This window comes from Prevotella sp. S7-1-8 (assembly GCF_000758925.1).
Lineage (GTDB): Bacteria > Bacteroidota > Bacteroidia > Bacteroidales > Bacteroidaceae > Prevotella.
Map to the genome: position 1 here is coordinate 1 of NZ_JRNC01000009.1, position 115,343 is coordinate 115,343.

The following is a 115,343-nucleotide window of genomic DNA, read 5'->3' on the forward strand; positions in this document are numbered from 1 at the left end:
GGGCATATACTTGAGTTGTTTTGACATTTGTATGCCCAAGCATCTTGCTTACAGTATAGATGTCTGTTCCGTTTGCAAGTTGAAGGGTAGCAAATGTGTGCCTAAAGCAATGAAAGCTGAGGTGTTTCTGAATACCTGCTTTTTCAATCCATGCCCTTAATGGACGAGAAATCCAAGAAGGATTTGGTAACCCTTCAAAAACGAGTTGTTCTGGTTGTCTTGGCTCTCCGCAAAGCTTAAACGCCTGTTCCGAGATAGGCATATACTCTACCCCTTTTGTTTTTTTCTGAGTAAAGAGAAGTTTGGTTTGGTTTCCTTCGATGGCTATTTCATTCCATTTTAGTTTTTGAATATCGCAATGTCTCAGTCCTGTCAGAGCTGAGAATAGTGCTGCACGTTTAAGTACATCACGTTCACAGGGGGTATTAGCTAACTTATTCAGTTCATCAAGGGTTAAGTATTCCCTTCGGGATTCTTGTTCCTGTATGCCTTTGATTTTTGCAGATAAATCTATGGTCAAATATCCGTCTATGAATGCTTGTTTGAGCGCAGCCTTAAAAATAGAAAAATATGTAGAAGCTGTGTTTCGTGATATTGTCCCTTTCTTACTTCCACCACAAGGAGCGGATAACAAGAAGAACTTGAAATCTTCAGCTAATCGGTTGTCTATTTGTGAAAAAAGAAGCGTGTCTCCAGCAAACATTTTTAGCAAAACATGTACTCGCTCCCAGTTTGTTTGAATTGAAAGGGAACTATTACGGTGTCGCTTATCTGCTACCTTATCAAAGTACTTAATGAAATTTTGTTGTAATCGTTCTTTCTGTTCTGCTTGTGCGGTTTCTGTGTCACTATACAAGCTTGCATTATCATATTCACGCTGCCGTAGTTTTCTAACACTATCTGCATAAATACAGGCCTCTTGGTCTATCTCACTTTTACACAAGATAATTCCATTCAAATCTCGTTTTGGTTTGAATGTTTGGGTTGCTTCGGTTGTACGAGCTGTTCTGCTTTTGTCCCAAATAGGAGTAGTGATTGTTCGGTTTAGATACTCACGCACTCTTTGCGGAGAATCTTTTCCAGCTACTCTCACAGGATAGCTTTCTATATACAGGTACCATTCTTTTCGATAGGCACTCTTTCGCAATCGTACTGTTGCCTTTGTATTATCAAGTTCCTTTCTCATTGTATGTCGTGGGTTAGTGTTTATACAAATTGTCTATCTCTGATTTTGGTGCATAGACGTAATTGCCAATCTGCCTTGTTGGAATAGAATATTTGCGAATTTGCAGATATACAGTACTATCATGGATACCAAACTTCTTAGCTATTTCTCCAATCGTATAACAATCTTCAGGCTCAAGCCGATAAGTCTTTACTTCTGATTGTTTTTCTTTTCTTCTTTCATCGTAAGGACGTAGATTAAAGCGTTCTTGTAAATCAGCTTTGCAAATACGTATCATCCTTAGTCCGAGGTTATAATAACGGACTTGTTTATTCCTGATTAAGCGATAAAGGGAATCTCGTCCAATATCAAATAATGCAGTTGCATCAGCTATTGAGAGATAAGGTTGATTCTTCGGAACTCTCGCAGCCTTTTTCTCTTTTCAATGCATCTAACAGTTCTTCCTTTTTTCTTTGTTTGTATGCAGCTTGAGAACAGTTCTTAGAGCAGTATCTGGAGGTAAGCGTCTTTGCAATAAAAGATTTACCGCAAATTTCGCATTTCCGCTCTATTTGAAATCTTGCACTCGCCATACTATTTGTATCTATTTGATTATCAATTTATCTTTTAAATTAAGTCGCACTTTATCTCCCATTAAGTCGCGGCACAAATATGGTACAAATATAAGCACAAAAACGATTAAAAACGATAGAATTTAATCATTATCAAGAAACAAAAATCCCAGCAACTTATTATGTTACTGGGATTTACCTATTTTTAATTAGCGTTTGTCAGCACTTTTACTTCACTTCCTCAAAGTCCGCGTCTTGGATGTTATCATCCTGCTTTGGCTGCTCCTGCTGTGCCTGCTGACCAGCGTCCGCGCCCGGCTGCGGACCGGCTTGCGCACCCTGATACATCTGGGCGCTGGCTGCCTGCATGACAGTGTTGAGGTTATTGATAGCAGTGTCGATAGCCGCTACGTCGGCAGCCTTGTGAGCGTCTTTGAGCTGCTGCAAGGCTTGTTCAATACCACTCTTCCGGTCGGCCGGAACCTTATCGCCGTTATCTTTCAAGAAGTTTTCGGTCGTGAAAATCAAAGAGTCTGCCTGATTAAGTTTATCCACTTTCTCGCGCTCTTTCTTATCAGCCTCCTCGTTGGCCTTGGCCTCATTGCGCATGCGCTCTATTTCCGCGTCGCTCAACCCGGAAGAAGCCTCGATGCGAATCTTCTGCTCCTTGCCGGTGGCCTTGTCCTTGGCGCTGACATTCAGTATGCCATTGGCATCGATGTCGAAGGTAACTTCAATCTGTGGCACGCCGCGGCGAGCGGGGGCTATGCCCTCGAGATTGAACTGTCCAATGCTCTTGTTCTGTGCCGCCATTGGGCGCTCGCCCTGCAGCACATGGATCGTCACGGCTGTCTGATTATCCACTGCCGTGGAGAATGTCTCGCTCTTCTTGCACGGAATGGTACTGTTGGCATCGATGAGCTTTGTCATCACGCCACCCATTGTCTCGATACCGAGCGTCAATGGAGTCACGTCCAGAAGCACTATGTTTCCCGCTCCACTCTCCTTGTTCAAGATAGCACCTTGGATAGACGCGCCCACGGCCACGACCTCATCGGGATTCACGCCCTTGGACGGCTCTTTGCCGAAATAGTTTTTCACAAGAGTTTGCACGGCTGGTATACGAGTCGAACCACCCACAAGTATCACCTCGTCTATTTCCGACGTCTGAAGCCCAGCGTCTTTCATAGCTTGCTGGCATGGCACGAGGCACTTCTGGATCAAGTCGTGAGCCAATTGCTCAAACTGCGCGCGAGTCAATGTCTTAACCAAATGTTTAGGCACGCCTCCCTCGGCGGATATATAGGGCAAGTTTATTTCGGTCGATGTCGTTGACGACAATTCTATCTTGGCTTTCTCGGCAGCCTCTTTCAAGCGTTGCATGGCCATCGGGTCTTTGCGCAGGTCAATGCCCTCGTCGTTCTTAAAGTTGTCAGCCAACCAGTCAATAATCACGTGGTCAAAGTCGTCGCCGCCGAGATGGGTGTCGCCATTGGTGGACAACACTTCGAAAACGCCGCCGCCAAACTCAAGGATTGAGATATCAAACGTGCCGCCACCGAGGTCGAACACGGCTATTTTCATGTCTTTGTTAGCCTTGTCAACGCCATAGGCAAGAGCCGCGGCCGTTGGCTCATTCACGATACGCTGTACGTTAAGGCCCGCTATCTGGCCTGCCTCCTTGGTGGCTTGGCGCTGCGAATCAGAGAAATAAGCGGGCACCGTGATCACGGCGTCGGTTACCTCCTGCCCCAAATAGTCCTCGGCCGTTTTCTTCATTTTTTGCAATATCATTGCCGATATTTCCTGCGGCGTATACGGATGGGCGGCGCCCTCTATCTGAACTTTTGGGAAACCATTGTCATTTATAACGGTGTAAGGCATCCGCTCGGCCTCATTCCTGCTCTGCTCGTATGTCTCACCCATGAAACGTTTGATGGAGTAAACGGTGTTCTTGGGGTTGGTCACGGCCTGGCGCTTGGCGGGGTCGCCAACCTTGCGCTCGCCATCTTTCACAAAACCAATCACCGAAGGAGTGGTTCGCTTGCCCTCAGAGTTGGTTATCACTACTGGCTCGTTGCCCTCAAAAACGGCAACGCAACTGTTTGTGGTTCCTAAATCGATTCCGATAATCTTTCCCATAATTGTATTATAATTTTTATTCGTTATTAATCTTTTTATGACATTCGTTGTTTGACCATTACTGAACAAACGTCATGCCACAGGAAGGCGACTGACAAAGTGGCACATCTTTTCTTCCAAATCATGAGGAGCGATGGCCTCGCAAGCTCACGAGAAGCCATGATGGCAAACGCGCGCGCCAATTGTTTCATAAACGCCGCGCCACCATCGCGGCCAAATAGCGATCGCGCCACGAACTTGTCGTTTCTAAAAAAAAAGGTTGGGGAACACGCGCCCATAAGAGGACATGTAAAAAAAACGGAGCAATTTTCCTGTCTTTTCAAACAGACGTTCTGGAAAACGAACGCGCGAGAAAAACGTAAAACACAGGCAAGGGACAGCCGATATTTTTTGGCCGCCAGCCGAATGGCGTCCATTGGCAAGGCGATTCAGGCCTAATGCGGCGACGCCAAAGCTCCAATCGCGTTGGCGTCAAGGCCTAATCAGCCCGCGATTAGATAGCGATGGCAAGGTTCCGAGACGCTTTTCGCGGCGCGAAAAAGCAGCGGCGAACATAACGATTTGGTATACAGCCAATTAAGAAGAGGTCTCAAATTTCGCGTTTTTGCGGCCAACCACCATGCCACTTGCGAGAACCCAAAGCTCGAGCGAGTGTTTGTCGGATATTTTCATGGCTCCAGCCACGCCGCCATGTTCTGCCCAGCCGCCTGTCGCGAGCGCGGCGACACCCACGCGCCAGCCTAATGGCGCAGGCGGTCGCGAAAACAATTGCCATTGTTGAGATAGGTGGTCAGCGCCAAAACGCTAACAAAGGCTATGCCCAACGACACCACATACATCACCGACGCGAAAGTGTCGTAAAGTCCGTGAAGCGCGGCAGGTATGGCCAAAGCCAAGACGTAGAGGCTCTTTTTATAGCGAGGGTACAGATTGGCGAAGCCCACGAAATAGCCGCATATGCCACCCCAAAGCGCGTGCAAGAACGGAAACGAGGTGAGACGGGCTATGTTCAAGAAGAAGGCCGAGGCGTAATCGGCCCGCGCGTTGACCGTGACCTGATACTGCACGCCCTCGAAAACGCCAAAGGCTATGCCCGACATCAACCCATAGTACACCAACGTCTGCGGAAGTATCGGTTCCTTGGCTCTACGCGCGAGCGCCAAGAGGGGAAGCATTTTGACAAACTCCTCGGTGACGCCCACGCCCAACACATACCCAATGACGCTCGCCGGGAAAGGCATCTTGGTGAAAAAATAGAAAAAATTGAGGTTGTTAAGCTCGGAGAAAATGAGGAAGACGATGAGCTGGGTGAGAAAAAACAGCCGCGCGGTGGTAACTATCCTGACCTGTCTCGTGCGAAAAAAATAGTAGAAAAACATGCCCCATATCACCGCGAAATAGAGCGACACGGCATAAAACACCAAGTAGCCGCCTATGGGAAACATGAGCAACACCGACGGGGACAAGCCCGCCACGGCAAGGATGAGCAACCGCGTGTCGTCGCGCCAACGCCGATTGGCCATGGCTTGCCGAGGGAAAATGAACCCCGTGCCTATGGCTCGCAACTGCTCGCGCAACGTGCCATGGGCGCGTACCTCGGGGCGAAAGCCCCGCGACGCAAGAAAACGAGCCACCGTGCCGCGCTCGCCAGTGACGGCGTCGCGCGCCTTGTCGTGCATGAGCAACTTGCCATCCTCCACGTATTTGGCCACCACATCCTCCGCGTAAGGGCCGTACTCACGGTCGTTCCTGATAATGTATATCATCTTGTCTGTGTTTGTCATGGCAAAAATAAGCATTATTGTCGAGGGAAAGTGGCCGCGAAGCGTTTTTTTTTAAAATAAAAAACACGCAATCGGAAAAAAGTGACTAAATTTGCAATGGCAATAATTTAAAATCAACATCAACTATGAAAGCTATCAACACAGACAAGGCTCCGGCCGCCATAGGCCCGTACAGCCAGGCCATCCACGCCGGCAAATTGGTATTTGTAAGCGGCCAGCTGCCCGTAAACCCGGCCACGGGCAATTTCGCCGAGGGCGGCATCAAGGAGCTGACACGCCAGAGCCTCACCAACATGAAGCACATTCTCGAGGCCGAGGGCCTGAAGATGAGCCAAGTGGTAAAGACCACCGTATTCCTGGCAGACATGGCAGACTTCGCCGAGATGAACGAGGTGTACGCCGAGTTTTTCGGCAAGCCCTTTCCCGCCAGGTCGGCCATCGCCATCAAAACGCTGCCCAAGAACGCACGCGTGGAGGTGGAGTGCATCGCCTCTGAAGAATAAAACATCGCACCTTGCCTTTATCGTACACCACGGTTTGACTGCGACGCATGTCGAACCGTGGCTTTTGTTTGGGGGCGCGCGCACCAAATGGCCGGGCGCGGCCACCTTAAACAACTTTTTCAAAACGTTAGCGCGCTATTCGGATAATGTTTTATATCTTTGCATATAAATAACAAGATGTATGTTTAAAAAGATAGTTCTCGCGGCCTTGCTGCTGATAACGGCGGCGCTCCCGTCGCGCGCCGTGCTGAAAGAGAAAGACCTCGTCAGCACATTGGCCATTCTCAGAGAGGAGCTTACAAACTATCACATGGAGTTGGAACGGCAAGTGTCTGACATGAAAGAGCAGCAAGAGGCCGTGACCGGGCGCGTGCTGGCGGCGCTGAGGCAGAGCCAACAAAACGCCATCATGCTCTACTCGCAACAGAGCGACAACATCTTCGACCTGACATACGCCTGCCACGAGGCCACGGAGCAATACCACAAGTTCAAGGTGAACGCGGCCCCGTTTCGGGAATACATCAAAAACGCCAACATCGAGGTGAACCGGTACGACAGCCTGATAAACGACCTTAACACCATGTATGTGCAGGGATTGCCACAAAAGGCCAAGCTCGACCGCGACGTATGCCTCACCCTTGCCATCAACATCAAGCGCACGCTGAAAGACAACCGCACCCGGATGCGGCAATACGTGGCCATGTACGAGGAAACCGAAGAACGGCTTAAACACTTGGACAACTACGCCAACAAACGATACCAAGACATCCAAGCCGCCATCTTCAGCGACGCCGGCGACAACTACCTGAAAATATTGCGCGACCTGCGCGCCCACATGCGAGAGACGGGCGCGTCGGTAACGCAAAAATACAAGCCCCTCTCGAGCGCCGACTCCGATTGGGACATCAAGGTCGTCTTAGGCTTGCTGGCGGTATTGGCGCTGGGAAGCCTCATGGCGGCAGCCCTCAATTACCTCACCATTGGCTTTGCCCTGACCCGGATAATGAAGGCCAACAAATTGAACTTCGCGCTGCGATGGCTCGTGGACGAGAAAGAAGAAATAGATATCAAGAGGGCATTCCAAGCCAAACGGCTGTACATCATCTTGGCCGCGACGGTCATCACGTTCGCCATCATATTAGGCTTGGTGGGATTGGCATGGAACCAAAACTTCGTCATCATCGCATGCAGGCTGTTGGTGGAATACGCATGGCTCTCGGGCGTAATACTCCTGTCGCTGCTCATCAGGCTCGACGCCAGCAAGCTGAAAGACGGTTTTCGCATCTATACGCCCATCATGGGCATCTGCCTGATAGTAATATCGTTTCGAATTGTATTGATACCGGACGACCTCCTAAACCTCATTTTCCCACCCATACTGTTGATTTGCATGGCATGGCAATGGTACGTGACCAAGAAACACCACCACAAGCTGCCCAAAAGCGACATTATATACTCGTACATCTCGCTCGCGGTGTTTATCGTGAGCCTTGCGGCCGCCCTCATAGGCTACACGCTCCTGTCTGTGGAGATGCTCATATGGTGGACTATGCAGATGACATGCATATTGACACTGACATGCGTCTCGTCGGTGCTCAAGAACTATGGCAACGCTCCCCAACGGCAATATTTTAAGGAAGAAACGCCCATCACTCGCAAATGGCTATTCATGTTGGTCTATAAGGTGATGTTGCCGGCGGCTGCGGCCATATCGGTGCTGGTGTCGATATATTGGGCTGCCGACGTGTTCAACCTGAGCGGCGTGACCCGGGAAATATTCAACACGAGGCTTATCGAGTCTAAAAACTTCACGTTGAGCCTGTACGCGGTCACGGTGGTGGTAATATTGTTCTTCGTTTTCGCATACATCAACCGTACCGTCATGTCGCTGCTGCAATACAACTTCTGGCTCAACGAACAAGAACAAGCCAAGCGAGAAGGCCGATTGGCCAATCGAGACTCCGTGACAAGCCGCATGGCCATGTTGCGCAACGTGATACAGGTGCTCGTATGGGGCGCGTGGGCGCTCGTGACAATGAACATCTTCAATATCAACAACACGTGGGTCGTGGCCATTTCGGCCGGTTTGTCCACCGGTGTCGGCTTCGCGCTGAAAGACATCCTCGAGAATATCTACTATGGCATATCGCTCATGGCCGGACGTATCAAGGTGGGCGACTATATCTCCATCGACGGAACGCGGGGCACCGTGAAAAGCATCACCTACGTTTCGACCATGCTCGAGGCTTTGGACGGCTCGGTCATCGCGTTCCAAAACTCTCAACTCTTTGCCAAGAACTATAAGAACCTGACCAAAAACCATGGCAACGAGCTTGACACGGTGGTCGTGGGCGTGGCATATGGAAGCAGCGTCAAGGAAGTGAAAAAAACCATTGCCGAAGCGGTGAGACGCGTCAACAAACCCGGATACATCAAGTACATAGACACGGTGGTGGCCAATTTTGGCGACAGCTCGGTGGACTACAAGGTATTCTCATGGGTCGACTCGCGCAACCAAGCGTTCGCCCACGGCGACATCATGGAGGCCATTTACGACGCGCTGAACGACAAGGGCATAGAGATACCATTCCCGCAACGAGACATACACATGGCAAGCTACGCCACCAAGCAACCGGCGCCCATCGCCACCGAGAAAGAAGCAATGGAGATTATCAACAAAGAAAAACAGAACCAAGCATGAAAAATAAACATACCGCGCCCATATTCATCGCCGGGCCATGCGTGATCGAGACGGCGAGCCTCTTGGACACGGTGGCCCAAACGCTCACGAACATAAACCGCCGACTGGGCACGGACATTATCTTCAAGGCCTCGTTCGACAAGGCCAACCGCACCTCCATACACTCGTTCAGGGGGCCCGGCATAGACAAGGGACTGCAAATGCTGGCCGACGTGAAAGGCAAATATGGGCTGAGCCTCATCACAGACATACACGAGGCATGGCAAGCGAAACCCGTCGGCGAGGTGTGCGACGTGATACAGATACCCGCTTTCTTGTGCCGCCAAACCGACTTGCTGGTGGCCGCGGCTCGCACGGGACGAGTGGTGAACATCAAAAAAGCGCAATTCCTGTCGGGCAAGGACATGGTCTACCCCACGCAGAAGGCGAAAGAGAGCGGCGCCAAGGAGGTGTGGCTCACCGAGAGAGGCAACTGTTTCGGCTATAACAACCTCGTGGTGGACTTCAGAAACATAGCCGACATGAAAGAAATTGTGCCCACCGTCATCATGGACTGCACTCACAGCGTACAGCGACCGGCGGCAGGAGAGGGCAAAACCACCGGAGACCGCAAGTTCGTGCCGGCCATGGCAAAGGCCGCGCGGGCCTTCGGAGCCACCGGATGGTTTTTTGAGGTGCACCCCACGCCCGACGCCGGACTGTCTGACGCGGCCAACATGCTGGAACTTGACAAACTTGAAACCTTAATAGAGACGCTGTTATGAAAACCGACACACCCGAGGAGCGCATCTCCCAATCGGCAGGATACGCCCGGCAATGCCTGATAGACGAGGCGAAAGCCATCAACGACCTCACCAAGCAGATAGACGAAAACTTCACGCGAGCCGTGGACATGATATACCATTGCCACGGCAAGGTCATCGTGACGGGCGTGGGAAAAAGCGGCAACATCGGCGCCAAGATAGCCGCCACGCTGGCCTCCACGGGCACGCCGGCCTTTTTTATCAATCCGCTCGACGCTTACCATGGAGACCTTGGCGTGATGACACCAGACGACGTGGTGCTGGCCTTGAGCTACTCCGGGCAAACTGACGAGCTGTTGAGATTTGTGCCTATCTTGCTGCACATGAAAATTCCCATTATCGGCATAAGCCGAAATCCCAACTCGCTGCTGGCCAAATACTCCACCGTGCACCTAAGAGTTTGGGTGGACCACGAGGCATGCCCGCTCAACTTGGCGCCCACCACGAGCACCACCGCCACACTGGCCATGGGCGACGCGCTGGCCGTGGCGCTGATGAGGGTGCGCGACTTCAAGCCACGCGACTTCGCGCAGTTCCACCCCGGCGGCGAGCTGGGCAAAAGATTGCTCACCACCGCGGAAGACGTGATGCTGACAGAAGACATGCCCATCGTGCCCGAGGACACGCACTTGGGCGACGCCATCATCCAAGTGTCTAAAGGCAAACTGGGACTTGGCGTTACCATTGACAACCAAAAACGGGTCACCGGCATCATCACCGATGGAGACATACGCCGGGCCATGGAGCGGTGGCAAGCCGAATTTTTCAACCACACCGTGGCAGACAGCATGACAAGACACCCCAAAACAGTGAAGCCAAACACCAAGATAGCGGAGATACAGCACATCATGCACCAATACAAGATACACTCCGTATTGGTATGCAACGACGACATGCAACTGCTGGGCATCGTGGACAGCTATGCCACAACATTGTTAAACCAAACAGAATGAGACCATTCTATTACATATTGGCAGCGTTTTTAACCCTTTCCAACCCTCGGACAGCGGCCCAGTCCAGCGACTCGCTCATGGTGGGATACCTTCGGGAGCGAGGCGTGACATTCTCGCGAGACAACAGCGTGACGTTACTCAAAAACGGGCAAGAGAAGTTTGACGACCTGTTCAAGGCCATCAAGCAGGCCAAATCGAGCGTGCACCTTGAATATTTCAACTTCAGGAACGACTCCATCGCGTCCCAACTGTTCAACCTGCTGGCCGCCAAGGCTATCCAAGGCGTGGAGGTTCGCGCGCTGTTCGACTCTTTTGGCAACGCCAGCAACAACAGTCCACTGAAACGGCGACACCTCAAAGCCATACGCGACAGGGGAATAGAGATATACGAGTTCGACCCTATAAGATTTCCGTGGATTAACCACGTGTTCGCGAGAGACCATCGCAAGATCGTAATCATAGACGGAAAGGTGGCCTACACGGGCGGCATGAACGTGGCCGACTACTACATCAAGGGCACTCCCCGAGTAGGCGAGTGGCACGACATGCACTGCAGAATACAGGGCACGGAAGTGAACACGCTGCAAGGTATCTTTCTCAACACATGGAACAAAATAGCCAAACAAAACGTGCACGGAGCCAAATACTTCAGGGGATTGGGAGACGACGGCTATTTCAAGGGGCTGAAAGAAGACACCTGCGACACCTCAAGACACAAAATGGTGGGCATCATCAACAGAGAGCCACACACGTCAAACAAGATCATACGAGAGTTTTACACCAACGCCATCAGGTTCGCGCGCGACAGCATACGCATCATAAACCCATACTTCACGCTAAACCGAGCGCTCAAGCGCGAGCTGAGGCGCGCCGCCAAACGTGGCGTCAAGGTGGAGATCATGCTCTCCGCGCGCAGCGACGTGCCGCTCACGCCAGATTGCGGATATTACAACGCTCACAAACTAATGAAGAAAGGTTGCGACATTTGGATGTTCAAACCCGGTTTCCACCACACCAAGATCATCATGGTAGACGGCAAATTTTGCACCGTCGGGTCGGCAAACCTCAACGCTCGCAGCCTATCGTGGGACTACGAGGAGAACGCCGTGATCGTGGACCAATGCACCACGGGCGAACTCGACAAGCTCTTCGACCGCGAGAAACTAAGAGCCTTCAAGCTCACGGAGGAAAATTGGGACAAATGGCGCACGCCCTTGCAAAAGCTCACGGGATGGTTCGCGCATCTCCTCGCGCCATTCTTGTAAAACGAAAAAAAATGATCAGCCGCGAGGTTAATATCCAGACAACTTGAAACGAAGCATGGCCATTCGATCCATCAAAAAGCGAACAATGTAAAAAAAACACGAAAACGCCCGCCATCCAAACACCATTCCAATGGATTGCGGGCCACTGTCACATTGACGTCAAAGGATCATATCTTGTTAATATCCACATAGCCGTGCATCACGGCGTAAATGGTCAGGGCCGACACGCTCTTGGCGCCGAGCTTCTCCATGATATTTTTACGATGGCTGATCACCGTGGTCAGGCCGATATTAAGACGATCGGCTATCTCCTTGTTGATATTTCCCTCCACTATCAACACTAACACTTCCTTCTCACGAGCGGTAAGCGAGCGGCCGCGAGCGGCCTTGACACTGGACGGGAAATTCTTGCCGTGGGCATGGGCACGCTGTTCCAGCTGGAGCAACGAGCGTACCAATTGCTCCTCGGAGACGTTGACATTGAGACTGTTGAAACCCACGGGGTGCGTGGAGGCGTCGTGCCCCATGGTCAGCACGATGGTCTTGTGCCTGCGTTCAAGAAAAAATTGCCGGTTCAAGATGACCACGCTTTGCGCCACAAAATAATGAAAGTAACTGTCAGGGGCGTTGGATCGCATCTCGTCAAGTGTGGCAAAAGCGCGCACCTCCACGACAGGGATGACTTGTTGGAGTATTTGTTTGAGTCCCAACACCGAGAGCACATTGGGATCAATTATTGCCATTCGTGGACGTCCTGTCATAGTTTAACGCTGCTTATATCCACCAAGTTGTTCACGATGGCGTAGATGGTTAGGCCCGCCGGCGAGTGTATCTGCAATTTGCGGGCAATATTGCGACGGTGAGTGATGACGGTATTGATGGATATGCAGAGATGATCGGCTATCTCCTTGTTGGTCATTCCCTGCACAAGAGCCACGATAACATCTTTCTCCCGGTCAGAAAGTGTCTCCTGCGCGTTCGCGTTGCTCTTGATCATATTGCTTATCTTGACGCTCACATCATTCTGCTTCGATTTTTTTTCCATCCGCTTGATGACGGGTATAAAAATTTCATCCTCCACGTTGGCGTGCTCTTTGAGCCACTGCTCGCAATTGTATATCTCATAAAGGGCCGCGGTGAGCTGGTTGTTGCGCAGGCCGTCAGATGGCAAGTACTTGATGATGATGTTTTTAAGCTCGCTCAACTTTTGGTCTATCTGTGTGTGATGCTTGGAAAAAGTCTCCATGTCATAGGTGGACGAGGCGCTCCCGCGCTCCAAATCCTCCACATACGGGAAAAGCGTTTTTTCCTCATACTGCATGTGGTTGCGTATGCTGTGCGAATACTCGTCAAAGAGTTTCAAGATGAGCCGGGCCAAATTGTCGTTCTCGTCAAGCGCTTCGCACAGTGCCCTGCGAATGTAAGGCAACTCAAAATCGAGATAATAAGCGTGGCTGGCCTTGAGGTAATGTATAAGCGTGGGGATGGACAGGCGGTCTACATCATCATAATCACGATACCCATTGATAGTGAAATTGATGACGGCAAGAAAGGTGTAAGTGTCAACATGCTGGTCCTCGCACACCTCTTTGACCGTTTTGTCGCCAAATCCCAGGTTGATACCAAACGACCCAAGACTTTGCAACGTGTTATAATTGTCCCTGATGATGGATATCAACCTGTCATCAGGCTCATACATTTTCTGGTTCTTCATCCCCCGCTTACTTTCACTTCATTAAATATATGTTGCAAAATAAACAAAAAAAAACGAGACTGACAAACAATTAGGTACTCATTTTGTCACAAATAACAAAGAATACTCACAAATAAGGATGTCACACGTTTACCAACTTGTAGGTATTGTCGGTTGTCTGGATAGGCAGTGCCTTTAAAGGCGTAAAATTGCCACATGGCGTCATTCGGGCTGACGCATCGGCGCGCACAATGGTTACGAGCCTATGGGACAAGGCCCTTCTCGCGATTTTTCAATGTGCCCAAAAAGCGTATCATGGCAGAAAACAAACAATGAGCCGCCCCTCCTCGTCCGTATTTTATATAGTTTTGGTAAGGCCGCGCGCTACGAGAAATACCTGCCAGCGGTTTTGCCGCCTCACCATTATCAGGTATCACGCAGACCCTAAAACTCATACCTTTTAGGTATTGCGTGAAAAAAGTTTAAAACTTAGCTTTGCACCCCGGATAACATTCAATAATATCAATGGCAGCAATATGCAAAGCTAATAACAGCAATTTATAAAATCCATAACAGCAATTTGCAAAATTAATAACAGCGATCAGCACGAACATCAGCGACAGCAGTATGAAGATAAAAATGAAAAAAACAGCGGCCCTTACGATCACGCTATGCGGAATGGTCACCATGGGCACGGCAGCCACTCCGCCCACGGCTCAAGACACGGCTTATCACAAATACCGTATAGGCGGATATGGAGAGATTTTGACACGCTTTAAGGATTACGGACTGAACCGTTTCACGGGCGCGAGCAATGGCAACGCACGGTTGAGGCACAACGAAATATCCATACCGCGCTTTGTTCTGTCGGGCGATTACAAACTGTCTGACAAGTGGATTCTTGGCACGGAGATAGAGTTCGAGTCGGGTGGCGTGGGCATGGCCTATGAGATAGAGTCGGGCTCGGGCGCTGAAAACGGCGAATATGAAAACGAAATAGAGAAAGGAGGCGAGGTGGCTTTAGAGCAATTTCACCTTACCCGACTGATCCATCCGGCCTTTAACGTGCGCGCGGGTCACCTCATCATACCGTTGGGGCTTACCAACGCCCATCATGAGCCACTGTATTTCTTCACGCCCGCACGCCCCGAAGGAGAGTGTACGATATTGCCTTCGACATGGCACGAGACGGGATTGGAGATCTTTGGTGGCTTCGGCAGGGGGGCTGCCTCTTTTAACTACCAATTATTGATGACGGCCGGCCTCAATCCTGACGGTTACGGCAAGTACAATTGGGTGAGGAAAGGCAAGCAGGGGGCTTTCGAGTTTGACAACTTCACCGCTCCTGCCTACACGGCTCGGCTTGACTGGAACGGCGTGCCAGGACTGCGCGTGGGGTTCAGCGCCTTTTTCAATCCCAACAGTGGCAAGAACACAGAGAAGTTCTTGAACTATAATAACATGAACGCTATCAACGTGTTCATCTACTCGTTTGACGCCCAATACATCAACAAGTATGTCACGGCACGTGCCAACGTGATACACGGCCATGTGTCCCAGACGGGCGAAATAAATGGCACCACGGTATCGGCAGGCTCTCCCTATGGCACGCGCAAGCGTGGCATGGGCTCGCACGCGCTCACGTACAGCGCCGAGGTGGGCGTGAACATAGCGTCATTCTTTCCCTGCAGCAAATTGCCCAACATCTATCCATACGCGCATTACGACTATTACAACCCACAGGAGGGCACCGTTATGGGCACCGTGGCCGACCCGCGCACGCAAGTTAGCATGTGGGCATGTGGACTTAACTGGAAGCCGCTACCTTGCTTAGCGGTGAAAGCCGACTACGCCACACGTCAAATAGGCACGCACGCCGTGTTTGGCAAGGGTAAATACAACTCGGAAAACGAGTTTCGCATAGGCGTGGCATACGCCCTTTATTTCGCCAAGAAATAAAAATTTAAAACTCACCTCATAAAATAACGCAGCGAAAGAAGCATCGAAAAAATTATATTATTAACGTAAACGAAATGAGAAATGAAAAAAAATGCATTAATTCTTGGCACTCTCGCTATAGGCTTGGCATTCAGTAGTTGTAACACTGACACGCCAGAAAATGGCGCTTTTACCAAAGAGCAAGAAAAGAAAATCATTGAGGAAATCAATGCCGAGGACGTCATCGAGTACAACGGGCAAAACCAAAAGGCTTGGGGCAACTACATGGCGACAGTCGGCAAGCTGCTGGTGGACGACGCCAACGCACTCTACGACGACTGGACCAAAAGCTACAATGGCGGCAAACCATACGCCGAGATATTCAAGGAGCACAAGAGCGAGGCCCTGAAGCTAAACTCCGCGTATGACTGTTTGGCATTGTTGGTAACCTATATGGACCACATCGCCGACGAGGTGGGCTCCGAGAAGATAGGCTCTCCATACCGCAAATACACCGAGAAATGGCCCACCAAAGCAAACATGAAAGCGGGTCTTTATGCCGTTGAGTCATGGTATAGCTGGCACTCGCGGTTAGACTACACGAACAACATCCTATCCATTCGCAACGGTTACTATGGGGTTTACGACAAGAGTTTCAACAAGTTGAGCAAAGCTCACGCAAATTCACTCTATGCCTATGTGGAAAAGAAAGATCCCGCGCTCAACAAAAAAGTGGCCCAAGCCATCGACAAAGCCATAAAAGCTATCGACAACATTCCGCAACCATTCCGCAACCACATCAACAGCAGCGAGACAAAAGCCGCCGCTGACGCCGCCGCTGACCTGAACGAAGTGCTTGCCAAAGACATGCAATCGTTCCTTGACAAAAACAAGAACGACCACAAAGCGCTCGATCCCATCGTCTCCCACGTGGTGGACGAGGTGATAGTGCCCACCTATGCGGACCTGAAAAAATACAACAAGGAGCTGTATCGCAAAATTTTGGCGTTCCAAGCCAAGCCCTCGAACGAAGGCTTCGAGGCTTGTTGCGAGGCTTGGATAAAAGCGCGCCAGCCATGGGAGTCGTCCGAGGCTTACCTCTTTGGCCCGGTATCCGACAAAGGCCTTGACCCCAACATGGACACTTGGCCACTGGATATCGATGGCATCGAAAACATTTTGAAATCCGAAGACTGGAACAAGCTGAACTGGAACGGCGATTTTGTCGAGGAAGAGGAAGGCGACAACGGCAACAGCCAACTGTCTCCGGAAGAAAAGAAGAGGGCGGAAAGTATCAGCAGCGCACAGTCGCTACGTGGTTATCACACGATTGAATTTTTAATTTTCAAGAACGGAAAGCCTCGCAAAATAAAATAATCTTTTTAGAAATACTTTTTTATCATGGACGGAGTTGTCAAGCAACACGCTTGGCACTCCGTATTTACGTAAAAAAAAACGTGAAAAAAAAGATGGCAATATGATGTGTTTTTACAAATATTCATTAATTCTTCTCGCCGCATTATCACTGGCAGCCTGCGAAGACGAAGGCGAGCAACTACACGTGCAAGACGTAGAGGTGCCCGACGGCTACGCCCTGTCAGCTGGCATATCAACCGAATTTTCTCGCTCCGCCTACTCCTACGACGAGGCATCAGACTGGGTAAAGGGGCGCTACGAGACGCTTTTCAACGAGGGCGACCGCCTTTATGACAATGTAGCGAGCAGCAATTACAATGGCGAGGGTGGCGGCCGGGGACCCGTTTTCGTGGGTTATTGCTGCGGAAGCTGCCACCGTAACGCTGGCCGCACACAGCCCTCCTATTGGATGGCCTTTAAAAACGGCAGTGACAAAGCCACCGGCGAATATGGCTTCACATCCATGTTGTGCTACATCACGAAGAAAAACGGAGCGTTCTTCCCCAATTATGGCCGTGTCATCCACGACAACACCATCTACGGCGTGACGCCGGAGGGAGAGCTTCACTTTGACATTGACTCCGCCACCTACCAGTTTCCGGATGGCGAGAAATACACACTCTGCTATCCCAAATACCGCATTACAAAATGGTACGCGGACAGCATAAAGCCCGAAGACCTCTTCATCTCGGTGCGCGTGCCCCTACGTCATGTTGGCCAAGGAGTCATCATGGCGCTCGACCGCGAAGAGATCAGGCAGCTGGCAGCCAAGAGCAACTACCCGGAATGGGGCATTAGCGGCAGATACAACGTCATTTCCGAGCGAGGAGTAAGCCAAATTGGCGTTGGCGGCAACAAGTCGCACCACGCCGACCTCACGGTAGAGTTGGGCTATTCGTCAGACATGGGCATGACCAACAGCCGCTTCCCGGAGGAAATATGCCGTGGGCAGAAACAAATCAGAGAGGGCGCAATGATGGGCATGGCCTATCACAAGCTCGATGTAAGCACCAAGGACATGGAGGCCGTAGACCTTTATCTGCATTCGTTGGCGGTGCCAGCGCGACGCGACGTGAACGACCCGGATGTAAAAGCAGGTGAAAAACTGTTCTACAAGGCAGGTTGCCACTTGTGCCACGTCACCACGTTGCACACCAACAAACGTGGCGTAACCCTGCTTGGGGGCATGTCATTGCCATGGTTAGGGGGGCATCAGGCGGTGCATCCCTACTCCGACTTCCTGCTCCACGACATGGGGTCGGAAATTATGGGCGTAGGGCTCAACGACCATATGGTGAGCGGATTGGCAAGAGGCAACGAGTGGCGGACCACCCCTTTGTGGGGTATCGGACTGCAATTGCTCGTCAACGGCCACACCTATTTTCTACATGACGGCCGCGCTCGCAACTTCACCGAGGCCATCATGTGGCACGGAGGCGAGGCACAGGCCAGCAAACAGAAATTCGCGCATTTCTCAAAGCAAGACCGCGCCAAACTCATTAGATTCCTCTGGAGTCTGTAATCAACTTTACTATAGAAACAAAATAAAAAACAAATTATAACATGAAGCTATATCGCGCTTACGCCGCCATCATCGCCGCGGGACTTGGTTCTGTGGCTTTTGCGGAGCAAACAGACAAGAACGCCGTTCTGGACGACAACAAAAAAACGGCCATTGAGACGAGTGTCACGACCGAAAACACCGACGAAAACGTCCAAAAGCAACGCGAGGTGACCTATGACCGAGAAAACGGCGTGCTCCCCATCGCCGACAACAGAGGGTTCTCCTTGGCCTCCAAGGATGGGAAATTTATTCTCAAACCTTACTTAATGCTCCAGACAACACTTAGGTTCAACTACTATCCGGACGAGGGACTTGACAAGGCTTACAACCAAGACAACGTAGCCAACTCCGGTTTTGCCATACCATTCGGCATTATCGGCTTCACCGGCAAGGCCTTTGGCAAAATTGATTACAACGTCTGCGTCAACGCGGCAGCCAAGGGAGGCGCGCTGTTGCAACAAGCATGGATAGATTACGCAGCCTCCAAAGCTCTGCGTTTCCGCGTGGGAAAACAGAAAACACCATTCGCCGGGGCATTCCTTACCACCCTTGGCGAGACTTTGTTCCCTGCCATGCCATCGTCGCTCATCTGCACCACGATAGTGCCTTACAGCCTCAACGCCGTCAACCCCACCATCAACACAGGCTGGGACTTGGGTGTCAAGATGCACGGCTTGATAGCAGACAAGTGGGGCTATGAGGTCGGCTTATTCAATGGAACGGGTGGCAACGTCAATACGGCTACCAAGGGCTTTAGCGACGACAACCATTTCCCGTCACTGCTCTACGCCGCGCGCGTCACTTTCCAAGGCAACGGAGCCATGCCGATGAGCCAAGGCAATCCTAACCTTTTAGGCTTAGGCACAAAATATTTAGTGGGGCTTTCCGTTAATTATAATAATGAAGCGGAGAACGAATCGACCAATGATTTGCGTGCCGGAGTGGAGTTCGCGCTGCTGAGCGGACCGTGGTCTGTGGCAGCCGAGGGCTACTACATGCACGTGGGCTTTACCAAACGAATGAAAATAACCGACCGTTTCAATTACATGGGAGGCTACGCGCAATTGGCCTATTTTCTCAACAGATCGTGGCAATTGGGCGTTCGCTACGATTGGATGGACCGCAATGGCACCCGCAAGGATGGCAGCCTGAACTCTCCGGGGGTGGTTTGCAACTATTTTGTACCTAAAACCAATGTCAAACTCTCCGCAATGTATCAATACACAGGCCGTTGGGGGCACGACACCCAAGCCGACAGAGACCTTGACAATCTCGGATTGGCCACTCATTCCGCCATGATTTTGATGCAATATGCTTTTTAAGTGTTGACAGAGATGAACAATATAATCCATAAATTTTTACCACTATTGGTCATGGCGCTCCTTGCAAGTTGCGACTCTGGTAACATTGAGGAGACAGACCCCGACAGCGAACAAGGTCGCGTGGTCAAGATAGAGGGCAACATAGCCGGCCTGAAAAGCTGGCCATTGGATTATGATGTCGCGGTGGCTGGTTTCTCAAGCAAGTCCAACTCAAGCGCGGCTCCCTATGCCGAAATATCCAAAGTGGTCACCACCGATGCCAATGGCAACATGTCATTGGTGCTGTCGGGAATAAGCTCGGACATTGACGTGATACAGATTTGCGTGCTCAATCGCCTGCGACAACGTGTCATGAAGTTCGTGTCAAAGGACATTTCCAACGCCACGGGGCGCGACACCATACGTCTAAACGTAGACAAGGTGGACGCCAGCATGTTCAATGCCATTCAGGTGGGCATTTTCAATGGCGTGTGTTCGTCGTGCCACAATGCCTCGAGACCCGCCGGCGGCCTCGACCTTACCGATGGACACAGCTATGCCTCGTTAGTAAACCATGAGTCAGTAAAGATGCCACGGATGAAAAGAGTGATCCCCGGCGACAAGCAAAACAGCTTGTTGTACCAAGTGTTAAACTCTGACATCTCACGCTCGTGGAAGCAAGACCACACCGACATGGGCAACAAGGAACGCACCGAAAAGTATATCCTACAGCTCATCAACGACTGGATCGCCACCGGCGACACCCGGTAAGGGCAAAGATCCGGATTGGCTTAAACCACCAATCCGGCTTGCCGTTTTTTTATTTCTATCCAACAGCCATGTTGGCATAGTACCCAACACAACACAAATGAAGATCATCAAGTATGCCATAGCGATTTTGTTTGTTGCGCTCATTGTCCTTATGGCCTTTGCCACCTATATGGAACAGCGACACGGCACTGCGTTCGTGGCACAGCATATATATCACACGCTATGGTTTTGCGCCTTGTGGGGCATACTAACCACACTGGCCATAATATATATCATCAACCGAAAACTAAACAGCCGCCTCCCCATTTTCATGCTTCACGGAGCATTTGTCGTCATCCTAATTGGCTCAGCCATCACATATTTCACTGGCAAAGAGGGCAAGATACATCTGCGCGAGGGTGTCGCCGAGAACACGTTTTTAGAGCAAGCGAGCGGCCAAATGCTGCCCTTGCCATTCTCGTTGACGCTCAAATCTTTTCAAATAACATGCTATCCAGGCACCGACACGCCCTCCGATTTTGTCAGCACAGTAACATGCCAAAGTCCCAACGACAGTAAAGTAGTCAATGCCGAAATCTCGATGAACAACATTTTGAGACACCACGGCTATCGTTTTTATCAAGATGGGTTCGACCCAGACCACAAAGGTACCACCCTAAGCGTCAATCACGACCCTTGGGGCACGGCCATAACCTATATAGGCTACCTATTGTTGGCATTGAGCATGACGCTTACCCTCATCTCTCGCAAGGAGTCGTTTCGCCGTCTTCTTTCCTCGCCCGCACTGCGCCGCGGCTCCGTGCTTTTTGTCTTGGCCGCGCCCATGCTCACCGCCCATGCCGAGGAAGTGCCCACCATCAACGCTGAAAAAGCCAAGATAGTGGCACGTTATCAGGTGGTTTACAACAGCAGGGTGGTACCCCTCAACACCGTGGCCACCGATTTTCTACAAAAAATATATGGCCGTCACAGCTACAAAGGTTTGTCGGCCGAGCAGGTGCTCTATGGGTGGATAGCGCGACCGGACGCATGGAAAAGCCAGCGCTTTATCCAAATCAAGCACGAGGCCCTTCGCCAGCGGCTTGGCATAACGGGCGAATACGCCGCGATGGAAGAACTTTTTGATGCCAACGGCAAATACAAGCTCATGCCAATGGTGCATGAAGAACAAAAAAAAGACGCCATGGGCAAAGCTATCAAAGAGCTTGACGAGAAAGCCGGATTGATACTCATGCTCACAAGCAATACTCTTTTCACACCCCTTGCGCCCACGTCGCCACGCCTTAGCGACACCCGCGTGGAAGCAGAGATTATTTATAACAAGATTCCGGCAACCAAAATACTCTTCATCGTCAATCTTGTCATGGGCTTTCTCACTTTCGTTCTCTTGATGGCAAACACCTCCATCGGGCGTTGGCGGCGCGCGAGGCACATGGCACACGTTGCCAGCGTGGCGGTCTTCGGCGCGTCGTTCGCGTTTGCCCTGCTCACCTACGCCCTGCGTTGGTACGTGGGTGGGCGCGTGCCGTTAAGCAACGGGTACGAGACAATGCTGCTCATGGCCCTCCTGCTCATGGCTATCACCCTGGCCATACACCGTCGGTTCCCTTACCTTTTGCCTTTCGGGTTCCTACTCTCGGGCTTCACCCTTCTCGTGAGCCACTTGGGGTCCATGAATCCCCAAATCACACCTCTCATGCCAGTGCTCCACTCTCCCCTACTCAGCATACACGTCAGCGTCATCATGACGGCCTACGCGCTGTTGGCACTCATGGCCATGCAAGGCGCTTTCGCATTGTGGCTCATGCGCGACAAGACACCAAGGCGTCGACGCGCGCTCATCGATCAGGTCACCACCCTCAACCGTGTCATGCTGTTCCCCTCTGTTTTTTTATTGGCCGTCGGCATTTTTCTCGGGGCCGTCTGGGCCAATGTCAGTTGGGGAAAATACTGGAGTTGGGACCCCAAAGAGACATGGGCGCTCATCACCCTCATGACCTACGCCGTTCCATTACACCGCCAGTCGCTGCCATTAGCGCGTCGCGACAAGCAATTCAATATCTATATCACCTGTGCGTTCCTCTGTGTGCTCATGACATTTTTTGGCGTGAATTATTTTCTCGGAGGCATGCACGCATACGCATACGCATAAAACAACTGTCATCATGGAAACCAAGAAACTGAAGATAATCATCAACGACGTATCCGTCAGCCTTTTCGCCTTTGACGGAGGCCACGGCGTGCGCGAATACCTTGCCACGCTCACCTGTACCAATCCCGAACAATCGTTCGAGCAACAAGCCCGGGCAATGGCCGACGGCTGCGAAGAGATGCGCGCGAGCAATTTCCACGGGCATTTGGGCAAACTGAGCGAAGCTCATCCTGTGTTCAAACGCTATTATCTCAGCGACGCGGCCAATCAGCTGGAGACGCTACAAAAGATAATCGGTGAGCAAGATTGCGCCGTGTCTTACGTGCAGCAACCGCCACTCCAAGGCGCGAAACTGGGGCTTTGGGTCTACTTGATGGCTGGGACAGAGAACCACAAAATAGACGACAACATGTTTGCCGTGACGCACAACGGCTACACCGAGCTGTGGTCAGCGCAACTCATGGCCGCGGGCAATAACGCTTTCGACCAAACATTTGACATCATGACCACCTACGCCCAGCGTCTACGAAACTTAGGTTGCGCGTTAGCCGACAACTGTCTGCGCACATGGTTGTACGTCAACGACATCGACAACCACTACGACGGCGTGGTAAAGGGACGCAACGCCGTGTTCGACACCGAACATCTTACGGACGACACACACTTCATCGCATCGACAGGCATTGGCGGCCGATGCGCCGACCATCGGGCGCTGTGCATGATGAACGCCTACGCCATCAAGGGCATCAAGCCCAACGACACGCGCCATCTATACGCGCTCGACCACCTGAACCGTACCTCCGACTATGGCGTGCGCTTTGAGCGAGGTTCCTACATAGACTTCGCGGGACGGCGCAAGGTGTTCATCTCTGGAACGGCCAGCATTGACAACAAGGGCGACATTATGCACGTGGGCGACATTCGCCAACAGGTGCGTCGCATGTGGGAAAACATCCGAGCCCTGTTGGCAGAAGGAGAATGCACCTTTGACGACGTGGCGGAAATGACCGTTTACCTGCGCGACACGGCCGACTACAAGGTAGTGTCTGACATGTTCGCGCAGAAGTTTCCAGACACGCCCTATATCATTGTTCTCGCGCCTGTGTGCAGACCAGGCTGGCTCGTGGAAACGGAGTGCTTGGCATTGAAGAAACTGTAAACCAAACACTACATGCCACACACCATATCCCATCAAACTCTCGGTAGCGTGAACGTCCGGCTGGCCAAATTCAGCACCGGGACCGACGTTGACGAGTACCAACTCGCACTATGCATAGACGACGAAGCGGCCCACCTAAGCTACGCCGAGCAGCTCAGACAACTATGCGTCGCCTTCGAGACCGTTCGCCAACAAACCAAGGCCAACCCTGTGTTCAAACGCTATTTCATCAGCGACGCGGCCAACCAGACAACCTTGCTGATGAATTACGAGTTGGCATACACCGACTATGAACTATCTGTCATAGAGCAACCACCCGCCAATGGTACCAAGGTGGCACTATGGTGCTACCTCATGACCAATGTCAACACCAAGGCCAACGTCTCCGGCCTATACGAGGTGCGGCACGGCAGCTACCGCCATCTGTGGAGCGCCAACAACACGGCGCAAGCCGAAACTTGCTCCGCGCAAACAAAATTGCTGCTCAACGACTATGTGATGCAACTCATGAATGAGGGTTGCACGCTGCGCGACAACTGCGTGCGCACTTGGTTTTACGTTAACGACATAGACCAAGACTACAATGATGTGGTGAAAGCGCGCAACGAGGTGTTCTACACACAGGGCATGAACGCCAACACACACTTCATCTCCAGCACAGGCATTGGTGGCAGGCAGGCAGACAGCCAGCGCCTCTGCCAGATGGACAGCTACGCGATTTACGGATTGCGCGAAGGCCAAATGCGCCACCTCTATGCCCCCGACCATCTCTGTCGAACCGTCAAGTACGGCGTGAGCTTTGAGCGTGGCGTTTACATTGACTATGGCGACCGCCGACACGTGTTCATCTCGGGAACAGCCAGCATAGACCGTGACGGCAACATCGTGAGCCAAGGCGACATTCTCGGACAGTGCGAGCGGGTATGGCAAAATATCGAAGCCCTGCTCAACGAGGCCAACTGCGAGATGAAAGACCTGCAAATGGTGATCTGCACCATACGTCACGCGTCAGATTTTAACACCGCGCGACAATGGATTTCACATAAGATTGGGAACAATGTTCCACATATTTTAGTTTGCGCGCATATCTGCAGGCCAAACTGGCTGGTTGAGATGGAATGTATCGCGGCACGTAAAATCAAATCAGACTATCCCGTCTTCTAAATGTCTACAATACAAACAAGTTGGAAAACCACCCATCTCACGACCAGCGTTTCATCCAAACGCGCACGATGAAACATGCCTCTGAATGTAAAATAAAATGGCCTATCATTTATTTTCAAGCCATACACGACAAGACGAGAAAATACCACGCCCAAGATGTCTCGCAAGCAAAATATCCAACTTTTATTTTGCAAGCTCACACGATAAAGGCCCAATGGCATCGTGAAAAAGACTTACAGGGCATGCGTTGGCTACCGAATGACAATGCCTTTAGCGTCTAATGGCAACATGATTAGGCATTAAACGCAAAATGAAAAATATGTTTTTGTGGGAGCGATCATTTTATTTCCACATAACATGCGGTGTATTAACCAATTACAAAACACACGCCATTTTTGCCGTTTCTCGGGCAAAAACACTTGAAAAATAAAAAAACGTAGAAACAAGGGGGTGTTGTTTGTTTTTTTTCAATGCAATTTTTAATGTGAAAAAGCATGGCCGCAGATGTGACATTTCGCCTCGACAAGCCATGCCATCAAACCGGAACAGCCATGCGCACGTCACTCTTTTTGCCGCCTGTGTATGACGCGCACGGTGCCACACAGCGCGTCGTAACGCACCTGTAGCGAGTCGACCCTCACGCCCAGACGATTGCGCCGACCAATATCATGCTCGCTCTCGAATGCCCTCTTGGTAGCTTGCAAAGCCGAGTCGGTGCGAGCGATGTCGGCTTGCGCTATCTTGAGCGACGCGTCTTGCCATATTTTCAACGCTCGCCGACGCGATTTCACCGCCTTGGGGTGGCTGGCGCGCAAGTTGGCTATGGCACGCAGCGTGGCCTCATAGTCATGGTTTTGATACAACGAGTCTATCAATCGCATCTGAGACACGGCCTTGTCATCGGCCGATGGTTGGCAAGAAACGACGCAAACAAACGTGAAAACAAGTGCTATATATCTGTTCATGCGCACAAAGTTAATGAAAAGCAACGAGCCAAGGCACCATAAATGCAATCTTTTTTGTAACTTTGCATGTCATCGGCTTGCGTAAACTCAGACACGCACCCATTCCAAATTACAGAGCAAACGGGCGCCAAGACAACAGATACATTACAACATAGACAAACATGCGACATCTCAGCGACAGCGATTTAGCGACATTATTAGATAAAAACATATTTCACAAGATATCCGAAGCGGCTGACAGCATAGGCCAAGAATGTTATGTGGTAGGCGGCTATGTGCGCGACTTGTTTCTTGAGCGACCCTCCAACGACATAGATGTGGTGGTGGTGGGCAGCGGCATCGAGGTGGCCAAGCGGCTCAAAGAGATTTTGGGCGGAAAGGCGCGACTCAGCGTCTTTCGCAACTTTGGCACCGCACAAGTGAAATGGCACGGCCTGGAAGTGGAGTTCGTGGGGGCACGCAAAGAAAGCTACAGCCACGACAGCCGCAAGCCCCACGTGGAGGACGGCACACTTGAGGACGACCAGAACCGCCGCGATTTCACTATCAACGCCTTGGCCGTGTGCCTCAACCGAGACCGCTTCGGGCAATTGGTAGACCCCTTTGACGGTCTGCAAGACATGGAAGAAGGCGTGATACGCACGCCAATGGACCCCGACATCACATTCTCGGACGACCCACTGCGCATGCTGAGGTGCGTGAGATTTGCCACTCAACTGCGCTTCTTTATCGAAGACGAGACCTTCGACGCGCTGACGCGAAACGCTGACCGTATCAAGATTATCAGCGGAGAGCGCATACAAGAGGAACTCAACAAAATAATGATGACCGACTGTCCCAGCAGAGGCTTCGTGGATTTGCACCGCTGTGGCCTTCTCGACATCGTCATGCCAGAACTGACTGCGCTCGACAAGGTGGAGACACGCGAGGGGCGCACGCATAAAAACAACTTCTATCACACGCTTGAGGTGCTTGATAATTTGTGCGCCGCGCAAAATAAACGCATGGAAAAACTCCGCCAAGAGCTAAAAGCTCTCGACCGCAAAAGCGAAGAGGCAGAGCTATGCCAAAAAGAGATCGACCTGCTCAACGAGCACAAATTGTGGCTGCGCTGGGCATCACTGCTGCACGATATTGGAAAAGCCAAGACCAAACGGTGGGACAACCAGAACGGATGGACGTTTCACAATCACAACTACGTGGGCGCAAAAATGGTGCCGACCATTTTTAAACGACTGAAATTGCCCTTGGACGGCAAAATGAAATACGTCAAAAAAATGGTGGACCTGCACATGAGACCCATCGCCATCGCCGACGAGGAGGTGACCGACAGCGCCGTGCGACGATTGGTGAACGACGCCGACAACGACGTGGACGACCTGATGATGCTATGCGAGGCAGACATCACCAGCAAGAACAGGGTGAAAAAACAACGATTCTTGGAAAACTTCAGGTTGGTGAGAGAGAAAATAACCGACTTGCAAGAGAAGGACTACAAGCGCGCGTTGCAGCCTTGCATAGATGGCAACGAGATCATGGAGATGTTCCACCTGAAACCCTCAAGAGAGGTCGGCACCCTCAAACAAACCCTCAAGGACGCCGTGCTGGACAACAAAGTGCCCAACGAGCGAGAGCCATTGATGCGCCTATTAATGAAGAAAGCCCAAGAAATGGGACTTTGTTAAAAATCAAAAACTCTTGTTAAAAGAATGGGGAATATCAATGAGCTTTCATTGATATTCCTTAAATTCGCATGTGATAAAAACTGAAAAATCAATTTTAAGTTTTTTGCCATTGCCATCAAATGGCATTGTCTCGCCAACGAAAACCAACATAAAAAAATAACAGGTATGAAGATTAAGCAATGTTTATTCGTGGCAGCCACGGCCGCGACACTTCTTTCATGTGGAGGCAAGGGACGGCAAGGCATGCCCAAAATGGGAGACAACGAGTTCGCGGTGCGAACGGTCGGCACCCAAAGCGCCGGCCTGCAAAACACCTATCCAGCCACCATTCGAGGTATACAAGATGTGGACGTGAGGCCCAAGATAGCCGGCTTTATCACCAAGGTGCTCGTGCACGAGGGGCAGTTGGTGAGAGCTGGGCAAACGATGTTTGTAATAGACAGCGAGACTTATAGTGCCGCCGTGCGCCAAGCGCAAGCCGCCGTAAACACAGCCAAGACGAGAGCCAACACGGCTCGCGTGACCTATGACAACAACAAGAAACTGTTCGACCAGCAAATCATTGGGCAATACGAGCTGACAACCTCGCAAAACAATTACTTCACGGCGCGAGCGGCGGTCGAGCAGGCACAAGCCGCGTTGGCCTCGGCAAGAGAAACGTTAAGCTGGTGCACGGTAAAAGCGCCCGCGAACGGCATTGTGGGAAGCCTGCCTTTCAAGGCGGGAACACTCGTGAGCGCCTCTAACGCGCTAACGACCGTGTCTAACAACGCCACCATGGAAGCGTTCTTCTCCATGAGCGAGAGCGAGATCCTGGCACTCGCGAGGAACGCCGGGAGCGCAGCCACCGCCATCGCCGAGATGCCAACGGTGAAACTGCGATTGGCCGACGGAACGATATACAGCCATCCGGGCAAGGTGGTGAAGATGAGCGGCGTGATAGACCCGGCCACAGGCTCCTACTCGATCATCGCACATTTCCCCAATCCGGAGCGGTTGCTCAAGAGCGGCGGAGCCGGACAAATCATCGTGCCGAGAACCAACAGCGCCGCCATCGTCATTCCGCAAGAAGTGACATCGCACATACAAGACAAAGTGTTCGTGTATCTTGTGGGCAAGGATAACAAGGTGAGATACACAGAGATAAAAGTGAACCCACAGAATGACGGCAAGAACTATATCGTGACCGAGGGATTGCGCCCCGGCGATCGATACGTGAGCAAGGGTATAACCAAGCTGACAGATGGCATGGAGATAAAACCTATCTCAGAGGCCCAATACATGAAAAAAATAGAAAAAGCCGAGAAAATGGGCGCCTCGCAAGCCGACGCGAACTCGTTTATCAAGGCCATGAAAGATAAATAGGATGGGCGCGACCCCCACCGTGGGGATGCCTTTAATCTATAAAACAATGTATACATGACTTTTTCAAAATTCATAAAACGCCCGGTGCTGTCCACGGTGATATCCATTTTCTTCGTGTTGTTAGGTGTCATTGGGCTTATATCGCTTCCCGTGGAGCAGTATCCAGACATAGCCCCACCCACCATCTCCGTATGGACGGTATACCAAGGAGCCGACGCCAAGACCGTGATGAACGCCGTGGTGACGCCACTCGAAGAGAGTATCAACGGCGTGGAGAACATGACCTACATGACATCGTCGGCCACCAACTCGGGCATGGCACAGATCACCATATTCTTTAAGCAAGGCACAAACGCCGACATGGCCGCCGTGAACGTGCAAAACCGCGTGGCGCAAGCACAGTCGCTGCTGCCGGCCGAGGTGAACCGCGTAGGCGTGACGGTATCTAAACGGCAGACCTCAAACGTGATAATTTTCTCCATAACGACCGAAGACGGTCGCTACGACAGCAAGTTTCTCACCAACTACGCCGAGATCAACGTCACGCCACTCCTCAAACGCATAAAAGGCGTGGGCGACGTGCGGAGCTTCTCGACCGAAACCTACTCCATGCGTGTATGGTTGCAACCGGAGAAGATGAAACAATACGGCTTGGTGCCCGCTGACATCACCCGCGCCTTGGCCGAGCAGAACATCGAGGCGGCCCCGGGTGCGTTCGGCGAGAAAAGCGACATGGCCTTTGAGTACACGCTGCGCTACAAAGGACGACTGTCTGATGCGCGCGAGTTTGAGAACATCATCCTCAGCAGCAACACCGCCGGGCAGACGCTTTACCTTAAGGACGTGGCGAAAGTGGAGCTTGGCAGCCTGATGTACAACGTGAACATGAAGAGCAATGGCCGCCCAGCCGCCATGGGCATGGTACAGCAAGTGGCCGGCTCTAATGCCACACAGATAGCCACCGACGTAAAAAAGGCTTTGGCGCAAGCGCAAGAAACCATGCCGCCGGGCATGATCTACACCATTGAGCAAGACGTGACGGAATTTCTGTTCGCCTCCATAGAAGAGGTGGTGTTCACGTTGGCGCTCACGCTGGTATTGGTATTCTTGGTGGTATATGTGTTTCTCCAAGATTTCCGCTCAACGCTTATCCCGATGATCGCCGTGCCCGTGGCATTGGTAGGAACGTTCCTGTTCTTGTGGATATTCGGTTTTTCCATCAACCTGCTCACGCTGTCCGCGCTACTTTTGGCCATCGCCATCGTGGTGGACGATGCCATCGTGGTGGTCGAGGCGGTGCACGCAAAGCTCGACCAAGGCTACGACAACGCATTGACGGCTGCCATCGATGCCATGAACGAGATTTCGGGAGCCATCATCTCCATCACCTTGGTCATGTCGGCCGTGTTCGTGCCCGTATCGTTCATGGGCGGCACATCGGGCACCTTCTACCGCGAGTTTGGCGTAACCATGGCCGTGGCCATCATCATATCCGCGGTGAACGCCCTGACTTTGTCGCCGGCCCTATGCGCCATATTCCTTAAACCGCACGAAGAGGAAACGAATGAAAAGAACGCTACGTTCATAGACCGATTTCATCATGGTTTCAACCGCGTGTTCGACAAGGCCACACACAAATACAAGAAGGGCGTGACCTATATGCTCAAACACCGCGTTATAACAGGCATTGCGGTGGCGGTAGGCATCGTGGCGCTCGTCGTGGGCATGGCGACCACCAGCACCGGACTGGTGCCAAACGAGGATGTGGGCACCCTGTTCGTGACCGTCTCGGCCGCGCCGGGCACCAGTCAGGCTCGCACGCAGCAGATTGTGGACCAAGTGGACAGCATGCTCGCCTCAAACCCAGCCATCAAACGCAGGGAGGCTATTACCGGTTTCAACTTCATAGCTGGGCAAGGTTCTGACCAAGCCACATTTGTCATCAAGCTCAAGAGCTTTGAGGAGAGGTCGCCGAAAAATGTCCTCGCCCGACTATGGGGCGTGATAACGGGCAAAGGCGTGGCACAACTGTTCATGAACCCGATGGACGCCAACATGGTGTTGGGCATGATATACAAGCAGACGGCGGCTATCAAGGACGCGAGAATCATAGCCTTTGGACCACCGATGATACCCGGTTTCGCGGCCAGCAACGCTGTCTCGATGTCTCTGCAAGACAAGACGGGAGGCGACTTGAACAAGTTTTTCGAGGTGGCGCAAACATATCTTGAAGAGCTGAACAAACGCAACGAGATACAAAGTGCCATGACATCCTACAATCCCAACTATCCACAATACATGGTCGACGTCGACGTGGCCAAGTGCAAGCAGGCTGGAACGTCGCCAGCCGCAGTGCTCTCCACGTTGCAAGGCTATTACGGCGGCATGTATGCGTCCAACTTCAATGCTTACGGCAAGCTGTATCGAGTGATGATACAAGGAACCGTGGAAAGCAGGATGAGGCCGGAGGGGCTGAGCAACATCTATGTAAGATTGGCCTCGGGCAGCATGGCCCCGGTATCAGAGTTTGTCACATTGAAACGCGTTTACGGTCCGTCAAACATCAGTCGGTTCAACCTTTTCACGGCTATCAACCTCAATATCACACCGTCGGGCACCTCTGGCGACGCCCTGAAAGCGTGCGAGGAAGTGGCAAAAGAGGTGTTGCCCACTGGCTACGGATACGAATTTTCGGGACTGACACGCTCCGAGGCGGAGTCATCAAACTCCACAGCCATCATCTTCGCGCTGTGTTTCGTGTTTGTGTATCTCATATTGAGCGCGCAATACGAGAGTTATTTGCTACCGCTGTCGGTGCTGTTGTCGGTGCCATTCGGCCTTGCCGGAGCGTTCGCCTTTACCAATCTGTTTGGACACTCCAACGATATATACATGCAAATATCGCTGATCATGCTCATCGGACTGCTTGCCAAGAATGCCATCCTCATCGTGCAGTTCGCTCTTGAGCGCCGCAAGACAGGCATGGGCCTGCGCTACGCGGCCATTCTTGGCGCAGCCGCGCGCCTCCGCCCCATCCTGATGACCTCGCTGGCCATGATTATCGGCTTGATGCCGTTGATGTTTGCCTCGGGCGTTGGCAAAAACGGCAACCAGACACTTGGCGCCGCAGCCGTGGGCGGCATGCTCATCGGCACGTTCTTGCAGATATTCGTGGTGCCAACATTGTTTGTCACTTTCCAATGGCTACAAGAGAAATTCACGCCGATGGTCTTCGCCGACGAGGCAAGTCAAGAGGCTCAAGCCGAATTGAGACAATACGCGAGACCGAACAAAAAGGCCGCTCGCAACGACTCGCATGACGAATAAAAACATCGCCAAGCTCTCCCATCAACCCTATTCGGGCACATGGCGAGAGCCGCGATTAATAAAATAAACAGCATGAAAATAATTAGAAGCATTATCTTAGTAGGCACTTTGGCACTGGCATTGTCGGGCTGCAAGAGTCTCTATGGCAGATATGAGCGACCGCAAGTCGCAGCCAACGGCCTGTTTCGAGACACGCTCTCGGCAGCAGACACCTTGGCCACGCCCGACACCTTGAGTTTGGGCCATTGGGCTTGGCGAGATGTTTTTACCGATTCGCAGCTGCAAACGCTCATCCAAAAGGCATTGGACAATAACCCAAACTTGCTTAACGCCGCATTGAACATCGAGATGGCCAAGGCCCAAATCAAAGCCGCCAAATTGGCTTTTTTGCCGCAATTCGCCTTCACGCCACAGGGAACAGTCAGTCATTTTAACGAAAAGACTGTCCAATCATACGACCTCACGGTGGCGGCAAGTTGGAACGTGTCGCTCTTTGGCGGCTTGACAGCGGCCAAACGAGCCGCCCAGACATCACTCATACAGATGGAAGACTACCAGTTGAGCGTCAAGACCTCCTTGGTCTCGGGCGTTGCCAACTTGTATTACACGCTGCTCATGCTTGACAGGCAGATGGAATTGGTGCAAGAAATGGAAATGTTGACGCAAAAAACATGGAAGCAAATGGAGGCCATGAAGAACGGGCGCATGGGCTATCGCTCCACGGCCGTGCAGGCTGCCGAAGCAAATTATTACTCCGTGCTGACCAGAAAGGCTGACTTGAAACGCCAACTGCGAGAGATGGAAAACTCACTTAGCCTGCTGTTGGGAGAGCCGGCACAATTCGTGCCACGCGGCAAACTGGCCGACCAAAGCCTGCCAGGGCACTTCTCCACTGGCGTAGGTATCCAACTTTTGCGCAACAGGCCAGACATTCACGCCAATGAAATGGCGCTCGCCACATGCTTCTATAACGTGGAAAAAGCTCGCTCCATGTTCTATCCAAACATAACTATCAATGCCATGGGTGGTTTCAGCAATGGCAAAGGCATGGTCAACCCAGGGCAATGGCTACTCTCCGCCGTGGCCTCGCTCACCCAACCCATCTTCATGAACGGCAGGCTCACGGCGGGCCTGCGAGTGGCCGAGGCCAAATACCAGCAGGCATACAACACTTGGCAGAACAGCATCTTCAAAGCGGGAGCCGAGGTTAGCAATGCCTTGGTGCTCTACAATACCTCGCAAGAAAAAAGCGACATTGAGCAAAAACAAATAGAAGTGCTCAAGAAAAACGTGGAACACACTCACATGTTGCTCGATATGGCAGGCAGCACATACCTTGAAGTTATCACCGCGGAGAGCAAATTGCTCAACGCCCAACTCTCCAAGGTGACCGACGACTTCCATAAAATGCAAGCCGTTGTCAATCTCTACCAAGCGCTCGGAGGTGGCACGCGATAGCCTCAAGGCATCGGCGGCGCATCTGCAACGCCTTCATTAAGGCGCGAGCCTACCGAGAAGCTCACCAAGACGATTATGGTACAACTCTTCACGAAATATATCATGAGCCATCGCCAGACACCCAACTTGCAAGAGAACACATCCGCCTCTCTATCATGAAGCATCTGTCGAGACTCTTAAAACATCATCAACATGTCAAAAGAAATTAGTCCACAAGCCGTGGTTTCGCCCAATGCCAAGATTGGGAAACGTTGCGAAATATACCCATTCGCTTACATCGAGGACGACGTCGAGATTGGAGACGACTGCGTGGTGTTTCCATTTGTCAGCGTTCTCAACGGCACGAGGATGGGCAATAACAACAAGGTACACCAATGCACGGTGCTTGGAGCTGAGCCACAAGATTTTCGCTACACTGGCGAGAAAACCCATCTTATCATCGGCGACAACAATATTTTCCGTGAAAACGTGGTTATAAACCGCTCCATCCACGCCAGCGGAGAGACCGTTATCGGCGATGACAACTTCTTGATGGAGGGCGCGCACATAAGCCATGACACACAAGTGGGCGACCATAACGTCTTTGGCTACGGCACAAAAATAGCCGGCGACTGCGTGATTGGCAACGGCGTGGTTTTCGCCTCGTCAGTCATAGAGAGCGCAGGCACTCATGTTGGCGATCTCGTCATGATACAGGCGGGCACCACTTTTTACAAGGACATTCCTCCTTATATCATCGCAGGCGGCAAGCCTGTAAACTATGGTGGAACCAACACCATGATGATGGAGAGGTGGGGCATCAGTCCCAAGGTGCAAAAGCATGTGGCAAACGCCTACCGATTGGTGTTTCACAGCCAAAACAGCCTATACGATTCGATCACGCAAATCAACGAGCAGGTGCCCGATGGCAAGGAAATCCAAAACATAATCAACTTTCTTAGCGGCAGCGACAAAGGCATTATCACCAAGATTTAAGCGGAAAAGCGCATGCCACCACATTAACGACAACGGTCGACCATGAGGTCGACCGTTGTCGTTAATGGCCCATACGAGCCGCAATTTCATATGTCACGCCACACCCTTACACTCAAATATCTTAGTGTAAGTTAGTTTCGCGGGGCTCCACTCATGGCGCGGCCTATAAGCATGCTACATGATACCATCCTCACGTAGTTTCTTTTGCCATGTCCAAGCGGTGCGCAGCACCTCATCCAAAGGAGCTTCGGCCTTCCACCCGAGCACCTTGTTCGCCTTGGTACAGTCTCCCCAAATCTTCTCTATGTCGCCCTCGCGGCGTGGCCCGTACTTCCAATTTACCTTCACGCCGGTGGCTTTCTCGAAAGTTTCCACTATCTCGAGCGTGGAGTTTCCGTTGCCTGTGCCAATATTGAAGTACTCCAACGCGTCGCTGTCGGTATCAAGCACCCGGGTCATGGCAGCCACATGCGCCTTGGCCAAATCCACCACATAGATATAATCGCGTATACACGTGCCATCAGGCGTATCGTAATCATTGCCGAAAATGGTCAGTTGCTTGCGTATTCCCATGGCGGTTTGCGTAACAAAAGGTATCAAGTTGGCCGGCACTCCATTGGGAAGCTCGCCGATAAGGCCCGACGGGTGGGCGCCTATCGGATTGAAATATCTCAGTACCACGCTCTTTATGCTGGCCCCACTGTGTATATAGTCGTGTATAATCTGCTCGTTTATCTCCTTGGTGTTGCCATAGGGCGAGGTCGCCTTTTGGTGGGGGGCGTCCTCGGTGACAGGCAAGTTCTCGGGTTTGGGTTGCCCATACACGGTACAACTCGATGAGAATATGATGCCTTTCACGTCATATTTGGGCATGAGTTCCAAGAGATTGATGAGCGACACGATGTTATTGCGATAGTAGAGCAGTGGTTTTTGAACGCTCTCGCCTACCGCCTTACTCGCCGCGAAATGGATAATTCCCTCAATGTTGGGATATTTTCGAAACACTTCCTCGGTGGCTTCCATGTCCCGAAGGTCCACCTTCTCAAAGGCTGGGCGCACGCCCGTTATTTGCTCTATGCCATCAAGCACCTCTATTTTGGAATTTGACAAATTATCAATGATTACTACTTGGTAACCAGCCTGTTGCAGTTCTACTGTGGTGTGCGACCCTATAAAGCCAGTACCACCGGTTACGAGAATTGTTTGTTTCATCTTAACTTAACTTGTTGTACATTAGTTATTAATATGTTCACAAAGTTAACAAAAAAACATCAATGCGCACCACTATTATCAATAATTATAACTTAAAATATCAGTTCAGCCCCAACAGGGCGCGCAGCCCACCGTCCACACCCGAGAAACGCATGAACGCCAACGCCAACAGGCACGCCGTGAGCAGCTCCAAAGGCATGCCACGCATGCCCCTCGGGATGTTCACCATCCCCAACCGCTCACGGACCACCCACTGCTAAAGCAATATAGCGTTCATGATTGAACGCCTATTGTAATTTTACAAAGGAATGACTCTCAAAAAATAGACATTCCCTAATTTATCGCATCTTCCTTACAAAAGTTCCACCAAGTGCGGTTCTAACCTTGACAACGACCATTTGCGTGGTGGGTATACGCAATTTGACCATGCGCTGCCCCATGGCATTGACGGACGCCAACAATGTACCATTGAGCGCGAACACCTGTACGCAAGCCAAGTCTTCGCCTTGCGCGCAAATCCAACCATTGTCTCGCACCACGCTAAGTTTGCTTTTTGCTTGGTCCATGCCTGTTGGGCCGCCTGGATAAACGTCGTGCCGTCCATTAACAAACGACAAAAAGAAAGGTGCGTTGTTATCGTTCCAAAGGTCTCGCTCCTCCCCGTCTACCTCGCCCATCAACGCTAATCTGTACGTGCGGTTGTTGATAACAGGCAAATCATCCCGGGTTTTCAGCCACCCTGTAAGGAATGTTTCCTCGGCCCCTCCAATTAGTTTGTATTGCCGTTGGGCGCCGCTGCCCAAGGATATGCGTCGTTGATTTTGCGTATCTATCAAGCAAAGCGTCAGTTTTCCATTGTAAGAAGCTTGGGGTGCGAGCGTCATCGCCACTCCTATCCTAAGCAACGGATTGTCAGTTAAGTCCACGTTCATGGACGGCATGGACGATTCACTGTTGTCTTTCACCATTCCCAGCAGCCGAGTAAAGAGTCTGTCCCCGGGCTTGGGCGTCACCACTCGCAGCATGGAAGGCTCGTCACCATGCACCATGCCCACCGTGGCAACGATGTTATTGGCATTTTGTTTGACGACCTCCACTTTCAATTTGTAATCCTTAGGCTGCAAATTGTCCGGCAAGCGCATGTCCACCCTCGTCTCCGTCTCGGCGAACATATCAAAGTCAACGGCTCCGGGCGTCTGCCCCGAGGCCACGACACGCCCGTCATCGTCCACGAGTGACACCCTCACCACGCCATCGAATGGCGTGCCGGTGAGCTTTCGTATCGTCAAGCACAGCGTGGCATTTCCGCTGGGCACGCACGGTTTGAGCGTATATGGGTGGGCTGCCAACGCAAAAGGAGCGTTGTCGTCGGGCTTCTCGTACACACGCACATTGCCACCTTTGAAGTCGAAGGCGATGCGTGGCGATGTCTTCATCCTGCACCAGGCCCCATAGCCGCCATTTTCTTTGATATTGGCACACACGGGCAGCAGATAGTAACGCCCATTATCGGCAAGGTTGGCAAGGTCAACCTTAAACGTGCAAATGTCCTCTATCAATTGGTCTGGCCCCAACACTCCGCCATTGTACTTGCAGCGTTCCGCCGTGTAGCCGCCTTTGTCGTGCCACGCCGATGGCACCACGTCTACCTGTTCATTCCGCTCATTGTAAACAGCCAAGCCAATATCGCCAGCGAACGGCCTGCCAGCTTGGTTCTTGAAATGGTGGTAACTGACCGTGATGGACCGCTGTTTGCCAGCAGGCAAGTTGCCATCGACCGAAATGCCTCCCTCCGAGTAAAAGCACAGATTGGGCGCGTCGTCAGCAAGCTCGGTGTCAATGGGCGCGCTGTTTGGCTTGTTGGGATGCACCAAGACTATCTGTAACTGCTTGTTGAACGTGAGTGGTTTGCCCCCGAACTCCCGTCCTGTGGTGGAGAGGTTCAGCGCCGAGATGGAGAAGTAGCCATCACCGCCGCCCCCCCAGCCAAAGTTCATGTGGAACAGGTTGTCCTTGTCCACGCCATCCACTACCCATGCGTGACCGTTTCCACCCAGCATCGCGTTTCCGCTTATGTACACGGGAAAACCATTCTCCATCTCCTTGCGCAAGATTTGGACGAAAGCTGCCGTTCCCTCGTCAGACTTGCTGAGCATGGAGGTGGAATAATCAAAGTACTTCTTTAGCGCCTTGGCGGCCATGAAAGTATGCGCGCCGCTTGCCGACGGGGTGTACTGCATGTTCACCGCCACGCCGACGTCTCGCATAAGAAGAGCCACGGCATTGCAGCACACGGTGTTGCGCCTGGCGGAATACGTATCGTACTTGGGCAGCATCTTGTCCCATTGGTACACCGACTGGCTGAAATCCACCCTCATCTCGCGGTTGTCATAGAGCACTTTGTACGAGTTGCTGCCCCGACCTTGCTCCGGCCATCGGTGATATCGCATGATTTGAGCCACGGCCGTGGCCACGCATCCAGTGTAATCGTAGCCCGTAAGACGATTGTAGGGGTCGTCTTGGCTCCATGCCGTCGCAAGCATAGGGGCAACGGCCTTACGGTTTGGGGGCGTAGTGCCAACAATTGCCCTTGTGGCGGGCTGTCTTTGCAATTGCAGAAAAGCGTCGCGATACGCACCAAGCAGAAACTTAAGCTCTTGACTCGCGCGCAGCGTGTCAAGTGTTCCGGCATGAGAGTAGCCCAGCACCTGCCCCATGCCATCGTCTCCAGCCACAACCACGAAGCCCCGTCCCCGACTGTCGTTATATATATAATAAGGTGGCGCGACACGCGAAGCCCTCGTGGCGCGCATTGCCTCGCGGCGCGACGCTTCGCTTACATCGACATATTGGCGCGCGATGCTTGTCGCCCTGTCCGCTGTCACTATCTTGCCTAAGGTGGGAACGCTCACCGTCGTGGCAAGCGCAATACCCCATATAGTGGGGCTAAACCATCTGTTTATTTTCATTTTATTTACATTTGTTTGTTATAAGAGTTTGTTATCCAATGACATATCCCCACCATCAACAATTGGTCAAGTAGAGATGACTTGTTTTTTATTTCTCGCGACATTATCCCATTGCCAGCGCCGGAATGGGCCACGCATTGAAATTTAGGTTACAAAGGTAGTTCTATTAATCAATATTTTCGTGTTTAATTTTAAAAAAAAATACAAAAAAAACACATCAACGCAAAGGCAAACCTTGCCTTGGCGTTCTCTATCCACATACTTTCTTTAGGGTATAGGAAATATTTAGGCCAATACCAACTCACCCGGCCGGACGCCACCGGCTGACGCGCGCGACAGTCTTCCCGTCGCCCCATGAGGAACGATTCCGCCCGGGCATCTTCCATGCCCTCCCTCAAATGTTACGCGGCCTGCCAGAATGAGGAAAGCTCTTATGCGTTCTAACCGCCACGGTCATTACGCGCCACGATCTCATCCGGCACTCTGTCGTTCTTAAAAAAAACTTACGCGGACACGCTCTCATGGCACTTTCGAGCGCCATCCTGCCATGTAGCGTCGCGGGGAAGAAAATATACAGACGGGCTTGCCGCTTATTACAACCTAAGTGTTCAGCCCCAACAGCGCGCGCAGGCCACCGTCCACGCCCGAGAAGCCCATGAACGCCAATGACAACAGGCCCGCCGTGAGCAGCACCAAAGGCATGCCACGCATGCCCTTCGGGATGTTCACCATCTCCAACTGCTCACGAATGCCCGCAAAGACAACCAATGCCAAGGCGAAACCGACGGCCGTGGAGAAGGCGTAAACCACGCTCTCCACCAAGTCGAAATCCTTTTGTATCACGAGGATTGCCACGCCAAGAACGGCGCAATTGGTCGTGATGAGGGGCAGGAAAATGCCGAGAGCCTGATACAGGGCGGGGCTTACCTTCTTCAAGATAATTTCCACCATCTGCACCAGAGCGGCGATAATGAGAATAAAAGCCAACGTTTGCAGGTACTGCAAGCCATAAGGGTTGAGCACATAGATCTGCACAAGCCACGTCACCATGGTGGCCAACGTCATCACGAAAGCCACGGCCACCCCCATACCAATGGCCGTGTCAATCTTCTTGGACACACCAAGAAATGGGCAGATGCCCAAAAACTGACTCAGGATGATATTGTTTACAAATATCGCGCTGATAAATATCAAGAGATACTCCATAATGTTTAGATGCTAAAATGAGTAAAAACGTGATGCGCCCACTTACTCTGGCCTCACCTTGTTAAATATGGCCACCAAGTAGCCAAGGGTGATAAACGCGCCCGGTGGCAGCACGAAGAGCAGGATATTGGTTGTCTCGGGCAATAGCGCGAAGCCAAAGACGCTGCCGGCCCCAAGAAGCTCGCGCGCCGTGCCCAGCACCGTGAGTCCCAACGTGAAGCCCAATCCTACCCCCACGCCATCCATGAGGCTCGCTATGGGCGTATGCTTGCAAGCGTAACTCTCCGCCCGTCCCAAAACGATACAATTCACCACGATGAGCGGAATGAAGATGCCCAACGACTGGTTGACGCTCTCCAGCGCGTAGGCCGACATGAACATTTGCAAGATAGTGACAAAAGCCGCTATCACAACTATAAACACCGGTATGCGCACTTTGTCTGGCGTGATGCCTTTGATGCACGAGATTACGGTGTTGGTGCACACTAAAACGGCCATCGTGGCCAATCCCATGGACATGCCGTTGATAGCACTCGTGGTGGTGGCTAACGTGGGGCACATGCCGAGCATCAAGACAAACGTAGGGTTTTCCTTGAACAAGCCATTGGTGATGATATTCAGATATTTCATGATGATAAAGCTTCTATATGGTTATTCGTTCGCGGCGCGTTGACCATTCGTCTTTGCGGCGTATGCCTTGTAAGCCTCGTTCACCGCCTTAAGGAACGCGCGACTGGTGATAGTGGAGGCCGTAATGGCATCCACCTGCCCTCCGTCTTTCGTCACCGCGAGCGCGCCCTTGGCGGGGTTCATGCCGATGATGTCGCCCTTGGCTCCCTTTTGGAACCACGCCTGGGCCTTGGCGCCCAATCCCGGTGTCTCCGAATGCTCAAGGATGGAGTAGCCCAAGATGTTGCCACCATTGTCAAATCCCACCAACACGCGCATGTTGCCGCCGAAGCCCAAGGTGGCGCATTCCACTGCCGCGCCGCGCGAGCCTCCTGCCTTGTCGGCCACGCTGTAAACGACATACACGCGCTCTTTGCCTCCCACCATTTGTCTCACGGTGTCGGTTTTTGTAACCTTGATATCGCCGGCGGCCATCACTTTCTTGATGCCGTCGGCCAGTGTTTTCTCGGCCTTGGCCGCGATGGGGCCCTCGGTGACGTGGTTCACCCACGCCAACAGGGCCGCGATGGCCAACGCGAAGCCCACCAGCACTACCACCATGTTGGTGAGCGATGATTTTGTTTTTGCCATGACGCTGTCTCCTTATTTTTTCGCCGGCACTTCGCCGAAATGTTTTGGTTTGACATAGTGATTGATGAGCGGCGTAAATGCGTTCATAATAAGAATGGCAAACGACATGCCCTCCGGATAGCTTCCCCAATTGCGGATTATCACGGTAAGCGCGCCGATGCCCACGCCATAGACAATTTGCCCGCGGTGTATCATCGGCGACGACACATAGTCGGTAGCCATGAAGATGGCTCCCAGCATCAGTCCACCACTAAATATCACTTGAGACGGCATGGCGTACACGGGATTGGCCCAATGCAACGCGCCGCTCAGCGCCAACACCGTGGCCAAGATGGTCACTGGTATGTGCCAAGTGATGATGCCCCTCCATAGCATGTAGCCCAGCCCAATGAGCAAAGCCAACGCGCTGACCTCGCCTATCGAGCCGGCGCCCAACCCATTGCCTACGTTTCCGAGAAACATGTCGAGCGCACTCGGCAGCTTGTCCAGCAAGCCAGCGTCGCCTGTCTTGATGGCCTGTTTCATCAGGCTGAGAGGCGTGGCCCCTGTCACGGCGTCAGCATACTGGGTGAGCTGCCCCACCTTGGGCCACAAAGTCATCTCAGCCGGGAAGCTAACCAACAAAAAGCAGCGGCCCACCAACGCGGGGTTAAAGATGTTGCACCCCAATCCGCCAAAACTCATCTTGCCCACACCGATGGCCACGAGGGCGCCGACGAGTGTCATCCATATTGGGAAATTGCTTGGAAGATTCATGCCCAAGAGCAGTCCGGTGATAATGGCCGAGCCGTCAGAGAGCGTGGCGGGGCGTCTCATCACATATTTGGAGATGGCCCATTCGACAAACATACAGGCGGCGACACTGGTCAGGCAGACCACCACCGAGCCCAATCCAAAATAATAAAACGAGACGAGCAGCGCCGGCATGAGGGCCACTATCACTCCCCACATGTTGCGCTCCACGGTGTCCGCTCCATGATCGTGGGGCGATAACGAGACTATTAGCTTATTCATGGTCATATAATTCTTAGGTCATTGTTTTTGGTTGCGAGCCTTTATCATGCGCATCACCACAGCCTTGCCTTGCGCTATGTTGTCAAGCATTGGCCTATGCGCGGGGCAGGTGTACTGGCATGAGCCACACGAGATGCAACTTGTGATGGCCTCTCGCTCAAGCCTGTCATACTTCTTGAACGCCGACAGGGTGGCTATGAGATAAGGCTCGAGCCCCATGGGGCACACCGTGACACACTTGCCACACCTGATGCAAGGCTGTACCGCCTTGCGATGGGCGTCGACATCGGTCAGCACGGTGATCGCGTTGGTGCCCTTGCACACGGTCACGTCGGTAGTCAGCACGGCCTTGCCCATCATGGGGCCACCTGCCAACACCTTGTTATCGCCCTCCGGCAAGCCTCCGCAAGCCTCGATGAGCTGACTGAAAGGCGTGCCCATGCGCACCAAAAAATTGGCGGGATGAGCCATGTGCTTACCCGTCACGGTGGTGTAACGCTCAAAGAGGGGCTTGTTTTTCATCACGGCCTCGTACGTCGCGAACGTGGTGCCCACGTTGACCACCACCGCCCCCACGCTCACCGGTATGGCGGGTGGGGCGGGCACCTGCCTGCCCGTGACGGCGGCCACCAATTGTTTCTCGCCGCCCTGAGGATACTTTTGTGCCAACGGCACCACCGTGATACGACTGTCCGCGCTCGCTTTCTCGGTCATCAGGCTGATGGCCTTGGGCTTGTTCTCCTCGATGCCTATGTAGGCCTTGTCCACCGATACCGACTTCATGAGCAGTTGCACGCCAACAATAATCTCATCGGCATGCTCCATCATCAGCCTATAGTCAGACGTGATATAAGGCTCGCACTCCACCGCGTTGATGACCACACACTCGGCCACGCTTCCGGGGGGCGGCATAAGTTTGACAAAGGTGGGAAAACCGGCCCCACCCATGCCAGTTATGCCAGCCGCTTTGACACGGCCCACTATCTCCTCAGCGGTCAGCTCAGGGTGCTCGGCCAGGGTTTCCAATTTGGCGGAGCGGTCTATACCGTCTTCCCACTCGTCGCCCTCCACATTGATGAACACACATGGCTGACGGTATCCCGTCGCGTCAAACGCCGTGTCTATCTTGGCCACCGTGCCCGACACCGACGAGAAGATGGGCGCTGATATGAAGCCACCAGCTTCGCCAATGAGCGTGCCCACCTTTACCTTGTCGCCACGCTTCACCACGGGCTTGGTGGGAGCGCCGATATGCTGGCACAAAGGAATAACGGCCACTTTGGGCAACGCGGCCGCCACGGTCGCCACGTCGTTTGTCAATTTGTTCTCATCAGGGTGCACGCCACCCATCGGAAATGTGTGTAGTCTCATGCGTTTACCTCCTTTTTCTTTACATCTACGTTGTCAACGCTCGCGCCGCCTGTCACCTTGGTGGCCACGTTGGCCTCGGTGGCCTCCGCCACCTTGGGCGCTTGGGGTTTTCTCACGGGGAAATTCACCTTGACGATGGCCGACGTGGGGCATGCGTCCACGCACTTGGTGCACAGACGGCACTTGTCATAGTCTATATAAGAGAGGTTAGCCGCTATGCTGATAGCGTCAAACTGGCATGCCTTTTCGCATTTGCCACAACCTATACAAGCCACTTGGCATGCCTTGCGAGCCACGGCGCCCTTGTCTTTGTTGACACACGACACGTACACTCTGCGATTGCGAGGCCCTTTCACGCGCAACTCGATTATGTTTCGGGGGCACGCCTTGACACAGGCGCCGCATGACGTGCAGCGGTCGTCCATCACCTCGGGCAACAGCGTATCGGCATTGATATGAATGGCGTCAAAAGCGCACGCGCCCACGCAGTCGCCACAACCCAAACAGCCATAGCCACAGGCCGTCTCGCCAGCGCATGCCATGTGCATGGCGGCGCATGTCTTGAGACCGTCGTATTGGGCCACGCGCGGCCTGTTGTCACAACTTCCATTGCATCTCACGACAGCCACCATCGGCTTCGAGGCGGCCACGCTCATGCCTAAAAATTCAGCCACGCGTCCCATCGTCGCCGAGCCGCCCACCGGGCAGCTCAGACCATCGATAGACCCACTGTCCGCGCCTCGCACCAACGCCGAGGCCAACCCCGAGCAGCCGGGGAAACCACAGCCGCCGCAGTTGGCGCCCGGAAGCATCTCCTGCACCTGCTCTAAACGCGGGTCCTCGGCCACGGCGAATTTCCTCGAAACCACAAACAGCACCACCGCGGCGATGAGCGCAATGCTTCCAAGGACAATGACCGCATCAAGAATGAAATTCATAATATTATTGTTTTTGATTGATTGTCAAGTGTTATAGTTTGTTGTTTGGCGGATGATGGCGTCTCAACCTACCCACACTCTATCGCGAACGTGAACCGTTTGCCCAATTTGTCACGCACGAGATAGAGCGCGACATAATAGACCACCAACGCGCCCACGCCGCAAAGCGCGCCCAACGTCTCGTCGCCCGTGGCCGTCAGCGCGCCGAACAGCGCGCACGCCATGACCAAAAGGGGGGCGCCAAAGCCCAACAGCACAGCCCGATAGCCGCTCTTGGAGTCGGCCGTGACCCTGACACGCTGCCCGATCTCATACTCGGCCGCATGGTCGTCGATCACGTCTATACGCTTTTCCTTACTCTCGGAGGCATCGCAATGGGCAGACATGCCACAAGCAGCGCACCCCGACGCCTGCGTTATGCGCACCGTGATGTGATTTCCGTCTATTTTCTCAATGGTTCCCTTGTGGCTAATAACTGTTTTCATATAGCAAATTGCAAACCGCACCTTGCAATTGCAAAAGTAATAACATTATTCGGAAAAGCAAATAAAAAAAGAATAGTTTTTTATTTATGCTGTTTGGCGCGCCCATGCCCGACGTGGCGCAATGGTATGGCACGCGTGGCCTCAACCATGCGACATTGTCAATATAATTGGCAATTAATGGGCCATGGGAAAACTATCCATGCGGGCTTGGAAACGTGTTTTTATCGTTCTTTTTAAGGAGTGAGCGCATGGCAGGGACACCCGCTTTTCGCCATTGGTATCTATTGGCTCCGTGTTTGGGCATCATTCGGTCTCCCTTTTGAGCCCAATCGCCACGCCATCAGGCATCATTCGCCACGCCATCAATGCCCAATCGGGGCAGCGCGCGCAACGCGCCAACCTCAAGAGGCACATGGACGAAAACGCAAGCCGCTACGAGACAGAAGGTTGCGGCATCGTGTCATTTTCTCCATTTTTGAGCCTCCATTCCATGTTTTGGGGCGAGACATAGGGCACAAGATGCGTTGTCAAATTATTTCAATAAAATTTTCGCATACTCGTACCTTGCCTCACCAACAGCGACCGCATTTCAAAACGCACGCGAGAGTAAACATTTGGAATGCGCGACAAAGACCACTTGGACAAGAAATATATGGATTTTTTAAAAAAAAGGAGACGGAATGGAATTTTATTGCGACCTTTGCGCCACAAAATGAACACATAACAGATATTCAAAGATGAAAATAACAAGGACATTGACCTATCTAACGTTCGTGGCCGTCGCATGGTTCGCGCCCGTCCACGCCTCGGCGCAAAACGACGCCAAGTTTCACATGGAGCTGGACTACGCTTATCATTTAGGGCTCACGGAGAAACTCAGTGGCTACAACTACAAGAGCGAGGGCAAGCTGGGTGGGCACGCGCTCACGCTCAACGCGCTCTACAACCTAAAACCCAACATGACCGTGGGCGCTGGCTTCGGGTTGAGCCGTTTCAAGCGCGAATACAATGGCGACAGCTTCACCATGCCGCTATACGCCACGTTTCGCTATCGTCCGCTGGCAAGCCACCTGCCGTTCTATGCCTTTACGGACGTAGGTTGCACATTGTTCAACAGAGACGAGAACCATAATTTCACCGGCGGACTGATGGGAACCATCGGCGCGGGCTACCAACTGATGCTGAAACGACACTTCGGCCTGAACTTCAAGGTGGGTTATAACATACAACAGTTTGCCAACACACCTATATATAATAACAACATAGAGAAGAGAAACGAAGACGGGATCATCGTCTACACCAGCACGCTATACGACAAACGCAGCCTGTGGAGACACTCCATACAACTGGGTGTCGGACTGGTATTCTAAAAAAGGAATATGAAAATAAATCGCATCCACACAGCGCACATGAGGCGCACGAGCCTGACGCCATGGCGTGTCATGCTCATCGCCATCATGCTGCCAATGATATCATGGGGGCAACGAGCCGCCATCAAGCAAGAGCCAGGCAAGCCGCGACAAGAGAAAAAAAACAACGAGCAGGCCCAACGAGCGAGCGAGCAGGCCGACCCACAACGCAAATCGCAGCCAAAACGCACGCACACGCTGAGTGGATACGTGAGGGGCGCGGATGGCGAGACGCTCATCAACGCCACCGTCTACGACCTCACCACCCACCAAGGCACCATGACCAACGCCTATGGCCATTTCTCTATCACGCTGCAAGAGGGCGACCACGAATTGCGATGCGGATACATAGGATACGCCGACAAGCTCACACGGGTGCGACTGAAGGCCGACACGCATCTTGACATTTGCCTGAAAGAGAACGCGAGCGTGCGCGAGGTCACGGTGATAGGCGACCTCAACTCGCCCCTCATCAACACACAGACTGGCAAAAGGTCTATCAACGCTCGCAACATACAGACCGAGTTCTCGACGCTCAGCAGCCCCGACGTGGTGAAAACACTGCAACGCATGAGTGGCGTTGCCGAAGGCATGGAACTGGCCAGCGGCTTGTACGTGCATGGTGGAAACAACGACGAGAACTTATTTATGATAGACGGCACACCGCTCTACTCCATCAACCACATGTTCGGACTGTTCTCGGCCTTCAACACGGACATGGTGAAAAACGTGGACTTCTATAAGAGCGGATTTCCAGCGCGTTACGGCGGCAGGCTGTCGTCGGTGGTAGATGTGCGCACCAACGATGGCAACATGAACCGCGCGCACGGCAGTCTTCGCGTGGGCCTGCTTGATGGCAGCGTGCACGTCGAAGGACCCATAAGACGGGGACGCACGTCGTACAACATCGGATTGCGTCGAAGCTGGATGGACTTGCTCACAAGGCCTATCTTTGCCATCGTGAACAGTGGCAACCACGAGGACAAGTTTACGATGAACTACTTTTTCCACGACTTCAACGCGAAGGTTACCAATATCTTCAACGACCGCTCGCGCATGGCCCTAAGCCTCTATTCCGGGAAAGACCAGCTTCGAGCCAAAGCGGAATGGGACAACGAATACATGAACTGGAAAAGCTCGGACATCTCAAGATCAGACTTCGACTGGGGCAACCTGAACGTGGCGTTGGACTGGAACTACCAGCTGGCGCCCAAGCTGTTCGCGAATTTCACCGCGGTTTACACGTATAACGAGGCCAAGCTAAACTCTTTGGAAGACTGCAAATACAGAAACTCAGACAGCACGTCGACCATCGATTACAACGAGAGCAAATACAAATCGACAGTGAACGACCTTGGCTATCGAACGGCTTTTGACTTCCGGCCATCGCCCCATCATCACATCAGGTTCGGGCACGACTACACATGGCACACTTTTAAGCCACAGACACGCTGGCAAAAAGCGTTTTACGGCTCGTTCCAAAACGCGGACACCGTGATGGAACAGAGCCACAACAAGCATACGGCGCACGAATGGAACTTTTACGCCGAGGACGAGATGACCATTGATAACAACTGGAGCATGAACACTGGCATGAACGTGACGCTATTTCATATCGGAACCAAGACACTCTGTACGGCAGACCCGCGCTTGGCCGTGAAATACCAGCCCATGCCACAACTGTCGCTCAAGGCATCGTACACGATGATGAGCCAGTACGTGCACAAGATATCAAACAGCATACTGGAGCTTCCCACCGACTACTGGGTGCCCACCACCGAACGGCTAAAACCCATGCGGTCATGGCAGGTGGCGGCGGGAGCCTACTACCAGCCAAGCCGCCACTGGATGCTGAGCGCGGAAGGATACTACAAGCACACGAACCATTTGCTGCAATATTCGAGTTGGGCAAGCCTTGAACCGCCCGCGGACAAGTGGGACCAAATGGTGATGGAGGGACAAGGACGATTTTACGGAGCGGAGGTTGACGCAGCGTACACAACCAAGAACTTGGAGCTGAGAGGAGCCTATACCCTGTCGTGGAACGAGCGAAAATTTGACGATTTTTACAAAGGATGGTTTTTCGACAAGTTTGACAACCGCCACAAAATAAACATCACGGCACGCTGGAAGGTCAACGACAAAATTTCGGTGTTTGGCGCATGGACCTACCATTCGGGCAACCATATCACCATGCCAACGCAATATATAGCAACGCCCATCGTGCCGGGAGGCGAGCCGAAAGACATGTTCAGCTACGGCACGAAGCGCGGCCAAGTACCAACCGTAAACGAGTGGCTATTGGACAACAACTACGTAGACCAAACGACGTTTGTATACGACAAGCCCAACAACCTGCGGCTACCAGCTTATCACCGCTTGGACATAGGCGCGGACTTCCGCCACATTACCAAACACGGACACGAACGGATATGGAACGTGAGCTTGTACAACGCCTACAACCATCTCAACTCGCTGTGGATAGAAGTGAAAGAGAGAAACGATGGCAGGTTCTATCTCAAGAACCACGCCTACATTCCCATAGTGCCATCAGTCAGTTACACTATTAAATTCTGAACCGGCAAGCGCGATGCAAGTAGCGCGCATGGCGTCATGAACATCCCCTAAAAACAAGTACGAAGACATGAAAAGATTATTATACATAGCCATGGCACTGTCACTCCTCGCAAGTTGCAAGGAAGAGATAAGCATGGATACACTCGACGGCAGCCCCAAGTTGGTGGTATACTGCATGCCCACAGTGGGCGACACCACTTACATAGGCGTGAGCAGGAGCGTGCCAGTGACCAAATACAACAACACCTCGAAGCTCACCCGGGTAGACAACGCTCATATAGATTACACCGTGAACGGGCAATCGATCGCCGTGGAGCATGTGGGCAAAGGATATTACCGAGTGGTTGGGCGTCAAAACGCGGGCGACAAAATAGCCCTCAAGGTGCAAGCGGACGGCTTTGGGAGCGTGCGAGCCGCCACCACGATACCCCAACCAGTGCATATAGGTGATTTGGACTACAACTATGTGAGACGCTACAATGACCAAACGGGGCGGCAAGAGACATTCGACCAAATCACAGGCACGTTCAAAGACGACCCCAACTCTCACGACCATTACGCCGTGAGAGTGAAGGTAAAATGCTACAAAGGAAAGGGCACGCTATATAAAGGCAACTCCAAAGAGTGGCATATATACTACAACGAATACCTGCGAAGACTCAAAGAGACGAAATGTGACTCCACGCGCGTGGAGATGACAGACTCCATTTACTATTACCCACGAGTGTCGCCACGCAGTGAGCCGCTACTGTCGCCCGTATCAGGGATGGACGAGGATTTCGGATTTTCGAACAACTTCTTTGGAAACCTTTATATTTTTGACGACAAAGCCATCAACGGCAAGACTTACACGCTGCACCTTGATATCGATCCTAGCAACCAACCTATCATGTATGACAAGGATGGGCAAATGGTATACCCAAACTATAACTTTGCCAAGGCATACCAATTGGAATTGCTGCGTATAACACCAGAATACTACAATTTCTTGCGTTCGCTCAACGATTTGGAAAATAACGATTTAGGACAGGCCGGTTTGTCGCTCATCAGACCCATGCAATCTAATATAGACGGGGGATTGGGGCTGCTCGGCGGATGGAGCGCGGCAAGCTCAGACTGGAAAATGAGGATAGATAAAGACTTGATTAAAAAGCCTAATGGGAAGATGGCGCATTAAGGTTGGGACGTTGAAAGCAGAGATTACATAATCTGATACGGCGGCGGCGTGACCGCCTGTCAATCGGCGCAAGAGCGAGAAAGAAAACTTTTTAGCGCGGTACCATCGTCGAACGATGCCGTGCAAGACTCGAGGACACGAACGGACAACGCTCCAACGGCTTGCGCAAGGTCACTGGCTGACGCAATCACGCAAGTGTCGCCAGGCAATCCGCAAATGTCGATTTGTTCTATCTCGAGCGCAACGATTAGCCGTAAAACAATGTCGGCCGACGTTGGGTTTTGCATGACGGAACACTCGTCAAGGTTCACTTGCTGGCCGCTGTAGAGCATAGTAAACCCGCCCTTGGTCTCGTTGAGCGAATCTAAAAGGGCTTGCCACACTGCCGCCCCCACGGAATGTTGCACGCAATGGGCAGGCAACTTGCCGCCTTTGTGAATGAACGCACTGTGATTATAGGGATGCCACTTGCATGCGACAAGCCTGACCACATAGTCGGAGCCATGCGTCCTGACATAATCGGCAAGACTATCCATCGCCTGCGACGCGCCGGGAATGGGCAACGCACCCGTGATGAAATCAACTTGAGGATTTAACACCAAGAGCATTTTCTTTTTTTCCATTGGGTTTGTGAATATAATGATGATGTGTTGGCAAAACTAAGGTTTTTTGATGAGACGTCCAAAGGTGACACACTTTTTATTGCCTATGCACGAATTATTTCGTGAATATAGCGCGCAAAATGTCCGAACGACCCCAAAAAGGGCGTGGAGGGATATAAAAATCTAACACGATATTGACAGCATAAAGAAAACATCACGTTTTGGAGAACACTGAATTGTATCTATGGCACAAAAGTTTATTGTCACCAAAAGAGGTGTAATGCGCATCGGGCATGTATCGATGCATAAAGATTTGTTGCGAAATGGCGACACGTGCATGGGTGGTGGCTTTTGGCGTTTTGATCCTATCAACGCAAGGCTTGAGTTGAGTGGGCGTTCGTACGATTTTGGCTCGCCTATGTGGGATTACCTGTTGGAACATGACATAACATTGAAAATACCCGACAAATACCATGGGTTGAGCGTCGTCTACAAAGGCAACGACGAAGCTGGAGCGCCTTTGAGGATCAGCGAAGTGTTCAAAATAGAATATGTCTGAAAGTGATTTTAAGCGCGAAAAAAGTGGCAAGGAATGAGATTGGGCATCCGTTGCCAACATGATACATGACACCTCGAAACAGCATGAGCCATAAAACCGACCCTAAATCAGGCTGATAAACGTCTAAAATACAAGCCAAGATACCCCAAAGCCCCCTTCCAAGACCATGCGTCTCGGTATCTCCGAGCGGCACTCTCTTATTTAATGAGACGCCGCCACGCACTTGCCGGCGAGTGTGTGTCTATCAAGACGGTATCAGAAAATTGATGGATTCGGGCACCACGCTGATCGTAAACGGTCCCATGGGCGTACGCATCAACCGACCGTCAAGACCTATTAGGGCGCCCTCGGTTTTCTCAACCCTGACCAAACGAGTGCGATAAGGGTGCACGTTATGGATGTTAAGCAGTTCGCCCCGCAAGAAAAAGTAAATGCCGGCGGCAATCTGCCTCAACCCTGAATGGTATACCACCGAGACGTCCAACTGCCCATTGTAAGGCACGGCGTTTGGCGTTTGACCATAGCCAAGGGCGTTTCCGACACAGATGGTCATTACCCGACGGTCTATTTGGTCTGTGTTGATTTTGAGTTTCATCTTGTAATCCAACCGCTGGAACAGCAAAAGGATGAACGAAAAGAAGAAGGACAGCCCCCGGCTGCCAAAGAAATGACGTGTGCGGCGGCGCAAATTCATGATCGTGGCGACAAACCCCACGTTCACACAATTGAGGAAATAGCGTTTGCATCGCTCGTCATCCTGATTGACATAACGCATCAAACCAAGGTCTATCTTCTTTACCCGGTGTCTCTTGAGGGCTTTGATGGTCGTGGCATAATCATCCTCGTCCAAATACCAGAAGTGCGCAAAATCATTCATCATGCCGTTAGGAATTACGCCAAGGGCCACTTTCTCACGCGCGTTTTGGTCCACTTGCATGAGACTGTTGACCGCGTCGTTGAGTGCCGAGTCGCCACCGATGACAACGATGGTGTGGTATCCGCTGTCGACATACATCCTGACCAGCCGGTCTACGCTGCCACGGCTTTCACTTTGCACATGGTCATACAGGATGTTCTCTTTCCGGAGGCACTCCTCTATCTTCTCCCATCTGCGTTTGGACGAGCTTAAAAATCCTGATTTCGGACAGTAAATGATACCCCAACGATTTTCCTCTATCATAACATTCGTTTTATTTCATTGATTTTTTCCTCCATGCACAGCGTCGCGTCAAGCCAGTGTATGACGGCGCCGCGGCGTTCCATGCCCCTGAACCAAGTCATTTGTCGTTTGGCAAACTGATGTATCGCTATTTCCAACCGCTTATACATCTCGTCAAAAGACAATTTGCCGACAACGTACTCGGTGACATATTTATATTCCAATCCGTAATAAATCAAGTCGGCCGGGGCGACGCCGCTGTCCAGAAGGCGTTTTATCTCGTCCACCATTCCATTGTCAAGACGCTGCCTGAGCCGTTCGGATATTTTACGTCTACGCTCCTCACGGTCAATGTCAAGACCAAAAACGATGGCGTCAATGGGTTGTGCCGGTCGGCGCTCGGCGGCGCGCTCAAGGTTGTAAGTCTCTATCTCGATGGCGCGAATGGCGCGTTGGCACGAGTCCACGTCTGTGGTGTTGTGCATGTTCGAGTTGTTCTTTTTCTTGAGCTCCACCAATTTTTGGGTGAGCGTCTCTAACGACTCGCCCTCCAACCGTTTTCTCAACGCCGGGTTTTGCGGCACGGTGGAGAGCGAGTAGCCTTTGAGCACGGCCTCAATGTACAGTCCGGTGCCACCACAAAGAATGGGTCGCGCGCCACGGCTCGCGATGTCATCGTAGGCTGCCATGAAATCGCGTTGGTAGCGATAAAGATTGTATTTTGAGCCCGGCTCCACTATGTCGATGAGATGACAGGGCACGCGCTTGCCGTCTACGACATAGTCTTCCAAATCCTTCCCCGTCCCGATGTCCATGCCCCGGTACACTTGCCTGCTGTCAGCGCTGATGATTTCCGACCCCAACTCGTTGGCGAGGGCCACGGCCAAAGCCGTCTTGCCGCAAGCCGTGGGGCCAAGTATTGTTATCAAGCGAGCGCGAGGCCTGCCGCCCAAATCCGCGTTTGTGGTTTGTGGGGACAACATTGCCATGTCAGAGCCATTATTATTCATTGGGCAAATATAAATAAAAATAATCGAAACGGCAAGAAAAGCAAATACTTTATAGGCTTATTTCACACCATTTATCAATGCCGTCGCCGTCATGGGCCACGCCGCGCGCCCATACACGACATGCCAATGCCGTCATGGCCAAGCCAACAAAAAGGCTCGACGCAATCCGCATCGAGCCAAAAGATACAAGAATTAAATCCTGTCAAACAATATAACAGTGTTTTATTACTTCAATTCCGCGAGGTACTTGATGGTGCGAACCATTTGCGAAGTGTAAGAGTTCTCGTTGTCATACCAAGATACTACCTGTACCTGATATGTGTCCTCGTCCACCTTGCTAACCATGGTCTGAGTGGCGTCAAACAGTGAGCCAAACTTCATTCCGATGATGTCCGATGAAACGATGAGGTCCTCGTTGTAACCGAAAGACTCGTTAGCGGCTGCTTTCATGGCGGCGTTCACACCCTCTACAGTGACGTTCTTGCCCTTAACGACCGCGATCAGGATGGTGGTGGAGCCTGTTGGCGTGGGAACACGCTGCGCGGAACCGATCAGCTTGCCATTGAGCTCAGGGATTACCAAGCCGATAGCTTTGGCGGCGCCAGTGGAGTTAGGCACGATATTGCAAGCGCCAGCGCGCGAACGACGCAGGTCTCCCTTGCGCTGTGGGCCGTCAAGGATCATCTGATCGCCTGTATACGCGTGGATTGTGGACATGATACCCGACTGGATGGGAGCGAACTTGTTAAGCGCGGCGGCCATCGGAGCCAAGCAGTTGGTGGTGCAAGAAGCGGCCGACACAACCGTATCGCCGGCTTTCAATGTCTTGTGGTTGGTATTGTAAACGATAGTGGGCAGGTCGTTGCCAGCGGGAGCGGAAATAACCACTTTCTTGGCGCCAGCCTGAATGTGAGCGGAAGCCTTCGCCTTAGATGTATAAAAACCGGTGCACTCGAGCACTACATCCACGCCAAGCTCGCCCCAAGGCAACTCGGCAGCGTTTGGTTTAGCATAAATGGTAATCTCCTTGCCATCAACGGTGATAGAGCCGGGAGTAACAACTGTTTTGCCATCCTCGCCAAGAACAGAGTCTTTGAAGTCGACAGTGTGCTTGCCTTCGCCATACTTGCCGGCGAAGCCACCCTGTGCGGTGTCATACTTCAACAGATGAGCGAGCATCTTGGGACTTGTCAAGTCGTTGATAGCTACTACTTCATAACCTTCAGATTCGAACATCTGACGGAACGCGAGACGGCCAATACGACCGAAACCATTAATCGCTACTTTTGTCATTTTACTTATTTTTATTAATAAAGGTTTAAAAAAAACATATCCTGATACGTGAAATCATTTTCTCTCGTACGCTTGCAAAGTTACAAATTATTTTCTAATTTTGTATTCAATTGGAGTATTAAATATATTAAAAATCATCTACTTGCCACCCTTAACCTCCCAAAAAAAACAGCGATTGCCCCGAGTGCAAACTCCATGTGTCAAAAATACAAAATTTTCATTATTCATAAACACAACTATCATGGGATTTATCCAAGAATTCAAAGACTTTGCCATGAAAGGCAATGTCATGGACATGGCTGTCGGCGTGATCGTCGGCGGCGCCTTTGGCAAAATCGTGTCGTCACTTGTTGACGACATCCTCATGCCGCTCATTGGCATCTTCACAGGCGGAGTGGACTTCTCGTCTTTAGCCGCCACCGTGGGAAATGCCAAAATAACATACGGCATGTTCGTCCAGAACGTTATTGATTTTCTTATCATCGCGTTCTGCGTCTTCGTGATGGTGAAAGCCATGAACAAGATTGTCAAGAAGCGCAAAGAGACTCCGGCCCCGGCAGCTCCATCCGCGGAGGAGAAACTGCTCGCCGAGATCAGGGACCTGCTCAAGCGGAAATAGCCGTCCATGGCGCGTCACGGGGAAGCCGCGACGCGGCCTCCCCGAACCTCACTGCGCCACAATCGCGCCCGCCACAACGGCAGACGCGATTGTGGCGCTGGCTTTTTGCATCGCCATCACCAGCCCACCAAGCCAACCGCCAACCATCAGTCGTTCCGCCATCAGCTCACTGGGCTACTCGCGAATGTAATCTTTTGAGACCAAATCATAATACAAGGCCTCAAGCTCAGCTATCGTCAACCGCTCCACACTGTGCTCTATGACCCTGACAAGCTCTTCGCGGCGAGCGTTGTCGTCGCTTTCAAAACATGTAAAAACTTTATCCATCTGCCTATCTCGTTTTGTCATTATAACGCCTCGAGGCGCCGGCATATTGCTTATGGCGTTTTTTATTCTCCATCTTCCGTGCCCCCAACACCCTGCCACAGAGGTCGCGCCATGGGCAAACCACCAATGCGCACAGGCGGCCAAAAAGTAGGCATGTAACAAATTCTTTAGTCAATTGTCACAATAATATAATATCAATAACTTGCCAATCGAAGTTTAATTTGTAATTTTGCAGTTGTTATAACACATATTTCTTTTATCATTCTCACATGAAAAAAATTATTACCCTATTCGTGGCAGGGCTCCTTGCCTTGCCGGGCATGGCCCAAGTGAGCCGCCCCAAACTCGTCGTGGGACTCGTGGTAGACCAAATGCGCTGGGACTACCTGTATTATTTTTACGATCAATTCCAAGCCGGCGGACTGCGGCGATTGGTGGACAAAGGCTACAGTTTTGAGAACACCATGATCAACTACGTGCCCACCGTCACGGCCATAGGCCACTCAAGCATTTACACGGGGTCGGTGCCAGCCTTGCATGGCATCGCCGGAAACGACTTTTACATAGATGGGCAGAAAACCTATTGCTGCCATGACGCCTCTGTCAAGGCCGTGGGCTCCAACGGAAAGGCGGGCCAAATGTCGCCGCGCAACCTCTTGGCGTCTGGCATTGGCGACGTGCTCAAGACGCACACCGACTACAAAGCCAAGGTCATCGGCGTGGCTCTCAAAGACCGCGCGGCCATATTGCCGGCCGGGCACGCCGCGGACGCGGCTTATTGGTGGGACGGAGAGGCGGGGCATTTCATCTCCTCCACTTATTACATGACGCAATTGCCCGCGTGGGCAAACAAGCTCAACAATGAGCTGAAAACCAAACCAGGCTACGACATCAAGACATCAGTGCAGGGCGTGACCGCCACTTTCCGCATGGCCGAGGCCGCGTTGATAAACGAAGGCATGGGGCTGGACAACGTAACAGACCTTTTGGCCATCAGCGTGTCTTCCACCGACGCCATCGGCCACACGTATGGCACGCGCCATCAGCTCACCCGCGCCGCCTACATGGAGCTTGACAATCAATTGGCCAAACTCTTTGCCCTTTTGGACAAGCGCGTGGGACGGGGAAACTACCTGCTATTTCTCTCCGCCGACCATGGCGCGGCGCACAACCCCAACGAGATGAAAGCGCACAAAATACCGGCCGGCGGACTTGAGTTCTGGGCTTGGAAAGCGGACGTGAACAAGGCCGTGGGCCTGCGACTGGGCATCGACGGCAATGTCATCATGGCCGAAAACGCTGGGCGCATCTATCTTGACCACAAGCTCATTGAGCGTTGCGGCAAATCGATAGACGACGTAAAACAGGCCGTCATCGACGAGATGGAGAAGCGCGACGAGATACTCTATGTCGTGGATTACGACAGGGCGCTCACCACGTCGGTGCCCCAACCCATCCGCGAGCGCATCGTCAACGGTTACAACAAGAAACGCAGCGGCGACCTTTTCTACATACCCAAGGCTGGATGGGAGAACGTGAGCGACAAGCCCGACTACGTGGGCACCACGCACGGGCAATGGAACCCTTACGACGCGCACATCCCATTCGTGCTCTACGGATGGCACGTCAGTGCGGGGCAAACGCACGAGCCCACCTGTATGACCGACATAGCGCCCACCATCTGCGCCATGCTCCACATACAGATGCCCAACAGTTGCGTGGGCAACGCCAAGGAAGTGAGATAAAGGCGCGGCCCTCCCCCGCACACGTACACGTCGGAGGGCCACATAAACCGTCCATGTGGCATGGACGGCAGGCGATTTCGCCACACCAAAAAAATTCTTCCACATACCATTTATGACATGCGAAAGCATCGCCCCTGACACCACACGATGTCAAAAAAGGCGATGCTTTTTCGTGTCTAAAAAAAAGGATGAAATAGAGATCGCGCGATTGTTTCTTTGCCGAAAAAGGCCATTCACAAGCGCGCCAAAACAGCATCGGTCGCTCATTTGAACACCGGCCGCGCGCGTGTAAGGCTTAATGGAGTCGCCCTTAGGCTCTTTTCGCATCGCGTTCAAGGCTCATTCATGACGCCTTTAGCGCACAATCGCGACGCCATTACGCCTCAATCGCGCCACATGAGCATCCACTCGAAAACGACGAAAACAAGCGCTCGCACCCAAATGGCTATCTTGCAAACACTTATAAACACCGGCCATTTTTGCCGTATTTTGAGCCAAAGGCTTTTCATTTTTAAATAAGCGAAGCGCAGGCACGTTGTTGTCAAAAAAAATACACGTTTTTTTTCTCTTTCGGCGACGCATCCTTTTGATGACAACAGGGGGCTTGCCTACGATTGCGCCACGGCGCGATGGCGGCGCGCCACCTCATTTTTTCCTCCGGCCCATGCCACCAAGCGCGTCCTGTCAAGGTGACATTATGGTTGGCGGCCGGCCGCACGCGACAGCTCGTTCGCGTCCAACTGCGTGAAATCGTCCACCACGCGGTCGCTCAACGGTCGCACCACGTCGCGGCCGTTGGTCGTTGTCAGGGCCACAGCGTACAGCCCCGCGGCCCTGACGGCCCTCAATCCGTTCACGCTATCCTCAAAACCCACGCAGTCGCCCGGTTCCGCGCCGAACGCGGCGGCGGCGCGCAGATAGCAGTCGGGATGCGGCTTGCTCCTCGCGAAATCCTCGCTGGTGAGTATCCTGTCAAAGTGACGGGGCAGCTCGGGCAATTTCGTATACACGCTTTTCATTTTGGAAAGGTTGCTGCTTGTAACCAAAGCCGTGCATATGCCGAGACTCTTCAGTTGTGCCACGAAGGCCTCGAAGCCCGGTATATAGCTAAAGGTCATGGCGCGCTCAAAATCGTCAAGCGCGTGCGTTATGGCTTCTCGCCGTCCGGGTTGGCCAAAAAAGTAAGCGTCGAAAATCTGGTGGAGCGTCATGCCCTTTATCTTATGCTCCAATCCCGGGATTTCAGGGTGGTAACGTCTCATCTGCCCTCCCCAAAACTTGGTGTACTGTCTCTCGGTGTCCAAGACCACGCCGTCAAGGTCAAATAAAGCGGCTTTAATCATTATTATAAGTATTTGACCACAAAGTTACGCCAAAAAATCGTAACTTTGCGGCGATAATGGACAAATCGATTATTTTCAATCATTTCGCGTCGCTCACCGCCACGCAGCAGCGACAGTTCGAGGCGCTCGACGCTTTGTACCGCGACTGGAACGCCAAGATCAACGTCATCTCTCGCAAAGACATCGACAACCTGTACCTTCACCACGTGCTTCACTCGCTGGCCATCGCCAAGCTCATTGGCTTCAAGCCCGGAACGCGCGTGCTCGACATCGGCACGGGGGGCGGATTCCCGGGCATTCCCTTGGCCATCATGTTTCCCGACTGTTATTTTAGGCTTATCGATGGCGTGGGCAAAAAAATAAAAGTGGCCACCGAGGTGGCGTCGGCCATCGGCCTGACCAACGTGGAGGCCGTGCAGCGACGTGGCGAGGAGGAAAAAGACAAGTTCCACTTCGTGGTGTCGCGTGCCGTGATGCCCTTGCCCGACTTGGTGAAAATCGTACGCAAGAACATCTCCAAAGAACAGCTCAACGCTCTGCCCAACGGTCTCATCGCTCTCAAGGGTGGCGACCTCAAAACCGAAACCAAGCCTTTTGGCAAGGCGGTATCGCTCACACCCATCAACGAGTGGTTCGCCGACAAGTGGTTCGCCGACAAGCAGTTGGTGTACCTACCACTGTGACCGCGCCACCTTTAATGGTCTTACACTTATATATCAAGCTATGCTGAACATCAAAACATTCGTTTGCAACATGATACGCGAGAACTGCTACGTGGTAAGTGACGACACACGCGAAGCCGTCATCATAGATTGCGGAGCGTTCTACGACGAGGACAAGGAGTCTATACGCCAATACATCAAGACCAACAAATTGCGCCCCGTACACCTGTTAGCCACCCATGGACACGTAGACCACAATTTCGGCAACAAGTTCGCGCAAGACACATGGGGGCTACGGGTGGAGCTTTCTGGCGCCGACGAGCCGCTCATCAAGTCACTGCCAGAGCAGGCTATGGCCATTTGCGGCGTGCGAATGGGCAATGACGACGTGGCGCCCGTGGGTCGATACTTGCGGGCAGGAGAGGTCGTCTCGTTTGGCAACCATAGCCTCGAGGTGTTAGAGACGCCCGGGCATACGCCCGGTGGCGTGTTCTTTTACTGTGAGGCAGAGCGCGCGGGCTTCTCGGGCGACACACTATTTTACCACAACGTGGGTCGCTGCGACCTGCCGGGAAGCTCCATGTTTATGCTCATCCAGAGCCTGCGCATGCTCTCGCAACTGCCCGACGACACGCGCGTGTATCCCGGGCACGGCAAAAACACGACCATAGGCGAGGAGGTGGGGCACAATCCCTACATGGACCGATAGCCCAACGCCCAACCAGAGACTCTTGCGCGGCATGACATCCATCAACAGGCACCCCACCGAGCGGCTCATTCTCGGCATAGACCCAGGCACCAACGTCATGGGCTATGGCGTGCTTCGCGTGAAAGCGGGCAAGCCGGAGATGGTGGCCATGGGAGTGATAGACATGCGAAAAACCAAGGATGTCTATCTCAAATTGGGCAAGATATTCGAGCGTGTCATCGGTGTCATAGACGAGTACCACCCCGACGAGATGGCCATAGAGGCTCCTTTTTTCAGCAAAAACGTGCAGTCGCTTATCAAATTGGGGCGCGCGCAGGGCGTGGCAATAGCCGCCGCCATACACCGTGACATCTTCATACATGAGTATGCGCCACTGAAAATCAAGATGGCCATCACCGGCCAGGGGCAGGCTTCCAAAGAACAGGTGGCGGCCATGCTGCAAAGACTGTTACACATAGACAAGGATGAGATGCCCACATTCATGGATGCCACAGATGCGTTGGGAGCGGCATACTGCCATTTCATGCAACTGACCACCCCTGACATGAACACACCGAGATACGGCAGCTGGGCTGACTACGCCAAGAGAAACCCTAAAAAAATAAAAAAATAGGAAACATTCATCTCACCAACTGCGTCTATGATATGAACGTGAGACGTATAGCCATGCCACGACTTCTTGAAAAAAACGTCATGGGCAAACGCCAAGCACACCATAAAAAGACAAAACATAAAGACAAAACATCACACATGAAAAAAACATTGATGGCCTTGACCATGCTTCTTGCCATGACGGCCAACGCGCGCGCGCAACAAATTTACAATGAGGTGAAACGCATGCAAAAAAGTTTCTCGACCATAAAATACGACAAAAACAAGTCCATGGACAAGCGCAGAGTGGCCTCGTTCAAATGGGATGCCATAGAGTACATGCTCTTTAAGGCAAAAGAAGACAACACTTTCACCGAGAAAAAATTGGGGGAGCAAACCATCGCCATGACCGATTTCGTGAACCTTTATTTCAAACGCTTGGCCGAAGCGAACACCAAGTCCAAACGAGAGATCGCGACCTCGCGTTTCAAGAATGCCAGCATTAACAACAGTTTGTTCAACGACATGGACAAAGATTTGGTGTTGGGATATTACAACAACGCTAAGTTTCCTACACCTTTCTCGCTCGATACCGATTGGGTAAAAGCGTTAAAAGAGATTAGAAGCAAGAACTGGAACTAACGTTCCCCATAGCCTCTGTAAACAAAATCGTGTTTAATAGGCCTGACAAAAATTGTGAGTCGGGCCTATTAAACACGATTTATTTTATTGGTAAGGATGCCACGAGTTTTTGGTGCCTATCGCACCTCTTACTGGTGGGCATCCCGCAACAAATCGTTCACCGTCTTGACAGGATTGAACGTGGAAAGCGGAACTTCCACAAAAATGGTGTTCCAGTCGCTCATCGCGCCATTCCAAAGTCCCGGTAGCTCGAGGGCCTTAAGCTCTCGGCCGTCCTTGCTCTTAGCGCTGATAAAGCCGGTACGCTCGTCCACGTAGTGAGTAAGGTCGAAATGACGCCCTCGATAGTCTTTGATGGCGCATACCAAGTCTACCGGATTGAAGTGCGTGCCATCCTCAAACATCTTCACATACGACTCGTCCGACTTGTCTATTTGACTGCTCTCAAGTATTTGTGGACTGACGCTGCCATCGCGATTATAGGCTAAAAACGGACCGCCACCAGGCTCTCCAACGTTTCTCACCACGCCACACACACGCATAGGACGATTAAGTTTTTTTCTCAGCCAGTCCGCGAGCGCGGCATCATCGAACCGTGTGGCCTCGTCATAGAGGCAGCATAGGTCTCGCCGCACAAACTCATGGATCTCGCTCAACAGCTCATGGTTGGGCGTGTCACCATCCAGTGCTTGCATGTAATCGAACGCTTGCCGCTGCGTCTCCACCAAAATACCGGCGATAATTTGTTTCCATCGCACCGTCTCCGGCTTCAATCGGTCAGGCACAACGTTGTCGATATTCTTGATGAATACGATGTCGGCGTCCAAGTCATTGAGGTTCTCGATGAGGGCACCGTGGCCTCCCGGCCTGAAAAGCAGGCTCCCATCGTCATTCCTGAAAGGCGTGTTGTCGGGGTTGACCGCTATGGTATCGGTACTCGGCTTCTGCTCGGAGAACGATATGTCATATTTTATTCCAAACTTCTTTTCATAGTTTCGCGTTTTCTCCTCCACCCTTTTCTCAAACAAGTCAAGGTGCTCGTGCGACACGGTAAAGTGCACATGGGCCACCCCAGCCACGGCGGTGTAGAGCGCGGCCTCCACCAAATGCTCCTCCATGGGCGCGCGGGCGCCGTCGTCATAGGCGTGGAAGAGCAGCAAGCCCTTGGGCAATTGTCCATAGTTCAAGCCATCGGCACGCAACAGGCAGGCTACCACTGTCTTGTAATCGCCATCTACAACAAGCTCGTCGACGGTTTTGCCATGCAGCGATTGGCACTTGTCATCGAGCGCTTGATAGAACGCGAAGTTCTTGATATCGGCGAAAAAACGCTTCTCAAAATCGGTCGTGGGTTTGTCATAGCTTGCCGAAAGAAAGGCGAACATATTCTTAAACATGCGGCTGGCGGCTCCCGAGGCTGGCACGAACTTGACCACTTGGCGCGCGCCATCTTTTTTGTAATGTTCCCATTCTTCCGTGGCGCGCGCTTGCGCTGCATCGTCAGGAACCATAATTCCATTGCCCACAGCGGCGGTGGCGGCCAAACGTAGGAATGGAAATCCGTGCCTCAACTGTTCCATTTGATGCTCCACTTGGCCCAAAGTCATGCCCCGGGTATCTATTTGTTTTTTATCTGCGTCTGTAAACATGGCGTGTTGGGTTTTTAGGTTTTACTTGCTCAACAAAAATAGCCATTTATTCTGGAATGCGAAAGAAATAGGGATGAAAAAACAAAAAATAATTTTAGCCTTCGCGTTGCCCTACAAGAGCTGGATGATCAACGCCTCGCTCGACTTGCCCGGGCAGATGGCGAAACGACCATCAACACGCTGTCCTACAAGCCACACGATGTCGCCACGATCGTCTTGCACCACCAACTGGCGACGGCGAAGTAACAATGGCACTTTATGGTCAGTGAGAAAATCGCTCGCCAACTTGCTGTTTTTCATGCCCAAAGGCACGAAACGGTCTCCCTTGCGCAAGGGCCTGACCACCAAAGGATATTTTACAAGAGAGGCATCAAGGTTGGCCACGGTGGCCGACGGGTCGATCTGGAAGTTGGCGTCCACGTTTTTGAGCTCAAGTCGAAGCCTCGTCGCAGTTTCCTCCGCACCATCGGCAAGCGCGGTCAAGGGTCCGGCAGGATAGCGATAAATGCCTCGCTCGGGTATCACGAGATTGGGCAGGGGGCGTTCCCAAGCCTTACGCTCAACCACAAAAAGGTAGTCTCGGTCCATGACGGCTACCCAATGGTTTGACATCCACGTAGCGCCATCGCGACGATGAGCGAGCATCTCCAACAGCTGGGCACGGTTAAAACCACGCCACTCCAATATCGTCCGTAGCGCGTAAATGGGCGATGGCAACTCGTCCAACGCCTTGAGGCGGTAGCCGCCGTTGTCAGAACGAATAGCGCTAATGGCCTGGCGCGTGGCGTGTTCCACCACCTTGCCCGCCTCGCGCACATTCTCTGTCATTCGCGCCACGTTCTCTTTTACGGCCGGATTGATTTGCTCGAGCAGCGGCAGCACCTGCAAGCGCAGCTTGTTGCGCATGGCATCGGTCTCGAGATTGGTGCTGTCCACGACAAACGCCTGCCCCAAATGGTCGAGGTAGGCTTGCGCTTGCCGCCGCGACACGCCCAGCATGGGGCGCAGCACACGTCCGTTACGCGGCCGCATGCCCTGCAATCCCCGCAAGCCCGTACCCCTTACAAGGTTGAGCAACACCGTCTCCACTTGGTCGTCACGGTGGTGCGCCACACAAATGCCATCCGCCCCTACTGCCTTGGCGAGCTGCTCAAAATAGCCATAGCGCAAGTCGCGCGCCGCCATCTCAATTGATATTTTGTGCAATTCGGCATAAGCTGTCGTGTCAAAATGCGCCTTGTGCAGCGTCACTCCCAGCGTTTGGCAAAGCGACTCGCAAAACATCTCATCACGATCGCTCTCCGCCCCTCGCAAACGAAAGTTGCAATGCGCGGCCGCCACACGATAACCCAGCCCCACGAGCGCGCGCAACAACGCCACGCTGTCAGCCCCGCCAGACAGTGCCACCAAGTAAAAGCCATCGCGACGCATAAGCCGATGACGCACTATGAAACGCTGGATAATATCTGGGAAAGTCATGCTATCGGCCTACTCCACGTAGAGTACCAATCCCTTAAGGTACTCGCCCTCGGGATGATAAATATTGATGGGATGATCCGCGGGTTGGTGCAACTGGTGCAATATGCGCACCTTGCGCCCTGTCTGCGCCGCCGCGGTGAACACGGCGGCACGAAATTGATCTTTGGTTACCACTTGCGAGCAACTGAACGTGAACAGGATGCCACCGCGCTTGATGCGCTCCAAGCCTTTCACATTAAGCCGGGTGTAGCCCTTGAGAGCGTTGCGCAGCGCGCCACGATGCTTCGCGAAAGCTGGCGGGTCAAGCACTATGAGGTCGTATTTGTCGTCATTGGCATCCATAAACTTGAACGCGTCGTCACAAAAGGCCTCGTGACGGTCATCACCGGGGAAGTTCAACGCCACATTCTGGTTGGTCAGGTCGATGGCCTTGGCGCTGCTGTCCACCGAGTGCACCAACTTGGCCCCGCCACGCATGGCATAAGCCGAGAAGCCACCCGTGTAACAAAACATGTTGAGCACAGACTTATCCTTTGCGTAACGCTCAAGCAACGCCCTGTTCTCCCGTTGGTCAATGAAGAAGCCTGTCTTCTGCCCACGCCGCCAATCAATGAGAAATTTCAGGCCGTTCTCCACCGCCACGTTGTCACTTGTCTGGCCAAAGATAAAGCCATTCTCCTCTCCAAGGTCGGCCTTGAAAGGAAGCGTGCCCTCGCTTTTGTAATACACGCTGCTAATCCTGTCGCCCATCACCTGCGCCAACGCCTCGCAAATATGCTCGCGACACATGTGCATACCCACGCTGTGGGCTTGCATCACGGCCGTATGGCCATAGCAATCTATGACCAGCCCGGGCAGGTTGTCGCCCTCGCCATGCACCAACCGGTAGGTGTCACCACGCTGGTTGTCGGCCAGGCCGATGCCACGACGCATGTCGAGCGCGGCTTGCAGGCGCGACACCCAAAACGCATGGTCGATAGATATATCTCTAAAAGACAACACACGCACGGAGATGGTGCCCACCTGATAGTGCCCCACGGCGACAAAATCACCATCGGCAGTGATCACGCGCACCACGTCGCCCTCTTGAATATCGGTGTCGGCGTGGTGGATGGCACCACTGAAAATCCATGGGTGGAAACGTAGCAACGACTCTTGTTTGCCACGCTTCAAGTATATATTTTTATAGTTCTCCGTCATGATTTCTTTGTTTGTTTTGGTTCTTTGGGTTTGGATTTGCGCTTGGCGGTGGTGGCACGCTTGGCGCGAGACTTGCGTGTGGTCTTAGCGCTCGCCCCATTAGGTTTGTCGTCCAGGGTGGCAGACGGCGCGCATCCGGGCTCGGTCTCAGGCTCTTCCACTTTTACAAGGTCGTAATCGCCCGTCCGTTTCAACCGGTCTATCTCCTCATACAGATTGATACAACTCCACGCGTCTATGGCCGCGTACTGCTTTTGCTTGTCGCTCAAGAATGGAGCCTCCCAATTGGAAAGGCGCTGACGCTTGGAGATTTTCAAATGAAAAAAATTGGCGTACAGCTTTTGCAAACTCAGGTCGCGCACGCCAAGCGACGGCACGATGTCTTGAAGATCGACAAAAAGCCCCGGGACAAACTGTTCTCGCGCCTCGAGCCCCCGGATGTCGTCGTGCCACGAAAGCCCTACTTTCCTTACAGAGGTATCCTCCAACAGCCGTTTTATGGCTGGCGTTATGCCTGTGAGATGCAGCCTGAACAAGAAGCACGTGTCGCGATTGGACACCTGCAACAAGCACACTTGGTGCTGCTCTCCGCGGCGAAACGAGGGTTTGGTCTCGGTGTCCACGCCCAAAATGTCGCTCGACAAAAGGTAATCCACGGCCTTCTCGGCCTCGCGAGCGGTGATAATGGAGATTATCCGCCCCGGGAATTGAACCAATGGCAAATCGGTTATATCTTTTTTTTCAAACTTGCTATATATCTTTTTTCTCATCGTGTCTGTTTACAATATGCAAAAGTATAAAAAAATGACTGATTATATCGTTATTTCTCCAGAATATTTCAAGCCTCGCCGCGCGCCAAGCGGCCTTGCCAAGGCGATACGTCAAACATGCGAGGCTACGCGATACAAGCGCGCGGGCATGGCGCGACACTTGCCATCAGTCCTATCTTTCGGGGTGGTTACAGGGCGAAAAAATACTGAATATATTTTACTATCACATCTCAAAACCGTATTTTTTCATTCAAAAACGCGTCGCAGGCCATAAAATGGCCCAAAAACGGCATGTGCCGCAACAGGCTGGCAGGCATTGTTTTACAGATCACACGCGTCAGATCATAGTCACGGGCATGCCTTGCCACGCCGCGATTGACGCTTAATGGCCGCTCGAACAATGCCTAAACGCGGTGGCTTCGGCGTCCAATCATGTCACGAATAGCGCTTGAGCGCAGCGTGAATAAGGCCCAATGACAAAAACAAGGGATGCTCACCACGGTCTAACAACACCAAAATGAAGATAAAAAAGGTGTGTTTTAGATAGATCATTGCGCATTTGAGAGATTAATTTTTGTCATTTATCTTAACAATATCTAAAAACTTGCCAACGTTGTGGGAAGCCCACGCGCGACTCGCGGCGGCACATCTTGTGCCCATCTTAAAGCGGCTTGCAAGTTCAAAGGCAAAACAGCTTTTAAACCAACCACTTACAATGTCATGAAAAATAAATAGAAAAAAGGGGAAACTTAGCCATCTTTTGTTTTGAAATTCGGCCAAAAAGCACTAATTTTGCACATGGAACAAGAACAGCGACACAATGGCAAACAAAAGACCTAAGCGCAAGCAAAAAAGCTTTAGCGAAGCAATAGGCATCCGACATATATTTGGCAACGAAACCACCGACTTCTTTTTTGGACTCGTCTTGTTCGCCCTTGCCATCGTCATGGCAATCGCGATGGGATCATTTCTTGCCACCGGCGAGGCCGACCAAAGCATCTTGGAAAACATGCGCCCTGGCGAATGGCTCAACCAAGACCGGCAGTTTACCAATTATTGCGGCTCCATCGGGGCCATCGTCTCCTATTTTCTCATCAGCGTCAATTTTGGGCTTCCCGCGTTTCTCATACCGGCTTTCATCATGTTAGTGGCGCTCAAGCTCATGCGCGCCTACAGCGTGAACCTCTGGAAATGGTTTCTCGGCATGGCGTTGGTCATGGTGTGGGCATCTGTCACATTGGCCAAGTTCCTCACGCCCATCATGGGCAACCTGTCGTTCAACCCCGGAGGCAACCACGGGCTGCTCTGCGTGCGCAACATGGAGAATGTCATCGGGCCGCCGGGACTTACGGCCACGCTGCTCATCGTGGCCTTGGCGTTTCTCACTTACCTCAGCACCGAGACCATAGAAATAGTGCGAAAAACGCTCAACCCGGTGAAATATATCACCGACAAAGTGAAATTCACCGTCACAAACCACACCACCAAGGAGACCGCCCAAAACGTCACAGGCATCGAGGACGGAGACCTGACCGTGGAAACGCCCTCCGAAGAAGAGATGGACGCGACCGTGGTGGACCTCACCGACATGTCGCAAGGACAACCGCCCCAACCATCGAGCGAGCAAGCGAAGCCTATCACGCCCACCGTCCGGATTAGCGGAGACGACACGGATAAGCTCACGGTGGACGACGTGAAGCAAGAAGACAAAGCGTTGGGGAAATCGCTTGGCGAGACCATGGACCTCAACACGCCCATCAACCCATGGGAGCCGTTCACCAGATACAAGTTCCCAAGTTGCGACTTGCTTAAGAAATACAACAACAAGCCGGTGATAGACATGGACGAAATCAAGGCCAACAACGCCCGCATCGTAGAGGTGCTGAACAGCTTTGGCGTAAGAATAAGCAAGATAAACGCCACCGTGGGCCCCACGGTAACGCTCTACGAGATAACGCCAGCGGAGGGAGTGCGCATCGCGAAGATACGTGGTTTGGAAGACGACATCGCCTTGAGCTTGGCCGCGCTGGGCATCCGCATCATAGCCCCCATACCCGGAAAGGGAACCATCGGCATCGAGGTGCCCAACAAGAACCCGCAAATCGTCTCCATAGAGAGCGTGCTGAACACCAAGAAATTCCAGACCACGAAGATGATTTTGCCCATGGCTTTGGGAAAAACCATTACCAACGAGGTGTACATGGTGGACTTGGTGAAGATACCACACCTGCTGGTTGCCGGCGCCACCGGACAAGGAAAGTCTGTGGGACTGAACGCCATCATATCGTCACTACTCTACAAAAAGCACCCCAACGAGTTGAAATTCGTGCTCGTGGACCCCAAGAAGGTGGAATTCAGCATATACAACAAGATTGCCCCCCACTATATGGCCGCCCTGCCAGAAAACGAGGATGAGCCCATCATCACAGACGTGCAACGCGTGGTGCGCACACTCAACTCGCTGTGCAAGCTGATGGACCACCGCTACGACCTGCTGAAAAAGGCACAAGTGAAAAAGATAGACGAGTACAACGACAAGTTCGTTCACCACCGCCTCAAGCTCACGGACGGGCACGACTACATGCCTTACATCGTGGTGTTGATAGATGAGTTTGGCGACCTTATCATGACGGCGGGCAAGGAAATAGAGCTTCCGATACAGCGCATAGCGCAGTTGGCGCGCGCCGTGGGCATACACATGATTATCGCAACGCAGCGCCCTACCACCAAGATTATTACCGGAAATATCAAGGCCAACTTCCCCGGGCGCATGGCCTTCAGGGTGACTTCGCAAATCGACTCGCGCACCATCCTCGACACTACCGGCGCGGACCAGCTCATCGGGCGCGGCGACATGCTCTTCCTCGCGGGTGGCGAGCCGGTGCGATTGCAATGCGCTTTTATCGACACGCCTGAGATAGAGGAGATCTGTAGCTACATAGCCGACCAGCCCGGACCCGTGGACCCAATGGAGCTTCCGGAGCCAGATGACAACAACGGGGCCATCGGAGGCAACGCGGGAGCCACCGACTCGAAAAGCCTCGACCCCTACTTCGACGAGGCGGCGCATGCCATCGTCATAACGCAGCAAGGGTCTACCAGCATGATTCAACGTAGGTTCTCTATCGGCTATAACCGCGCGGGCCGACTGATGGACCAACTGGAGGCCGCCGGCATCGTGGGAGCCGCGCAAGGATCAAAACCTCGGGAGGTGCTCATCACCGACGAGAGCTCGCTCAACTCCCTATTGACACAAATACATAGCAACTGAAAGGGTTAAACGATATTAACGCGCGCAACAATCGTGCAATGGGGCACGTTATACCAACGCAACCCTAACAATAAACGAAAAAATGAAAAAATACATCTTATGCGCCATCATGTCGGTGGTGACAGTAGCGGCGACAGCGCAAAACACCGCCTTGGCGAAAAAAATACTGGACAAGACAGCAGCCATCGTGGGCAACAAAGGAGGGGCCACGGCAAACTTCAAGATAGCGAGCGCGAAAATGGGAGGGGCGAGCGGACGCATCTCCATCAAGGGCAACAAGTTTTACGCCACCACGGGCAACGCCACCGTCTGGTTTAACGGCAAGACACAATGGAGCTATCTCAAGTCGACCAACGAGGTGAACGTGAGCACACCCACCGAGGCGCAACGCATGCGCATGAACCCCTACACTTTCATCACGATGTACAAAAAAGGCTACGCGTTAGGCGTGACCAGCAAGGGAGCCAACTATCAGGTGAGCATGAAAGCACAAAACAAGCAACGCTCCCTGCAGGAAATATACCTCACCATCAAGCGCAAATCGTACACACCCAGTGTCATCAAAATGCGCGAAGGCGGCAAGTGGACCACCGTTTACATCTCCAATTTCCAAGCCAAGGCACTGCCTAACAGCCTCTTCTCGTTCAACTCGAAAGACTGTCCCCAAGCTGAAGTCATAGACCTGAGATAACCACTCGGGCACGCCCCTCCAACCGTTATCGCCATGACATCCGGCCTATCATTCTTTCAACTCCTAAAAATTCTGCGACAACACCGCAAGTTAGCGGCTCGACGCGACCCCCTGTACGAATCCAGCAAAGCGGCCAAATGGTTTGTTGGGTTGAGTTTCGCGGTCTCATTGCTATACCTCATTTTCATGGCCGTGCTGCTTGCGTTAGCCGCAATAGACACCAAAAGGCTCACCGCGTCGGAGTTTATCATGGGCGTGATGCCATTCATATTGGTTTGCGACTTTTGGTTCAGGGCTCTCGCGCAGCAAACGCCAGCCCAAATTGTCAAGCCTTACCTGCTGACGCCACTGCCCAAAACCATTTGCATTGACAGTTTTATCATCACGTCGCTATTCAATTGGGGCAATCTCACATGGCTCGCCCTGCTCATACCCTATTGCTTGATGGCCGTGGTGTTCAGCTATGGCGCGTTGACGGCTCTCTCAATACTTCTTTTGTATATCATCCTCATACTGGCAAACAGCCAGTGGTACGCCATCATCCGTACATTATCCAATCGTAACATATTGTGGTGGATGGCGCCGGTGGCCGTGGTCGCGGCCATCAGCGCGCCGTGGCTGCATAAGGGTTTCGAGCATTTCATTGTCTTCTACGCCGCCATCGGCGATGGGCTCGAATCTGGCAACCTGCTGCCTCACTGCGTAGCCTTGGTCATGTTAGCCTCGCTCATAGCCATAAACAGACGGGTGCAAAACGCTTGCGCAACGCAAGAGATAGGCAAAAAGACCGACGACAAACCCATCAAAGTAATCAAATTCACCATGCTTGACCGTTTGGGCGAGTTGGGTGAGTACCTCAAGTTGGAAGTGAAGTTGCTGTCGCGCAACAAGAACCCGCGCAACGGTTTCCTCTCCGCCACGGCCCTTATCATAGTCATCAGCGCCATAATGACACTCACGGAAATATACGACAGCTACGCGATGGCCAACTTTTGGTGCGCGTACAACTTCGCCATATACGCCATCGTTTTGCTCAGCAAAGTGATGCTATACGAGGGAAACTACATCGACGTGTTGATGGTGCACCGCGAAAATATTCTCAAGCTGTTAGAATCAAAATACTATTTCTACACATTGCTACTCATTTTGCCATTTGTTTTGATGCTCCCTATGGTTTTTGTAGGCAAATGGGACATACTGATGCTTGTGTCGTATGGCATTTTTACGGCTGGCTTTCAGTATTTCATATTCATGCAGTCGGCCATATACAACAACCATCGCATGCCACTTAACGAGAAAATAACCACCAAAGGCGGCGCACAGACCAATTATTTGCTTTTGGCCGGGATAATTATCGGGCTGTTTTCGCCACTTATATGCATCATGGCATTAGAGACATTTCTTGAAGAAAACACGGCATGGTTTGTGATGATAGCCATTGGCTTAGGCTTTATTGCCACCCATAAGCTATGGCTGCGCGGCATCTACAACCGACTGATGAAACGGCGTTACAAAAACATGGAGACTTTCCACACTTAGCATGGGCCAACTTGCGCATGGGCCATCAATCCATTGACGCGCCATGAAAAAATACGCATGGGATGGCGGTCGGGACGCGATGGGGCGCAATCGAATTTTTAAAACTTGAATTTTCAATTGTTGACGCATTAAGACGCGAATTGAAAATTGAAAACCGCGAACCGTGAAAATCACTTCTTGCCACCGTCATTGGCCGCGGCTCCATTTCTTTTCCCGATGCCCAACAGAGACCCCCAGCTTTCAAAATCCTTCTTCAAGATGATCCCCACGCCCTGCGTATTGAGCGAGTTGCGCACGAAATAGCGATCGTTGGATTGATTGTACACGTGGACGCTGAGGTTTCCATTGGGGAAGATGAGGTACCTAAGGTCAAAGTCGCCAATAAAAGACGTGGTGGTGTTCTTATTGTCACGATAGCCAAATTGCCCATTGAAGACAAGCCTGTTGTTCAGCATTCTGCCACTTAGCAATCCTTCGTACTCGGCGTTATTCCATCCCTCGTCGCCCGTGGAGATGTTCGCGCCAAAATTCCAGTTGTTGTTTTTCACCACAGAGTTTAGCACCGTGTTTATCTGTTGGCTTATCTGTCCGCTGATAATGCTCTGCATGGCCAACGTGGTTTGTCTTTCCTGCGCGTCAGAAGTGGCCGCGTTGTTGCTGGGTTGCGAGTAGAAACGCCCCACGGCAAGCAAATAAAGCACCTGCTGGTTCATTTCCTCCTCGCTATTGATAAGGCTGTATATCATCTGCTTGGCATCGGTCCCCACGGTTGGCAAGTCCAAGTCAAACTCCACCTTGGGCGTCTCGGGGGTACCCGTGATATTCATGATGCAGTTCACGCGAATATTGTTGCCCGAGAAACTGCGCCCTATCCGCAGGTCAGAAAGACTTACGGAGTTGAGCGTGTATCGCGCCTTGAGGTTCAGCGCGGCCCTGCCCGGGTCGCCTCCAAACACGATGGAGCCGCCCTGCGCGAACTTGAAGTCGCGCTTGATGATATTTTGGATGGTGAGTTTGTACACGCCCTCGTCTATGACATAGTTGCCAAAAATGTTCACCGCCCCCTTGTTGTAATAGTCGGCACGCAACGCTCCCTCCCCCGCGAGATTGACACAATCGCCCGTTTTACGGTCCATGACCACTTTGAGCGTGGCGTCCGGCGTGGCGTTGATGATAAAATTGACATGAATGTCTGCCAGGGCGTCTTCCTCGCCGGCCAGATCTCCCATCTGCCCAACGCTGTCCATTCTCGCGAGCAGCGTGTTGAGCACGGGAGCCATGGCAGCCACCGAGTCGCGCGACGACCATTTTATAAACTCTTGCGAACTGATCGTCTCGGGCGAGGAGGCGTCATACACCACCGTCGTGCCGCGGTTGGGCGTGACGTTAACGTCCACGTCGAGCAACCCCGACTTACCCCTGATATCCACGTTGCCCGTGCCATATACCGTGCCGTAAAACGTGTTGCCGTGGCTTGGCCCCCAATCGTAAGCCAAGAGATTACTTAATTTCGCACGCAGATTGTACCTCAGGTTGGTGATGTGATCATGGTACAGGCTGCCAGCGAGCACCCCTTTGTTGCCATGCCGGTCGTAAATGGTGTCGCCGGGGAACTGCATCTCGTTGATGAGGCAGCGCACCTCCGCGTCGCGCAGCGTATAAACCGTGTTGAGCGGCTCTATGCCCACCTGCCCATTGGCCACGAGGTTGCCCGTGAGATTAAGCTCTCCAAGGTCGCCCCACAACCTTACGCCACCGTTGAGAGAAAGGTTTGTGCGGTTCATAAAAGAGGCACAGAACGACTCCACGAAATCACCCCTCATGTTGTCGGCTCGAATATCGAGGTCGATATAGTTGCGCTTGGGCGACACATAGCCCTTGACAAAGGTGTATCTGTATCGCGATGGCGCCACCAACGCGTTAGCCGTGTCCACGGCCACGGCATCAATGTCTATGCGCTCGCGATCCTCATTCCACGCCACGTCGGCATGAAGCGTGCCCAACGCCCCTCGCTCAAAACTGAAATCGGCAATCTCCAGTTTGCCGCCCACACGTGGTTTGTCAAACAATCGCGACAGCATAGCCTTGCCCGTGGCTCGCCCACCAAACTCCACGGGATGGAAATCGAGCAAATCCATCAAGTAGCTCACGTTCACGTCGTGCATGTCCACGACGAGCGTATCTTTAGAATCCTTGGACGCGGAGCCATTGACAACGACGCGCTGGCCATTTCCCTCCAAGGCAAACCGACGCACGTCGAGACGGTTCTTGCCGTAGATCACCTGAGAGGGGCGCACCTCAAACACACTGTCGCCAATGCTGAACGTTGACGGCTTTATGTCCATCCGCGCCTCGGCAAGCCCATGGCCGTCGCGACCAAAGCTCACAAGGGTGTTGAGCCGTCCGCGCAGGCGGTTTTGACGAGCATGGTTGTCCACATGGATCACCGACGCCAACCGGTCGTCCACGGCCGAAGCCTCCAGACGATACTCTGTGCCCGTACCGTCGCCGCCTATCCTCACAGCGCTAATGTCGGCATTGAGATAGTTGTGGGGGGAGGTCACGATAGCCGAGAGGTCACGGTATCGGATGCCGTCATAAACCAATCGGGGAGCGAAAGCTCGCAGCTCAAGATTGTTGTCGGCGTTGGTCATGGCGGCCGTGAGCCGCAGTGGCTCCACGAGCGTTACCGGCACGTCAAAAAAATGGCGCAGCCAGTCGGCGCGGCGCACGACGGCGCGCAAAGCGAAATCGTTGGCACGCGTCTTCTTGTATTTGATATTCGTGAGTCGCTGTATGTTGGGCAACTTAGCGGCAATGGCGTTTTTAACGCTTTGGATGAGCGTGGCGTAGTCGAAACGCCCCGTCACCTCCGCCTCCGCAAAGTCGCTCTCGAGAGTCAGGTAGTGCCCTCGGTGATCGTTGCCGGCTCGCAACTTCAGCGAGTCGAGCGTGTACTGCCCGCTCGCGGACGACTGGCTAAAATGGGTCAAGCTCAGAGTTCCCTTGGCCGTGTTCAGGTCATTGCCCGTGAACGAGGCCACGACGTTGCCGCTGTAAGTAGCGTTTCCAAGCACGCTCTCCCATAAGTGGAGAGCCGCCGGGTGAATATGTTTGACATCAGCCGTAAGGTGCGCCGACATGTCGCGACTGTTGGCGCTGAGCGAGCCATTGAGATCAGCCACGAGGTTAGGGTCGTTCACGTGGAGCGTGCCGTTGAGCAAGCCATTGTCATAGCTGCCATCCATGCGCGCGTCACAGTAAGAATAGTCGTTGTAGTCTATCTGCTTGACAGTGCCGTTGGCCTTGTAATACTTGCGCTTTACATTGCCTGCCACGTGGATGTTTGCCGCCAGGATGCCAAACCGGTAGTCGTCGAGTATTTGGCGAAGGTTGATGCCACGTGTGTCCAAGTGTCCCGCAAAGTCGTTGCCACGCAACGACACGTCCAAATTGGCGTTTCCCACGCCCGAGAGCAACGTCCCTTTGACGCTCGCGTACTGCCCATGGGCACGGGCTTGGCCACGAAACCGTATGTCGTTCATGCGGGCGATGGGCGCGGGCACGCTTCCGCCCAAGAGGCGCAAACCCCTCTCGCTGATCGTCAAGTTCTCGATGTCAGCCCACCATCGAGGCGTGCCGTCAAGCTCGCTGACAGTGCCATCCATAGACAGACGAATGTCGGCGGGGGCCCCTGTCTGTCGCCGCATGCCCTTTTGCGGCACGGACACGACCATGTCCCTGACCCTGAGGGCGGTGGCCGAGCCCGCGAAGCGAGCGCGAAGAGCCACCGAGAGATTGCGCTTGCCTACCTTGGGCCACAAGGCCGCTATATCGGGAAGAGCCACGACAGACTCGCGTACACTACCCGAGAAGCGCAGCGACGGCAACGAGGGCATGCCATCCTTGCACGCATAGCGAGCCTCAACGTCAGCCAATGACAATTTGGACGAGGGCAACTCCAAACAGAGCGAGCGCATGGTAGCGCGCCGCTTGTTACCCACGAGTTTGAAAGCGAGCGAGCGAATGTCCAAGCCCGAAGCCTCGGTGAGCGACAACCGCTTGACATTGAGGTTCAGCGAGTCGGATCGCAGAGCGTTGAGCGCGACGTGCGAACTAAGGTTCCGGACGTTCAGGTGATAGGGGTCGAGGAATGGACGCCGGGGCATGTCGAGCCGGTTATAGCGAATTTCGCCCCGCCTGATGATCAAGCTCTTGAGCGACACGTCAAGAGGGCGGTGAGCGGTGGTGTCTTTCGAGGCAAGCGAGTCTAACGCAAACTGGTAGTTGGGCTTGGCCGTGGCCGTGGCTTGGTAGAAATTAGCCTTAAGCCCAAAGAGCTGTACCGAATTGAAATACAATTGCCCGCGAACCAAAGCCATTACATCAGGCTTGGCGGAAGCGCGCGCCACGCATAGCATGGGCAGCCCCTTTTGGTCGCGAATATCCACGTCATCCACGATAAGACGATTGAAAAAGCCAAGGCTGATCCGTCCCACGCTCACTTTGGTACACAACTTGCGCGAGAGCGCGGAGGCCACCCGGGCACCCATGTACGATTGCACGATCGGTACGTTCACCGTGATCGACACTGCCACGTACATCGCCACCAAGCTCCACAGCAGGATATTAATATAATGTCTGAGCGTTTTCAATCAACTTACAAAATTAAAAAAAAAGGGCTCATAACGGAAATTAAACCAAAAATTTTATCACATTTAGGCTATTTTTGAGTAAATTTGCATCAACGAATAAGCAAAACATTCCAAGGTTGGTAGCGCGGACATTTTGCCATGACTTTTCCCAAGTATGCCCCACCACAGCCATAACTTTTGCCATCAGGCCCCAATCGGAGCGCGATTGACGCCCAATCGGAGCGTGATTGGTACCTAATCGGAGCGTGATTAATGCCTAATCAGAGCGCGATTGACGCTTAATCGCGACGCGGCTCGAGAAGCTATGGACATGGAAAAGAAAGTGGAGGCGGAATGACCGAGACGCCAAGATTGGAGATGGGATGCGAAATAACATTACCAATTTACAATTATGAATTTTCTATGGCAAATGTAATTAAGTTGCGCAAGGGTTTGGATATAAACCTGAAAGGCAGGGCCAAGGAAAAGAAACTGCCGTCGCGAAGCTCCGCGACGTATGGCTTGGCGCCGGAATGCTTTGTTGGCATCACCCCCAAGGTGATTGTCAAGGTAGGCGACCGCGTGCTCGCCGGCGACCCCCTGTTCGTAAACAAGGCATGCCCGGAAGTGAGATTTTCGTCTCCCGTGAGCGGAACGGTTGCCGAGGTGCTTAGAGGTGAGCGCCGCAAGGTGATGTGCGTGAAGGTGAAAGCTGACGAGACGCAGCAATGCCGTATTTTCGAGCGGTTGGACATAAACGCCTCCAACGGCGACAAGGTGAAAGCGGCCTTGCTTGAGGCAGGCCTGTTCGGGTACATCAACCAGTTGCCTTACGCCATCTCCACCACGCCAAACACCACGCCAAGCGGCATCTTCGTGTCTGCGCTGAGAGACATGCCGCTGGCTGGCAGCTTCGAGTTTGAGCTTCGAGGCAACGAGGAGGCTTTCCAGGCAGGCATTACCGCCTTGTCAAAAATAGCCCCCGTACACCTTGGCATAGGTGCCAAACAAGACGCGCGAGCGCTCGTGGAAGTGAAAAACGCGGAGGTGCACATCTTTGACGGTCCATGCCCGGCTGGCAACGTGGGCGTACAAATAAACCACGTCGCGCCCATGAGCCACAACGAGACGGTATGGACGGTAGACCCATCGGCCGTGATATTCTTCGGCAGGCTGTTCCTCACGGGCAAAGTGGACTTGCGCCGCACCGTGGCGGTGGCTGGCAGCCGCGTGAAAGACCCTGCCTACGTGGACGCGCTTGTGGGCACGCGGATAGGCGACATTCTCCACGACAACATGGAGGGCGAGGCGCACGCGCGCGTCATAGACGGCAACCCGCTGACGGGCCGCGTGTCCTCGGCGGATGGCTTCTTGGGGGCGCACACCTCCGAAGTGACAGTCATACCGGAGGGCGACGACAAGGATGAGCTTTTGGGATGGATCATGCCGCGCCCCAACGAGTTTTCCATGTCGCGCAGCTATCTCACTTGGTTACAGGGCAAAAAACACGAATACGACCTCGACGCGCGCGTCAAGGGCGGCAAACGGCACATTATCATGAGTGGCGAATACGACAAGGTGCTGCCCATGGACATATACGCCGAGTACCTGATAAAGGCCATCATCGTAGGGAACATAGACAAGCAAGAGCAGTTGGGCATATACGAGGTAAGCCCTGAAGACTTCGCCGTGGCCGAGTTTGTGGACTCCTCCAAGCAGCCGTTGCAGCAAATAGTGCGGCAAGGCTTGGATATTCTTCGCAAGGAAAACGCATAGGCGGTCACTCGTCGTAAAGCATAAAACATAAAATCGTAAAAATGAGTGCATTAAAAAAATATTTAGAAAGCGTCAAACCGCATTTCGAGGAGGGTGGCAAGCTCCACGCCTTCAAAAGCGTGTTTGATGGATTCGAAACGTTCCTGTTCGTCCCGAACACCACTTCGAGGACGGGCGTGAGCATACACGACGCCGTGGACTCCAAGCGCATCATGAGCTTGGTGGTCATCGCCTTGATGCCGGCACTGCTCTTTGGCATGTACAACGTGGGCTACCAAAACGCATTGGCCGCCAACAAACTGGCCGAGACAAGTTTCTGGGCCATGTTTGGCTACGGCTTCTTGGCCGTGCTGCCCAAGCTCTTGGTGAGCTACATCGTGGGACTGGGCATCGAGTTCGCCTGGGCCCAGTGGAAACACGAGGAGATACAAGAGGGGTATTTGGTGACGGGAATACTTATTCCGCTCATCATCCCCGTCAACACGCCGCTGTGGATGATCGTCATCGCCATCGCGTTCTCCGTGATATTCGTCAAAGAGATATTCGGCGGCACGGGCATGAACCTGTTCAACGTGGCCATCGCCGCGCGCATGTTCCTCTTCTTCTCCTACCCCACGCGCATGACCGGTGATACGGTGTGGGTGGCGCAAAACAGCATCTTGGGCTTGGGCTATGACCTTCCGGACGCCTTCACGGCCGCGACGCCGTTGGGACAGATAGCGTTGGGCACAGCCCCCACGGCCACGATAGCCGACATGGTGTACGGTTTCATTCCCGGCTCCATCGGCGAGACATCGGTCATCGCCATCGCGTTAGGCGCCGCGCTGCTGCTCTGGACGGGAGTGGCCAGCTGGAAGACCATGCTGAGCGTGTTCGTGGGCGGCATGGCCATGGGCTTGCTGTTCAACCATACGGGAGCCTCGGGCACGCCGTGGTATGAGCATCTGGCGATGGGAGGTTTCTGCTTTGGGGCCGTGTTTATGGCCACAGACCCCGTCACGTCGGCTCGCACGGAGACCGGCAAATACATTTACGGCTTCTTCGTCGGCGCGATGGCCATCATTGTGCGCGTGATGAACATGGGCTATCCGGAAGGAATGATGCTCGCAATCTTCTTCGCCAACATGATAGCGCCATTAATAGACTACTGCGTGGTGAGCGCCAACATTTCCAAACGAGCTAAGCGCGCCATTGTAAAAAAGGAGGGCAAGGAATGAAAACGAACACAAACTCATACACGATCATTTACTCGGCAATATTGGTCATCGTCGTGGCTTTCTTGTTGGCGTTTGTCTTTCAGATACTGAAACCCATGCAAGATGTCAACGTGGCGCTCGACCAGCAGAGACAAATACTATACTCGCTGAACATACGCGGTCTCGACGACAAAGCCGCCGCCGCCAAATACAAGGAGGTGGTGATGGCCGACCGCGTGATCGACGAGAACGGAAAAATCCTTGAGCGGGGCACGCGAGGCGGCACGCAAGCGGGCTTCAAACTGAACTCCGCGGATTACAAGGCGGGCCGGCTGGCTCTCTACGTGTGCAAGGTGAACGGCGAGACAAAATACGTGTTGCCTGTATACGGCATGGGATTGTGGGGCCCAATCAACGCTTTCGTGGCCCTGAACGATGACAAGAACACCGTCTATGGCGCCTATTTCAACCATGAGAGCGAGACAGCCGGGCTTGGCGCCGAGATCAAGGACAACCTGCGGTGGCAACAGCAATTCCAAGGCAAAAAAATATTCAAGCCCAAGACAAATGAAATCGGGCTTGCCGCGGTGAAGAAAATAGAAGACCCCGCCTCGCAGGTGGATGCCGTCACGGGAGCCACGCTAACCTCCAACGGCGTGAACGACATGTTCAAGGAGGGATTTGGAAAATACATGAAATTCTTAAAAGAAAAATAAAAGGCTATGGCATTATTCTCAAAACAAAATAAAGACGCGCTCGGCAAGCCACTCAACTTGGACAACCCCATTCTCGTCCAGGTACTGGGCATATGCTCGGCGCTGGCCGTCACCTCGCAATTGAAGCCCGCCATCGTGATGGGTCTCGCCGTGACGGTCATCACGGCATTCTCCAACGTGATCATCTCCATTATCAGAAAAACCATCCCCATGCGCATACGCATCATCGTACAATTGGTGGTCGTAGCCGCGCTCGTGACCATCGTGAGCCAAATGCTCAAGGCTTTCGCGTACGACGTGAGCGTGCAATTGTCGGTGTATGTGGGCCTGATCATCACCAACTGCATATTAATGGGGCGGCTGGAGGCTTTCGCCATGATGAACAAGCCGTGGCCCAGCTTTCTTGATGGCATCGGCAACGGCTTGGGCTACGCCATGATATTGGTGATCGTGGGCGCCGCGCGCGAGTTGCTGGGGCGAGGGTCCCTGCTTGGTTTCCAAATATTGCCGGAGAGCCTCTACGACATGGGCTACGTGAACAATGGCATGATGACCATGCCGGCGATGGCTCTTGTATTGCTGGGATGCGTCATATGGGCGCACAGGGCTTACTTTTATAAAGAAGAGGGAAATAAATAACTATGGAACATCTCATTAATTTATTCTTCAGGTCCATCTTCGTGGACAACATGATATTCGCGTTTTTTCTTGGCATGTGCTCTTTCCTCGCCGTATCCAAGAACGTCAAGACGTCTTTCGGATTGGGCTTGGCCGTTACTTTCGTGCTGGTGGTGACCGTTCCCGTGGACTATCTCTTACAGACCAAAGTGCTCGATCCCATGGGGCTTTCGTATTTGAGTTTCATCCTTTTCATAGCCGTCATAGCTGGCATAGTGCAAATCGTGGAGATGGTGGTGGAACGATACTCGCCGTCACTCTACAACTCATTGGGAATATTCCTGCCGCTGATCGCCGTGAACTGCGCCGTCATGGGCGCCTCACTGTTCATGCAGCAACGCATTAACATGGACCCGGCCAACTCGCAATACATAGGCTCCGTATGGGACGCCACTATCTACGCCCTTGGCTCCGGGCTGGGCTGGTTGCTGTCTATCGTGCTGATGGGGGCCATCAGGGAGAAAATGGAATACAGCGACGTGCCCAAGCCATTGAGGGGATTGGGTATCACATTTATTACGGTGGGACTCATGGCCATGGCCATGATGTGCTTCTCGGGACTCAAAATTTAGTTTTAAGACATGAATACGAGCTTTATATTAGGTAGCGTGGGGGTTTTCTTGGTGGTGATACTCCTGCTTGTCATTATCCTGCTGATAGCCAAGAAATATCTCAGTCCAAGCGGAAAGGTGACCATTACCATCAACGACGACAAGGTTTTGGAGGTGCCACAAGGCGACAGCGTGATGACAACGCTCAACGCCAACGGCATATTTCTGCCATCAGCATGTGGCGGCAAGGCCAGTTGCGGACAATGCAAATGCCAAATATTGGAGGGTGGCGGCGAAATTCTCGACTCGGAGAAGCCTCACTTCACGCGCAAGCAAATCAAGGAAAACTGGCGGTTGGGATGCCAAGCCAAGGTGAAAGGCGACTTGAAAATAAAGATAGACAAGGCTATTCTCGGCGCCAAGGAATGGGAATGCGAGGTCATCTCAAACAAAAACGTGTCTTCGTTCATCAAAGAATTCAAAGTGGCGCTCCCCCCCGGAGAGCACATGGACTTCATCCCAGGGTCTTACGCGCAAATCAAGATTCCGGCTTACAAATGCATAGACTATGACAAGGACTTCGACAAAGACCTTATTGGCGAGGAATACATAGGGGCTTGGAAAAAATTTAACCTGCTCTCATTAAAAGCGTCCAATCCCGAGCCTACCGTGCGCGCCTACTCCATGGCCAACTATCCAGCCGAGGGAAACATCATAACGCTGACCGTCAGGATAGCGTCCACACCGTTCTTGCCACGTCCGCAGATAGGTTTTCAAAATGTACCCACGGGCATTGGCTCGTCTTATATATTCAGCCTGAAACCGGGAGACAAAGTGATGATGAGCGGACCGTTTGGTGATTTCCACCCACATTTCAACTCCAAGAGAGAGATGATATGGATTGGCGGCGGCGCTGGCATGGCGCCATTGCGCTCGCAAATCATGCACATGACCAAGACGCTGCACACCACGGACAGGGAGATGCACTTCTTCTATGGCGCGCGCGCATTGGTGGAGGCATTCTTCTTGGAGGATTTCTGGGAGCTGGAAAGGGAGTTCCCCAATTTCCACTTCCACCTGTCGCTTGACCGCCCGGACCCGAAAGCTGACGAGGCCGGCGTGAAATATTACGCCGGATTTGCCGTGAACTGCGTGCGCGACACCTACTTGAAAGACCATGAGGCTCCCGAGGACTGTGAGTATTACCTCTGTGGGCCACCCATGCTCATCAACACGGTGACAACTTACTTAGACTCTTTGGGCGTGGAAAAAGAGAGTATCATGTTTGACAACTTCGGATAAGCGAAACACAATATCCACATTTTATCATGAAACAAGCCCGGCTCGCGGCCTCCATGGCGCGCGGTCGGGCTTGTTCCACAAGGTTATGACAAACGCGCAAGCGTGGGGCATCGCCACGCGTGGGGCGTTGGCAGGACGGCCAAAGTAAATTCTTTTACGCGCGCCCATTTCACGACAAGCCATCTCACAAACCTTTTCGACGAAAAACACGGGCACGGGGAAATGGCGCCCTGCCACACCGGGATAACGAGAAGCTCCCGAAACGCCTCATGCAAAGAGGAGTTTCGGGAGCTTCAAGCATGTCATAGACTTTCATCGGCCGGCCTCTCAAGCTCGCGCTTTACCTTGGGCATGCGCTTCTTGTTTCTTAGCCACGCGGCCTTGCGCGCCTCATAGTCTTGCCGGCGTTTCTCAAGGAAATTGTCTGCCATCACTTTATCCTGCTATAAATGACATCAACCTTGATAGGGCTGTCATGGCTGGTTCCCTTGACCAATCTCGTACTTGTCAACGACATGTCATTGCTCACCTTGGTAATAACGGTCTGTGTCTTGTTGTCATAGGCCGACGTGGTGGTCGTGGTGGACAATGAGACAGGAACGAGAGCCACCTTGTTCCAATTGGCCGACCTGTCCTTGGAATGATACATCGCCGAGATCAGGCTCGCGATGTTATGGAAAGTGTAACCATTGTTGGCGGAAACTCCACCTCCCACGTTCTTATACGAAGCTAAATAGGTGACCTTGTTGTCGTGCAACGTGTTTTTCTCGAAAAAAGAGCGTAGGGCATTGACAGGCACCATCAGCACGTTTTGGGGTATAGCGAAATCGTATTTTGACCCAACCTTGTTGTTCATACGAGACACTACAACCTTGGCGGAAACGATGGAATCTTGCTCATGGCCTTTCATAATCTCCTCAACAGGCAGCGTAAGTTCCGTGAAAATGCCTGACGGCGATTTGAGATACGTGCAACTTTGGTCCGCGACCAATTCGTCGATGGTGGCCTTGTCGTTTGTGATCGTTGTCGCTTGCAGCACCTCCTCGGTACCCCAAAATATCGTCACGCGGTTGTAGACAGTATCCTTGTAGTGCGTAACGGCGTTGCCATTCGTTTTTACGACGTATGGCTTTTTTGTCATATACTTATAGTAAACATTGAGTTGAGACGACGTGACCGTAGCCATATTGCCCAATCCACTCTTTATCTTGAAGAAGAAACCGGGAACCACATGATTCCTGAAAGTGTAGGAGTTTTTGAAATATTCGGGGTGATCGTAATAGCTTTGCAGCACATAAGAGCCATAGTTGTTAAACCTCTTGCCATCCTTGGATGTGTAAGCCCCATTGAGCGACACGGTGATAAAGGGCAGGTATGCGTTAGAGTCGCGTTTGGATTGGGGAATATTGTAGTCGGTTAAATTGTACACTTTATCTTGCCGAATACCGTCCTTTCGAACAAATCCCTCTTTAATCGGGTCGAAATCACTATAGTAAAGTCGGTTCTCGTTCATCGTTTTCCCCATCTCGTAGGCCGTGAGCTTCATGCTTTGTCTCTTGTCGCCATAGTAATTGTCGTATATCAGCCTAATCTCGCACGAGTCCACCTTGACAGTTCCTTTCTTCCCCAGCACCTCTTTGCCGTTGGCGTCATAGGTGACAAGGCTGTCTATCGGAGGTATCGCGTTGTTGTTGATATAATTGAATTGCGTCATGAAGTCGCCCGTGATATAGGCGCCGGTTTCCGGATCGCGAACCTTGCCCAAATATCCCGTTACGTTACGGGAAAGAACGGAGCCAGCCTTTACCGAGTTACTTGCAATATCAAACGATGCCGTCTCTATCGAAACGCCCTTGTTTCCCTCTATCAAAGAAGAACCGATACTGTCCGTAGAATCGTCGCAAGCCGCGAAAAAAGCACACGCAAGCGCGATTCCCACTATAAACTTCGTGTTCATGTATGTGAAGTGTATTGAATTGTTATACTTGTAAATAAGGTATAAAGGCTATCTTACAAGAGTTTGTCGTAGAATGCGTTGTAGGCCGACGCGTAGTCTTCTCCTGGATACTCCAAGAATGGCAGTTTCTTATCCTTGGCATAATTCATAAGATTGAGATTTACGTCTTGGCCAGCCTCTATGACGGCGTCACTGTAATCGATCGCCATTTTGCCCAATTCCATGAAATCAAATTTTTCCGAGTAAGGTTCAAGCAGGTCTGGTTTAACATCCCTAAATTCCACACAGCGTTTGAAATTATCGCCCAATGAGGTTTTAAGCTGATTGTGAAAGAGCGAGGTGACCACCTTGGTGTTTGCAAAAGAAGGGTCCTCATGGTATGCCTTTTTGATATAAAGTGGCACCACGGCGGCCATCCAGCCTTGGCATTGGACGATGTCCGGCGTCCACCTCAACTTCTTGACCGTTTCCAGCACGCCACGCGCGAAAAAGATGGCGCGCTCCCCATTGTCGGGATATTCGGCGCCGGACTCATCCTCCGTCATGGCTTGACGCCTGATGAAATAATCTTCATTGTCAATAAAATATACTTGAAGTCGAGAAACAGGGATGCTTGCCACTTTGATGATCAATGGGTGATCGGTGTCATCAATGATAAGATTCATGCCAGAAAGCCGGATTACTTCGTGCAATTGTCCGCGACGCTCATTAATCGATCCCCATTTGGGCATAAACGTACGAATTTCCAATCCCCTTTCTTGCATCCTCTCAGGCAGCTCCTTTCCCATTATCGACAATTCAGACTCTGGAACGTATGGAGTGATCTCCTGATTGATGAACAAAACCCTTTTTTTAGCCATTGTGCATTTATCCTAAGTTAATATACTGTTTGCAAAGGTACGAAATATAATTGAAGAAACACTTGATTTTGCATGATTTCATACTAAACCGAGCGTTTTGCCCTTCTGCGCAACGCCGAAAAAAGGCTTGGGCGCAGGCCTGGCAAATATTGTCCAGACCTTCCGCCCAAGCCTTGTCTTGGTTTCCGCGATAGCTTCGGAAATTGTCGGCTACGCGATTATTCCACAACGACAAGCGCGTCGTCTTCCATCACGCTCTGCCCCACTTTCACACAAATGGCGGTGACCTTGCCGTCTTTTTCCGATTCGATGTTATTTGCCATCTTCATGGCCTCAAGCACCAGCAGCGCGTCGCCCGCGTGAACCTCGTCGCCCACGTTAACGTTGATGGCGGTTATGGTGCCTGGCAAAGGCGCTTTCACGGCGTTGGCCGTGTCAACATTTGCCGTAGATCCGGTGTTGGCGTCCGCATCGGAATCCTCCGCCACGGGTTTGCCCAATTCGACCTTTTTCTTTTCGGGCTCGGCGGGTTTTTCAATTCCCACCTCATAAGCCTCGCCATTGACCGTCACATTGGCCAAGCAGGTCTCTTCGTTAATGTCACCAATCTCGACCGCGTATTCCTTTCCGTCGATAGTATATTTAAATGCTTTCATATTCTTTTATGGTTTTGAGGTGAATGATAGAAATTTGGCGTTCCACATCGTCTGCTTTGGCTTGATGGTAATGACGCCGGGCTCCCTGTCATGCACGTTGTTTCCCTGATACTCATAGAGTGCCATGGCTATGGCAGCATAGATATTTTTATCCATAATCATTGTTTCTTTATGATGGTGTTTCCACGTTTGTCACATAGGCATGCAACCATGCTTCTTGTTAGGAAGCCCCTGTCGCTTGCTGGCCAACTGCGCCAAAGCGCGGCATATGCGGAAACGCGTGTTGCGAGGCTCTATCACGTCGTCTATATAGCCAAACTGGGCCGCTTGGTACGGATTGGCAAAAGTCTCCGTGTATTCGTCCTCTTTTTCCGCAAGAAAAGCTTTCACGTCACCACCTTCTTCCTTAATTTTCTTGGCTTCCTTGCCATTCAGCACCGCCACGGCGCCAGAGGCGCCCATCACGGCAATCTCTGCCGTTGGCCAAGCGAAATTCAAGTCGGCGCGGAGCTGCTTACACCCCATCACTATGTGCGAGCCACCATAGCTCTTGCGCAGGTTGATGGTGACCTTGGGAACAGTGGCCTCACCGTAAGCGAAAAGCAATTGGGCGCCGTGAAGGATCACAGCGTTGTATTCCTGTCCCGTCCCAGGCAAGAAACCGGGCACGTCAACAAGGCTCACGATGGGGATGTTAAAGGCATCGCAAAAACGCACGAAGCGAGCGCCTTTCCTACTTGCGTTCACGTCAAGCACACCCGCGTAAGCCGAAGGCTGGTTAGCCACAATACCCACACTTTGGCCATTAAAACGAGCGAAGCCCGTAATGATATTCTTGGCGAACTTGGGCTGTACCTCGAAAAACTCGCCATTGTCCGTCAAAGCCGTTATCACCTTGTACATGTCATACGCCTTGTTGGGGTCGTCTGGCAAAATATCGTTGAGCAAGTCTTCCTTGCGGTCTATGGGATCGGTGCACTCTACACGCGGAGCCTCTTCCATGTTGTTGGACGGAATATAGCTCAACAGCATCTTGAGCATTTCCATGGCCTCCTCCTCGGTCTTGGCCGTGAAGCTCGTCACGCCACTCTTGGTGGCGTGCACGCTGGCACCGCCGAGGTGCTCGGAGTCTATTTCTTCGCCCGTTACGGTTTTCACCACTTTCGGGCCAGTGAGAAACATGTAGCTGGTACCCTCCAACATCATGACAAAATCGGTGAGCGCCGGTGAGTAAACCGCGCCGCCGGCACATGGACCGAGAATGGCGCTAATCTGCGGAATGACACCCGAGGCCAATATATTGCGCTCGAATATCTCGCCATATCCAGCCAAAGCGGATATTCCCTCTTGTATTCGCGCTCCGCCGGAGTCGTTCATGCAGATCATGGGCGCGCCGTTTTGCATAGCCATGTCCATCACCTTGCAAATTTTCTGCGCCATCGTCTCAGACAGCGAGCCGCCATTGACCGTAAAGTCTTGCGCGTACAGATAGACCAACCGACCATCAATGGTGGCAGAACCGGTCACGACACCATCGCCGAGAAACTGCTTCTTCTCCATGCCAAAGTTGTGACAGCGATGAAGCTTGAACATGTCATACTCCTCAAAACTTCCTTTATCCACGAGCATCTCAATGCGCTCGCGGGCTGTATATTTGCCACGTGCATGCTGTTTCTCGATGGCTTTCTCGCCACCACCGAGACGAGCTTTCTCGCGTTTGGCTACAAGCTCTTTAATTTTTTCAGTTTGCTTACTCATAATATGTCTTGTTGTTGCTTTAATTACAGATAGATTGCAAAAGTACGAATAAAATTCGACATACCTTGTTTTGTGATTTAAAATAATGTTATTACACGCCATACCACGCCACACACCCATCCGAATTCACATTTTTTAGCAGCGCCCGAATGGCCATGGCAGGCTTTACAGACAACGTTTCTTGCCATGCCAACAGGCACGCATCGGCGCTCCTAATTAAAAAAAGTGAGGTAGATGTATGCCATGACAGCCACGACCAGCAAGATAACAATCGCGCGTACAAGGCAGCTCGATATTTTCTTAATGATGATGAGCCCCACCACGATGGCCACCAAGACAAACACGTAATATGAAAAATTAGAATGGATAAGGCTAAAAATTATTGTTTGAACAATTGCTTGAACACTTGTGGAATCTTTGTTTCAAACTCCATGGGCTTGTGCGTCACGGGATGATAGAAGCATAACACATAGGCATGCAGGCACAACCGTTTGACAGGGTCGTCACCATTGCCATATTTTATATCGCCACACACCGGATGTCCCATGTCTGCCGCATGGACGCGTATTTGATTTTTCCGGCCTGTTTCCAACTTGAACTCCACAAGCGAGTGCCATGGAGAGCGGTCGAGCGTGTAAAAATGGGTTACGGCATATTTGCCGCCATTGTCCACGTCACTACTGTAGGTGACGTAGGCGCGGTTGTCTTTCAACCAGTTGGCAATGGTGCCTTGATCGTCTTCCATCACTCCAGACAACACCGCCACGTAGCGACGGTCATACACGTTGTTGTGCCAGTCGGACTCAAGCGTCAACGCAGTGCGCTTGTCTTTGGCATAAATCATCAGTCCGCTGGTGTCTCGGTCAAGGCGATGCACCACATGCGCCCGACAATGCTGCTTGGTATGGTCAAAATACTCATCAAGCACGCTTTTCACATTCAGCGTGCCATGACCAGCCGCCATGGACAGTATGCCGACATTTTTTTCAACCACCACCAAGTAATCGTCCTCGTAAACCATCTTCACATAGCGACTTTTCAACGTCAAATTACGCTTGGTCTTGCTCACGCTCACTTTCATGCCCGGTTTCAAGGGATAGTCAAATTGGGTCACTACCTTTCTGTTCACCTTTACACCTTGCCCTTGCAACGTGGCCTTAACTTTTGAACGACTCTCGCCCAAGTGTGCCAGCAGCCAATCTAACAGTGGCGCTTCTTCTTCCACCGTGTAATAGTCAAAACGCCCCTGCGACTCTATTGCCGTTTGTCGCGTGTTGCTTTTCTGTTTTTTGCTCATACCGTTACGTTTCCCTTCTATTCCTTACGTTTCCAGATGGACACTATCTTGCGACGTATGGCCACCATGTTGAACATGCTTACCACGCCAAAAAGCGACAACCCCAACAACATCGCGGGCATCAAGGAGCCTCCGTCGGCATCAGGGAAGAGCGTGCCAATGATGCCCATATAGTAATGGCGCGCCACTATCACCACCACCCACGCCAACAGAAGCACCGACACATTTAGCAAAATGGTCAGCCATTGATAAGGCTTTGCCACCCTTACGGGACTGTAACCTATTAACAAAAGATTCTCCAATTTGGTTGTATTCTTCTGCACAAGCAAGTATATACTCAACATGAGTATATAGAAACTGAGTGTCGATATAACAAGCCCCACGACCATCACCGTGGCCATCATCAATCGCAACAGGTAGGTGGTTTTCTCAGCTTCGAGCTGTCCATTTTCCACCTCGTAGCCCTTTCGGTCTATATATTTGGTCACCTTTTCCGATCCTGCGTCCACCGCATCCACCACCACGCGAGTGGTTTCGGTTTGCTGTCCGGGCGCAAATCGGGCGTTGCTCCAATCCATAAAGGATTGCGGCACGAGTATGGCGCTAAGCCTGTTGGAAAAACCGATGACTCGTCCCTTGAACATCTCCTTGCGCCCATTGCCTCGCACGAAAATCCTCAAGTCTATCATACCCACGAGGCCATCGCTTATTTTGGGCAGTCTCCGGCTTTGCGCGAACCCGAAATTATACATGGCGATATAGCTTCGAGGCAATATAATGGGCACCTCCCGATCACCAGCGCTGAAATGCCAATCTTTGGAGGGCGCGTCAACAAACGCATCTGGTATGCTCTCCAAGAACAATTCGGTATTCAGCACCTCGGTTCCAGCCACGCCCATTCGTCCGTCCACCTTGTAAGCCGATGTCGTGAAGCGTCCCATTCTCTTGACAAACGGCTGTCGCTGCAGTTCTTCCATCTCGCTGTTGTCAAATGCATTGCTGCGCCCAGAGATGGTGCTGCCGGTACCGACGGCCTTGCTCAAGATGAGATAATCAGTTTTCATAAATGAGTCGGCACCCGTCAATACTGGCACGACATCGAAGTAAATCTGGCAACCTAACAGCACGATGCACATGCCCACAAGGTTGGCTACGGCAAATCCTACAAACTGAGGCACGCTAATGTGCTGCCTCAACAATTTCCAAACCAAACTCATAGCTCGAATGTTTTATCGTAGTTCAAAGGCAAATTGCGGCCAATGCTCGTCACGATGACACCAGCACCCTGCGCCGTGGTCTCCTCCATCATGATGTCGGCCATTATCCTTGCGTTGTCATCATCAAGGTGGGAGATAGGCTCGTCGGCCAGAATGAAGTCAAATGGCTGCACCAACGCCCGCATCAAAGCAACTCGCTGTTGCTGCCCGAACGACATGAGCCCTACCTTGACATCCATTTTGTCGGCTACGCCCATGCGCTCGAACCATGTGGCGATTTGTGTGGTTGTCTTGAAATGGGTCAACGCATTCTTGATCAGCACGTTCTCCATGGCAGTCAACTCGGGAAAAAGACGCAACTCCTGAAAAAGCATGCTCACGTGTTTTTGGCGCAAATCCACCCACTCGCCCACTCTCAACGTTTGGGCGTCTCGGCCATCAAAAGCCAAATGCCCACTATAGTCACGGCGATAGCCCAGTATATAACTACAAAAAGTGCTTTTCCCTTTTCCGGAGTTGGCTTCTATAAGGTATCTGGCTCCTTTCTCAAACTTAATGTCGCTCTGCCACACCTGCGAGCGCAAATCTGAGCGTAGAGCGAAAACATCGGGCAGCACCGATGACAAACTGATCGTGTTCATTGTTCTATTTCAAAGTGTAAAAGATGGTGTTGACCGTTCCAAACATGGGTTTGAGCATAGCCTTGACCGCCTCGGCCTTGTCGGCGTGCAGCGCGTTAAAATTGACAATCAGCACCATCTTCTCACCTTTTATCTTATCTCTCAACGTTTTGTCGATAGGGTTTGCCGATGGTTTCACGCTGGCCAAGGCTGCCACCTTGTTAGCGCCGCTCATGTATTGCCAATCATCGGTCACCCCAAAATAGTAGGATGTGTGGCCACCTATATAATAATAGCGGTCGCGCCCCCAGTCTCCGATATATCCACCAGCCGGCACGCTACGTTTCCAATAATCCACGTCGGCCAACCAATCAGCGTGTTTGAGCTTGGCCGCCATCGTCATACTGAAATCGTTGGTTCCAGCCGCGGGGGTTATCAAGGCCATGTCGCCATCCACGCTCTTGATGATATTGTCCATGTCTATGGCCATGTTGATACCCGAGAGCATAGCCTTCAGGCCACTGTTGTGCCGCATGAGCTGTATAAAACGCGAGCCGTCCACGTTGACAAACAGGCCATAAGCGGCGCTGTCGGCCATTGTGGCGGCATAGCGTCCCTCTATTGGACGGTACACCTCGGCGGCCTTCTTAAGTGCTTGGTTTATCTTTGGGACGAAAGAAAACGTCTCGCCGTCTATCAGCAGGTTTCCCTTCTCCACCCTCATCTCGGCGGCTATCATCACTTGCGAATCGTCTGCGTCGCGTGGCGCGCCCAAGGTGAATGGTGTCACCAACTGCTCGGGCAACGCGTCGGCACTGCACACCAAGGACATAGGCGCCTTGATAGAGTCCAATTTGGCAAACATCGGCGTACCCACGATACCGGTTTCCTCGTCCGCCGACAAATACCTTGACATCATGGTCGTCAACTTATCCTCTTCGGCGGGCAACGCCGGTCCCATGAGCAGCAACGCCTTGTCAGACCTGCCGGCTATCCAATGGCTCGGCAGTGCCGTGAAGTCGAAATCTTTTTTGCGAGCTAACGCTTGACCTATCTTGCCGAGCGTCGTGTCCAAACGGTCTCGGTTTGTCACCTTGGCGCACAATCCCAAATTGCCTTGGGCATCCTCAAAGAAGTACACCCGCGCCGAGAGATCTATCCCGGTCTTGTCCAAATCAGACACATGCAGCAATGCCTTCAACACGAGCTGATTGCCCGTGCCACTCACTTTCACGGGGTCTATTCCCATGATAAGTTTACTCTCGGCTGGCACGGCGTTAAGATAATCAGTGTCCGAGCACGATGCAAGCGCCGCCATGAGCAGCGCCATCAAACCATAACATATTTTTTTCATCACAATCTTTTTGATAGTTGAGCCATCGTCACGGCCATCAGTCCAGCCGTCTCGGTGCGCAACCTGCTGTTGCCAAGCGTCACGCTCTCATAGCCATGGGCCATGGCCAGCCTCACCTCGTCCAAAGAAAAATCGCCCTCTGGCCCCACGAGCACCGTCACCTCGTCATGCGGTGGCATAGCGCGCAACGTGTCATAGAGGTCCACCTTGGGCACCTCCTCATAGCAATGGCAGATAAATTTGCGACCGGCGCGTGGGGTCTGCACAAAATGTGCAAACGGCGTGAGACTGGTCAATGTGGGTTTCCACCCTTGCCTGCTCTGCTTAGTGGCGGCTATCACAATCCTGTCAAGCCGATCAACGCGAGCGGCCTTGCGCTCCGAGAAACGGCAGAGCAGCAGCGTGGCCTCGTCAAAACCGACCTCGGTGGCTTTCTCCAAAAGCCATTCCATGCGCTCCATCATCTTGGTGGGGGCTATGGCCAAATGTATACGTCCTTGCCATCTTTTCTGTTGCGGCAGCGCGCGCACAATGCGATAGAAGCAATGCTTGGCAGAGGCGAGTGTCAGCTCCGCGTCATAAAAGGTGCCCTGCCCATCCATCAGGTATAGTTCGTCGCCTGCCTGCAACCGCAACACACGCACCGCATGCTTGGCTTCCTCCTCGGGCAACTCGTCACCGCTTGCCGCTTGGGGCACATAAAAAAAACGCGTTTCTTTCATTCCTTGCCATTTTGGGCCTCGACGCTGCCAACATCACCGCGCGATACCTTCTTGCGCCGGTTCATTTCGTCTCTGAGATCCGACGCCATCTCATAGTTCTCGTTCTTAATGGCCTTGTCCAACGCACTTTGCAACATCTCGTCGCTTATGGTATTTACGGGTAGCGACACACCGCTCGCGCCATCGTCGTAGACGGTACTTTGGCGCATAAACAGTTCCTCCGCCATCATCACGGGTATGTCACCACGTGTCACAAACGACAACAACACACCATCAGCAGCCATGATAGGCACTTCATCGAGAGTGTCTTCATTGCTCAACACGGCCTGATACTTGCCCTTACGCAGGCGATCTATGTGTACTTCCAAACGCAATTCGGTCTGCCATTGCACCACGTTGGTCAACACCTCGGGCAACAGCTTGTCCACCATGGGCGTGCGCTTTATACGCATGGCAAACGCTTGCAACGTACGCTCGTCACACGGCAAGACCACCTGTCGCATCTCGGCAGAGTCGGTAAGCACCAACAATCCTATGTTTTTGGCGCCTACTATCTCCGATACGCTCTTGAATATGAGTCTTACTCTTTTTATCATCAAATATTTCCTTCGATTATTTTGAGAGATAAGGGGGGCAAGAAGCGCGCGCAAGGGTGATGGGGGCGCTCGCGCGGCCACATGTCATTTTTGTTGCCATTTCGCCCATGCCCACGCTACTCCTATTTCTATTTTTGCGCATTCACGCCACTTTTAGGCCTGAAAATGATGGCAAAAGCCACGCCCACCACCAAAGCGTACGCCGCGAAGGTGTACCAACAGTTTTGCCACGTCGTCACGCCGTCCACAGTGTTGGCGTTAACCACGGCTTGCGCAGCAAACGACCCTATGGTGGCTCCCAACCCGTTGGTCATTAGCATGAACAGGCCTTGGGCCGACGAGCGCAGGTGCGGGTCAGTGGAACGGTCCACGAACAGCGAGCCGGAAATATTGAAAAAGTCGAAAGCCACACCGTATATTATCATCGACGCCACGAACATCCATACGCCCGACCCTGGGTTGCCGGTACCCAGCAGGCCAAAACGCAGCACCCATGCGAACATGGCGATAAGCATGACGTTCTTGATGCCATAACGTTTCATAAAGAAAGGTATCATCAAGATGCAAAGCGTCTCGCTCACTTGCGATATGGAATAGAGTATCACCGAGTGCTTCACGCCAAAGGTCTCGGCATATTCAGGTATCTTCGCGAAACTCTCTATGAACGGCGTGGCAAAGCCATTGGTGATTTGCAAGCTCACGCCCAAGAGCATGGAAAAGATGAAAAAGATAGCCATGTGCCGGTCTTTGAACAAGCTGAACGCGCGCAATCCCAAAGCGTCGACCACGGATTTGCGCTCGTCACCACACGACACGGGACAGGCAGGCAGCGTGAACGAGTACAAGAAGAGAGCCAAGCTCAACACACCGCTCGTGACAAATTGCAACTCATCGGTCTTGAAACCCATGATATCGACAAACCACATCGTGCAGATGAAACCCACGGTGCCCAGCACCCGAATGGGCGGAAAATCTTTCACGGTGTCAAGCCCGGCTCGAGTCAGGGCGTTATAGGCCACCGAGTTGGTCAGGGCAAGCGTTGGCATGTAGAACGCCACGCTCAAGGAGTAAAGCCCAAACAACGCGCCGAACTGTGCCCCTTGGCCCTGCGCGTGGCCGTACCAAGCCGTCATGAGCATGAACGCGCCGGCCAAGAGGTGACAATAGCCCAACAACCGCTGGGCCGGCACCCACCGGTCGGCTATGATACCCATCAAAGCAGGCATAAAGATAGACACGATACCTTGCATGGCAAAAAACGCTCCGATATGCGAAGCCATGCCGATATTGCTCAGATAGATGCCCATGCACGTGAGATAGGCACCCCAAACGGCAAACTCCAAAAAGTTCATCAGCGCCAAGCGCACTTTCAAATTCATATCAATTCGATTTTATGACGGGAAGCTCCCTACAGGCGTCCCTCTCCTTGGTTTTTCAATTGCAAAGATAATACTTTTCTCCATAAAAAAACATTTTTGTACATTTTTACGACAGAAATATAGGCGGCTCTCTCATTTCAAGGCATAACAACGCCACATTCCCAAGCGATCTTGTCTGCCGTTGGCTTATTGGCTGTCATCGTGACATGGCAATGGGGATTGGGAGGGAAAAGCCTTTTAAATACAGGCTCCGTATGGCAGTCTTGCCAACTTTTCAATTTTTTGAGGAAATATGTAAACGAGCAAAGGAGCGTGGCTCATCACGCAGCCAGCCGCCCTTACGCTTTGATTTAAAAGATACATGCCGCGTTTCACGCCGCCGCCATCTGTCTTAGCCAATGACGATAATAAAACATACCCAACGAGGCCGTGCTCAAGCTCTCCATGCGCAACATGCAGACAGACGCGCGCAAGGCGGCGTTGCGGCGCATAAGAGAGATTACGGGCGCCCAAGCCGAATGCTTCGGGTGCGAGTACGACATCAAGGAGGGACAACCGGGCGCCGTGTTGGTGAACACACGAGAAGAAACCCAATTCGCCGCCAACGTGGCCCGCCAACGATTTGGCGAAGACAGCGTGGTGTACCCATGCAAACCCATGATGAGCAGCGAAGACTTCGCGTTCATGTTACAGCACAAACCGGGCAGCTACGTGATGATTGGCAACGGAGACACGCCCATGGTGCACAATCCGGCATATATTTTCGACCAAGACATCCTGGCCATGGGAGCGTCGCTCTGGGTGGCACTCTGTGAGGAATACTTGAAATAACAACTTTAACTTATTCAAGACACATACTACGATAACACTTGCCACCCTACAGCAACTCTTGCTTAATCATGAAGCAAGCTAAGCAGGACGAGCCTCGTGCAACACACGACTACACCTTATATAATATAAGGCTCCGTACCAAACGCCCGGGCAAGCACGACGCTTGTCCGGGCGTCTCGCTCGCCACAAAACGACCTCGCCACAACAAGAAATGATTTTGCGGCAAGGGAAAAACAAATATATGTTAATAAAGAAGATTTTATGGAGCATAAATTTCGTAAATCGGCACATTTTATTACCTTTGCAACACATTTCATAAAAATGCTTCACTTTTGAAGCATTCTTCCCTTTAAAACAAATTTTACCATACAAACATGTATAGCAAAGAGGAATTATTATCCAAAGGTATCTCTGCATTGGGAGATATTGCCGGCAACCTTGGCATTAACTCAAACGATTACAACGATACCGACCAACTAATATACGCCATACTTGACAAGCAGGCAGAAAACGAGAGCAAAAACCAAGCATTGCTGTCTGCCAAGCACAAGCGCATACGTATAGGGCGCAGCGAGCCAGACCGCGTGTACTCGGTGAAAGGAAAGAACGGCGAAAACTTCGACACGAAAAACGGCAAAAACGGAAATGCGCAGTTGCCACTATTCAAAAACAACCCTGTTGCAACCACTTCAACAACAGTGGAAAACAATCCGGAAAAGAAAATTTCAGAATTGGAAGCGCAATTGGCGTCCATGCCAAAACACCGTGGCCCCAAAACGAAACAAGAACGCAAACTCATCGAAGAAATTGAAGCCCTCAAGACAACCGACGGCGAGAACAACACCCAAGGCTCCATCCAGAAAGAAACACAAAATCCAAAGACCGTGACAGAAGACAACGTCGACGCCACCGCGAACGACGCGGAGGCTGTCATCCCAGAAGCCTCGTTCGCAAAAAAAAGCGAGAATGAGGACAACAAAGCCAACGACGAACTGATCGCCAAGTTACAAGCAAAAATCAATTCGAGCAAGGACGACGACAACGACAACGAGGAATCCGAAAACCCCGACGGCATATGGGCCGGAGACCCCGGCGACGGGTCAGACTTCTTGATAATGACCGACCTGCCCATTGAAGACCAAGGAGAGGTGCCCAATTATGACATGTTCGACAACCCCATCAACTCTTTAGCGCAGCCAGCGGCCCCAAGCTATCAGCCAAGCGGCAACACATCGAATGGCAACCAGCAAGCATACGACTTCACGGATCTCATCAAAGGCATCGGGGTCTTGGAGATCATGCCAGACGGCTATGGCTTCTTACGCTCCAGCGACTATAACTATTTATCGTCGCCCGACGATGTATACGTGGCCGCCCAGCAAATCAAGCACTTCAATTTGAAGACCGGCGACGTGGTGGAATGTCATGTAAGGCCACCGCGCGAGGGCGAGAAATATTTTCCACTGACGGGTATTGACAAAATCAACGGGCGCACGCCGGCCGAAATTCGCGACCGCATACCGTTTGAGCACCTCACCCCACTCTTCCCCGAAGAGAAGTTCACACTCTGCGGAGACCCCAAGACCACCAATCTATCCACACGCGTTGTCGACCTCTTCTCACCCATAGGCAAAGGTCAACGCGCCTTGATCGTGGCCCAACCCAAGACCGGCAAGACCATATTGATGAAAAATATCGCCAACGCCATAGCCGCCAACCACCCGGAGGCCTACCTCATGATGCTGCTTATCGATGAGCGACCGGAAGAGGTCACGGACATGGCGCGCACCGTCAACGCGGAAGTCATAGCCTCCACGTTCGACGAAGCGGCCGAGCGTCACGTCAAAATAGCCGGCATCGTATTGGAGAAAGCCAAGCGCATGGTAGAGTGCGGGCACGACGTGGTGATATTCCTCGACTCCATAACACGGCTCGCGCGCGCCTACAACACGGTGTCGCCAGCCAGCGGCAAGGTGCTCACCGGTGGCGTCGACGCCAACGCCTTGCAGAAGCCCAAGCGCTTTTTCGGCGCCGCCCGAAACATTGAGGGAGGAGGTTCGCTCACCATTGTCGCCACCGCTCTCATAGACACCGGCAGCAAAATGGACGAGGTGATATTCGAGGAGTTCAAGGGTACGGGCAACATGGAATTGCAATTGGATCGCTCTTTGAGCAACAAACGCATATTCCCATCTGTCAACCTCATAGCCTCGAGCACTCGTCGGGACGACCTTTTGCACGACAAGACCACCCTCGACCGCATGTGGATCTTGCGCAAGTACATCGCCGACATGAACCCATTGGAAGCCATGAACGCCATCCATGATCGCATGGAGAAGACACGGGACAACTCGGAGTTCCTCCTCTCCATGAATGGGTAGCCACCACCCACGCCGCATAGCCAACAGCCCGACGGCCCTACACCCCTCAAATCCATATTCCCATGTATAGATTGAAACATTTTTTGTGTTGCCTATTCTGCGTCTGCGCCACCCTCTATGGGCAAGCGCAGACAAAGTGGAACAACCAATACCAAATATATTTCGACCAATACAAAGACATGGCTATCGAGCAAATGTTGCGCCACCACATACCCGCCAGCATCACATTGGCACAAGGCGTGTTTGAGAGCGCGGCGGGCACGAGCCTCCTGGCCACACGGGGCAACAACCATTTCGGCATTAAATGTCATGGGTGGACAGGGCGGAGCATGACCTGCGACGACGACGAAATTGGAGAATGTTTCCGCGTTTACGACAATCCCAAGCAGAGCTACGAAGACCACAGCGCCTTTCTCACGCGGAGCAAGAGATACGCTCGCCTCTTCTCGCTCGACCTCACGGACTACAAAGGATGGGCGCATGGGCTGAAAGCGTGCGGCTACGCCACCAACCCACGTTACGCATACAAGCTCATCGAGATTATTGAGCTGTACAAATTGTACCTTTACGACAACGCCACCACTTACGATCACTTCATGGCTGAGCGCTCGGGAGTGGCCCAACCCGTGGACCAGAGCCATCGCTTGCACCCCATACGCATCTTCAACAAGAATTATTACATGATGGCCCGCGAGGGCGACACTTTCAAAGCCATTGGCAAAGAGATCGAGCTGTCGGGCCGCAAAATCGCCAAATACAATGAGCGCGACTACCACGACGTGCTTCAAGCCGGCGAGATTGTGTACCTCAAAAAGAAACGCAAACATGCGCCCAAAGCATTCAAAAACAAGCCACATATCGTGCAACCGGGCGAAAGCATGTATTCCATAGCCCAACATTACGGCATAAGGCTGAAGAGTCTTTATAAAATGAACAAACTGCCGCCTGATTATCAAATTGAAGTGGGACGACAGTTGCGCGTGTACTAAATAACGAGCAAGAATGACACCACTATGAAAAAAACATTTTTGTCGCTCCTCGCGGCGCTTGTCACAAGCGCCACCGCCCAAGCGCAGGCTTTCGACGATTATTTCGAAGACCGCACGCTTCGCGTTGATTATATCTTCTCAGGCAGCCACGCCGACCAGCAGATCGCCGTGGACGAGCTGTTGGTTTCGCCCCATTGGTACGGCAAGCGACACCGGTTGGCCGACACGCCCGTAGAGGGCAACGGACAAATCATCGTGCGCGACCATCGCTCACAGCGCGTAATCTACCGCAACGCTTTTTCCACGCTGTTCCAAGAGTGGCAGCAAGAGCCCGAGGCCCTGCGCACGCGCAGAGCGTTCGAGAATGTCTTTTTGGTGCCCATGCCCAAAGACACCGTGGACATCACCGTGCAACTGCGAGACAACCGCCGCCAAGTGTGCGCCTCGCAAACACACCAAGTGGCGCCCACCGACATCCTCATTCGTCCCATCGGCGAGCGCGACATCACACCGTTCGAGACGCTGCAAACAGCCGACGACACCACTCACTGCATCCATTTAGCGTTCTTGGCAGAGGGGTACAGGGCCGAGGAGATGCCCATCTTCATACAAGACGCCAAAAAGGCAATGGAAGCCATCTTCGCGCACGAGCCTTTCAAGACCGCTCGCGGAGCTTTCAACGTCGTGGCCGTCAAGGCCGTCTCCACCCAAAGCGGCGCCAGCGAGCCGGGCAAGAAACTGTGGAAGAACACCGCCCTCGGCTCACATTGGTACACCAACTACAGCGAGCGCTACCTCACCACGTCGCGTTTGAAAACCATGCACCACCTGCTGGCCGGCATCCCCTATGAGCATATTCTCGTCTTGGTCAACTCGGCGCGGTATGGCGGTGGTGGCATACTCAACTCATACGTGCTCTCCACCACGCACAACAGATGGTCGGAGCCAGTCGTGGTGCACGAGTTCGGGCACAGCTTCGCCGGCCTTGCTGACGAATACGCTTATGAAGGCGACGAGATAGACATGTATCCCTTGGACGTGGAGCCGTGGGAACAAAACATCACCACCAAGGCAAACTTCAGCGGCAAATGGCAAGACCTCATCGGCCACGACCCCAAGGCGGGCTTCTTCGAGGGCGCGGGCTACAAGCTAAAAGGCGTTTACCGCGCCTATGACGATTGCCGAATGCGCACCAACGAGACCCCTGAGTTTTGTCCAGCCTGCCAAAAGGCCATCCGCACGCTCATCGATTTTTACGTGAAATAATCGCCCATGCGCCGTCACGCCCCAATCTTTCGCCTTACACTTTGGCTTGTAGCGGTGGCGACAATGGCGCTGGCGCCGCGCGCGAAAGCCAGCGCGCAAGTGTCAGACAGCGACCGTCTGGGCATGGCCTTGGATTATTTTCAGAGTGGCAAATATCACGAGGCGCGCCTGCTGCTGCAAAAACTCAACGCTCGTTACCGCTTGAACCCACGCTTCAAGGCATATCTCGGCGTGTGTTGCTATTACGAGTGGGATTACAAACAAGCCACTACCCTTTTAGACTCCGTAATCCCACAATTGTCGGCATTCGCCCCACAAGAGCGCTCCGTCTATTATTTCACCAACGCCGAGAGCCATTTTTTCTTGGGGCAATACGACCAAGCCCTGCCTCTCTACCAAGCAACGCTCAGTCTTTGCAAGCCAAACGAGACGCCCGACGTCTTTTATCGCATTGGCTTCATCCATACGTATCGACATGAATGGATAGCCGCCCTTGACAACTTGCAAAGTGCCCTGGTTTATTATCGGCGGCACCGACCTGAAGAGCAAGCCCGCATAACGCAAATAAGAAACATGATAAAGGGATGCTGCGATAAAATAAAACAAAGTCAGTGACCTGCGAAGGTCGTTTTTCACCATCTTCCACGTCATTGGCCTGAGAAGAAAGGCAAGATGATTGACACGTTATTTTTGTCACTTCAGAACGCAACAAATCGCCTTATTTTTAGTAACTTTGCAACATGGCATTCCATTTGCCCGGGTACGGGCAACACCTTGTGGGCCGACAAACCGTTTCACGCGGTGCAAGGCCTATGCCTCAAATGTAGCGCGCGCGCCATTGGGCTTGGCCGCCAGACACGACGAAAGGGACAATGTTTCCTCAACCATCGATGGCATAAAGAGTAAGACATGGCGTGACCGTCAGCATGCATAACCCCAAACATCATGAAAAAAACACTGCTTATACTCCTTGTCGTAATCTTTCACACGCTATGCGCGCGCGCACACAAGGTATGGCCCTACCCCATGACCTTCGCGCAAAGCGACGGAACCACCATCACCGTGCGACTCCACGGCGACGACACTTTCTCGTGGTACACCGACATGAATGGCAACATCCTCGAACGCCACGGCAACGACTTCAAAAAACTGAGCGTAGACCCCACCACTTACTTGGCCCGCGCGAGCCAAGCCACCCGCGCGCGAGCCATGCTCCGCGAGCCAATAGCGACATCCAAGACCACATTCCCACACATGGGCTCGCCGAGAGTGTTGGTCATATTGGCCGAATACCAAGACAAGAAGTTCGCCTTGAAAAACCCACGAGCGTCGTTCGAGCAATATTTCAACGCCACGGATGGCCATCCGCGAAACTTGGGCAATGGCGAAAACAACAACTATGGCAGCGTGAGGCAGTATTTCATGGCACAGAGCGATGGCAGGTTCCGCCCACAATTTGACATTCAAGGGCCCATCACCCTGCCTGAGAAGATGGCCTATTACGGTGGGACGGCCCCTAATGGGCGAGACGAGCGGTACATCCAGCTACTCAAAGATGCCTGCGCGGCCGTGGACCAATCGGTGGATTTCGCGCCATACGACCAAGACAACGATGGCAACATAGATCTTGTATACGTGGTCTACGCTGGCCAAGGTCAAAGTTCCGGCGGCGCGGTGGAGACCATGTGGCCCAAACGTTTTTTTGGGTTTAGCGACGTGAAGTTTGACGGCAAAGGGGTAAACCAAGGTGGCATCAGCAATGAGCTTTTTGGCCAAAGCACCGATCAAATCAACGGCATCGGCCTCTTCTGCCATGAGTTCTCGCACTGCTTGGGCTTGCCCGACTTCTATCCCACCACACTGGACGACACATACGACAACCAAGGCATGGAAGACTGGGACTTGATGGACGGAGGCGAGTATGTGGGCGGAGGTTTTTGTCCGACAGCCTACACGGCGTGGGAGCGCGAGGCCATGGGCTGGGACCATATACCCACGCTCACCGAAGCGGCGCACGTCAGGTTGGATGGCAGCGTGTCGGGGGGCACCAACGCCGTCAAAGTGGTCAATCCCAACGACGCCAACGAGTACTTCGTGTTGCAGCTTTTCGAGGACAAGGGGTGGAACCAACGCATGGCATGGTACAAAGGAAAAGACAAGGTGGTGTACGACCCATCCACCAAGGGGTTACTAATCTACCACGTCAATTACGACGCCACCCTCTTTAGCCTGATGGCCAACGACGTGAACAACGAGGTAGGGAAACCGCGCATGACTGTCGTGCCGGCCGACGGTCGTCTCGTGTCGTCTTACCGCATTGGCAAAAAGACCTCGGGCAAAACCATCTCTCGTCTCGACTACGCCAAGCAAGTGAACGGCGACATCTTTCGGGTGGATGACGAGCGCGCCGACTCCACGTTCAGCCAGAGCATGGATTTGCCCAACGCCAAATGGCGCGTGTCCGCCCCGGACATGCCCGTCTTCAACATCACGTACAAGGACGACTGCGTGTACATAGACTATCTGAAGCATCTCACGCCAGCCGGCATGGCCGAGCGCCATGTAGACCCGTCATTAGCCAAGATGATATACACCGTTGACGGCCGCCGCATGGGCACGTCGATAGAGGCGCTGCCAAAGGGCGTCTACATACGTGGTGGAAAAAAGTTTGTGAAATAGCCATACGGGCACTTTCCAAAAACCGTCCACGGCGGAAAGCAACCACCCAACATTATGACAAAGCGTGGCTCATTTTGGGATGTCCTCAGGTTGCCCACACCACAAAATTTAAGATAGCTCCCGCTTGCGTTCAAGCACCAATGGCATTGCGATTAGATAGCGATGGCGTGCCGATTAGTGCCTTATCATGTCGCGTTTAGGGCCTAAACGGAACGCCATTGGTATACATTGGCAAACGGCAGGCATAAGAGTGCCTCTTCCTGAAATCATTTCTCTGTTTTTCTTATTGTTTTCCGCTGTCTGGGACAAAACGCGGACAGCGCGCGGCATCATTGGTCCAAACAGAGGCGACCGCTGATAGCCACACGCGATTAACATGCTGTACATCCATGTCTTTTACACGTTTTTCGCGCTTGCCTGTACAGATTGGTTGGGGCAGGACGCGCGCCGTCGTCCATGTGGGGGGGAGCATGAGCCCTTCGTCCGGGGGCAAACGGCGGAACGGTTCATGCCCACACGTGATTTCCCTACCCTGCTCTTTCTTCAGCATAAGATGGCGCTTGCCTCGCCAAGACGGTGCCCGAGCCATCGGTCGTGGCAAAAGCGGCGTAGGCGCGGCCGCCCTACAGGGCGTTAATCCACCGTGCGATGTCGGCCAGCACACAGGGCGCCATGGTCTGATCTATATTGACGGCGTTGGATGGCAATCCTGACGGGTTGAACTGGAACGAGTGGCTCAACCCGGGGTACACCTTGATAGTGGCATGTTGGTTGCGCGACAGGCCAGCCTTAAGAGCCGGGGTGTTGATGGCTGGCGGCACGTTGAGGTCCGCCTCGCCACCGAGGGCGAGCACCGGGCAGCGTGTGGCACGCACGTAGGGACGCATGTCGGTGTCTATGAATTGGCGCATCCACGGCGTGTCGGCCTGTCTCAGCAGCATGGACCGCGCCTCGCGCGTGTTGGCCACCACGTTGGCGGTCGCGCCCTGCGCCTTGCCGAGGCCGTTGAGCTGCATCACCATCATGGTGTCTATCCTGCACGCCGGTCCGGCAAGGCTCACTATAAAATCGGGCAAGTGTTCGCTCGCCAGCATGAATGCCACCATGCCACCCTCACTGTGACCTACCACGCCAACCTTGGAAAACATGCGCGTGGCTTTGAGCCAAGCCAGTCCGCAGCGCGCGTCGGCGACGAAATCATGGGTTGTGGCGGTGGCAAAATTGCCCGTTGAGGCTGCCACGCCCCGATCGTCATAGCGCAGCGTGGCTATGCCGTGGCGCGCGAGAAAGTCGGCCATGACAAAGAAGGGCTTGTGATGGAACAGCTCCTCGTCTCGGTTTTGCGGCCCACTGCCCGTCACCATAAGCGCCACGGGCACACGCCTACCCTGCTTGTAGCCCACGGGCAGCGTGAGGGTGCCGGCCAACAGCACACAGTCATTGTCGTTGCGGAAGGTCACTTGGCGTGTCTCGTAGGGATAGGGTGGCTGTGGTTGTTGTGGCCTGTTGTAAGTCACGGTGCCCAGTCGCAGGGTGAGCGGCGTGGCGAACAGTCCTTGCTGGAAACGTCCCACGAGCGCGCCGGGTGTGGGCACGGCGGTGATGCGTAATGCCAAGCGGTCGAAAGCCACGTCGATGGAGTCTGCCCGGAGCGTGTTCACCTTGAGCGGCAACCGCTCCACGCCCTGCTCGGGCACGTCCATGGTGACAGAGTTTTGCGCCATGCTCACACGCAGCACAATGGTGAGCCGCTGCGTGCCAGCCTCAAGCGTGCCTTTCCAAGTGCCGTCGATGTCTTGGGCGGCGATGGGTTGGCACAGCATAAAGAATAAAAATAGGATAAGTTTCATAAATACTACTGTTTTCAATGCACTGTTCACAATGTTCAACGCACAATGTTTTTAATGCGCGATTGATGTGGCAGGATATTTTCAATCATGTTTAATTAGGTTTAACACGTTGAGAGAGCAACGGTTGTTGTCGATCGGAATGGAACGGAGGTCATTCAAAATAAAATGTGAGAACGACCATCTTGCACTGCGCCTTGTTCACGGCCTTGGCGTATGGCAGCATGTTTTTGTCCTTGACGCGACCGGGGAAGTTGGGGTCCAAAGCGTTGGTCAGGCCGTACATGAATTTGATTTCAGGCCTGAGCTTGAAAAAAGGCAAATAAAAATCGCACCCCACGCCCGCCTCAAGAAACAGGTCGTAACGTCTCAAGGCGATGTAATCGTTCTTGCTGTTGGTGAGATTGATGACGGGGTTAAGCCCGGCCATGATGTAAGGCCGGTGGTTGTCGCGGCGGCTTGCGCCAAAGATAATATCGGTGGCACACCCCGCGTACACGGTCTTGAGGTTTTGCCTGCGCTCGGCGAAGGTGTCGACGGCCCGTGGACGCATGTCCCGAAACACGATGTGGCGATTGCCAAAATAGAGGGCGGGCGCGATGCGCAACTGGAAATCGTCGGTAAGCCTGAACTCGCCAAGCACGCCCACATGAAAGCCAAGATCCCAGCGATCTTGGTCTGCGGTGATGACGCGCTCGCTTTGAGTGCCATCATCATTAATGGTGATTTGCGGACCGACATTGGTCAACTCTACATCTTGGGCATGCGGGCCCACCAAAATGCCAAAATGGAATGGCCTAAGATCGGTGTACGGGCGGTTTTGGACCGTTCCGCGCTGCGCCGAAGCCACGTGTACAGTGGCCAAGGCGACGAGAGAGATGACAAGCGCTCTTTTCATGTTGATATAACGTGGCGGTGGGTTAAATATTGCTTTGGGACGAAACCCATGTTGACAAATACGCGTAAAACGACTTTCATGTCAAGGGAAAAAATAAATATTTCAAAAAAAAACATCATCATTTGTAGGTATTCCGAATATTTTATTTATCTTTGCACCATATTTCAAAGGGCGAGCGATATCGCCCACGCGCTTACATATTGTACAAAAACATTTTGAACCAACAAAACGAATTATTATGGCTTACGTAATTAGTGAAGACTGCATCGCATGCGGAACTTGCATCGATGAGTGCCCGGTAGAGGCTATTTCAGAAGGCGACATCTACAAAATTGACGCTGACGCATGCACGGAGTGTGGGTCTTGCGCCGCGGTTTGCCCACAAGAGGTTATCCACCTCGGCGAGTAAACGCGCCGTCTTTCCAAGAACATGGGTTAAAGACGAACAATCATTGATTCTGTTCTCATAATTTGAAATTTTTGTCCCGAAGGTCGCAACGCGGCTTTTGGGACTTTTTTTTGTCCGGCGCAGGAAGGGCCAGCGCCGATTGGCCAAGGCTTTTTATTCGCGCGCGAGGAAAACGGCAAGGGAAACATGAAATGATATTGGCGCGCGGCTGATGGCCGATTGTCCGCCGGGCAAGACTGTCTTTCGACAGGAGCGAACGTCGATGGGCATGGTTAACGTTTTGTCTAATTGATTGCATAAAGATTAAATTGTAGGTGGTATCGTCATTTGTTTTAGCCGCAATCAGCTACGACAATAGCAAGACAGACGCACCATCAACGCGAACATCTGCGCCAACAACGCAATTACTGGCGTTTTTAATTGCATGAAAAGACTTCGGCGTTCATGCCAAAGCGCACGTCCGAGCACCAAAGCCATGGTCAAAACTGATAGCAGGTATCGCGATTTGCCAACGCCAAGCCTTGTTATCATTTGCGTTTCGCCATAACTTTGCACCATCGAAACACAATAGGACAAATGGAAATAATACTTAATCTTTTCAGAGGATTTCCCGAGTTTTGGGGTGGCGGGGTAGCCCACTCCGTCATGATATTGGCGCTTGTGATAACGGCAGGGCTGTATTTGGGCAGAATAAAGGTGAAAGGGCTGTCGTTAGGATTGGCGTGGATACTTTTCGTGGGACTTATTTTAGGGCACTTCAATTTCAATCTGGACGTGCACTTGCTACATTTCCTGAAGGAGTTTGGGTTGATACTTTTTGTCTATTCCATTGGCTTGGAGGTTGGGCCGGGGCTCTTCTCTTCGTTCACCAAGGGCAGCAAGACGCTCAACGCGCTTGTTGCCATCGTCATAGCCATCAGCTTGGTGTCAGCGACAGGCGTGTTTTACCTTTCGGACACGCCCATCACGACGGTCGTGGGCATATTGTCCGGAGCCGTGACCAACACCCCCGGCTTGGGTACGGCGCAGCAGGCGTACAGCGACCTGCGCGGCATTGATGCGCCAACGATAGCCACTGGCTACGCCGTGGCGTACCCCATGGGCGTGCTGGGGGTGATATTGTCGTTTCTAATACTAAAATGGGTGTTGCGAATCAATGTGGATGACGAGGAAAAAGCGGCCGAGGGTGGCATTGGCCATTTGGAGAACATAACGCTGAACACCTTCTCCATCACCATGAGCAACGACACCATCGACGGCGCGACGGTAGGGCACATACGCGAATTGCTCAAGCGCGACTTCATGATCTCGCGCATATATCGCGCCAAAGACGGCCGCCACGACGAGGTGGTGGATGGCAGCACCGCGGTGCGCGTGGGCGACACCCTGCTCGTCGTGGCGCGCCCGGCAGACCAAGAGCCCATCTGCGCCCTGCTGGGAGAGCGCGTGGAGATGCACTGGGAGAAATTTGGCAACGAGCTTGTGTCACGCCAGATACTCATCACCAAGACTGCCGTGAACGGCAAGTCGATAGAGCAGATGAGAATAAGGAGCACCTTTGGCGTGAACATCACCCGGATAAGTCGCTCCGGCGTGGACTTGGTGGCAACGCCAAAGCTCAGGCTGCAGATGGGCGACCGTGTGACCGTGGTGGGCAATGAGCTGTCCATCAGCCACGTGGAAAAAGTCTTCGGCAACAGCGAGCGCAGGCTGAACGACCCAAACCTCATACCCATCTTTCTCGGCATCATGTTAGGATGCGTGCTGGCCAACGTGCCATTCGTGCTGCCAGGCATCTCGGCCACCCTGCGACTGGGGCTTACGGGAGGCCCGCTCATCGTGGCGCTGCTCATCGGCTATTTCGGGCCGAAGCACAATCTCGTCACGTACAACACGTTGAGCGCCAACCTCATGTTGCGACAATTTGGCCTGTGCGTGTTCTTGGCATGCGTGGGTTTAGGCACCGGAAGCCAGTTCGTGCAGACCGTGGCCACGCAGGCGGGCTTGACATGGATAGGCTACGGACTGATCATCACCATGATACCAATGCTCATAGGAGGACTGATAGGCCGCTATGTGTTTCACATCAACTACTTCACCTTGCTGGGCGTGCTCGCCGGCGCGAACACCAATCCGCCGGCATTGGCCTACGTGAACGACATGACGCAAAGCAACTCGCCGGCCGTGGGCTACTCGGCGGTATACCCTTTTGCCATGTTCATGCGCATCGTGACGATACAGATCATGATTTTCGTGTTAGGATAAAAGACTCTTTCGGGATAATATGGATAATAATTCGATGAATGTTTCCGATGTGGCCACACTGCATCGGAAACTCGACTTGCTCTTGCAGACAGGCTGCTTCTTGATGGATTGCTCGGCAGACACGGTGATGATAGTGAGAAACATGAAGCGAGTGGCAGACCATTGGGAGCTGGACGAACGGTTGCTGAACGTATACATCAACTACAACGTGTTGATGCTCAACTACAGCAACAACGAGAAATCGTACACCAAGTTTCAAAAATGCGTCAAGCACGGCATAGACATGGATGCCGTGACGCGCGTGAGCCATCTCACGTGGCGGGCCATCAAATACAACTATGACGTGGAGAAATACGCCGAAGAGCTGGACCGTATCAAGCGCATGCCGCGCCATTACACGCCATGGCAGGTGGCCACCGCCGCCGGGTTTGCCTGCGGCGGCTTCTGCATCCAGTTCGGATGCGACTGGCCAGCCTTCTTCTATGCGTCGGTGGCGGCCATCCTCGGTTTCAGGCTGCGCATGTTTCTTATGGCCAAAGGGGCCAACAACTATATCAGCATATGCGCCGCCGCCTTCGTGTCCACGATTTTGGCGTGGCTCAGCTCGTTTATATCCCTTTCGCCCACGTTGGCCCACGCCATGCCATCGTGCGTCATCTCGGACACGCCTTGGCACCCACTGTTGGCCTGCGCGCTGTTCATAGTGCCAGGCGTGCCACTGATAAATTTCGTGAGCGACATGCTCAACGGGCACATACAGACGGGACTTATACGCGCGCTCAACACCCTGCTCATGGTTATCGCGATGGTGTTCGGCATCACGTTTGCCATAGATTTCTGTGGGATAGACAATTTCGTGCACGACCTCTCGATGGTGCCCCACCATAACTATATAGAGTTTGCCATCGCCGCGGCCATCTCGGCCATAGGCTTCTCCACCATCTTCAACACGCCACGCCAACTGCTGCCCATCATCGCCGTGGGAGGCATCATCGCCGTGTGCTGCCGCAACTTTGTGAATTTGGGACCAAGCACCGGCAACACCGGGCTGGATCAAGGTATCGTCATTGGCTCGCTGGCGGGCTCCACGCTCATCAGCTTGATTTGCGCCATGGCCACGCACTGGTTTCACACGCCGCACCAGTGCCTGTCCATACCAAGCGTCATACCCATGGTGCCGGGCGTGTTGATGTATCGAGCGCTGTTCGCCTTTGTCGACATGCAAGGTGTCGTGGGCGAGGTGACGGCGGGCATGCACTATTTTATCATGGCATCGCTCATCATATTGGTTATCGCGGCGGGGGTGGCCGTGCCAAACATATTCATCAGGAGAATGTGGCAGAACAAACGCAAAATCAGGTATTACAACCTCTTGATGCAGCGAAGGCGAGAACAGGCGGCCAAAGTGCGTGCGAGCCAATGACAGCAAAGCTGGCCACAAGGCATACGTTTCTTGACGATTATCCCTATCTTTGCACTTGAAACAAGCAGAACACAATGGAAATAAGACAACTAAAATATTTTTTGAAAGTGGCCGAGACGCTCAATTTCTCGGAGGCAAGCCGGCGGCTCTACATATCGCAGAGCACGCTGTCGCAACAAATTAGCAACTTGGAGAACGAGGTGGGGCTGCCCCTCTTTGAGCGTAACAGCCACGAGGTGCATCTCACCGAGCCGGGACGCGAGCTGCTGCCCTACGCACAGCGAGCCGTGGTGGCCGCCGACTCGTGCTTCGACCACATGGCCGATTTGAAACAAATGCTCACCGGCGAGCTGAACATCGGTGTGACATACTCTTTCAGTACCATCATGATGGACACCATGGTGGACTTCATAAAAATACACCCGGGTGTCAAGCTCAACATCTTCTACCAATCCATGGAAGAGCTGATGGATATGCTCAAGCGCAGGGAGGTGGATTTCGTGCTGGCCTTTTTGCCACTCAAATTCAACAAGGATATTGACAGCAGGGTCATCTTCAGCAACAGATTGGCCGCCGTCATGAAAAGCGACCATGTCTTGGCCAAACAGCAAAACGTTAAGCCGGAGGAGTTGCAAAACCACGGATTGGTGCTCCCGGCGCATGGCTTGCTGGCCCGGAGAGCCTTTGACAAATTTTTGGCTGAAAAAGATTTAAACTTGAAAGTAAAGGTAGAGGTAAACAATGTGGACTTGATTTTCCAACTGTTGCATCGCACCAACTATGTGTCCATATTGGCCGAGTCTACCGTCTTGCACCATGAGAACGAGCTGAAAGCCATCCCTATCGACATGCCCGACAATCAAATCGAGGGCTGCATACACATGCTCAAGGACGCGTATCTCAAGAACGCGGCGCAAGAGTTTATCAAGATGCTATGCGGCTCTACCAGCATCCTCACAAATTTCGCGCTCAAGGATATTTTACTGTAGGTCGCGAAGGGCAAGGTCGCGCCAGCGCGCATGACGCAAACAAAATCCCCTATCACCATGTTGGCGACAGGGGATTTGGCGTTTTTACCGCGATTCGCGGGCGTCGGCGACGCGACCGCTCCACGCATTTATTTCATGGCTGCCACCTGCTTGGCCACCTCGTTCTCAGGATCGATGCCGAGCAGCTTGTTAGCGTAGACCTTGGCCGCCGCCTTGTTTTGCCTTACGTTATAGCTATACACCAAAAGGTAGAGATAAGCCTGCTTCAACATTGATAACTCGCTATTGTTTTTCTCTGCCTTGCCCTCTAACGAGGCGGATAGAGCCTCGTAGTATGGCTTGGCCAACCCTTGTTTGCTATCAGGATCCAAGTTGGCGTTGATCTGGCCACGCATATAGTTGGCGTAGTTCTTGTAATTGGGGAATTTCTCCATTATCAGCGCATACACAGCGTCTGCTTTCTTAAATGCCGCGTTGGCGCCAGCTTGGTCGCCTGCGTGTGTCTTCCTTGAGGCAATCTCCGTGTAGAGCGTGCCAAGATTGTCAAGCGTCTCCATGGTCGTATCCACGCCAGCGACGGATTTCTCGTAATACGCCACGGCGTTGTCGTAGTCGCCCTTTTTGAGGTAAACGTCGGAGAGGTTCTTGTTGATTATGGCAATTTGTTTGTCATTGCCCTTGTTGAGCGCGATGGCCTGGTCAAAAGCCTTGACGGCATCATCCCAACGCTCGGCCATCTGCAAAGCGGTGCCATAGTATATGTAGTCTTCGCCAATGTAATGTGCGCTGTCACTCTTGTTGAAGAGACGATCGGCGTAGTCGAGAGCCTGCTCTGTCTGCTTGAGGTCGGTATAGTTGTAGAAAGCTATACGATTCCATCCCGAGCGGCGCGGGTCTCGGCTCAAACCTGCCTTGCAAATGTTTATGCTCTTGTCGCGTTTGCCGAGAAGCCATGTTGTCATGGCATAGTACGTGATATCCTCGTCATCCATGTTGCTCTTGTCTGTCACCTTGTCATAGTAGGCCTCCGCTTTCTCATACTGCTGGGCAATGTAGAAAATTCGGCCGCACAGAGCGTCAACGGGATAGTCTGGGCGCTGAGCGCGCAGCTCCTCGAGATTGGCCACGGCTTCTTCCGGGCTTCTTCCGCGCAGGATCATGGCATACTTGTAATAAGCCTCTGGGTCTTTCGGGTCAAAATATTTGGCTTGTTGATAGTTTTCGGCAGCCGTGCCAGCGTCGTCTTGGGTTACGGCAATGTCGCCCTTGAGCAAGAAAGCCTTGGCATACTTGTGGTCACGGGAGAGCGCATAATCCGCGAAACGCTGTGCGTTGACAGTGTCTTTCTCGTTGAGAAAAATCTTGCCGATAGCTACAAGAACCGCTGGATTTTTTTTGTTTTCCTTGTACAATTTCTTTACGTTATCCTTGTAATCAGGACCTTTAGCCTTGATCACTTGCGTGGCTTGCTCCACGACAGCCTTGTTGTCTTGTGCCATTGTCGGCGCAAACGAAGCGAAAGCAAGCGCGCCCAGCAATAAATATTTAGCTACTTTCATAATTCCTTTAATCTTAGTGTTAATGTTGCAAAATTCTTTTTTTGTATAAAACTGTTGTTATCTTGATTTTGTTGCCTCTATTCTGTAATATTAACATTTCTTACATTTATGTTACCCATGACGGGAAGCAGTCCAGTTTTCAAAACTATGCGTTGTCCTTTTGGGCCCTCAACAAAATGAGCGAACCCCCAAGGCAAGCCTTGACGCGGGTCGTTGAGCAGCGCGTAGATGGTTCTGACGAGCGGATACTCTCCATTATAAATGTAATATTGGTATGGCTTGCGGCCACTGGCAGGCGTGGCGGGATGCACATGGCTCACGCTCATCACGCGAACCTTCTTGTTGAACGTGAGGTTGGTGGAGTCTCTTTTGTCGTTGAGCCAATTGTTTCCAATGATACCAATGGCATTGGGGGTGCTCTCGACGTATTTGATGACCTCTTCGGTTTTGTTCACCGCGGCCACGTTAGGGTTGGCGATGGGCTTGCCTCCAAGGATGGAATCTTCTACATAATGGACAGTGCTTGACTTGGCATTGTCAAACACCACGGTGATCGCGCCACGCTTGGAACCCTTGTGAAGCTGTCCCCAAGTGGTGATACGGCCGCTCATGATTTGCTCGATATCCTTGACTGAAATAAGGGTATCGGTGTTGTTTTTGTTAACAATAAAAGCCAAAGCGTCGTATGCCAATTTCAGGGAAACCGGCTTGAAATTCTTGGCTTGCAGGTTTTTCAGCTCTGACGGTTTAAAGTCGCGGGCCGTAAAGGCCAACCATGTCTTGCCCTCAAGCAACCGTTTGATGGCGTCAGACTCGTTGGTGTATATCGGTTTGACCTTTGCCTGTGGATAATCGTGTTCGAAGACGAAACGCTCTTCTTCTATAATGGGACTAAAACTTTCATCAGAGACGAAACTTATCGTCCCTGATGAATATGTATCCGTCCGGCCGTCTTTTCCCTTCTTGTTGTCGCAAGAAGAGAGAAGACTGGCGGACAGTGTTAATCCTACGATGATGTAAGATGTTATTTTTCTCATAAATTATTATTACTGAAGCCTGAACTGCACAGGAACGTTGTACTTCACGCGCACGGCCGAGCCGTTCTGCTTGCCGGGAATCCACTTAGGCATGGACCTCACGACACGCTGCGCCTCGCGGTCTAACGACGGGTCGACAGATCTAACAATTTTCACATCTGTGATAGATCCATCACGTTCCACCACGAATGACACCGTGACACGTCCTTGCACGCCATTCTCTTGCGCCACGACAGGGTATTTGATGTTTTCGGAGAGATACCTCATCAAGGCGGCGTCGCCACCGGGGAATTTAGGCATTTGCTCCACAACGTCGAACACCTTGTTCTCAACTTCCGGTTTATCAGGTTTAACAGGCTCGTCAGCCACGCGCTCTGTCACTTTGAGCACCTCGCCTTTCTCGCTGTTTCCTTTCACGTCAAGCGCGCCGATAGCGGTGTTGGTCTTCATCAAGTCTTCCTGGGTTCTCATCTCTTCCTCAGGCTTCACGTCCTTGTCTTTTTTGATGACGGGCGCGGTAAACTTGATAGAAGACTTCACCTCTTTGACCACTTCCTGCTTTTTCTCAGGGATTTGAATATCCTTGCGCTTAACCTCTGCCTTTTTCTTAGGCTGGTTCAATACGGACAACTCTGTCACCTGCTCGTTTTTCTGGTGCGCGGCCTGATACCTATCGTATGCAGACTTTGCGATGTAAAACGCAATGAACAGCGCAGCCAGCAACGCTATAACCATGATGGAGTAGATATTTCTCTTCGAGGTGGACCTGCGGAGCTTGTACGCGCCGTATTCCTTGTTCCTGCCCTCAAAGACAAGATCTGTCCATGCGTTGGTTGTTACATCTATTTTTGCCATTTCTTAACTTTTAAATAGTTTCGATAATGCTTACATCTTGACATTGTTCTTCTTGAGAAGCTCCATGTCATCCTTGCTCAGCTTGTCGATTACATACTTACCTATGCTGCAAATCTGCATTTCGTCAAGAGCGTCCACGAGGTTTTTGTAACTGGAATTGTCTGTGGCCTTGATAATGACTGTCATGGTTTGGATTTTCCCATTCTCCAACTCTCCAGCCTTGATCTTGCTCAACTCCTTAGCGTATACGGAGTCAGACATCTTGCCGTTAGGGTCGTCTCTTTTCTTGTCGAGCTTCGCCTTGGCTTCCATCACCTGCTTCACAGGCGTGGTTCCGTCTTCAGTCT

Annotated in this window: 96 protein-coding genes and 2 pseudogenes (1 of these 98 running past the window's edge); 49 read left to right on the top strand and 49 right to left on the bottom strand. The window is 52.4% G+C overall.

Annotated elements, in window-relative coordinates:
• From HMPREF1640_RS01025 to HMPREF1640_RS01045, 5 genes and pseudogenes are all read right to left on the bottom strand, one after another.
• The coding region (locus tag HMPREF1640_RS01025) for a site-specific integrase (RefSeq protein WP_036891597.1) at positions 1–1,186 on the bottom strand (1,186 nt) is incomplete at its 3' end.
• A 13-nt stretch (positions 1,187–1,199) separates the two neighbouring features.
• A pseudogene (locus HMPREF1640_RS01030) lies at positions 1,200–1,758 on the bottom strand (helix-turn-helix domain-containing protein).
• A 207-nt stretch (positions 1,759–1,965) separates the two neighbouring features.
• A complete protein-coding gene (dnaK, locus tag HMPREF1640_RS01035; RefSeq protein WP_036891598.1) occupies positions 1,966–3,879 on the bottom strand; it encodes a molecular chaperone DnaK in 1,914 nt (637 codons plus the stop codon).
• Between the two features lie 35 nt (positions 3,880–3,914).
• Complete coding sequence (locus tag HMPREF1640_RS13085; protein WP_156098665.1) at positions 3,915–4,295, bottom strand: hypothetical protein; 381 nt, start codon at positions 4,293–4,295, stop codon at positions 3,915–3,917.
• Positions 4,296–4,619: 324 nt separating this feature from the next.
• Positions 4,620–5,663, bottom strand: coding sequence for a PrsW family intramembrane metalloprotease (locus HMPREF1640_RS01045; RefSeq protein WP_369699811.1), 1,044 nt, complete (start codon positions 5,661–5,663; stop codon positions 4,620–4,622).
• A gap of 125 nt (positions 5,664–5,788) precedes the next feature.
• Between HMPREF1640_RS01045 and HMPREF1640_RS01050 the strand changes: the two genes are divergently transcribed.
• The 5 genes from HMPREF1640_RS01050 to HMPREF1640_RS01070 all read left to right on the top strand — a co-directional run bounded on the left by HMPREF1640_RS01050 (position 5,789) and on the right by HMPREF1640_RS01070 (position 11,888).
• Positions 5,789–6,166: a RidA family protein gene (locus HMPREF1640_RS01050; RefSeq protein ID WP_036891601.1), complete on the top strand. Its 378-nt coding sequence runs from the start codon at positions 5,789–5,791 to the stop codon at positions 6,164–6,166.
• A 181-nt stretch (positions 6,167–6,347) separates the two neighbouring features.
• On the top strand, positions 6,348–8,867 hold the full coding sequence (locus HMPREF1640_RS01055) for a mechanosensitive ion channel family protein (RefSeq protein WP_036891602.1): 2,520 nt from the start codon (positions 6,348–6,350) through the stop codon (positions 8,865–8,867).
• Positions 8,864–9,631, top strand: a complete 768-nt coding sequence (kdsA, locus tag HMPREF1640_RS01060; protein ID WP_036891604.1) for a 3-deoxy-8-phosphooctulonate synthase — start codon at positions 8,864–8,866, stop codon at positions 9,629–9,631. The genes HMPREF1640_RS01055 and kdsA overlap by 4 nt, the downstream gene beginning before the upstream one ends.
• Positions 9,628–10,623 carry an SIS domain-containing protein gene (locus HMPREF1640_RS01065; RefSeq protein ID WP_036891606.1) on the top strand — a complete coding sequence of 332 codons (996 nt, stop codon included), beginning with the start codon at positions 9,628–9,630 and terminating at the stop codon, positions 10,621–10,623. Before kdsA ends, HMPREF1640_RS01065 begins: the two co-directional genes overlap by 4 nt.
• On the top strand, positions 10,620–11,888 hold the full coding sequence (locus tag HMPREF1640_RS01070) for a phosphatidylserine/phosphatidylglycerophosphate/cardiolipin synthase family protein (protein WP_036891607.1): 1,269 nt from the start codon (positions 10,620–10,622) through the stop codon (positions 11,886–11,888). Before HMPREF1640_RS01065 ends, HMPREF1640_RS01070 begins: the two co-directional genes overlap by 4 nt.
• A gap of 167 nt (positions 11,889–12,055) precedes the next feature.
• On the opposite strand, the gene HMPREF1640_RS01075 is transcribed toward HMPREF1640_RS01070, so the two are convergent.
• Together HMPREF1640_RS01075 and HMPREF1640_RS01080 are read right to left on the bottom strand one after the other, a co-directional pair.
• Positions 12,056–12,631, bottom strand: coding sequence for a LuxR C-terminal-related transcriptional regulator (locus tag HMPREF1640_RS01075; RefSeq protein WP_231565811.1), 576 nt, complete (start codon positions 12,629–12,631; stop codon positions 12,056–12,058).
• Between the two features lie 14 nt (positions 12,632–12,645).
• Positions 12,646–13,602: a LuxR C-terminal-related transcriptional regulator gene (locus HMPREF1640_RS01080; protein WP_036891611.1), complete on the bottom strand. Its 957-nt coding sequence runs from the start codon at positions 13,600–13,602 to the stop codon at positions 12,646–12,648.
• A 618-nt stretch (positions 13,603–14,220) separates the two neighbouring features.
• Between HMPREF1640_RS01080 and HMPREF1640_RS01085 the strand changes: the two genes are divergently transcribed.
• The 8 genes from HMPREF1640_RS01085 (at position 14,221) to HMPREF1640_RS01120 (ending at position 25,046) form a co-directional block, all read left to right on the top strand.
• Positions 14,221–15,540 carry a hypothetical protein gene (locus tag HMPREF1640_RS01085; protein ID WP_052051657.1) on the top strand — a complete coding sequence of 440 codons (1,320 nt, stop codon included), beginning with the start codon at positions 14,221–14,223 and terminating at the stop codon, positions 15,538–15,540.
• 81 nt (positions 15,541–15,621) lie between these two features.
• On the top strand, positions 15,622–16,896 hold the full coding sequence (locus HMPREF1640_RS01090) for an imelysin family protein (protein WP_036891615.1): 1,275 nt from the start codon (positions 15,622–15,624) through the stop codon (positions 16,894–16,896).
• A gap of 100 nt (positions 16,897–16,996) precedes the next feature.
• Positions 16,997–18,457, top strand: a complete 1,461-nt coding sequence (locus HMPREF1640_RS01095; RefSeq protein ID WP_369699812.1) for a di-heme oxidoredictase family protein — start codon at positions 16,997–16,999, stop codon at positions 18,455–18,457.
• A 41-nt stretch (positions 18,458–18,498) separates the two neighbouring features.
• Entirely contained in the window at positions 18,499–19,821 is a 1,323-nt protein-coding gene (locus HMPREF1640_RS01100; protein ID WP_036891617.1) for a porin, read from the top strand.
• Between the two features lie 12 nt (positions 19,822–19,833).
• A complete protein-coding gene (locus HMPREF1640_RS01105; protein WP_036891620.1) occupies positions 19,834–20,571 on the top strand; it encodes a hypothetical protein in 738 nt (245 codons plus the stop codon).
• A 97-nt stretch (positions 20,572–20,668) separates the two neighbouring features.
• Complete coding sequence (gene ccsA / locus HMPREF1640_RS01110; RefSeq protein WP_036891623.1) at positions 20,669–22,723, top strand: cytochrome c biogenesis protein CcsA; 2,055 nt, start codon at positions 20,669–20,671, stop codon at positions 22,721–22,723.
• A gap of 13 nt (positions 22,724–22,736) precedes the next feature.
• The gene (locus HMPREF1640_RS01115) at positions 22,737–23,882 is read left to right on the top strand and encodes a Rid family hydrolase (RefSeq protein WP_036891628.1); all 1,146 of its coding nucleotides are present in this window, start codon (positions 22,737–22,739) and stop codon (positions 23,880–23,882) included.
• Between the two features lie 12 nt (positions 23,883–23,894).
• Positions 23,895–25,046: a Rid family hydrolase gene (locus tag HMPREF1640_RS01120; RefSeq protein ID WP_036891630.1), complete on the top strand. Its 1,152-nt coding sequence runs from the start codon at positions 23,895–23,897 to the stop codon at positions 25,044–25,046.
• 560 nt (positions 25,047–25,606) lie between these two features.
• On the opposite strand, the gene HMPREF1640_RS01130 is transcribed toward HMPREF1640_RS01120, so the two are convergent.
• Positions 25,607–26,011, bottom strand: coding sequence for a hypothetical protein (locus HMPREF1640_RS01130; RefSeq protein ID WP_036891635.1), 405 nt, complete (start codon positions 26,009–26,011; stop codon positions 25,607–25,609).
• Positions 26,012–26,172: 161 nt separating this feature from the next.
• Here HMPREF1640_RS01130 and HMPREF1640_RS01135 point away from each other — a divergent pair, with 161 nt between their 5' ends.
• From HMPREF1640_RS01135 to lpxA, 5 genes are all read left to right on the top strand, one after another.
• Positions 26,173–27,696 (top strand): CCA tRNA nucleotidyltransferase, encoded by a 1,524-nt coding sequence (locus tag HMPREF1640_RS01135; protein ID WP_036891637.1) that lies wholly within the window; start codon positions 26,173–26,175, stop codon positions 27,694–27,696.
• A 165-nt stretch (positions 27,697–27,861) separates the two neighbouring features.
• Positions 27,862–29,061, top strand: a complete 1,200-nt coding sequence (locus HMPREF1640_RS01140; RefSeq protein WP_036891638.1) for an efflux RND transporter periplasmic adaptor subunit — start codon at positions 27,862–27,864, stop codon at positions 29,059–29,061.
• 54 nt (positions 29,062–29,115) lie between these two features.
• On the top strand, positions 29,116–32,388 hold the full coding sequence (locus HMPREF1640_RS01145) for an efflux RND transporter permease subunit (protein ID WP_036891639.1): 3,273 nt from the start codon (positions 29,116–29,118) through the stop codon (positions 32,386–32,388).
• Between the two features lie 72 nt (positions 32,389–32,460).
• Entirely contained in the window at positions 32,461–33,846 is a 1,386-nt protein-coding gene (locus tag HMPREF1640_RS01150) for an efflux transporter outer membrane subunit (RefSeq protein ID WP_036891640.1), read from the top strand.
• A gap of 192 nt (positions 33,847–34,038) precedes the next feature.
• Complete coding sequence (gene lpxA, locus HMPREF1640_RS01155; protein ID WP_036891641.1) at positions 34,039–34,821, top strand: acyl-ACP--UDP-N-acetylglucosamine O-acyltransferase; 783 nt, start codon at positions 34,039–34,041, stop codon at positions 34,819–34,821.
• Between the two features lie 174 nt (positions 34,822–34,995).
• On the opposite strand, the gene galE is transcribed toward lpxA, so the two are convergent.
• From galE to HMPREF1640_RS01200, 10 genes and pseudogenes are all read right to left on the bottom strand, one after another.
• Positions 34,996–36,033, bottom strand: a complete 1,038-nt coding sequence (gene galE / locus HMPREF1640_RS01160) for a UDP-glucose 4-epimerase GalE (protein WP_036891642.1) — start codon at positions 36,031–36,033, stop codon at positions 34,996–34,998.
• 100 nt (positions 36,034–36,133) lie between these two features.
• Positions 36,134–36,280: pseudogene (locus HMPREF1640_RS13600) on the bottom strand (electron transport complex subunit RsxA); the annotation flags it as partial.
• A 91-nt stretch (positions 36,281–36,371) separates the two neighbouring features.
• Complete coding sequence (locus HMPREF1640_RS01165) at positions 36,372–39,002, bottom strand: C10 family peptidase (RefSeq protein ID WP_036891643.1); 2,631 nt, start codon at positions 39,000–39,002, stop codon at positions 36,372–36,374.
• Positions 39,003–39,602: 600 nt separating this feature from the next.
• Positions 39,603–40,208: an electron transport complex subunit RsxA gene (gene rsxA, locus HMPREF1640_RS01170; protein ID WP_036891645.1), complete on the bottom strand. Its 606-nt coding sequence runs from the start codon at positions 40,206–40,208 to the stop codon at positions 39,603–39,605.
• Between the two features lie 42 nt (positions 40,209–40,250).
• The gene (rsxE, locus tag HMPREF1640_RS01175) at positions 40,251–40,838 is read right to left on the bottom strand and encodes an electron transport complex subunit RsxE (protein ID WP_036891648.1); all 588 of its coding nucleotides are present in this window, start codon (positions 40,836–40,838) and stop codon (positions 40,251–40,253) included.
• A 21-nt stretch (positions 40,839–40,859) separates the two neighbouring features.
• Complete coding sequence (locus HMPREF1640_RS01180) at positions 40,860–41,468, bottom strand: RnfABCDGE type electron transport complex subunit G (protein ID WP_036891649.1); 609 nt, start codon at positions 41,466–41,468, stop codon at positions 40,860–40,862.
• 12 nt (positions 41,469–41,480) lie between these two features.
• Entirely contained in the window at positions 41,481–42,482 is a 1,002-nt protein-coding gene (locus HMPREF1640_RS01185) for an RnfABCDGE type electron transport complex subunit D (protein ID WP_036891813.1), read from the bottom strand.
• An 18-nt stretch (positions 42,483–42,500) separates the two neighbouring features.
• On the bottom strand, positions 42,501–43,853 hold the full coding sequence (gene rsxC, locus HMPREF1640_RS01190) for an electron transport complex subunit RsxC (RefSeq protein WP_036891652.1): 1,353 nt from the start codon (positions 43,851–43,853) through the stop codon (positions 42,501–42,503).
• Positions 43,850–44,791: a Fe-S cluster domain-containing protein gene (locus HMPREF1640_RS01195; RefSeq protein ID WP_081935234.1), complete on the bottom strand. Its 942-nt coding sequence runs from the start codon at positions 44,789–44,791 to the stop codon at positions 43,850–43,852. The genes rsxC and HMPREF1640_RS01195 overlap by 4 nt, the downstream gene beginning before the upstream one ends.
• Before the next feature lie 68 nt (positions 44,792–44,859).
• Positions 44,860–45,276, bottom strand: coding sequence for a SoxR reducing system RseC family protein (locus HMPREF1640_RS01200; RefSeq protein WP_036891655.1), 417 nt, complete (start codon positions 45,274–45,276; stop codon positions 44,860–44,862).
• Positions 45,277–45,595: 319 nt separating this feature from the next.
• On the opposite strand from HMPREF1640_RS01200, the gene HMPREF1640_RS01205 reads away from it, so the two are divergent.
• From HMPREF1640_RS01205 to HMPREF1640_RS01225, 4 genes are all read left to right on the top strand, one after another.
• Positions 45,596–45,787 carry a hypothetical protein gene (locus tag HMPREF1640_RS01205; protein WP_156098669.1) on the top strand — a complete coding sequence of 64 codons (192 nt, stop codon included), beginning with the start codon at positions 45,596–45,598 and terminating at the stop codon, positions 45,785–45,787.
• Positions 45,788–46,013: 226 nt separating this feature from the next.
• Positions 46,014–46,646, top strand: coding sequence for an outer membrane beta-barrel protein (locus tag HMPREF1640_RS01215; protein ID WP_052051650.1), 633 nt, complete (start codon positions 46,014–46,016; stop codon positions 46,644–46,646).
• Positions 46,647–46,655: 9 nt separating this feature from the next.
• Positions 46,656–49,262 (top strand): carboxypeptidase-like regulatory domain-containing protein, encoded by a 2,607-nt coding sequence (locus tag HMPREF1640_RS01220; protein ID WP_081935235.1) that lies wholly within the window; start codon positions 46,656–46,658, stop codon positions 49,260–49,262.
• Between the two features lie 67 nt (positions 49,263–49,329).
• Positions 49,330–50,439, top strand: coding sequence for a DUF4249 domain-containing protein (locus HMPREF1640_RS01225; RefSeq protein ID WP_052051651.1), 1,110 nt, complete (start codon positions 49,330–49,332; stop codon positions 50,437–50,439).
• Between the two features lie 59 nt (positions 50,440–50,498).
• On the opposite strand, the gene HMPREF1640_RS01230 is transcribed toward HMPREF1640_RS01225, so the two are convergent.
• Positions 50,499–51,062, bottom strand: a complete 564-nt coding sequence (locus tag HMPREF1640_RS01230) for an isochorismatase family protein (RefSeq protein WP_036891661.1) — start codon at positions 51,060–51,062, stop codon at positions 50,499–50,501.
• Positions 51,063–51,285: 223 nt separating this feature from the next.
• Between HMPREF1640_RS01230 and HMPREF1640_RS12485 the strand changes: the two genes are divergently transcribed.
• Positions 51,286–51,600, top strand: coding sequence for a hypothetical protein (locus HMPREF1640_RS12485; protein ID WP_052051652.1), 315 nt, complete (start codon positions 51,286–51,288; stop codon positions 51,598–51,600).
• Positions 51,601–51,844: 244 nt separating this feature from the next.
• Here HMPREF1640_RS12485 and HMPREF1640_RS01240 read toward each other — a convergent pair whose 3' ends face one another.
• The 3 genes from HMPREF1640_RS01240 to gap all read right to left on the bottom strand — a co-directional run bounded on the left by HMPREF1640_RS01240 (position 51,845) and on the right by gap (position 55,062).
• Positions 51,845–52,780 (bottom strand): diacylglycerol kinase family protein, encoded by a 936-nt coding sequence (locus HMPREF1640_RS01240; RefSeq protein ID WP_036891663.1) that lies wholly within the window; start codon positions 52,778–52,780, stop codon positions 51,845–51,847.
• Entirely contained in the window at positions 52,777–53,748 is a 972-nt protein-coding gene (gene miaA, locus HMPREF1640_RS01245) for a tRNA (adenosine(37)-N6)-dimethylallyltransferase MiaA (protein ID WP_369699813.1), read from the bottom strand. Before miaA ends, HMPREF1640_RS01240 begins: the two co-directional genes overlap by 4 nt.
• 246 nt (positions 53,749–53,994) lie before the next feature.
• Positions 53,995–55,062 carry a type I glyceraldehyde-3-phosphate dehydrogenase gene (gene gap / locus HMPREF1640_RS01250; RefSeq protein WP_036891666.1) on the bottom strand — a complete coding sequence of 356 codons (1,068 nt, stop codon included), beginning with the start codon at positions 55,060–55,062 and terminating at the stop codon, positions 53,995–53,997.
• 241 nt (positions 55,063–55,303) lie between these two features.
• On the opposite strand from gap, the gene mscL reads away from it, so the two are divergent.
• Positions 55,304–55,681, top strand: coding sequence for a large-conductance mechanosensitive channel protein MscL (mscL, locus tag HMPREF1640_RS01255; protein WP_036891668.1), 378 nt, complete (start codon positions 55,304–55,306; stop codon positions 55,679–55,681).
• A gap of 174 nt (positions 55,682–55,855) precedes the next feature.
• Here mscL and HMPREF1640_RS13440 read toward each other — a convergent pair whose 3' ends face one another.
• Entirely contained in the window at positions 55,856–56,008 is a 153-nt protein-coding gene (locus tag HMPREF1640_RS13440) for a hypothetical protein (protein WP_165815046.1), read from the bottom strand.
• A gap of 269 nt (positions 56,009–56,277) precedes the next feature.
• Here HMPREF1640_RS13440 and HMPREF1640_RS01265 point away from each other — a divergent pair, with 269 nt between their 5' ends.
• Positions 56,278–57,753, top strand: a complete 1,476-nt coding sequence (locus tag HMPREF1640_RS01265; RefSeq protein ID WP_036891673.1) for an alkaline phosphatase family protein — start codon at positions 56,278–56,280, stop codon at positions 57,751–57,753.
• Positions 57,754–58,448: 695 nt separating this feature from the next.
• Here the strand turns inward: HMPREF1640_RS01265 and HMPREF1640_RS01270 are convergent.
• Positions 58,449–59,096, bottom strand: coding sequence for an HAD family phosphatase (locus HMPREF1640_RS01270; protein ID WP_036891676.1), 648 nt, complete (start codon positions 59,094–59,096; stop codon positions 58,449–58,451).
• Between the two features lie 56 nt (positions 59,097–59,152).
• Between HMPREF1640_RS01270 and rsmG the strand changes: the two genes are divergently transcribed.
• The 4 genes from rsmG (at position 59,153) to HMPREF1640_RS01290 (ending at position 61,700) form a co-directional block, all read left to right on the top strand.
• On the top strand, positions 59,153–59,779 hold the full coding sequence (gene rsmG / locus HMPREF1640_RS01275; RefSeq protein ID WP_036891679.1) for a 16S rRNA (guanine(527)-N(7))-methyltransferase RsmG: 627 nt from the start codon (positions 59,153–59,155) through the stop codon (positions 59,777–59,779).
• A gap of 40 nt (positions 59,780–59,819) precedes the next feature.
• The gene (locus HMPREF1640_RS01280; RefSeq protein ID WP_036891681.1) at positions 59,820–60,467 is read left to right on the top strand and encodes an MBL fold metallo-hydrolase; all 648 of its coding nucleotides are present in this window, start codon (positions 59,820–59,822) and stop codon (positions 60,465–60,467) included.
• Between the two features lie 31 nt (positions 60,468–60,498).
• Complete coding sequence (gene ruvC / locus HMPREF1640_RS01285; protein WP_036891683.1) at positions 60,499–61,080, top strand: crossover junction endodeoxyribonuclease RuvC; 582 nt, start codon at positions 60,499–60,501, stop codon at positions 61,078–61,080.
• A gap of 137 nt (positions 61,081–61,217) precedes the next feature.
• Positions 61,218–61,700 carry a hypothetical protein gene (locus HMPREF1640_RS01290; RefSeq protein WP_036891826.1) on the top strand — a complete coding sequence of 161 codons (483 nt, stop codon included), beginning with the start codon at positions 61,218–61,220 and terminating at the stop codon, positions 61,698–61,700.
• 128 nt (positions 61,701–61,828) lie between these two features.
• On the opposite strand, the gene HMPREF1640_RS01295 is transcribed toward HMPREF1640_RS01290, so the two are convergent.
• The 4 genes from HMPREF1640_RS01295 to HMPREF1640_RS01310 all read right to left on the bottom strand — a co-directional run bounded on the left by HMPREF1640_RS01295 (position 61,829) and on the right by HMPREF1640_RS01310 (position 66,798).
• Positions 61,829–63,349 (bottom strand): DUF4301 family protein, encoded by a 1,521-nt coding sequence (locus HMPREF1640_RS01295; RefSeq protein ID WP_036891685.1) that lies wholly within the window; start codon positions 63,347–63,349, stop codon positions 61,829–61,831.
• A gap of 111 nt (positions 63,350–63,460) precedes the next feature.
• Positions 63,461–64,828, bottom strand: a complete 1,368-nt coding sequence (tilS, locus tag HMPREF1640_RS01300) for a tRNA lysidine(34) synthetase TilS (RefSeq protein ID WP_036891687.1) — start codon at positions 64,826–64,828, stop codon at positions 63,461–63,463.
• 9 nt (positions 64,829–64,837) lie between these two features.
• Entirely contained in the window at positions 64,838–66,028 is a 1,191-nt protein-coding gene (locus HMPREF1640_RS01305) for a class I SAM-dependent rRNA methyltransferase (protein WP_036891689.1), read from the bottom strand.
• Entirely contained in the window at positions 66,025–66,798 is a 774-nt protein-coding gene (locus tag HMPREF1640_RS01310) for a 3'-5' exonuclease (RefSeq protein ID WP_036891690.1), read from the bottom strand. Before HMPREF1640_RS01310 ends, HMPREF1640_RS01305 begins: the two co-directional genes overlap by 4 nt.
• Before the next feature lie 820 nt (positions 66,799–67,618).
• On the opposite strand from HMPREF1640_RS01310, the gene HMPREF1640_RS01315 reads away from it, so the two are divergent.
• The 3 genes from HMPREF1640_RS01315 to HMPREF1640_RS01325 all read left to right on the top strand — a co-directional run bounded on the left by HMPREF1640_RS01315 (position 67,619) and on the right by HMPREF1640_RS01325 (position 72,299).
• The gene (locus HMPREF1640_RS01315) at positions 67,619–70,069 is read left to right on the top strand and encodes a DNA translocase FtsK (RefSeq protein WP_036891692.1); all 2,451 of its coding nucleotides are present in this window, start codon (positions 67,619–67,621) and stop codon (positions 70,067–70,069) included.
• A gap of 82 nt (positions 70,070–70,151) precedes the next feature.
• Positions 70,152–70,760, top strand: a complete 609-nt coding sequence (locus HMPREF1640_RS01320; RefSeq protein WP_036891695.1) for a LolA-like putative outer membrane lipoprotein chaperone — start codon at positions 70,152–70,154, stop codon at positions 70,758–70,760.
• Between the two features lie 33 nt (positions 70,761–70,793).
• Positions 70,794–72,299 (top strand): DUF5687 family protein, encoded by a 1,506-nt coding sequence (locus tag HMPREF1640_RS01325; RefSeq protein WP_052051653.1) that lies wholly within the window; start codon positions 70,794–70,796, stop codon positions 72,297–72,299.
• Positions 72,300–72,469: 170 nt separating this feature from the next.
• Here the strand turns inward: HMPREF1640_RS01325 and HMPREF1640_RS01330 are convergent, their stop codons facing one another.
• The gene (locus tag HMPREF1640_RS01330) at positions 72,470–76,954 is read right to left on the bottom strand and encodes a translocation/assembly module TamB domain-containing protein (protein WP_052051654.1); all 4,485 of its coding nucleotides are present in this window, start codon (positions 76,952–76,954) and stop codon (positions 72,470–72,472) included.
• 402 nt (positions 76,955–77,356) lie between these two features.
• Here HMPREF1640_RS01330 and HMPREF1640_RS01335 point away from each other — a divergent pair, with 402 nt between their 5' ends.
• The 6 genes from HMPREF1640_RS01335 to nqrF are packed head-to-tail and all read left to right on the top strand — an operon-like array spanning position 77,357 to position 83,152.
• Entirely contained in the window at positions 77,357–78,709 is a 1,353-nt protein-coding gene (locus HMPREF1640_RS01335; protein ID WP_036891697.1) for a Na(+)-translocating NADH-quinone reductase subunit A, read from the top strand.
• Positions 78,710–78,750: 41 nt separating this feature from the next.
• Complete coding sequence (locus HMPREF1640_RS01340; RefSeq protein ID WP_036891700.1) at positions 78,751–79,926, top strand: NADH:ubiquinone reductase (Na(+)-transporting) subunit B; 1,176 nt, start codon at positions 78,751–78,753, stop codon at positions 79,924–79,926.
• Positions 79,923–80,621: an NADH:ubiquinone reductase (Na(+)-transporting) subunit C gene (nqrC, locus tag HMPREF1640_RS01345; RefSeq protein ID WP_036891702.1), complete on the top strand. Its 699-nt coding sequence runs from the start codon at positions 79,923–79,925 to the stop codon at positions 80,619–80,621. Before HMPREF1640_RS01340 ends, nqrC begins: the two co-directional genes overlap by 4 nt.
• A gap of 6 nt (positions 80,622–80,627) precedes the next feature.
• Positions 80,628–81,260 (top strand): NADH:ubiquinone reductase (Na(+)-transporting) subunit D, encoded by a 633-nt coding sequence (locus HMPREF1640_RS01350; protein ID WP_036891704.1) that lies wholly within the window; start codon positions 80,628–80,630, stop codon positions 81,258–81,260.
• A gap of 2 nt (positions 81,261–81,262) precedes the next feature.
• Positions 81,263–81,871, top strand: coding sequence for an NADH:ubiquinone reductase (Na(+)-transporting) subunit E (gene nqrE, locus HMPREF1640_RS01355; protein ID WP_036891707.1), 609 nt, complete (start codon positions 81,263–81,265; stop codon positions 81,869–81,871).
• Between the two features lie 9 nt (positions 81,872–81,880).
• Positions 81,881–83,152, top strand: a complete 1,272-nt coding sequence (gene nqrF, locus HMPREF1640_RS01360; protein WP_036891709.1) for an NADH:ubiquinone reductase (Na(+)-transporting) subunit F — start codon at positions 81,881–81,883, stop codon at positions 83,150–83,152.
• 302 nt (positions 83,153–83,454) lie between these two features.
• Here nqrF and HMPREF1640_RS01370 read toward each other — a convergent pair whose 3' ends face one another.
• From HMPREF1640_RS01370 to HMPREF1640_RS01430, 13 genes are all read right to left on the bottom strand, one after another.
• The gene (locus tag HMPREF1640_RS01370; RefSeq protein ID WP_036891714.1) at positions 83,455–83,583 is read right to left on the bottom strand and encodes a hypothetical protein; all 129 of its coding nucleotides are present in this window, start codon (positions 83,581–83,583) and stop codon (positions 83,455–83,457) included.
• Positions 83,583–85,109, bottom strand: coding sequence for a DUF4270 domain-containing protein (locus HMPREF1640_RS01375; RefSeq protein WP_036891716.1), 1,527 nt, complete (start codon positions 85,107–85,109; stop codon positions 83,583–83,585). Before HMPREF1640_RS01375 ends, HMPREF1640_RS01370 begins: the two co-directional genes overlap by 1 nt.
• Before the next feature lie 53 nt (positions 85,110–85,162).
• Entirely contained in the window at positions 85,163–85,969 is an 807-nt protein-coding gene (locus HMPREF1640_RS01380) for a glycogen/starch synthase (protein WP_036891718.1), read from the bottom strand.
• 218 nt (positions 85,970–86,187) lie between these two features.
• Positions 86,188–86,625 carry a biotin/lipoyl-containing protein gene (locus HMPREF1640_RS01385; protein WP_036891719.1) on the bottom strand — a complete coding sequence of 146 codons (438 nt, stop codon included), beginning with the start codon at positions 86,623–86,625 and terminating at the stop codon, positions 86,188–86,190.
• 6 nt (positions 86,626–86,631) lie between these two features.
• Positions 86,632–86,781 carry a hypothetical protein gene (locus tag HMPREF1640_RS13445; protein WP_165815045.1) on the bottom strand — a complete coding sequence of 50 codons (150 nt, stop codon included), beginning with the start codon at positions 86,779–86,781 and terminating at the stop codon, positions 86,632–86,634.
• 36 nt (positions 86,782–86,817) lie between these two features.
• On the bottom strand, positions 86,818–88,383 hold the full coding sequence (locus HMPREF1640_RS01390) for an acyl-CoA carboxylase subunit beta (RefSeq protein WP_036891721.1): 1,566 nt from the start codon (positions 88,381–88,383) through the stop codon (positions 86,818–86,820).
• A gap of 379 nt (positions 88,384–88,762) precedes the next feature.
• Positions 88,763–89,680, bottom strand: coding sequence for an RluA family pseudouridine synthase (locus tag HMPREF1640_RS01400; protein WP_052051655.1), 918 nt, complete (start codon positions 89,678–89,680; stop codon positions 88,763–88,765).
• Between the two features lie 17 nt (positions 89,681–89,697).
• On the bottom strand, positions 89,698–90,897 hold the full coding sequence (locus tag HMPREF1640_RS01405) for a hypothetical protein (RefSeq protein ID WP_036891728.1): 1,200 nt from the start codon (positions 90,895–90,897) through the stop codon (positions 89,698–89,700).
• On the bottom strand, positions 90,894–91,538 hold the full coding sequence (locus tag HMPREF1640_RS01410) for an ATP-binding cassette domain-containing protein (RefSeq protein ID WP_036891730.1): 645 nt from the start codon (positions 91,536–91,538) through the stop codon (positions 90,894–90,896). Before HMPREF1640_RS01410 ends, HMPREF1640_RS01405 begins: the two co-directional genes overlap by 4 nt.
• 4 nt (positions 91,539–91,542) lie before the next feature.
• Entirely contained in the window at positions 91,543–92,871 is a 1,329-nt protein-coding gene (locus tag HMPREF1640_RS01415; RefSeq protein WP_036891731.1) for a DUF4836 family protein, read from the bottom strand.
• Positions 92,871–93,593, bottom strand: a complete 723-nt coding sequence (locus tag HMPREF1640_RS01420) for a 16S rRNA (uracil(1498)-N(3))-methyltransferase (protein WP_036891732.1) — start codon at positions 93,591–93,593, stop codon at positions 92,871–92,873. The genes HMPREF1640_RS01415 and HMPREF1640_RS01420 overlap by 1 nt, the downstream gene beginning before the upstream one ends.
• Positions 93,590–94,189 carry a DUF151 domain-containing protein gene (locus HMPREF1640_RS01425; RefSeq protein ID WP_197051466.1) on the bottom strand — a complete coding sequence of 200 codons (600 nt, stop codon included), beginning with the start codon at positions 94,187–94,189 and terminating at the stop codon, positions 93,590–93,592. The genes HMPREF1640_RS01420 and HMPREF1640_RS01425 overlap by 4 nt, the downstream gene beginning before the upstream one ends.
• 128 nt (positions 94,190–94,317) lie before the next feature.
• Positions 94,318–95,568, bottom strand: coding sequence for an MFS transporter (locus HMPREF1640_RS01430; protein WP_036891733.1), 1,251 nt, complete (start codon positions 95,566–95,568; stop codon positions 94,318–94,320).
• Positions 95,569–95,997: 429 nt separating this feature from the next.
• Here HMPREF1640_RS01430 and HMPREF1640_RS01435 point away from each other — a divergent pair, with 429 nt between their 5' ends.
• The 7 genes from HMPREF1640_RS01435 to HMPREF1640_RS01465 all read left to right on the top strand — a co-directional run bounded on the left by HMPREF1640_RS01435 (position 95,998) and on the right by HMPREF1640_RS01465 (position 103,714).
• Positions 95,998–96,399: a M20/M25/M40 family metallo-hydrolase gene (locus tag HMPREF1640_RS01435; RefSeq protein WP_231565812.1), complete on the top strand. Its 402-nt coding sequence runs from the start codon at positions 95,998–96,000 to the stop codon at positions 96,397–96,399.
• A gap of 68 nt (positions 96,400–96,467) precedes the next feature.
• Entirely contained in the window at positions 96,468–96,614 is a 147-nt protein-coding gene (locus tag HMPREF1640_RS13095) for a hypothetical protein (RefSeq protein ID WP_156098671.1), read from the top strand.
• A gap of 159 nt (positions 96,615–96,773) precedes the next feature.
• On the top strand, positions 96,774–98,780 hold the full coding sequence (rho, locus tag HMPREF1640_RS01440) for a transcription termination factor Rho (RefSeq protein ID WP_036891735.1): 2,007 nt from the start codon (positions 96,774–96,776) through the stop codon (positions 98,778–98,780).
• A 62-nt stretch (positions 98,781–98,842) separates the two neighbouring features.
• A complete protein-coding gene (locus HMPREF1640_RS01445; RefSeq protein ID WP_036891736.1) occupies positions 98,843–99,769 on the top strand; it encodes a glucosaminidase domain-containing protein in 927 nt (308 codons plus the stop codon).
• Positions 99,770–99,793: 24 nt separating this feature from the next.
• Positions 99,794–101,035 carry a M64 family metallopeptidase gene (locus HMPREF1640_RS01450; protein ID WP_036891738.1) on the top strand — a complete coding sequence of 414 codons (1,242 nt, stop codon included), beginning with the start codon at positions 99,794–99,796 and terminating at the stop codon, positions 101,033–101,035.
• 63 nt (positions 101,036–101,098) lie between these two features.
• Positions 101,099–101,650: a M48 family metallopeptidase gene (locus HMPREF1640_RS01455; protein ID WP_197051467.1), complete on the top strand. Its 552-nt coding sequence runs from the start codon at positions 101,099–101,101 to the stop codon at positions 101,648–101,650.
• A 330-nt stretch (positions 101,651–101,980) separates the two neighbouring features.
• Positions 101,981–103,714: a M6 family metalloprotease domain-containing protein gene (locus HMPREF1640_RS01465; protein ID WP_036891746.1), complete on the top strand. Its 1,734-nt coding sequence runs from the start codon at positions 101,981–101,983 to the stop codon at positions 103,712–103,714.
• A gap of 283 nt (positions 103,715–103,997) precedes the next feature.
• Here HMPREF1640_RS01465 and HMPREF1640_RS13450 read toward each other — a convergent pair whose 3' ends face one another.
• From HMPREF1640_RS13450 to HMPREF1640_RS01480, 3 genes are all read right to left on the bottom strand, one after another.
• Positions 103,998–104,264, bottom strand: a complete 267-nt coding sequence (locus HMPREF1640_RS13450; RefSeq protein WP_197051468.1) for a hypothetical protein — start codon at positions 104,262–104,264, stop codon at positions 103,998–104,000.
• 73 nt (positions 104,265–104,337) lie between these two features.
• A complete protein-coding gene (locus HMPREF1640_RS01475) occupies positions 104,338–105,564 on the bottom strand; it encodes a S9 family peptidase (protein WP_036891750.1) in 1,227 nt (408 codons plus the stop codon).
• A 151-nt stretch (positions 105,565–105,715) separates the two neighbouring features.
• Positions 105,716–106,459: a porin family protein gene (locus HMPREF1640_RS01480; protein WP_036891752.1), complete on the bottom strand. Its 744-nt coding sequence runs from the start codon at positions 106,457–106,459 to the stop codon at positions 105,716–105,718.
• Positions 106,460–106,697: 238 nt separating this feature from the next.
• Here HMPREF1640_RS01480 and HMPREF1640_RS12680 point away from each other — a divergent pair, with 238 nt between their 5' ends.
• The 4 genes from HMPREF1640_RS12680 to HMPREF1640_RS01500 all read left to right on the top strand — a co-directional run bounded on the left by HMPREF1640_RS12680 (position 106,698) and on the right by HMPREF1640_RS01500 (position 111,545).
• Positions 106,698–106,868 carry a DUF362 domain-containing protein gene (locus HMPREF1640_RS12680; RefSeq protein WP_081935238.1) on the top strand — a complete coding sequence of 57 codons (171 nt, stop codon included), beginning with the start codon at positions 106,698–106,700 and terminating at the stop codon, positions 106,866–106,868.
• Between the two features lie 576 nt (positions 106,869–107,444).
• Complete coding sequence (locus HMPREF1640_RS01490; RefSeq protein WP_036891757.1) at positions 107,445–109,133, top strand: putative transporter; 1,689 nt, start codon at positions 107,445–107,447, stop codon at positions 109,131–109,133.
• Between the two features lie 19 nt (positions 109,134–109,152).
• Entirely contained in the window at positions 109,153–110,556 is a 1,404-nt protein-coding gene (locus HMPREF1640_RS01495) for a threonine/serine exporter ThrE family protein (protein WP_036891762.1), read from the top strand.
• Between the two features lie 74 nt (positions 110,557–110,630).
• Positions 110,631–111,545 (top strand): LysR family transcriptional regulator, encoded by a 915-nt coding sequence (locus HMPREF1640_RS01500; protein WP_036891764.1) that lies wholly within the window; start codon positions 110,631–110,633, stop codon positions 111,543–111,545.
• A gap of 128 nt (positions 111,546–111,673) precedes the next feature.
• Here HMPREF1640_RS01500 and HMPREF1640_RS01505 read toward each other — a convergent pair whose 3' ends face one another.
• The 4 genes from HMPREF1640_RS01505 to HMPREF1640_RS01520 all read right to left on the bottom strand — a co-directional run.
• Positions 111,674–113,104: a tetratricopeptide repeat protein gene (locus HMPREF1640_RS01505; protein WP_036891767.1), complete on the bottom strand. Its 1,431-nt coding sequence runs from the start codon at positions 113,102–113,104 to the stop codon at positions 111,674–111,676.
• A gap of 77 nt (positions 113,105–113,181) precedes the next feature.
• Positions 113,182–114,141 carry a PstS family phosphate ABC transporter substrate-binding protein gene (locus HMPREF1640_RS01510; protein ID WP_036891768.1) on the bottom strand — a complete coding sequence of 320 codons (960 nt, stop codon included), beginning with the start codon at positions 114,139–114,141 and terminating at the stop codon, positions 113,182–113,184.
• A gap of 9 nt (positions 114,142–114,150) precedes the next feature.
• Positions 114,151–114,996, bottom strand: a complete 846-nt coding sequence (locus HMPREF1640_RS01515) for an energy transducer TonB (protein ID WP_036891769.1) — start codon at positions 114,994–114,996, stop codon at positions 114,151–114,153.
• A 30-nt stretch (positions 114,997–115,026) separates the two neighbouring features.
• Positions 115,027–115,343: the end of a biopolymer transporter ExbD gene (locus tag HMPREF1640_RS01520; RefSeq protein WP_036891771.1), read on the bottom strand. 334 nt of this gene lie beyond the right edge of the window; 317 of the gene's 651 nt are visible here — the last part of the coding sequence; the start codon falls outside the window, past its right edge; its stop codon occupies positions 115,027–115,029.

Excerpts from the sequence above, each read along its gene's own strand:
- dnaK (WP_036891598.1), bottom strand. The coding sequence starts at position 3,879 with ATGGGAAAGATTATCGGAATCGATTTAGGAACCACAAACAGTTGCGTT.
- HMPREF1640_RS13085 (WP_156098665.1), bottom strand. The coding sequence starts at position 4,295 with ATGGACGCCATTCGGCTGGCGGCCAAAAAATATCGGCTGTCCCTTGCC.
- HMPREF1640_RS01045 (WP_369699811.1), bottom strand. The coding sequence starts at position 5,663 with ATGACAAACACAGACAAGATGATATACATTATCAGGAACGACCGTGAG.
- HMPREF1640_RS01050 (WP_036891601.1), top strand. The coding sequence starts at position 5,789 with ATGAAAGCTATCAACACAGACAAGGCTCCGGCCGCCATAGGCCCGTAC.
- HMPREF1640_RS01055 (WP_036891602.1), top strand. The coding sequence starts at position 6,348 with ATGTTTAAAAAGATAGTTCTCGCGGCCTTGCTGCTGATAACGGCGGCG.
- kdsA (WP_036891604.1), top strand. The coding sequence starts at position 8,864 with ATGAAAAATAAACATACCGCGCCCATATTCATCGCCGGGCCATGCGTG.
- HMPREF1640_RS01065 (WP_036891606.1), top strand. The coding sequence starts at position 9,628 with ATGAAAACCGACACACCCGAGGAGCGCATCTCCCAATCGGCAGGATAC.
- HMPREF1640_RS01070 (WP_036891607.1), top strand. The coding sequence starts at position 10,620 with ATGAGACCATTCTATTACATATTGGCAGCGTTTTTAACCCTTTCCAAC.
- HMPREF1640_RS01075 (WP_231565811.1), bottom strand. The coding sequence starts at position 12,631 with ATGGCAATAATTGATCCCAATGTGCTCTCGGTGTTGGGACTCAAACAA.
- HMPREF1640_RS01080 (WP_036891611.1), bottom strand. The coding sequence starts at position 13,602 with ATGAAGAACCAGAAAATGTATGAGCCTGATGACAGGTTGATATCCATC.
- HMPREF1640_RS01085 (WP_052051657.1), top strand. The coding sequence starts at position 14,221 with ATGAAAAAAACAGCGGCCCTTACGATCACGCTATGCGGAATGGTCACC.
- HMPREF1640_RS01090 (WP_036891615.1), top strand. The coding sequence starts at position 15,622 with ATGAAAAAAAATGCATTAATTCTTGGCACTCTCGCTATAGGCTTGGCA.
- HMPREF1640_RS01095 (WP_369699812.1), top strand. The coding sequence starts at position 16,997 with ATGATGTGTTTTTACAAATATTCATTAATTCTTCTCGCCGCATTATCA.
- HMPREF1640_RS01100 (WP_036891617.1), top strand. The coding sequence starts at position 18,499 with ATGAAGCTATATCGCGCTTACGCCGCCATCATCGCCGCGGGACTTGGT.
- HMPREF1640_RS01105 (WP_036891620.1), top strand. The coding sequence starts at position 19,834 with ATGAACAATATAATCCATAAATTTTTACCACTATTGGTCATGGCGCTC.
- ccsA (WP_036891623.1), top strand. The coding sequence starts at position 20,669 with ATGAAGATCATCAAGTATGCCATAGCGATTTTGTTTGTTGCGCTCATT.
- HMPREF1640_RS01115 (WP_036891628.1), top strand. The coding sequence starts at position 22,737 with ATGGAAACCAAGAAACTGAAGATAATCATCAACGACGTATCCGTCAGC.
- HMPREF1640_RS01120 (WP_036891630.1), top strand. The coding sequence starts at position 23,895 with ATGCCACACACCATATCCCATCAAACTCTCGGTAGCGTGAACGTCCGG.
- HMPREF1640_RS01130 (WP_036891635.1), bottom strand. The coding sequence starts at position 26,011 with ATGAACAGATATATAGCACTTGTTTTCACGTTTGTTTGCGTCGTTTCT.
- HMPREF1640_RS01135 (WP_036891637.1), top strand. The coding sequence starts at position 26,173 with ATGCGACATCTCAGCGACAGCGATTTAGCGACATTATTAGATAAAAAC.
- HMPREF1640_RS01140 (WP_036891638.1), top strand. The coding sequence starts at position 27,862 with ATGAAGATTAAGCAATGTTTATTCGTGGCAGCCACGGCCGCGACACTT.
- HMPREF1640_RS01145 (WP_036891639.1), top strand. The coding sequence starts at position 29,116 with ATGACTTTTTCAAAATTCATAAAACGCCCGGTGCTGTCCACGGTGATA.
- HMPREF1640_RS01150 (WP_036891640.1), top strand. The coding sequence starts at position 32,461 with ATGAAAATAATTAGAAGCATTATCTTAGTAGGCACTTTGGCACTGGCA.
- lpxA (WP_036891641.1), top strand. The coding sequence starts at position 34,039 with ATGTCAAAAGAAATTAGTCCACAAGCCGTGGTTTCGCCCAATGCCAAG.
- galE (WP_036891642.1), bottom strand. The coding sequence starts at position 36,033 with ATGAAACAAACAATTCTCGTAACCGGTGGTACTGGCTTTATAGGGTCG.
- HMPREF1640_RS01165 (WP_036891643.1), bottom strand. The coding sequence starts at position 39,002 with ATGAAAATAAACAGATGGTTTAGCCCCACTATATGGGGTATTGCGCTT.
- rsxA (WP_036891645.1), bottom strand. The coding sequence starts at position 40,208 with ATGGAGTATCTCTTGATATTTATCAGCGCGATATTTGTAAACAATATC.
- rsxE (WP_036891648.1), bottom strand. The coding sequence starts at position 40,838 with ATGAAATATCTGAATATCATCACCAATGGCTTGTTCAAGGAAAACCCT.
- HMPREF1640_RS01180 (WP_036891649.1), bottom strand. The coding sequence starts at position 41,468 with ATGGCAAAAACAAAATCATCGCTCACCAACATGGTGGTAGTGCTGGTG.
- HMPREF1640_RS01185 (WP_036891813.1), bottom strand. The coding sequence starts at position 42,482 with ATGAATAAGCTAATAGTCTCGTTATCGCCCCACGATCATGGAGCGGAC.
- rsxC (WP_036891652.1), bottom strand. The coding sequence starts at position 43,853 with ATGAGACTACACACATTTCCGATGGGTGGCGTGCACCCTGATGAGAAC.
- HMPREF1640_RS01195 (WP_081935234.1), bottom strand. The coding sequence starts at position 44,791 with ATGAATTTCATTCTTGATGCGGTCATTGTCCTTGGAAGCATTGCGCTC.
- HMPREF1640_RS01200 (WP_036891655.1), bottom strand. The coding sequence starts at position 45,276 with ATGAAAACAGTTATTAGCCACAAGGGAACCATTGAGAAAATAGACGGA.
- HMPREF1640_RS01215 (WP_052051650.1), top strand. The coding sequence starts at position 46,014 with ATGAAAATAACAAGGACATTGACCTATCTAACGTTCGTGGCCGTCGCA.
- HMPREF1640_RS01220 (WP_081935235.1), top strand. The coding sequence starts at position 46,656 with ATGAAAATAAATCGCATCCACACAGCGCACATGAGGCGCACGAGCCTG.
- HMPREF1640_RS01225 (WP_052051651.1), top strand. The coding sequence starts at position 49,330 with ATGAAAAGATTATTATACATAGCCATGGCACTGTCACTCCTCGCAAGT.
- HMPREF1640_RS01230 (WP_036891661.1), bottom strand. The coding sequence starts at position 51,062 with ATGGAAAAAAAGAAAATGCTCTTGGTGTTAAATCCTCAAGTTGATTTC.
- HMPREF1640_RS12485 (WP_052051652.1), top strand. The coding sequence starts at position 51,286 with ATGGCACAAAAGTTTATTGTCACCAAAAGAGGTGTAATGCGCATCGGG.
- HMPREF1640_RS01240 (WP_036891663.1), bottom strand. The coding sequence starts at position 52,780 with ATGATAGAGGAAAATCGTTGGGGTATCATTTACTGTCCGAAATCAGGA.
- miaA (WP_369699813.1), bottom strand. The coding sequence starts at position 53,748 with ATGGCAATGTTGTCCCCACAAACCACAAACGCGGATTTGGGCGGCAGG.
- gap (WP_036891666.1), bottom strand. The coding sequence starts at position 55,062 with ATGACAAAAGTAGCGATTAATGGTTTCGGTCGTATTGGCCGTCTCGCG.
- mscL (WP_036891668.1), top strand. The coding sequence starts at position 55,304 with ATGGGATTTATCCAAGAATTCAAAGACTTTGCCATGAAAGGCAATGTC.
- HMPREF1640_RS13440 (WP_165815046.1), bottom strand. The coding sequence starts at position 56,008 with ATGGATAAAGTTTTTACATGTTTTGAAAGCGACGACAACGCTCGCCGC.
- HMPREF1640_RS01265 (WP_036891673.1), top strand. The coding sequence starts at position 56,278 with ATGAAAAAAATTATTACCCTATTCGTGGCAGGGCTCCTTGCCTTGCCG.
- HMPREF1640_RS01270 (WP_036891676.1), bottom strand. The coding sequence starts at position 59,096 with ATGATTAAAGCCGCTTTATTTGACCTTGACGGCGTGGTCTTGGACACC.
- rsmG (WP_036891679.1), top strand. The coding sequence starts at position 59,153 with ATGGACAAATCGATTATTTTCAATCATTTCGCGTCGCTCACCGCCACG.
- HMPREF1640_RS01280 (WP_036891681.1), top strand. The coding sequence starts at position 59,820 with ATGCTGAACATCAAAACATTCGTTTGCAACATGATACGCGAGAACTGC.
- ruvC (WP_036891683.1), top strand. The coding sequence starts at position 60,499 with ATGACATCCATCAACAGGCACCCCACCGAGCGGCTCATTCTCGGCATA.
- HMPREF1640_RS01290 (WP_036891826.1), top strand. The coding sequence starts at position 61,218 with ATGAAAAAAACATTGATGGCCTTGACCATGCTTCTTGCCATGACGGCC.
- HMPREF1640_RS01295 (WP_036891685.1), bottom strand. The coding sequence starts at position 63,349 with ATGTTTACAGACGCAGATAAAAAACAAATAGATACCCGGGGCATGACT.
- tilS (WP_036891687.1), bottom strand. The coding sequence starts at position 64,828 with ATGACTTTCCCAGATATTATCCAGCGTTTCATAGTGCGTCATCGGCTT.
- HMPREF1640_RS01305 (WP_036891689.1), bottom strand. The coding sequence starts at position 66,028 with ATGACGGAGAACTATAAAAATATATACTTGAAGCGTGGCAAACAAGAG.
- HMPREF1640_RS01310 (WP_036891690.1), bottom strand. The coding sequence starts at position 66,798 with ATGAGAAAAAAGATATATAGCAAGTTTGAAAAAAAAGATATAACCGAT.
- HMPREF1640_RS01315 (WP_036891692.1), top strand. The coding sequence starts at position 67,619 with ATGGCAAACAAAAGACCTAAGCGCAAGCAAAAAAGCTTTAGCGAAGCA.
- HMPREF1640_RS01320 (WP_036891695.1), top strand. The coding sequence starts at position 70,152 with ATGAAAAAATACATCTTATGCGCCATCATGTCGGTGGTGACAGTAGCG.
- HMPREF1640_RS01325 (WP_052051653.1), top strand. The coding sequence starts at position 70,794 with ATGACATCCGGCCTATCATTCTTTCAACTCCTAAAAATTCTGCGACAA.
- HMPREF1640_RS01335 (WP_036891697.1), top strand. The coding sequence starts at position 77,357 with ATGGCAAATGTAATTAAGTTGCGCAAGGGTTTGGATATAAACCTGAAA.
- HMPREF1640_RS01340 (WP_036891700.1), top strand. The coding sequence starts at position 78,751 with ATGAGTGCATTAAAAAAATATTTAGAAAGCGTCAAACCGCATTTCGAG.
- nqrC (WP_036891702.1), top strand. The coding sequence starts at position 79,923 with ATGAAAACGAACACAAACTCATACACGATCATTTACTCGGCAATATTG.
- HMPREF1640_RS01350 (WP_036891704.1), top strand. The coding sequence starts at position 80,628 with ATGGCATTATTCTCAAAACAAAATAAAGACGCGCTCGGCAAGCCACTC.
- nqrE (WP_036891707.1), top strand. The coding sequence starts at position 81,263 with ATGGAACATCTCATTAATTTATTCTTCAGGTCCATCTTCGTGGACAAC.
- nqrF (WP_036891709.1), top strand. The coding sequence starts at position 81,881 with ATGAATACGAGCTTTATATTAGGTAGCGTGGGGGTTTTCTTGGTGGTG.
- HMPREF1640_RS01370 (WP_036891714.1), bottom strand. The coding sequence starts at position 83,583 with ATGGCAGACAATTTCCTTGAGAAACGCCGGCAAGACTATGAGGCGCGC.
- HMPREF1640_RS01375 (WP_036891716.1), bottom strand. The coding sequence starts at position 85,109 with ATGAACACGAAGTTTATAGTGGGAATCGCGCTTGCGTGTGCTTTTTTC.
- HMPREF1640_RS01380 (WP_036891718.1), bottom strand. The coding sequence starts at position 85,969 with ATGGCTAAAAAAAGGGTTTTGTTCATCAATCAGGAGATCACTCCATAC.
- HMPREF1640_RS01385 (WP_036891719.1), bottom strand. The coding sequence starts at position 86,625 with ATGAAAGCATTTAAATATACTATCGACGGAAAGGAATACGCGGTCGAG.
- HMPREF1640_RS13445 (WP_165815045.1), bottom strand. The coding sequence starts at position 86,781 with ATGGATAAAAATATCTATGCTGCCATAGCCATGGCACTCTATGAGTAT.
- HMPREF1640_RS01390 (WP_036891721.1), bottom strand. The coding sequence starts at position 88,383 with ATGAGTAAGCAAACTGAAAAAATTAAAGAGCTTGTAGCCAAACGCGAG.
- HMPREF1640_RS01400 (WP_052051655.1), bottom strand. The coding sequence starts at position 89,680 with ATGAGCAAAAAACAGAAAAGCAACACGCGACAAACGGCAATAGAGTCG.
- HMPREF1640_RS01405 (WP_036891728.1), bottom strand. The coding sequence starts at position 90,897 with ATGAGTTTGGTTTGGAAATTGTTGAGGCAGCACATTAGCGTGCCTCAG.
- HMPREF1640_RS01410 (WP_036891730.1), bottom strand. The coding sequence starts at position 91,538 with ATGAACACGATCAGTTTGTCATCGGTGCTGCCCGATGTTTTCGCTCTA.
- HMPREF1640_RS01415 (WP_036891731.1), bottom strand. The coding sequence starts at position 92,871 with ATGAAAAAAATATGTTATGGTTTGATGGCGCTGCTCATGGCGGCGCTT.
- HMPREF1640_RS01420 (WP_036891732.1), bottom strand. The coding sequence starts at position 93,593 with ATGAAAGAAACGCGTTTTTTTTATGTGCCCCAAGCGGCAAGCGGTGAC.
- HMPREF1640_RS01425 (WP_197051466.1), bottom strand. The coding sequence starts at position 94,189 with ATGATAAAAAGAGTAAGACTCATATTCAAGAGCGTATCGGAGATAGTA.
- HMPREF1640_RS01430 (WP_036891733.1), bottom strand. The coding sequence starts at position 95,568 with ATGAATTTGAAAGTGCGCTTGGCGCTGATGAACTTTTTGGAGTTTGCC.
- HMPREF1640_RS13095 (WP_156098671.1), top strand. The coding sequence starts at position 96,468 with ATGAAGCAAGCTAAGCAGGACGAGCCTCGTGCAACACACGACTACACC.
- rho (WP_036891735.1), top strand. The coding sequence starts at position 96,774 with ATGTATAGCAAAGAGGAATTATTATCCAAAGGTATCTCTGCATTGGGA.
- HMPREF1640_RS01445 (WP_036891736.1), top strand. The coding sequence starts at position 98,843 with ATGTATAGATTGAAACATTTTTTGTGTTGCCTATTCTGCGTCTGCGCC.
- HMPREF1640_RS01450 (WP_036891738.1), top strand. The coding sequence starts at position 99,794 with ATGAAAAAAACATTTTTGTCGCTCCTCGCGGCGCTTGTCACAAGCGCC.
- HMPREF1640_RS01455 (WP_197051467.1), top strand. The coding sequence starts at position 101,099 with ATGGCGCTGGCGCCGCGCGCGAAAGCCAGCGCGCAAGTGTCAGACAGC.
- HMPREF1640_RS01465 (WP_036891746.1), top strand. The coding sequence starts at position 101,981 with ATGAAAAAAACACTGCTTATACTCCTTGTCGTAATCTTTCACACGCTA.
- HMPREF1640_RS13450 (WP_197051468.1), bottom strand. The coding sequence starts at position 104,264 with ATGCTGAAGAAAGAGCAGGGTAGGGAAATCACGTGTGGGCATGAACCG.
- HMPREF1640_RS01475 (WP_036891750.1), bottom strand. The coding sequence starts at position 105,564 with ATGAAACTTATCCTATTTTTATTCTTTATGCTGTGCCAACCCATCGCC.
- HMPREF1640_RS01480 (WP_036891752.1), bottom strand. The coding sequence starts at position 106,459 with ATGAAAAGAGCGCTTGTCATCTCTCTCGTCGCCTTGGCCACTGTACAC.
- HMPREF1640_RS12680 (WP_081935238.1), top strand. The coding sequence starts at position 106,698 with ATGGCTTACGTAATTAGTGAAGACTGCATCGCATGCGGAACTTGCATC.
- HMPREF1640_RS01490 (WP_036891757.1), top strand. The coding sequence starts at position 107,445 with ATGGAAATAATACTTAATCTTTTCAGAGGATTTCCCGAGTTTTGGGGT.
- HMPREF1640_RS01495 (WP_036891762.1), top strand. The coding sequence starts at position 109,153 with ATGGATAATAATTCGATGAATGTTTCCGATGTGGCCACACTGCATCGG.
- HMPREF1640_RS01500 (WP_036891764.1), top strand. The coding sequence starts at position 110,631 with ATGGAAATAAGACAACTAAAATATTTTTTGAAAGTGGCCGAGACGCTC.
- HMPREF1640_RS01505 (WP_036891767.1), bottom strand. The coding sequence starts at position 113,104 with ATGAAAGTAGCTAAATATTTATTGCTGGGCGCGCTTGCTTTCGCTTCG.
- HMPREF1640_RS01510 (WP_036891768.1), bottom strand. The coding sequence starts at position 114,141 with ATGAGAAAAATAACATCTTACATCATCGTAGGATTAACACTGTCCGCC.
- HMPREF1640_RS01515 (WP_036891769.1), bottom strand. The coding sequence starts at position 114,996 with ATGGCAAAAATAGATGTAACAACCAACGCATGGACAGATCTTGTCTTT.